This is a genomic window from Arminella tubonensis, assembly GCF_003240585.1.
Classification (GTDB): domain Bacteria; phylum Pseudomonadota; class Alphaproteobacteria; order Rhizobiales; family Rhizobiaceae; genus Rhizobium; species Rhizobium tubonense.
The window spans coordinates 284,437-399,779 of the sequence record NZ_PCDP01000059.1; the positions used below are offsets into that span (position 1 = coordinate 284,437).

Annotated in this window: 99 protein-coding genes and 1 tRNA gene (2 of these 100 only partly in view); 47 read left to right on the forward strand and 53 right to left on the reverse strand. The window is 58.8% G+C overall.

The window, feature by feature from the left end; all coding sequences use genetic code 11:
• A protein-coding gene (locus tag CPY51_RS25815; RefSeq protein ID WP_111163061.1) for a M48 family metalloprotease crosses the window boundary here: on the forward strand, positions 1 to 794 show its 3' portion. It extends 664 nt beyond the left edge of the window; only the last 794 of its 1,458 coding nucleotides appear in the window; its start codon lies beyond the left edge, outside the window; its stop codon occupies positions 792 to 794.
• Between the two features lie 70 nt (positions 795 to 864).
• On the opposite strand, the gene CPY51_RS25820 is transcribed toward CPY51_RS25815, so the two are convergent.
• The 5 genes from CPY51_RS25820 to CPY51_RS25840 form a co-directional block, all read right to left on the reverse strand.
• A complete protein-coding gene (locus CPY51_RS25820; protein WP_111163062.1) occupies positions 865 to 1,728 on the reverse strand; it encodes an RNA polymerase factor sigma-32 in 864 nt (287 codons plus the stop codon).
• Positions 1,729 to 2,109: 381 nt separating this feature from the next.
• On the reverse strand, positions 2,110 to 2,679 hold the full coding sequence (locus CPY51_RS25825; RefSeq protein ID WP_111163063.1) for a CarD family transcriptional regulator: 570 nt from the start codon (positions 2,677 to 2,679) through the stop codon (positions 2,110 to 2,112).
• A gap of 409 nt (positions 2,680 to 3,088) precedes the next feature.
• Entirely contained in the window at positions 3,089 to 3,427 is a 339-nt protein-coding gene (fdxA, locus tag CPY51_RS25830; RefSeq protein WP_111163064.1) for a ferredoxin FdxA, read from the reverse strand.
• A 207-nt stretch (positions 3,428 to 3,634) separates the two neighbouring features.
• Positions 3,635 to 4,039, reverse strand: coding sequence for an RNA-binding S4 domain-containing protein (locus CPY51_RS25835; RefSeq protein ID WP_111163065.1), 405 nt, complete (start codon positions 4,037 to 4,039; stop codon positions 3,635 to 3,637).
• Between the two features lie 3 nt (positions 4,040 to 4,042).
• The gene (locus CPY51_RS25840; protein ID WP_111163066.1) at positions 4,043 to 7,210 is read right to left on the reverse strand and encodes a helicase-related protein; all 3,168 of its coding nucleotides are present in this window, start codon (positions 7,208 to 7,210) and stop codon (positions 4,043 to 4,045) included.
• 986 nt (positions 7,211 to 8,196) lie between these two features.
• On the opposite strand from CPY51_RS25840, the gene CPY51_RS25845 reads away from it, so the two are divergent.
• Both CPY51_RS25845 and CPY51_RS25850 read left to right on the forward strand, forming a co-directional pair.
• Entirely contained in the window at positions 8,197 to 8,352 is a 156-nt protein-coding gene (locus tag CPY51_RS25845) for a DUF3309 family protein (RefSeq protein WP_111163067.1), read from the forward strand.
• A 53-nt stretch (positions 8,353 to 8,405) separates the two neighbouring features.
• Complete coding sequence (locus CPY51_RS25850; RefSeq protein WP_111163068.1) at positions 8,406 to 8,657, forward strand: YMGG-like glycine zipper-containing protein; 252 nt, start codon at positions 8,406 to 8,408, stop codon at positions 8,655 to 8,657.
• Between the two features lie 387 nt (positions 8,658 to 9,044).
• Here CPY51_RS25850 and phbB read toward each other — a convergent pair whose 3' ends face one another.
• Entirely contained in the window at positions 9,045 to 9,770 is a 726-nt protein-coding gene (phbB, locus tag CPY51_RS25855) for an acetoacetyl-CoA reductase (RefSeq protein ID WP_111163069.1), read from the reverse strand.
• 79 nt (positions 9,771 to 9,849) lie between these two features.
• A complete protein-coding gene (locus tag CPY51_RS25860; RefSeq protein ID WP_111163070.1) occupies positions 9,850 to 11,031 on the reverse strand; it encodes an acetyl-CoA C-acetyltransferase in 1,182 nt (393 codons plus the stop codon).
• Between the two features lie 236 nt (positions 11,032 to 11,267).
• Here CPY51_RS25860 and phaR point away from each other — a divergent pair, with 236 nt between their 5' ends.
• Positions 11,268 to 11,843, forward strand: a complete 576-nt coding sequence (gene phaR, locus CPY51_RS25865) for a polyhydroxyalkanoate synthesis repressor PhaR (protein WP_111163071.1) — start codon at positions 11,268 to 11,270, stop codon at positions 11,841 to 11,843.
• Between the two features lie 62 nt (positions 11,844 to 11,905).
• On the opposite strand, the gene CPY51_RS25870 is transcribed toward phaR, so the two are convergent.
• From CPY51_RS25870 to mtgA, 5 genes are all read right to left on the reverse strand, one after another.
• Positions 11,906 to 12,310 carry a hypothetical protein gene (locus CPY51_RS25870; protein ID WP_111163072.1) on the reverse strand — a complete coding sequence of 135 codons (405 nt, stop codon included), beginning with the start codon at positions 12,308 to 12,310 and terminating at the stop codon, positions 11,906 to 11,908.
• A 161-nt stretch (positions 12,311 to 12,471) separates the two neighbouring features.
• Positions 12,472 to 12,657 carry a 50S ribosomal protein L32 gene (gene rpmF / locus CPY51_RS25875; RefSeq protein ID WP_006724402.1) on the reverse strand — a complete coding sequence of 62 codons (186 nt, stop codon included), beginning with the start codon at positions 12,655 to 12,657 and terminating at the stop codon, positions 12,472 to 12,474.
• Positions 12,658 to 12,819: 162 nt separating this feature from the next.
• On the reverse strand, positions 12,820 to 13,467 hold the full coding sequence (locus CPY51_RS25880) for a glutathione S-transferase family protein (protein ID WP_111163073.1): 648 nt from the start codon (positions 13,465 to 13,467) through the stop codon (positions 12,820 to 12,822).
• A 12-nt stretch (positions 13,468 to 13,479) separates the two neighbouring features.
• The gene (locus tag CPY51_RS25885; protein WP_111163074.1) at positions 13,480 to 14,202 is read right to left on the reverse strand and encodes a DUF1868 domain-containing protein; all 723 of its coding nucleotides are present in this window, start codon (positions 14,200 to 14,202) and stop codon (positions 13,480 to 13,482) included.
• 98 nt (positions 14,203 to 14,300) lie between these two features.
• Positions 14,301 to 14,966, reverse strand: a complete 666-nt coding sequence (gene mtgA / locus CPY51_RS25890) for a monofunctional biosynthetic peptidoglycan transglycosylase (RefSeq protein WP_420820740.1) — start codon at positions 14,964 to 14,966, stop codon at positions 14,301 to 14,303.
• Positions 14,967 to 15,187: 221 nt separating this feature from the next.
• On the opposite strand from mtgA, the gene CPY51_RS25895 reads away from it, so the two are divergent.
• Positions 15,188 to 16,102: a polyprenyl synthetase family protein gene (locus tag CPY51_RS25895; RefSeq protein WP_111163075.1), complete on the forward strand. Its 915-nt coding sequence runs from the start codon at positions 15,188 to 15,190 to the stop codon at positions 16,100 to 16,102.
• Positions 16,103 to 16,167: 65 nt separating this feature from the next.
• Here CPY51_RS25895 and ispG read toward each other — a convergent pair whose 3' ends face one another.
• Together ispG and CPY51_RS25905 are read right to left on the reverse strand one after the other, a co-directional pair.
• Positions 16,168 to 17,421, reverse strand: a complete 1,254-nt coding sequence (gene ispG / locus CPY51_RS25900) for a flavodoxin-dependent (E)-4-hydroxy-3-methylbut-2-enyl-diphosphate synthase (RefSeq protein ID WP_111163076.1) — start codon at positions 17,419 to 17,421, stop codon at positions 16,168 to 16,170.
• Between the two features lie 104 nt (positions 17,422 to 17,525).
• Entirely contained in the window at positions 17,526 to 18,716 is a 1,191-nt protein-coding gene (locus tag CPY51_RS25905; RefSeq protein WP_420820741.1) for an MFS transporter, read from the reverse strand.
• A gap of 254 nt (positions 18,717 to 18,970) precedes the next feature.
• Between CPY51_RS25905 and CPY51_RS25910 the strand changes: the two genes are divergently transcribed.
• The 4 genes from CPY51_RS25910 to CPY51_RS25925 all read left to right on the forward strand — a co-directional run bounded on the left by CPY51_RS25910 (position 18,971) and on the right by CPY51_RS25925 (position 22,344).
• Positions 18,971 to 19,840 (forward strand): DMT family transporter, encoded by an 870-nt coding sequence (locus tag CPY51_RS25910; protein WP_111163078.1) that lies wholly within the window; start codon positions 18,971 to 18,973, stop codon positions 19,838 to 19,840.
• A 178-nt stretch (positions 19,841 to 20,018) separates the two neighbouring features.
• Positions 20,019 to 20,792, forward strand: a complete 774-nt coding sequence (locus CPY51_RS25915; protein ID WP_111163239.1) for an amino acid ABC transporter substrate-binding protein — start codon at positions 20,019 to 20,021, stop codon at positions 20,790 to 20,792.
• A gap of 113 nt (positions 20,793 to 20,905) precedes the next feature.
• Complete coding sequence (locus CPY51_RS25920) at positions 20,906 to 21,586, forward strand: amino acid ABC transporter permease (RefSeq protein ID WP_111163079.1); 681 nt, start codon at positions 20,906 to 20,908, stop codon at positions 21,584 to 21,586.
• The gene (locus CPY51_RS25925; protein WP_111163080.1) at positions 21,583 to 22,344 is read left to right on the forward strand and encodes an amino acid ABC transporter ATP-binding protein; all 762 of its coding nucleotides are present in this window, start codon (positions 21,583 to 21,585) and stop codon (positions 22,342 to 22,344) included. The genes CPY51_RS25920 and CPY51_RS25925 overlap by 4 nt, the downstream gene beginning before the upstream one ends.
• 53 nt (positions 22,345 to 22,397) lie before the next feature.
• On the opposite strand, the gene pyc is transcribed toward CPY51_RS25925, so the two are convergent.
• Together pyc and CPY51_RS25935 are read right to left on the reverse strand one after the other, a co-directional pair.
• Positions 22,398 to 25,859, reverse strand: a complete 3,462-nt coding sequence (gene pyc / locus CPY51_RS25930) for a pyruvate carboxylase (RefSeq protein WP_111163081.1) — start codon at positions 25,857 to 25,859, stop codon at positions 22,398 to 22,400.
• 115 nt (positions 25,860 to 25,974) lie between these two features.
• A complete protein-coding gene (locus tag CPY51_RS25935) occupies positions 25,975 to 26,715 on the reverse strand; it encodes a helix-turn-helix transcriptional regulator (RefSeq protein ID WP_111163082.1) in 741 nt (246 codons plus the stop codon).
• A 386-nt stretch (positions 26,716 to 27,101) separates the two neighbouring features.
• On the opposite strand from CPY51_RS25935, the gene CPY51_RS25945 reads away from it, so the two are divergent.
• Positions 27,102 to 28,868 (forward strand): glucan ABC transporter ATP-binding protein/ permease, encoded by a 1,767-nt coding sequence (locus CPY51_RS25945; protein WP_111163084.1) that lies wholly within the window; start codon positions 27,102 to 27,104, stop codon positions 28,866 to 28,868.
• 570 nt (positions 28,869 to 29,438) lie between these two features.
• Here CPY51_RS25945 and CPY51_RS25950 read toward each other — a convergent pair.
• From CPY51_RS25950 to CPY51_RS26020, 15 genes are all read right to left on the reverse strand, one after another.
• Positions 29,439 to 30,674 carry an OpgC family protein gene (locus CPY51_RS25950; protein WP_111163085.1) on the reverse strand — a complete coding sequence of 412 codons (1,236 nt, stop codon included), beginning with the start codon at positions 30,672 to 30,674 and terminating at the stop codon, positions 29,439 to 29,441.
• Positions 30,675 to 30,771: 97 nt separating this feature from the next.
• On the reverse strand, positions 30,772 to 39,276 hold the full coding sequence (locus CPY51_RS25955; protein WP_111163086.1) for a glycoside hydrolase family 94 protein: 8,505 nt from the start codon (positions 39,274 to 39,276) through the stop codon (positions 30,772 to 30,774).
• Between the two features lie 427 nt (positions 39,277 to 39,703).
• Positions 39,704 to 40,399 carry a helix-turn-helix domain-containing protein gene (locus CPY51_RS25960; protein ID WP_244598784.1) on the reverse strand — a complete coding sequence of 232 codons (696 nt, stop codon included), beginning with the start codon at positions 40,397 to 40,399 and terminating at the stop codon, positions 39,704 to 39,706.
• 165 nt (positions 40,400 to 40,564) lie between these two features.
• The gene (locus CPY51_RS25965) at positions 40,565 to 40,729 is read right to left on the reverse strand and encodes a DUF1328 domain-containing protein (RefSeq protein ID WP_111163087.1); all 165 of its coding nucleotides are present in this window, start codon (positions 40,727 to 40,729) and stop codon (positions 40,565 to 40,567) included.
• 184 nt (positions 40,730 to 40,913) lie between these two features.
• Entirely contained in the window at positions 40,914 to 41,096 is a 183-nt protein-coding gene (locus CPY51_RS25970) for a hypothetical protein (RefSeq protein ID WP_111163088.1), read from the reverse strand.
• Positions 41,097 to 41,248: 152 nt separating this feature from the next.
• Positions 41,249 to 41,437 carry a hypothetical protein gene (locus CPY51_RS25975; protein WP_111163089.1) on the reverse strand — a complete coding sequence of 63 codons (189 nt, stop codon included), beginning with the start codon at positions 41,435 to 41,437 and terminating at the stop codon, positions 41,249 to 41,251.
• 150 nt (positions 41,438 to 41,587) lie between these two features.
• Positions 41,588 to 42,337 (reverse strand): ABC transporter ATP-binding protein, encoded by a 750-nt coding sequence (locus tag CPY51_RS25980; protein ID WP_111163090.1) that lies wholly within the window; start codon positions 42,335 to 42,337, stop codon positions 41,588 to 41,590.
• Positions 42,334 to 43,167: an ABC transporter ATP-binding protein gene (locus CPY51_RS25985; protein WP_111163091.1), complete on the reverse strand. Its 834-nt coding sequence runs from the start codon at positions 43,165 to 43,167 to the stop codon at positions 42,334 to 42,336. The genes CPY51_RS25980 and CPY51_RS25985 overlap by 4 nt, the downstream gene beginning before the upstream one ends.
• Positions 43,164 to 44,099, reverse strand: a complete 936-nt coding sequence (locus tag CPY51_RS25990) for an ABC transporter permease (protein ID WP_111163092.1) — start codon at positions 44,097 to 44,099, stop codon at positions 43,164 to 43,166. Before CPY51_RS25990 ends, CPY51_RS25985 begins: the two co-directional genes overlap by 4 nt.
• Positions 44,096 to 45,163, reverse strand: coding sequence for an ABC transporter permease (locus tag CPY51_RS25995; RefSeq protein WP_195909624.1), 1,068 nt, complete (start codon positions 45,161 to 45,163; stop codon positions 44,096 to 44,098). The genes CPY51_RS25990 and CPY51_RS25995 overlap by 4 nt, the downstream gene beginning before the upstream one ends.
• A gap of 18 nt (positions 45,164 to 45,181) precedes the next feature.
• On the reverse strand, positions 45,182 to 46,828 hold the full coding sequence (locus CPY51_RS26000) for an ABC transporter substrate-binding protein (protein WP_111163093.1): 1,647 nt from the start codon (positions 46,826 to 46,828) through the stop codon (positions 45,182 to 45,184).
• 46 nt (positions 46,829 to 46,874) lie between these two features.
• Entirely contained in the window at positions 46,875 to 47,933 is a 1,059-nt protein-coding gene (locus tag CPY51_RS26005) for a dipeptidase (protein ID WP_111163094.1), read from the reverse strand.
• A gap of 173 nt (positions 47,934 to 48,106) precedes the next feature.
• Positions 48,107 to 49,132: an ABC transporter permease gene (locus tag CPY51_RS26010; RefSeq protein ID WP_111163095.1), complete on the reverse strand. Its 1,026-nt coding sequence runs from the start codon at positions 49,130 to 49,132 to the stop codon at positions 48,107 to 48,109.
• 38 nt (positions 49,133 to 49,170) lie between these two features.
• Positions 49,171 to 50,712, reverse strand: coding sequence for a sugar ABC transporter ATP-binding protein (locus tag CPY51_RS26015; RefSeq protein WP_111163096.1), 1,542 nt, complete (start codon positions 50,710 to 50,712; stop codon positions 49,171 to 49,173).
• Positions 50,713 to 50,787: 75 nt separating this feature from the next.
• Complete coding sequence (locus CPY51_RS26020; RefSeq protein ID WP_111163097.1) at positions 50,788 to 51,717, reverse strand: sugar ABC transporter substrate-binding protein; 930 nt, start codon at positions 51,715 to 51,717, stop codon at positions 50,788 to 50,790.
• A 343-nt stretch (positions 51,718 to 52,060) separates the two neighbouring features.
• Here CPY51_RS26020 and CPY51_RS26025 point away from each other — a divergent pair, with 343 nt between their 5' ends.
• Positions 52,061 to 52,570 carry a DUF1993 domain-containing protein gene (locus CPY51_RS26025; protein ID WP_111163098.1) on the forward strand — a complete coding sequence of 170 codons (510 nt, stop codon included), beginning with the start codon at positions 52,061 to 52,063 and terminating at the stop codon, positions 52,568 to 52,570.
• On the opposite strand, the gene CPY51_RS26030 is transcribed toward CPY51_RS26025, so the two are convergent.
• The 3 genes from CPY51_RS26030 to CPY51_RS26040 all read right to left on the reverse strand — a co-directional run bounded on the left by CPY51_RS26030 (position 52,549) and on the right by CPY51_RS26040 (position 55,478).
• The gene (locus tag CPY51_RS26030; protein ID WP_111163099.1) at positions 52,549 to 54,129 is read right to left on the reverse strand and encodes an alkaline phosphatase family protein; all 1,581 of its coding nucleotides are present in this window, start codon (positions 54,127 to 54,129) and stop codon (positions 52,549 to 52,551) included. The genes CPY51_RS26025 and CPY51_RS26030 overlap by 22 nt on opposite strands.
• A complete protein-coding gene (gene galE, locus CPY51_RS26035) occupies positions 54,107 to 55,090 on the reverse strand; it encodes a UDP-glucose 4-epimerase GalE (RefSeq protein ID WP_111163100.1) in 984 nt (327 codons plus the stop codon). The genes CPY51_RS26030 and galE overlap by 23 nt, the downstream gene beginning before the upstream one ends.
• A 199-nt stretch (positions 55,091 to 55,289) precedes the next feature.
• Positions 55,290 to 55,478, reverse strand: coding sequence for a hypothetical protein (locus CPY51_RS26040; RefSeq protein WP_111163101.1), 189 nt, complete (start codon positions 55,476 to 55,478; stop codon positions 55,290 to 55,292).
• 288 nt (positions 55,479 to 55,766) lie between these two features.
• On the opposite strand from CPY51_RS26040, the gene CPY51_RS26045 reads away from it, so the two are divergent.
• Complete coding sequence (locus CPY51_RS26045) at positions 55,767 to 56,546, forward strand: class I SAM-dependent methyltransferase (RefSeq protein ID WP_111163102.1); 780 nt, start codon at positions 55,767 to 55,769, stop codon at positions 56,544 to 56,546.
• A gap of 25 nt (positions 56,547 to 56,571) precedes the next feature.
• Here CPY51_RS26045 and CPY51_RS26050 read toward each other — a convergent pair.
• A tRNA-Ser gene (locus CPY51_RS26050) sits at positions 56,572 to 56,661 on the reverse strand.
• A gap of 301 nt (positions 56,662 to 56,962) precedes the next feature.
• On the opposite strand from CPY51_RS26050, the gene rplU reads away from it, so the two are divergent.
• The 4 genes from rplU (at position 56,963) to CPY51_RS26070 (ending at position 58,928) form a co-directional block, all read left to right on the forward strand.
• On the forward strand, positions 56,963 to 57,280 hold the full coding sequence (rplU, locus tag CPY51_RS26055) for a 50S ribosomal protein L21 (RefSeq protein WP_111163103.1): 318 nt from the start codon (positions 56,963 to 56,965) through the stop codon (positions 57,278 to 57,280).
• A gap of 32 nt (positions 57,281 to 57,312) precedes the next feature.
• The gene (gene rpmA, locus CPY51_RS26060) at positions 57,313 to 57,582 is read left to right on the forward strand and encodes a 50S ribosomal protein L27 (RefSeq protein WP_111163104.1); all 270 of its coding nucleotides are present in this window, start codon (positions 57,313 to 57,315) and stop codon (positions 57,580 to 57,582) included.
• A 126-nt stretch (positions 57,583 to 57,708) separates the two neighbouring features.
• Positions 57,709 to 58,344, forward strand: coding sequence for a GNAT family N-acetyltransferase (locus CPY51_RS26065; RefSeq protein ID WP_111163105.1), 636 nt, complete (start codon positions 57,709 to 57,711; stop codon positions 58,342 to 58,344).
• The gene (locus CPY51_RS26070) at positions 58,341 to 58,928 is read left to right on the forward strand and encodes a GNAT family N-acetyltransferase (RefSeq protein ID WP_111163106.1); all 588 of its coding nucleotides are present in this window, start codon (positions 58,341 to 58,343) and stop codon (positions 58,926 to 58,928) included. Before CPY51_RS26065 ends, CPY51_RS26070 begins: the two co-directional genes overlap by 4 nt.
• A 45-nt stretch (positions 58,929 to 58,973) precedes the next feature.
• Here the strand turns inward: CPY51_RS26070 and CPY51_RS26075 are convergent, their stop codons facing one another.
• A complete protein-coding gene (locus tag CPY51_RS26075; RefSeq protein WP_111163107.1) occupies positions 58,974 to 59,834 on the reverse strand; it encodes an endonuclease/exonuclease/phosphatase family protein in 861 nt (286 codons plus the stop codon).
• 82 nt (positions 59,835 to 59,916) lie between these two features.
• On the opposite strand from CPY51_RS26075, the gene obgE reads away from it, so the two are divergent.
• From obgE to modC, 7 genes are all read left to right on the forward strand, one after another.
• On the forward strand, positions 59,917 to 61,005 hold the full coding sequence (gene obgE, locus CPY51_RS26080; RefSeq protein ID WP_111163108.1) for a GTPase ObgE: 1,089 nt from the start codon (positions 59,917 to 59,919) through the stop codon (positions 61,003 to 61,005).
• Entirely contained in the window at positions 61,002 to 62,171 is a 1,170-nt protein-coding gene (gene proB / locus CPY51_RS26085) for a glutamate 5-kinase (RefSeq protein ID WP_111163109.1), read from the forward strand. Before obgE ends, proB begins: the two co-directional genes overlap by 4 nt.
• Complete coding sequence (locus tag CPY51_RS26090; protein ID WP_111163110.1) at positions 62,164 to 63,447, forward strand: glutamate-5-semialdehyde dehydrogenase; 1,284 nt, start codon at positions 62,164 to 62,166, stop codon at positions 63,445 to 63,447. The genes proB and CPY51_RS26090 overlap by 8 nt, the downstream gene beginning before the upstream one ends.
• Positions 63,422 to 64,066 (forward strand): nicotinate-nucleotide adenylyltransferase, encoded by a 645-nt coding sequence (locus CPY51_RS26095; RefSeq protein ID WP_420820738.1) that lies wholly within the window; start codon positions 63,422 to 63,424, stop codon positions 64,064 to 64,066. Before CPY51_RS26090 ends, CPY51_RS26095 begins: the two co-directional genes overlap by 26 nt.
• A 547-nt stretch (positions 64,067 to 64,613) precedes the next feature.
• Positions 64,614 to 65,408: a molybdate ABC transporter substrate-binding protein gene (modA, locus tag CPY51_RS26100; protein ID WP_111163111.1), complete on the forward strand. Its 795-nt coding sequence runs from the start codon at positions 64,614 to 64,616 to the stop codon at positions 65,406 to 65,408.
• 86 nt (positions 65,409 to 65,494) lie between these two features.
• Complete coding sequence (modB, locus tag CPY51_RS26105) at positions 65,495 to 66,196, forward strand: molybdate ABC transporter permease subunit (protein WP_111163112.1); 702 nt, start codon at positions 65,495 to 65,497, stop codon at positions 66,194 to 66,196.
• Entirely contained in the window at positions 66,193 to 67,266 is a 1,074-nt protein-coding gene (gene modC / locus CPY51_RS26110) for a molybdenum ABC transporter ATP-binding protein (RefSeq protein WP_111163113.1), read from the forward strand. Before modB ends, modC begins: the two co-directional genes overlap by 4 nt.
• Positions 67,267 to 67,277: 11 nt before the next feature.
• Here the strand turns inward: modC and CPY51_RS26115 are convergent, their stop codons facing one another.
• On the reverse strand, positions 67,278 to 67,658 hold the full coding sequence (locus CPY51_RS26115; protein ID WP_111163114.1) for a winged helix-turn-helix domain-containing protein: 381 nt from the start codon (positions 67,656 to 67,658) through the stop codon (positions 67,278 to 67,280).
• 261 nt (positions 67,659 to 67,919) lie between these two features.
• Here CPY51_RS26115 and rsfS point away from each other — a divergent pair, with 261 nt between their 5' ends.
• The 6 genes from rsfS to CPY51_RS26145 all read left to right on the forward strand — a co-directional run bounded on the left by rsfS (position 67,920) and on the right by CPY51_RS26145 (position 73,741).
• Positions 67,920 to 68,363 (forward strand): ribosome silencing factor, encoded by a 444-nt coding sequence (gene rsfS, locus CPY51_RS26120; protein WP_111163115.1) that lies wholly within the window; start codon positions 67,920 to 67,922, stop codon positions 68,361 to 68,363.
• Between the two features lie 120 nt (positions 68,364 to 68,483).
• A complete protein-coding gene (rlmH, locus tag CPY51_RS26125) occupies positions 68,484 to 68,966 on the forward strand; it encodes a 23S rRNA (pseudouridine(1915)-N(3))-methyltransferase RlmH (RefSeq protein WP_111163116.1) in 483 nt (160 codons plus the stop codon).
• A 147-nt stretch (positions 68,967 to 69,113) separates the two neighbouring features.
• The gene (locus tag CPY51_RS26130; protein ID WP_111163243.1) at positions 69,114 to 70,580 is read left to right on the forward strand and encodes a murein hydrolase activator EnvC family protein; all 1,467 of its coding nucleotides are present in this window, start codon (positions 69,114 to 69,116) and stop codon (positions 70,578 to 70,580) included.
• The gene (locus CPY51_RS26135) at positions 70,570 to 71,892 is read left to right on the forward strand and encodes a S41 family peptidase (protein WP_111163117.1); all 1,323 of its coding nucleotides are present in this window, start codon (positions 70,570 to 70,572) and stop codon (positions 71,890 to 71,892) included. The genes CPY51_RS26130 and CPY51_RS26135 overlap by 11 nt, the downstream gene beginning before the upstream one ends.
• An 81-nt stretch (positions 71,893 to 71,973) precedes the next feature.
• Positions 71,974 to 73,164, forward strand: a complete 1,191-nt coding sequence (locus CPY51_RS26140) for a divergent polysaccharide deacetylase family protein (protein ID WP_111163118.1) — start codon at positions 71,974 to 71,976, stop codon at positions 73,162 to 73,164.
• A 34-nt stretch (positions 73,165 to 73,198) separates the two neighbouring features.
• On the forward strand, positions 73,199 to 73,741 hold the full coding sequence (locus CPY51_RS26145; protein ID WP_111163119.1) for an RNA pyrophosphohydrolase: 543 nt from the start codon (positions 73,199 to 73,201) through the stop codon (positions 73,739 to 73,741).
• Between the two features lie 52 nt (positions 73,742 to 73,793).
• Here the strand turns inward: CPY51_RS26145 and bfr are convergent, their stop codons facing one another.
• From bfr to CPY51_RS33605, 5 genes are all read right to left on the reverse strand, one after another.
• Positions 73,794 to 74,279 carry a bacterioferritin gene (gene bfr / locus CPY51_RS26150; protein ID WP_146260175.1) on the reverse strand — a complete coding sequence of 162 codons (486 nt, stop codon included), beginning with the start codon at positions 74,277 to 74,279 and terminating at the stop codon, positions 73,794 to 73,796.
• Complete coding sequence (locus tag CPY51_RS26155) at positions 74,245 to 74,556, reverse strand: (2Fe-2S)-binding protein (RefSeq protein ID WP_111163121.1); 312 nt, start codon at positions 74,554 to 74,556, stop codon at positions 74,245 to 74,247. The genes bfr and CPY51_RS26155 overlap by 35 nt, the downstream gene beginning before the upstream one ends.
• Before the next feature lie 142 nt (positions 74,557 to 74,698).
• A complete protein-coding gene (locus CPY51_RS26160; protein WP_111163122.1) occupies positions 74,699 to 78,184 on the reverse strand; it encodes an error-prone DNA polymerase in 3,486 nt (1,161 codons plus the stop codon).
• Positions 78,181 to 79,707, reverse strand: coding sequence for a Y-family DNA polymerase (locus CPY51_RS26165; protein ID WP_275540502.1), 1,527 nt, complete (start codon positions 79,705 to 79,707; stop codon positions 78,181 to 78,183). The genes CPY51_RS26160 and CPY51_RS26165 overlap by 4 nt, the downstream gene beginning before the upstream one ends.
• Entirely contained in the window at positions 79,643 to 80,596 is a 954-nt protein-coding gene (locus CPY51_RS33605) for an ImuA family protein (RefSeq protein WP_244598786.1), read from the reverse strand. The genes CPY51_RS26165 and CPY51_RS33605 overlap by 65 nt, the downstream gene beginning before the upstream one ends.
• A 163-nt stretch (positions 80,597 to 80,759) precedes the next feature.
• Here CPY51_RS33605 and CPY51_RS26175 point away from each other — a divergent pair, with 163 nt between their 5' ends.
• Positions 80,760 to 81,197, forward strand: a complete 438-nt coding sequence (locus CPY51_RS26175) for a metallopeptidase family protein (RefSeq protein ID WP_111163125.1) — start codon at positions 80,760 to 80,762, stop codon at positions 81,195 to 81,197.
• Between the two features lie 11 nt (positions 81,198 to 81,208).
• On the opposite strand, the gene CPY51_RS26180 is transcribed toward CPY51_RS26175, so the two are convergent.
• Positions 81,209 to 81,415: a DUF1737 domain-containing protein gene (locus tag CPY51_RS26180; protein ID WP_111163126.1), complete on the reverse strand. Its 207-nt coding sequence runs from the start codon at positions 81,413 to 81,415 to the stop codon at positions 81,209 to 81,211.
• The gene (locus CPY51_RS26185) at positions 81,415 to 82,320 is read right to left on the reverse strand and encodes an HpcH/HpaI aldolase/citrate lyase family protein (protein ID WP_111163127.1); all 906 of its coding nucleotides are present in this window, start codon (positions 82,318 to 82,320) and stop codon (positions 81,415 to 81,417) included. The genes CPY51_RS26180 and CPY51_RS26185 overlap by 1 nt, the downstream gene beginning before the upstream one ends.
• 112 nt (positions 82,321 to 82,432) lie before the next feature.
• Between CPY51_RS26185 and CPY51_RS26190 the strand changes: the two genes are divergently transcribed.
• The 6 genes from CPY51_RS26190 to lpxE all read left to right on the forward strand — a co-directional run bounded on the left by CPY51_RS26190 (position 82,433) and on the right by lpxE (position 87,415).
• Positions 82,433 to 82,663 (forward strand): hypothetical protein, encoded by a 231-nt coding sequence (locus CPY51_RS26190; protein ID WP_111163128.1) that lies wholly within the window; start codon positions 82,433 to 82,435, stop codon positions 82,661 to 82,663.
• Between the two features lie 176 nt (positions 82,664 to 82,839).
• Positions 82,840 to 83,445 carry a 3-isopropylmalate dehydratase small subunit gene (leuD, locus tag CPY51_RS26195; protein WP_111163129.1) on the forward strand — a complete coding sequence of 202 codons (606 nt, stop codon included), beginning with the start codon at positions 82,840 to 82,842 and terminating at the stop codon, positions 83,443 to 83,445.
• A gap of 179 nt (positions 83,446 to 83,624) precedes the next feature.
• Positions 83,625 to 84,443, forward strand: coding sequence for a sugar phosphate isomerase/epimerase family protein (locus CPY51_RS26200; RefSeq protein ID WP_111163130.1), 819 nt, complete (start codon positions 83,625 to 83,627; stop codon positions 84,441 to 84,443).
• Positions 84,444 to 84,608: 165 nt separating this feature from the next.
• The gene (gene leuB / locus CPY51_RS26205; RefSeq protein WP_111163131.1) at positions 84,609 to 85,721 is read left to right on the forward strand and encodes a 3-isopropylmalate dehydrogenase; all 1,113 of its coding nucleotides are present in this window, start codon (positions 84,609 to 84,611) and stop codon (positions 85,719 to 85,721) included.
• A gap of 91 nt (positions 85,722 to 85,812) precedes the next feature.
• On the forward strand, positions 85,813 to 86,598 hold the full coding sequence (locus CPY51_RS26210; RefSeq protein ID WP_111163132.1) for a phosphatase PAP2 family protein: 786 nt from the start codon (positions 85,813 to 85,815) through the stop codon (positions 86,596 to 86,598).
• A gap of 76 nt (positions 86,599 to 86,674) precedes the next feature.
• A complete protein-coding gene (lpxE, locus tag CPY51_RS26215) occupies positions 86,675 to 87,415 on the forward strand; it encodes a lipid A 1-phosphatase LpxE (protein ID WP_111163133.1) in 741 nt (246 codons plus the stop codon).
• Positions 87,416 to 87,465: 50 nt separating this feature from the next.
• Here the strand turns inward: lpxE and CPY51_RS26220 are convergent, their stop codons facing one another.
• Positions 87,466 to 89,352, reverse strand: coding sequence for an MFS transporter (locus CPY51_RS26220; RefSeq protein ID WP_111163134.1), 1,887 nt, complete (start codon positions 89,350 to 89,352; stop codon positions 87,466 to 87,468).
• Positions 89,353 to 89,705: 353 nt separating this feature from the next.
• Between CPY51_RS26220 and CPY51_RS26225 the strand changes: the two genes are divergently transcribed.
• The 4 genes from CPY51_RS26225 to CPY51_RS26240 all read left to right on the forward strand — a co-directional run bounded on the left by CPY51_RS26225 (position 89,706) and on the right by CPY51_RS26240 (position 93,310).
• Entirely contained in the window at positions 89,706 to 89,999 is a 294-nt protein-coding gene (locus CPY51_RS26225) for an ArsR/SmtB family transcription factor (protein ID WP_195909626.1), read from the forward strand.
• 157 nt (positions 90,000 to 90,156) lie between these two features.
• On the forward strand, positions 90,157 to 90,906 hold the full coding sequence (locus CPY51_RS26230) for an SDR family NAD(P)-dependent oxidoreductase (RefSeq protein WP_111163136.1): 750 nt from the start codon (positions 90,157 to 90,159) through the stop codon (positions 90,904 to 90,906).
• 353 nt (positions 90,907 to 91,259) lie between these two features.
• The gene (locus tag CPY51_RS26235) at positions 91,260 to 92,294 is read left to right on the forward strand and encodes an aspartate-semialdehyde dehydrogenase (protein WP_111163137.1); all 1,035 of its coding nucleotides are present in this window, start codon (positions 91,260 to 91,262) and stop codon (positions 92,292 to 92,294) included.
• Between the two features lie 197 nt (positions 92,295 to 92,491).
• The gene (locus tag CPY51_RS26240; protein WP_111163138.1) at positions 92,492 to 93,310 is read left to right on the forward strand and encodes a lytic murein transglycosylase; all 819 of its coding nucleotides are present in this window, start codon (positions 92,492 to 92,494) and stop codon (positions 93,308 to 93,310) included.
• A 69-nt stretch (positions 93,311 to 93,379) separates the two neighbouring features.
• Here the strand turns inward: CPY51_RS26240 and CPY51_RS26245 are convergent, their stop codons facing one another.
• Positions 93,380 to 94,021, reverse strand: a complete 642-nt coding sequence (locus CPY51_RS26245; RefSeq protein ID WP_111163139.1) for a carbonic anhydrase — start codon at positions 94,019 to 94,021, stop codon at positions 93,380 to 93,382.
• A 71-nt stretch (positions 94,022 to 94,092) separates the two neighbouring features.
• Positions 94,093 to 94,968: a pyridoxal kinase PdxY gene (gene pdxY, locus CPY51_RS26250; protein WP_111163140.1), complete on the reverse strand. Its 876-nt coding sequence runs from the start codon at positions 94,966 to 94,968 to the stop codon at positions 94,093 to 94,095.
• A 275-nt stretch (positions 94,969 to 95,243) separates the two neighbouring features.
• On the opposite strand from pdxY, the gene CPY51_RS26260 reads away from it, so the two are divergent.
• Both CPY51_RS26260 and CPY51_RS26265 read left to right on the forward strand, forming a co-directional pair.
• On the forward strand, positions 95,244 to 100,031 hold the full coding sequence (locus tag CPY51_RS26260; RefSeq protein WP_111163142.1) for an NAD-glutamate dehydrogenase: 4,788 nt from the start codon (positions 95,244 to 95,246) through the stop codon (positions 100,029 to 100,031).
• 151 nt (positions 100,032 to 100,182) lie between these two features.
• Positions 100,183 to 101,577: an MFS transporter gene (locus CPY51_RS26265; RefSeq protein ID WP_338049446.1), complete on the forward strand. Its 1,395-nt coding sequence runs from the start codon at positions 100,183 to 100,185 to the stop codon at positions 101,575 to 101,577.
• Positions 101,578 to 101,633: 56 nt separating this feature from the next.
• On the opposite strand, the gene purH is transcribed toward CPY51_RS26265, so the two are convergent.
• The 4 genes from purH to htpX form a co-directional block, all read right to left on the reverse strand.
• Positions 101,634 to 103,250, reverse strand: coding sequence for a bifunctional phosphoribosylaminoimidazolecarboxamide formyltransferase/IMP cyclohydrolase (purH, locus tag CPY51_RS26270; protein ID WP_111163143.1), 1,617 nt, complete (start codon positions 103,248 to 103,250; stop codon positions 101,634 to 101,636).
• Positions 103,251 to 103,353: 103 nt separating this feature from the next.
• The gene (locus CPY51_RS26275) at positions 103,354 to 104,973 is read right to left on the reverse strand and encodes a heparinase II/III family protein (protein ID WP_111163144.1); all 1,620 of its coding nucleotides are present in this window, start codon (positions 104,971 to 104,973) and stop codon (positions 103,354 to 103,356) included.
• Positions 104,974 to 105,146: 173 nt separating this feature from the next.
• A complete protein-coding gene (locus tag CPY51_RS26280; protein WP_420820742.1) occupies positions 105,147 to 106,559 on the reverse strand; it encodes an RsmB/NOP family class I SAM-dependent RNA methyltransferase in 1,413 nt (470 codons plus the stop codon).
• Complete coding sequence (gene htpX / locus CPY51_RS26285) at positions 106,550 to 107,533, reverse strand: zinc metalloprotease HtpX (RefSeq protein WP_111163145.1); 984 nt, start codon at positions 107,531 to 107,533, stop codon at positions 106,550 to 106,552. Before htpX ends, CPY51_RS26280 begins: the two co-directional genes overlap by 10 nt.
• 105 nt (positions 107,534 to 107,638) lie before the next feature.
• On the opposite strand from htpX, the gene CPY51_RS26290 reads away from it, so the two are divergent.
• Positions 107,639 to 107,866 (forward strand): DUF1674 domain-containing protein, encoded by a 228-nt coding sequence (locus CPY51_RS26290; RefSeq protein WP_111163146.1) that lies wholly within the window; start codon positions 107,639 to 107,641, stop codon positions 107,864 to 107,866.
• A 112-nt stretch (positions 107,867 to 107,978) separates the two neighbouring features.
• Here CPY51_RS26290 and acs read toward each other — a convergent pair whose 3' ends face one another.
• The gene (gene acs / locus CPY51_RS26295; protein ID WP_111163147.1) at positions 107,979 to 109,937 is read right to left on the reverse strand and encodes an acetate--CoA ligase; all 1,959 of its coding nucleotides are present in this window, start codon (positions 109,935 to 109,937) and stop codon (positions 107,979 to 107,981) included.
• Positions 109,938 to 110,170: 233 nt separating this feature from the next.
• On the opposite strand from acs, the gene CPY51_RS26300 reads away from it, so the two are divergent.
• On the forward strand, positions 110,171 to 110,872 hold the full coding sequence (locus tag CPY51_RS26300) for a DUF1013 domain-containing protein (RefSeq protein WP_111163148.1): 702 nt from the start codon (positions 110,171 to 110,173) through the stop codon (positions 110,870 to 110,872).
• A gap of 91 nt (positions 110,873 to 110,963) precedes the next feature.
• On the opposite strand, the gene CPY51_RS26305 is transcribed toward CPY51_RS26300, so the two are convergent.
• Positions 110,964 to 111,623 carry a YggS family pyridoxal phosphate-dependent enzyme gene (locus tag CPY51_RS26305; RefSeq protein WP_111163149.1) on the reverse strand — a complete coding sequence of 220 codons (660 nt, stop codon included), beginning with the start codon at positions 111,621 to 111,623 and terminating at the stop codon, positions 110,964 to 110,966.
• Between the two features lie 199 nt (positions 111,624 to 111,822).
• Between CPY51_RS26305 and leuS the strand changes: the two genes are divergently transcribed.
• The 3 genes in view from leuS to holA are tightly spaced (at most 15 nt apart) and all read left to right on the forward strand, a layout consistent with a single transcriptional unit that may run on beyond the window.
• Positions 111,823 to 114,453 carry a leucine--tRNA ligase gene (gene leuS, locus CPY51_RS26310; protein WP_111163150.1) on the forward strand — a complete coding sequence of 877 codons (2,631 nt, stop codon included), beginning with the start codon at positions 111,823 to 111,825 and terminating at the stop codon, positions 114,451 to 114,453.
• A complete protein-coding gene (gene lptE / locus CPY51_RS26315) occupies positions 114,443 to 114,964 on the forward strand; it encodes an LPS assembly lipoprotein LptE (protein ID WP_111163151.1) in 522 nt (173 codons plus the stop codon). The genes leuS and lptE overlap by 11 nt, the downstream gene beginning before the upstream one ends.
• 15 nt (positions 114,965 to 114,979) lie before the next feature.
• Positions 114,980 to 115,343, forward strand: partial view of a DNA polymerase III subunit delta gene (gene holA, locus CPY51_RS26320; protein ID WP_111163152.1) — the start only. It continues 674 nt past the right edge of the window; the window shows 364 of its 1,038 coding nt (coding positions 1-364); its start codon is at positions 114,980 to 114,982; its stop codon lies beyond the right edge, outside the window.

Below are 115,343 nucleotides of genomic sequence, written 5' to 3' on the forward strand. Positions count from 1 at the left end.
ATAGCCGCTTCATGTCGGCAAACTCCGACGCAGACCAAAGCCTCGACTTCCTTTCGAGCCATCCGAGCACCCCGCAGCGCATTGACCTTGCGCGCGACCATGCCCGTGAATTCGGCGAAGACGGCAAGGTCGGGGACAAGGGCCGTGACTACTACCTCGACGGCATCGATGGCCTGCTATACGGCGACAGCCCCGAAGAGGGCTATGTTCGTGGCCAGACCTTCCTCCACGGCGGCCTCGGCATTCGCTTCGACGTCCCGCCGGATTTCCGTATCGACAACAAGGTCGAGGCGGTTCTTGCCACCGGTCCGGGCGACATCGCCATTCGCTTCGACGGAGTTGCCGACAGCCAGAACCAGACCCTGACAAACTATATTTCCAGTGGCTGGGTGACCGGCCTCGACACGTCGACCATCAAGCCGATGACCATCAACGGCATGGAAGCCGCAACCGCGCATGCCTCCGCCGATCGCTGGGACTTCGACGTGACCGTCATCCGCGACAAGTCGCAGATCTTCCGCTTCCTGACGGCAGTGCCAAAGGGAAGTGCTGCGCTGGAGCAGACCGCGGATATCCTGCGCGCTAGCTTCCGTCACATCACGCCCGCGGAAGCCGCCTCCTTGAAGCCTTTGCGTGTCCGTGTCTTGACGGTGAAGCCGGGCGATACGATCACGACGCTCGCCTCGCGCATGATGGGAACCGACCGAAAGCTTGACCTTTTCAAGCTGATCAACGCGCTTCAGACCGGCGCATCGATCGCCCCTGGCGACCGGGTAAAGATTATCGCCGAATAAAAAAAGGCCCAGCGAGGGCCGGGCCTGAAGTCATCGTGCTGATTTAGTAGAGACCTCGCCCTCTAGGGGGTTAGGCATATGTAGCCATTCGGGGATCGGCGCTGACCAGCGCGCTCCTGAGTTTTTCGATCGCGCGGCTTTCGATCTGGCGAACACGCTCCTTGGAAATACCGAGATGCGCACCGAGTTCCTCAAGCGTCGCGCCGTCTTCCGCCAGTCGGCGGGCGCTGATGATCTTCATCTCTCGCTCGTTGAGATGCGTCAAGGCGGAGGCGAGCCAGGTCCGGCGCCTTTCTCCATCAATCATGTTCGACACCTGCTCGTCTGGCAACGGCTCGTTGCTGACGAGGAAATCCATGCGTTCGGCGCTCTCCGAGTCACCGGAGATCGAGGGAGCCTGTAGCGACGCGTCATTGCCGGACAGGCGCGCATCCATCACCTGCACGTCGTTAAGGCTGACGCCAAGCGCCGCCGCGATTTCCTGGTGGATCGATTGCACGGTCAACTGTGTGTCGCCCTTGGCAAGCTTTGCCCGTAGCCGGCGAAGATTGAAAAAGAGCGCCTTCTGAGCTGAACTCGTACCGCCGCGCACGATCGACCAGTTGCGAAGAATGAAGTCCTGGATCGAAGCGCGAATCCACCAGCTGGCATAGGTGGAGAAACGCACTTCGCGCTCAGGCTCGAAGCGAGCCGCAGCTTCCAGAAGGCCAACATATCCCTCTTGCACCAGATCGCTCATCGGCAGTCCGAAATTGCGAAACTTGCCTGCCATGGAAATGACAAGACGCATATGCGCCGTCGCGATCTTGTTGCGAGCCCCGCGATCATCGTGATCCTTCCAGCGGATGGCAAGATCGTGCTCCTCAGCGCGCTCCAGGTAAGGGGCAGCCATTGCGATCTTGATCATGCGCCGATCTGCAGACATGCTTTTCATATCATTCTCCCTAACTCGGCTTCGCGCCGCAACTTAGAAAAAGGAAACTCGCTTCCGCGCAGCGATGCGCAGATCAAATGAACTTGGTTTCGATGCAGGGATCTTCAGCGAGGACCCCCGAAATCAATCAGAATTTCATTGGGGCCAGAATTTCATGGGGGGCTTGTCAGAACGATGCGGTGAACTACCTACCTTCGAAGAGATGCGAAGGCTCGATGAAAAGCGCATGATCCGGTCCTCTCGAATATTTCGGGACGCAACAGACATGCGAACGTACGCGGTCTGCCACAGATACATGCGCTAAACGCCACAAGGCGAAATAAGTTCCAAAGAAAAACCCGGCGCGAGCGCCGGGTTTTTGATCATGCCGAAACTGCTGCCTTAAGCGGCTTCGTCCTGTGAATCCTCTTCGTCGACAACCTTGCCACGCTTCGGACCCTTGTTCAGATTGGTTTCGACGACGCGGACCGCTTCCGTCTCCGACATTTTGTTGACGGCGGCAATCTCGCGGGCCATGCGATCGAGCGCAGCTTCATAGAGTTGACGCTCGGAATAGGACTGCTCCGGCTGGTTTTCTGCGCGATAGAGATCGCGAACCACCTCGGCAATGGAAATCAGATCGCCAGAATTGATCTTGGCATCATATTCCTGAGCGCGTCGCGACCACATGGTACGCTTGACACGAGCCTTGCCCTGGACGACCTTCAAGGCACGTTCCACGAAGTCCGTTTCGGAAAGTTTGCGCATGCCGATGCTCATAGCCTTGGCTACCGGCACCTTCAGACGCATCTTGTCCTTTTCGAAATCGATCACAAAAAGCTCAAGCTTCATGCCCGCGACTTCTTGCTCTTCGATCGCGGTAATCGTACCAACACCATGGGCCGGATACACGATCGATTCGCCTGTCTTGAAGCCATGGCGCACTGAAGGTTTCTTCTGCTGGGTCGTCATTCTTATCAAAAACTCCCTGTTACGCACCCGGCTAACGCCGAGGCCGGGTCAGTCAGGCCCGGATGAGACGATATGACCGTCGGGGTGACTTCATCCTGGTCCAGCCAGACGCACACAAAAAGAAATCCGATCATCGCGGTCCATGACCCGACAACTCAAAACATTGATATGTCGAGGAAACCGCTTGCGGATTGTCTGTTTGCTTTCGTGGTGGTTTGAGGCATGCGATATGCCACAATGGATCAGTATGAGGAAGCTATCACAAAAATCTGAGGAAATCAATAATTTGCTTCATCCGCTTCAACAGGCGTAACAGGGCCGCCTCAAGAAACGCTGACGATGATACGTTTAAGCTCTGGCTTCCAACACCGCGCGGGCGGGGCGAGCGCGAGGCTGACGCTTTCGAACGTCAGTCGCCGGCGCCAGGTTCAGCAGAAAAATACTTCTCGAACTTGCCTTCTTCGCCGTCGAGCGCCTTGGCATCAGGCAAGGGATCACGCTTCACGGTGATATTCGGCCAGATGGAGGCGTATTCGGCGTTGATCTTCAACCATTTGTCCAGACCCGGCTCGGTATCGGGCTTGATCGCCTCAGCAGGACATTCCGGCTCGCAGACCCCACAATCGATGCATTCGTCGGGATGGATGACGAGAAAATTTTCGCCTTCATAGAAGCAATCTACGGGGCAAACTTCTACGCAGTCGGTGTATTTGCAGCGCACGCAATTGTCAGTCACGACATAAGTCATGAAACACTCCAGGATTTTCGGTTCTCCGGGGCGGGCAACCTGGAACGTCGCGCCTTTCCCTCGGGAGCCGGCGCGGACATGAGAATGCGAGAAAATGCATACATGCCGACCGGCGGTTTGCCAGCAGGTTGAACGTCAGGTATCGGCTTTATCGCCGGATTTCAAGGATAAACCATCCGGAATTCCGCCGCGCGGCAACAGAGTTTTCTAATCGTCGTCCGACATCAACCGATCGATCGCCCGACGCTCCCGTTTGGTGGGACGTCCGGCACCAGGAGTACGTAGCGCCTGCTCCAGGGCGGTGAGACGTTTTGTCTCAGCTGCGGCAGGTGTCAGATCGTCATAGAGCAACCTTGCCTCTTCGAACGGACCGCGCCTGCTACCCGGTTGTTTCACGACGAGGACAATATCCCGTCGCTCCAGCTTCAGCTCTATCCGATCGCCAGGCTTGACGCCGTAGCTTGGCTGAACAACCCGCTCGCCGTTGATCCGCACATGTCCCTGCTGGACATGAACCTGTGCCAGGGAACGGGATTTTGCCATCCGGGCGAAAAACAACCATTTGTCGATGCGCTGACGCGGACCGGGGCATGGCTGTCTCTCTTCCGTCATGGCTTATTTCTTCATTTGCTCCTTGAGAGCAGCGAGTTTGGCGAAGGGCGAATCCGGATCGATCGGCTTTTCCTTGCGCGGCGGCTTGGCTTCGAAACGCAGCGGCTGCGATGCCCCGGGACCCCGGTTGTTGTTCCGATCGTTGCGATCCTTGCGATCGCCGCGATCCTGCCGGTCGTTGTTGCGATCGCCGCGGTTGCCCTGCTGTGGCGGACGGCCACCACCGCCCTCCTTGCCGCGCTTCCCGCGATTATCACGAGCCTCGCGGTTGCCCTCCGTAGCCGGAACAGCTGCCTGTTCGCCCTCGTTCCGACGGTTGTTGCCCTGCTGCTGACCCTGCGCCTGACCGGAGCCTTGATGACCACGACGATCACCATGGTTGCGGGGCTGGCGTTGATTGTCGTTGCGGCCGCCAAGGCGCCAAAGCAAGACCGGCTTTGGTTCAACTGGCTCAGACGCGACGACTTCTACGCCCGGCAATTCTGAAGCGCCTTCTATCGACGGCTCAGCGGCAACAGGGGCCTCCTCGGAAACGGCGGGAACATCGATGACGGCAGGAGCTGCGTCCGGCTTGGCGCTGGCCGTTTCCTGCGTCGGTTCTTCCACGGTATGGTCAGCATCGTCATGGTCTGTCTTTTCAGCAGCCTCATGCGCAGGTTCGGCAGAAGCGGCCGGCGCTGATGACACCTCGTGCGAAGCGAGATAGGCGGCGGCTTCCTCTGGCTTTACTGCATCGGCGCGATAGCCAAGACCCTTGAGGATCTCTTCCATATCATCCAGCGTTGCTCCGAGAATGGACAGCATCGCGGTCGTGGTCGTGAACCGGCGGCCGTCATAGGCTCCGTCGGGACGACCGGCCTGGCCCGGCTTCCATTGCAGCAGCGGACGGATGATATCCGCCAGGCGCTCGAGGATATCGATGCGCACTGCGCGCTTGCCGAGGAAACGGAAGCCGGCAAGCTTGTAGAACATGCGTTCATAGGTCGGGTCGGTGACAACCGAAGTGCGGCCGGCGGCAAGAACCGGGATGAGGTCGCCATAGCCCGGCTTGTCGAGGCCGTCATTCCGCAACGCCCAGAGCAAGGTGATCAGTTCCGCTGGCGCCGGTTTCAGGAGTGCCGGCACAAAGATATGATAGGCGCCGAAACGGATGCCGTAGCGGCGCATCGATGCGCGCGCATCCTGATCCAGCGACTTTACTTCTTCCGTCACATCGCGGCGGAACAGAACGCCCAGGCCTTCAACCAGCTGGAACGCAAGCCCCTTGGCAAGGCCCTGCAGATCTTCGGCGCGCGACAGGTCGTCGAGCGGCTTCAGCACCGTGCTGATGTGATGGTTGACGAAGCGCTCGATGCGCGCGGCAACATGATCGCGCGCATTGCTCGTCAACTGCTCGTCGGCAAGCAGGATGACCCTCGGGCGCATGACGTGATCGCTGCCGACGAGCCGCGCTACGGGATCACCGAGCCAGCGCACCATGCCATCGGCACTGACGGCCAGATCGCTATTGCCGGCCGCGTGCATGCGTGCAGCCCGCGCCTCGAACTCGAGCGCGAGCGCCTTCAGCGAAGCTGTATGGACAGCCTTTGCATCAGGTCCCTCGGTCCCCCCAATGGGCGTGAACCGGAAACCGGTCAACTGTCCCACATGATGTCCTTCGACGAAGACATCCCCATTCACACTGATTTCAGCTTCCAGCATTGCATTCTCTCTCAGGCGCTTCATGAGCACAGATGTCCTGCGATCAACAAAGCGGTTCGTCAACCGTTCATGTAACGCATCGGACAATCGATCTTCGATTTCCCGCGTCTTTTCTTGCCAGTGTGTCGGATCGGCAAGCCAACCGGGCCGGTTCGACACATAGGTCCATGTCCTTATCTGCGCGATTCGTGCCGAAAGCGTGTCGATCTCGCCATCCGTTCGGTCGGCACGATGCACCTGCTCGGCAAGAAAGTCTTCTTTGACAGTGCCATAGCGAACCAGATCGGAAAAGAGGGTCGCGATAAGATCGGCGTGCTGCGCCGGCGTGATGCGCCGATAGTCGGGCAGCGCGCAGGCTTCCCACAATTTCTCGACACGCTCGGACCCGATCGCAAGATCGATGATCTCGGGATAGCGCGACAGCTGCTCCAGCGCTTGCTGATCGACGGCCGGCAACGCCCTCGTCAACCCGGACACCTTGGGCGCAGCGTCCATGCTCGACCGCAAAGCGGCGATCGAGGAAAAATCGATCTGTTTCGTCCGCCACTGGAGGACTTTGACATTGTCGAATTCGTGGCCCTCGATCCGGCGCACCAGATCGGCGTCGAACGGGTCGACCTGGCCGGTCACGCCGAACGTGCCGTCCCGCAAATGGCGGCCGGCGCGGCCAGCGATCTGGCCGAGTTCGCCGGGATTGAGATTGCGGAACTGGTAGCCGTCGAACTTGCGATCCTGGGCGAAAGCAACATGATCGACGTCGAGGTTCAAACCCATGCCGATTGCGTCGGTGGCCACCAGATATTCGACATCGCCGGCCTGATAGAGCGCCACCTGCGCGTTGCGTGTCCGAGGGCTGAGCGCCCCGAGCACGACCGCGGCGCCTCCACGCTGCCGGCGGATAAGCTCGGCAATCGCATAGACCTCGTCTGCCGAGAAGGCGACGACGACGGAACGCTGCGGCAACCGGGTGATCTTCTTTTGACCGGCATAAGCCAGATGAGAAAGCCGCGGCCGCTCGACAACGGTTATTCCGGGTAGCAGGTGCTCCAGGATAGGCCTCATTGTGCCCGCACCAAGCAACAGCGTTTCGTCCCTGCCACGCAGATGCAGAATGCGGTCGGTGAAGATGTGGCCCCGCTCAAGATCGCCGGCCAGCTGCACCTCGTCGATCGCAACGAACGATGCCCGCGTCTCGCGCGGCATCGCTTCGACGGTGCAGACGGAATAGCGGGCGTTCGGCGGTGAGATCTTCTCCTCGCCAGTTACCAGCGCCACGTTCTGCACTCCGACCTTCTCGACGACGCGGGTATAGACTTCGCGCGCCAAAAGGCGCAGCGGCAATCCGATTACGCCGTTGCCATGCGCCACCATGCGCTCGATGGCATAATGCGTCTTGCCGGTATTGGTCGGTCCAAGCACTGCGGTCACGCCGCGTCCGCTGAGGATCATAGGCTGCGAAGTCAGGGTCATATATCCATGTAAGGACGAGGTGCGGTCGCGTTCCCGTCAACGCGCTCCTCTGTGAAGTGAGGAACAGATGACGATCATATGCGACAAAGGCAAGGCCCGAACCAAAAAAGGACGGTTAAAAACACTGCAATTGGGCCGAAATCACAACCCATGGGATACACTCGACCTACAGCCGGTGCGAGTCCTGACCATCGGAGAACACGTTGGGAACGAATCAGCGACGAATCGCTGACTCCGGTGAATTCTTGTTTTGTTCACCGCTATATGTAGATTTAGAATCAAATGATTATACCAGATACTGAATCCAGCAAATGCGCCACGAAATGCCGGAGGCGAATCGAGAAAATTGCCCAGAATGCCCAGATGTTGATCGTTGGCAGACATTAACTATTTGTAAAAGCATCTAAATTTGGAGCGATGCCGCCATGGCCGTCTCTCACGCGATAGTGGGCGAGGATTCCGTTAGAATCGCGATGGTTTCGCCCGAATATCTGCTTCGACCTACCGGAAACACCATATATAGTGAGATTCGCGCGCCAACATACAGGACTCTGAATGGTTGCACGACAGAATCGCATTGAATCGTGGATTGCTAGCCGAGCCCAAAAAGCGGTCCAGGCACGATCGGGCAGCATTCCTCCTCAAGTTGCATTTGCGATTTTCCCGGTTCCCCTCATTCTCTGACTGCCGCGAAGTCGATGCGCAAACGCAGGCGTCGCTGGAAAACGCCCGCTTGATCCCCGGTAAACCGCGGATAGGTTGCAGACCACCCGCAGCTATTGTGGCTCTAGCGTTTTTTAACCTTAAGTACATTTTGCAACGGGACAGCCCCTCCGCTCAATGCAGGCCATGGGTGTAAAAAAAGCGATTCGGTTCGATGACACGCAGGAAGCAAAGCCGCCTTTGAAAGCCATGGAACAAATTCGCGTGAAAGAAGTTTCTAATGTCAGCGAATATCGCTGGTGGGAAGCTGGAGGAAATGGACGATGCTTGGCACAATATTGCTTGTCATTCTTATTTTACTGCTGATTGGCGCGCTGCCGAATTGGGGATATAGCAGTGGTTGGGGCTACGGCCCGTCGGGAGGCCTGGGACTTGTTGTCGTAATTATCCTCGTCCTGGTGTTATTAGGGCGGATTTGACACGCAATAAATACTAGATCAGTTATGTAATCCAAGATCCACGGAGCAGTGACATGAAGAAACTTGTAATCGCAATCGCTCTTATCGGCACACTCGCATCCTGCACGCCTGAAGAGCAGGGAACGGCTATTGGCGCAGGTAGCGGCGCGATCATCGGTGGCGCAGTAACTCACAGCTGGGGCGGAGCAGCAGTCGGCGCCGTAGCCGGCGGTCTTGTCGGCAATCTTATCGGCCGCTCGCAGCGTCAAGGCTACTGCGTATATCGCGATCGCTACGGCCGCCGCTATGAGGCTCGTTGCAACTAAATAGCTGCAGACGCTTGAAACGGACGCTTCGGCGTCCGTTTTGACATCTGCGACTTTGCATTGCCGTTGGCTAGAGCCGATCGTCAACGCACCGTTGACGATCGGTCATCAAAGACGAACCTTCTGCTTGCCACCATGGAGACCGATATGTCTCCTACACGAGCAATCACGCCCGCGCCGGTTCGATAGAATCGGAATAAGTTTTGTCGAAAGGACCGGCATATGGCCGAGACAGTCACAAATATCGCAGCGGTCGCTCTCCTCGCCGCGGCGCTCATATCAGCAGCCCTGGCAACCATCGCTGAAAAACAGCGCAGCATGGCTCTTCGCCCAGTTCCGGTAAAAGTGCGCACTGGACGACCCAACCGAGACTGACCGATCGGTCGGCTAGACGACGAATTGACCGCCGTTGGCGGTGATAGTCGACCCCGTAATGAACCCGGCATCGTCTGCCGCGAGGAACACCACGCAACGCGCGATCTCTTCAGGATCTCCAATCCGGCCGATTGGAATCTGCGGGAGAACGCGTTCCTTCATCACCTTCTCAGGCACGGCCAGCACCATTTCCGTTGCAATATAGCCCGGGCATATTGCGTTGACGGTGATGTTTTTCGAAGCTCCTTCCTGCGCAAGCGCCTTGGTGAAGCCGAGATCGCCGGCCTTGGCGGCCGAGTAATTCACCTGCCCCATCTGGCCCTTCTGTCCATTGATCGAGGAGATGTTGATGACGCGGCCGAAGCTGCGGTCACGCATCCCCGACCACACGTGATGGGTCATGTTGAAGAGCCCGCTGAGGTTGGTGTTGACCACCTCATGCCATTGCTGCGGCGTCATCTTGTGGAACATTGCATCCCGCGTGATACCGGCATTGTTGACAAGGATTTCCACCGGCCCAAGCTCGGCTTCGACCTTGGCAATGCCCGCTCCGCAGGCATCGTAGTCGGTGACGTCCCAGCGATAGACCGCAATTCCGGTCACGCCGTGAAAGGCTTGAGCCTTCTCGTCATTTCCGGCATAGGTCGCCGCGACCTTGTACCCGGCATTTCTGAGTGCCATCGCGATCGCCGCGCCGATACCACGGGTGCCACCGGTGACGAGGGCTACTCTGCTCATGTTCCGCTCCCCTTATTTTTTGGCCCCGCTACGAACTCGGCGCAGCGCGCACTGTATTGAAACATGGATTGCACGCTATTCAAAGCGCCTCGAAACACATGGCAACCCCCATGCCGCCGCCGATGCACAGCGTGGCAAGCCCTTTCTTTGCGCCACGGCGCTTCATTTCGAACAGCAGCGTATTGAGCACTCGGGCGCCGGACGCGCCGATCGGATGACCGATCGCGATGGCGCCGCCGTTGACGTTGACGATCGAAGGATCCAACCCCAATTCCCTGGTGACGGCACAAGACTGAGCCGCGAACGCTTCGTTTGCCTCGACGAGATCGAGATCGCTAACCGACCAGCCAGCTTTTTCAAGCGCCTTCCGGGATGCCGGGATTGGCCCGGTTCCCATGATTTGCGGATCGACGCCGGCTGTTGCCCAGGAAACGATCCGAGCAAGCGGCTGGATGCCGCGACGAGAGGCCTCTGCCTCGGTCATCAGGACCGTTGCCGCAGCACCGTCATTGAGACCGGAAGCATTACCTGCGGTGACCGTGCCGTCCTTGTCGAACGCTGGACGAAGTTTCGCCATTCCCTCAAGCGTCGCGCCGTGACGGATATATTCATCCGTGTCGACGGTGATATCTCCCTTGCGGCCCTTGACGAGGAACGGGACGATCTCGTCCTTGAAGCGTCCGGCTGTCTGTGCAGCTTCCGCCTTGTTCTGCGAACTGACGGCAAACTGATCCTGATCCTCGCGCGAAAGCTGCCACTGACGCGCAATATTCTCCGCCGTAATGCCCATGTGATAGCCATAGAAGGCGTCCGTCAGCCCGTCCTTGATCATGGTGTCGACCATCTTCATGTCGCCCATCTTGGTGCCGGAACGCAGATTGGCCGCATGCGGCGCCATCGACATCGATTCCTGCCCGCCGGCAACGATGATCCTGGCGTCTCCCATGGCGATCTGCTGCATGCCGAGCGCAACGGCACGAAGCCCCGAACCGCAAAGCTGGTTGACGCTCCAGCCTGTCGCTTCCTTCGGCACACCCGCCTTCATCGCAGCCTGCCGTGCAGGGTTTTGTCCTTCGGCAGCCTGAAGCACCTGTCCAAGGATCACTTCGTCGACCTCGTTTGGATCGACGCCGGCGCGCTCCAGCGCACCCTTGATCGCCGCGGCGCCGAGTTCATGTGCCGGAATCGACCCGAAGGCCCCGTTGAAAGAGCCGACAGCGGTGCGGGCTGCACTTGCGACGACGATGGATGGATTGCTCATGGAAGCCTCCTCGATTGCTGACCATTGGCGCCGAAACTGACAAAGCTTGAAGCTCAAGTCAAACGACAAGAATTTCAACTGCAAGGATTTCATTCCGCTGCACTAACAAACGAAAAACGCAATCCTTAGAAAGGGCTTGCCGCATTGCACAAAGCGATTGTCACCGGCCTTCCTTTGCGTCTACACTTGTCAATGGAGGAGTATCCATACAATCAGACGGGGTTAGGAGACTGATAATGGCAAAAAACGAGGGCCAGATCGTAATAAAGAAATATGCCAACCGCCGGCTCTACAATACGGGCACCAGCACATACGTCACGCTGGACGACCTGGCGGAAATGGTGAAGAAGGGGGAGGAGTTCAATGTTCAGGATGCCAAAAGCGGCGACGACATAACGCATTCTGTTTTAACGCAAATCATATTCGAACAGGAATCGAAGACCGGCAATACGCTGCTGCCGATTTCATTCCTGCGGCAGCTGATCGGATATTACGGCGACCAGATGCAGATGGTGGTGCCGAGCTTTCTCGAACATTCGATGAAAGCTTTTACCGAGCAGCAGGTCCAGATGCGCGAACAGATCAATCGCGCCTTCGGTGAGACGCCGCTTACCAAGAACCTGGCACTGCCGATCCAGATGGTGGAGGAGCAGGTGCGCCGCAACACCGACATGTTTCAGCAGGCGATGCAGATGTTTTCGCCATTCATGAAACCGCCGGTGGTGAAGGAGAGCCGAAAGGCCGAAGCCAAGGATATCGATGAACTGAAAGAGCAATTGCGCGCATTGCAGAGCAAGCTCGACAGCCTCTGATCGGGCCGATTTTGGCAGCAAGTTGTATTTTGACCGCGGCGCGAGCTGCGGTCATTTCTCTTTTATAGACCGATCGAGACATCCCGCCCGGCAGTGCGGATCGAAACGGCGAACCCACCGATGACGTCGATAAAGGCGGTGGTCATCAGGATGAAGAAAATCTGCGTCGCCGCATCCCGCACAAGCAGGAATTCCACCAGAAAAGCGATGAAGACCAACATCGACAGCATGTGATTGCCAAGCGAGCCGACATTGCGCGTCGCCTTCAAAATCTCGAAGAACAGCAGCACGAGGGCGATGACGATGAAAAGGTCGCCGAGCGCCATGCTCCACATCGCGCCTGATAGCATGGACAAAACAATGACGTCATTGTTGAGCGCCACGATCCCACCGCTGCCCATCAATCCCAGCATAGCGAGGTTATAGAGCACGAACGGGATGATCATTAACGGAAAGGCGGCAATCATGGTCGGCAGGACTCCCTTCAGGGATCGAGACATTAGCCGCAAGTCATAGACCAAGTTATCGCAAGTTGGAATGCATGCGATCTAGTGCCAACAATCTGGAAAAACAAAAAGGCCGGCGCGAAGCCAGCCTCAATGCTTAATTCTCGACAGGCGCTAAAGAATTACGCGCTTTCCTTCGGCGTCAGAACCTGGCGGCCGCGATACATACCGGTCTTCAGATCGATATGGTGCGGACGGCGCAGTTCGCCGGAGTTCTTGTCTTCGACGTAGGTCGATGCCTTCAGAGCGTCAGCCGAGCGGCGCATGCCACGCTTGGAGGGGCTCGTTTTTCTTTTAGGTACAGCCATTCTCGTTACTCCACTTGACGCAAGAAGCATGATGTCGGACGGCTAGGCGACCGAAACCGGACATGCATCCACGCATTGATTTCGCAAATTTTGCGCTGCTATACATGGCTCTTCGCAGTTTGACCAGTCCCTCGGCACATTTTTTGCCGAGCGATTGCACCCCTAGGCTTCGTCCTCGGGAACGACCCAGCTTTCTTCGAGGGCGGCCGTCTGCCATTTCCTCCACGCGGGGTGCGCCTTCATTGCAGCCATATAGCTCAGCGTATCGGCAGCCGTCACCAGCTCATATGTCTCGAGACGATTGACGACCGGGGCAAACATTGCGTCGGCCGCCGAGAACGCGCCGAAGAGGAAAGGACCGCCGGAATGCTCGCGCATGTCGCGCCAGATCGTTTCGGTGCGCACCACATCGGCCATGACGCCATCCGGTAGCGCGATCCGCCTCTTCGGCCGGCGAAGGTTCATCGGGCATGCATTGCGCAGTGCCCGGAAGCCCGACAGCATCTCCATTGAGATTGAACGTGCCTGCGCCCGTTGAGCCCGATCGCGCGGCCAGAGGCCCGCCTCCGGAAACAACTCGGCGACATATTCGATGATGGCAAGCGATTCCCAGACCCTGATATTGCCATGGTGCAAGACCGGCACCCGCCCTGTCGGCGATATTGACTGGAAGCGCGGATTGCCCGACGGAAAGTCAAACGGAATGAGCACTTCCTCGAAATCTATCCCGCAACCCTCCATCGCCAACCATGGCCGGAACGACCACGAGGAATAGTTCTTGTTACCGATATAGAGGGTTAGTTTGTCCATCGTCCTATCCTGTCAGGGCTTGAAATCGAATACCAGCAGCTCTTCGAAATGGTTCATGTCGTCGAACGAGCAGAACGCCGGCGGTTGAAGCTCGAGGATTGGGCTGCGCTCCCGAATATCGGCTGCAACCTCGTCCAGCATCTGTTGCCAGCGCGGCAGCGCTTCATCTTCCAGCCGTTCGATCACATAGTCAAAGGTGATGTGAAAAGCATATTCATCGTGGTCGGGGTGGCGGTAGCCGAGAAGGTCAGCAAAAGCGTCGCGCCACGAGCGCATTATGCGCCGGTCCGCTCCCGTGGCACCCTCCACCATCAGCCCCGTTGGCCTTGCATGCGTCACGGCAACCTTGAACGGGTCCTGCGATGGAAACGCACTTAGACGCTCCAGCATGACGTCGGTCATCTCGTCGATCGAGGTGTCGTATGGAAGACCAGCGGGCCAGAAGAGCGGTTTGCGCCGATATTCGATGATGCCCTGGAACAGCGTCATATGCAGGCTGGAAATCGGTGTGAATGTAAGTCTCGCGGCTTCCGGCATTGCCAGAAACCTCGCTCGCGCGTCGATCAGGACTTCCTGTGTCCGCGAACCCTCGACCACGTGGCAGATGATCGTATTGCCCGGCTCGTATTGAAATTCACCCGACACGTCGTAACGCGTGCCGAGATGCGGCGGCGGTTCCGGGTGGCGGCTTTTGGAATATTTCAGCAGATCGGGCGAGAGGGAGGCGACGCTCATAGGGCATATCCGGTCGTTGATTGGAAGGAGATCTGCCAATTACGTCATCCGCAAGAATGCCAGATGACAGCCCGACGATCGAACGACAAGTTATGATGTCAGTCATAAAGACATTTGATGTACTCGCCGGAACCCTGTGCCCGCCTCTGGATCAGCGAGGCAAGCTGCCGCAGCCCGCGACCCGGCTTGCTGGCGACCCGATCGATCGGATTGGGAAGCGACACGGCGAGAAGGGCCGCCTGCCGCGCCGAGAGCTTCGATGCCGGAATTTTGAAATGATAGCGGGAGGCGGCCTCGATCCCATAAATTCCAGGGCCCCATTCGGCAATGTTGAGATAGTTTTCCATCATTCGCCGCTTGGACCATGCGAAGGAGGCGGTGACAGCAAGCGGCAGCTCAAGCGCCTTGCGAACAAAGGAACGGCCGTTCCAGAGGAACAGGTTCTTTGCCGTCTGCATCGGGATGGTGCTCCCGCCCCGCGTCGACTGGCCGCGCAGGGCATCGGTGGCCAGCATCCTCATCTCGCCCCAGTCGACGCCGCCGTGGAAGCAGAATTGGCCATCTTCCGACGTCATGACCGATTGCACTAGAACCGGCGCGATGTCATCCAGCGACACCCAGCGGCGGTCGTAGCCCCGCAGCATAACGACGTCACGCATCATCAACGTCGAAACGGGATGGACGAAGGGAAGCACGTAGAGGACGATAAGGAGATAGGGCAGAAGAAGAAATGCTATGAGGACGATCAATACCCGCTGCCACATCGGACGGCCGTTCAGCAACGCCAATCGACTGCGTCGCCGTGGCATTTCGGCCTCCTCCGCCTCGCTGTCGGTCGATATGTCCAATTCCCGCAAGCCTGTCGCTGTCCCACGCTCGTTGTCATACTGCGTGTATTAGCCAATGACCAGAGCAGCGGCGGAATCTGGCTCGCCCCTGTTGACAATCCCGTTGCCAGCGGCAAGCGCTCGTGCGAAACAGCGGCATGGATAGCCGAACCGCTCAATTCGAACATCGTCTTAGGGATAATGCCATAAAGGTCGAGGCCATGCTCGCCCTGCTGCTGGCCGACACCTGCCTTGGTGGTGAACGGGCGCGCCCTGCGTCGCTTCTGGCAGCGATGCGCCACGGCGTCCTCAACGGCGGCAAGCGGCTGCGGCCATTTCTGGTCATCGAAAGTGCTGCACTCCTCGGCGGTGACGCAGACGCAGCGTTGCGGATAGGAGCCGCACTCGAATGCGTCCATTGCTACTCGCTCGTCCACGACGACCTGCCTGCCATGGATGACGATGACCTGCGCCGCGGCAAGCCGACCGTTCATATCGCATACGATGAAGCCACCGCCATCCTGGCCGGCGATAGCCTCCTCACCTATGCCTTCGATATCATAGCAGCGCCGGAAACAGCGCTACCTCCCGCGCAAAAGATAGAACTCGTGCTGGCGCTCGCGCGCGCCTCCGGCATCGGTGGAATGGCCGGCGGCCAGGCGCTCGATCTTGCCGCCGAGAAAGACACCCCGGACGAACAGGGCATCATGACCCTGCAAGCGATGAAAACCGGCGCATTGATCCGATTTGGCTGCGAGGCCGGCGCCATTATAGCCGGGGCGGACAATGAGATCCGCGCACGCCTGTCCGCATTCGGCGAAAAGATAGGTCTCGCATTCCAGCTGGCCGACGACCTCCTAGACCTGACCGCTGACGCTGCCACGATGGGCAAGGCCACCGGTAAGGACGCTGCCCGCGGCAAGGGCACGCTTGTCTCGCTCCACGGCCAGAAATGGGTCGAAGCCGCCCTGGCCCGGCAGGTGCAGGAAGCAACCGAGCTTCTCGCGCCATTTGGCGAGAAAGCCTCCGCGCTGATTGCAGCAGCCCGCTTCGTCGCCAGCCGCAAAAACTGATCGACGCCCGATCGGCCGGTCAGGCTGTGGCGGAGGATATATCTTTCAGAGCGACTATTAGCGGCTCATTCAGCCGCGACGCTCTTCTGGCCGAAGCGTTTTTCGATATAGTCGGCAACGAGGGCTTCGAAATCGGACGCAATGTTCGGACCGCGAAGCGTCATCGCCTTCTGGCCATCGATGAAAACCGGCGCGGCCGGGCTTTCTCCGGTGCCGGGAAGCGAGATGCCGATGTCGGCGTGCTTGCTTTCGCCGGGGCCGTTGACGATGCAGCCCATGACGGCGACGTTCAGTGCCTCGACGCCGGGATACTTCTCACGCCATACCGGCATGTTCTTGCGAAGATCGTTCTGGATGTTCTGCGCCAGTTCCTGGAAGACGGTGGACGTGGTCCGCCCGCAGCCGGGACAGGCGGCAACGACCGGCACGAATTGTCGAAAGCCCATGACCTGCAGGATTTCCTGCGCCACCTGCACTTCACGGGTCCTGTCGCCGTTCGGCTCCGGTGTAAGCGAGACGCGGATGGTGTCGCCGATACCGTGTTGCAGCACATAGCCCATCGCTGCCGAAGAGGCGACGATACCCTTGGTGCCCATGCCGGCTTCGGTGAGCCCGAGGTGCAGCGCATGGTCGGAGCGGTCTGCGATCATCGAATAGACGGCAATGAGGTCCTGCACCTGGCTGACCTTGGCCGAGAGGATGATGCGGTTGCGCGCCAGGCCGATCTCCTCCGCAAGATTTGCGGAAATTAACGCCGACTGCACGATCGCCTCGCGGGTGACCTGGCGGGCCGAAAGCGGAAAACCTTCCGCCTGGTTCTTGTCCATCAAGGCGGTCAAGAGATCCTGGTCGAGCGAGCCCCAGTTGACGCCGATGCGCACCGGCTTGTCATAGCGGATCGCCATCTCGACGATCTCGGCAAACTGCTTGTCCTTCTTGTCCTTGAAACCGACGTTGCCCGGATTGATCCGGTATTTTGCCAGCGCTTCGGCGCAGGCCGGATGATCGGCCAGCAGCTTATGGCCGATGTAGTGAAAGTCGCCAACAAGCGGCACATCCAGGCCGAGCCGCAACAGGCGCTCGCGGATTTTCGGCACTGCAGCCGCGCTCTCGTCGCGGTCGACGGTGATCCGCACCAATTCGGACCCGGCCTTGAACAACGCGGCCACCTGGGCCACCGTCGCGTCGATATCGGCGGTGTCGGTATTGGTCATGGATTGCACGACCACGGGCGCGCCACCGCCGACGATCACGCCGCCGACATCGACGGCGACGGAGGAACGGCGCGGCTTCGGATCAAAATCACTGGCTGACAACATGAAAAGCTCTTCGCTAGCCTCGGAAATGGATGCCCTTCAGGTGGATCACGACGCTTGTCTTGTCAACCGTTCCGGGCATCACTTTTGCTTGGCGATGAACAGTCTCAATGCGCGATCCCGCCAAAGCCGTCGGCAAAGCGCGCGAGGCTCGATAGAGCGAGGACAATCAAAAGAAGGACCGGAAGCATCATGAAGACGGCCGCAAACCCGATATGCTCGGCCGCGAAACCGATGGCAGACGGCGCGACCAACATGCCGGAATAGCCCATGGTCGTCACAACAGAGATGCCGATGCCCGGCTGCAGGCCCGGGATATTGCCAGCTGCGGAAAAAGCGATCGGCACCATATTGGAAATGCCGATACCACAAAGCGCGAAGCCGAGAATGGCGATCGCGGCGTCCGACGACAAGCTTGCCATGAGCATACCGGCGATGGCGAAAATCGTGGATACCCGGAGCGTCTTCACCGCACCCAGCCGATCGCGGATCAGATCCCCGCCGAAACGCATGACCGCCATGGTGAGCGAGAATGCCGCAAAGCCGAAGCCCGACAGGGTGACGCTGGCACCGAGTTCCTGACGAAGATAAAGAGCGCCCCAGTCGAGTACCGCTCCCTCCGGCACCATGCAGAACAGCGCCATTATGCCAAGCAACCACGGCAGCGGAATGAGCGGCAGACGCGCCTTCGGCTTTTTTTCGTCCGGATGCGGCTGATCGCTGAATATCATCGGCCACGCAACCGCAAGGAAGACGACGGATAGAACGGTCGCCACCTCCGCATGCCCAAGCACGCCCATGTGCGAGATCAGGAAGCCGCCGAGTGCGGAGCCAATGAGCCCGCCGAGGCTCCAGAAAGCATGACACGAGGACATGATCGCGCGGCGCATGGATTTCTCCACCGCAACCGCATTGGCGTTCATCGCCACATCCATGGCGCCGACGAAACCGCCGAACAGAAACAGGGCGACGGCGCCGGTCAAGACATCGGGCGCGACCGTCAGGGCAATCAGGATGGGCAAGAGCAGGACGCCCGTCACCTTGACGACGATCTTCGAGCCGCGCCCCGCGATCTGCGCGCCAGCGAGCGGCATCATGACCAGCGAGCCGATACCAAAGCAGAGGATCATCAACCCAAGCTCGAACTTGCTTAGCTGAAGACGCTCGGCAAACTCCGGAATTTTCGGCGCCCAGCAACCGACCGTGAACCCGTTCATCAAAAAGAGCAGCGAAACGGCCGCGCGCGACTTCGTGAAAAATCCACTCTTTTCAGACTGAACAATGCGGGCTGGCTTCATTTCGTCCATAAATCTGTCCTCTCAAGGCCGCCGCACCATATTTAAATCGATTGAATTTGCAAGAAGGTCCAATGCCGCGCTCGGTCACGTTTCGTCTCGGGGTGTTAAAAATAAGGCGCCGCGCAACAGCAATGCACTGAATTCCGAATTTAGGGACCAACCGTCAACCGCAGCTATTGACGAAGAAAACATCGGCTCTTATCGCTTGAACCTTCAATGAATCGGCGCGACCTGCGTCTCCGTGGTGCTCCCCCGTGAAAAACCAAGTCGGCTACGGCATTCTGCTCACCAGTTTCGCCTATATGCTTTTCACCGTCCATGACGCAACGATCAAGTTGCTCGTGGTGACAATTCCCGTATGGCAGATCCTGTTCTTCCGCAGCGTGACCATTCTCGCCGGCTGCTTCCTGTTCGAAGGGCCGTCGCTCGCAAGAAAGGTCGCTCGCTCGCCGATCATAAAGCCGATGATCGTGCGGAGCATCCTGCTGCTTGTCGCCTGGATCTCCTATTATTCTGCAGCCAGATACCTCCAGCTTGCCGAAGTAACGACCCTCTACTACGCCGCGCCGATCGTCGGTACGATACTCGCGACCATCGTCCTGAAGGAAAAGGTCACGTTCGCCCGCTGGATGGCTGTAGGTGTCGGTTTCTGCGGAGTCATTATTGCCTCCAATCCAATCGGCCTGACGATCTCGTGGCCGGTTTACCTCGCATTGCAGGCGGCGGTGCTCTGGGCAACCGGCATGGTACTCTTGCGCAAGACCGCGCTGCACGAAAAGAGCCTGATCCAGATGGCGGTTTCGAACGTGATGTTCGTCCTGATGACTGGGACAATGACGTTTCTTCATTGGAAGACGCCTGGTGTTCACGAGCTGATCCTGCTTTGCGCCACCGGCATCATCGCCGGTATTGCGCAATTTACCCTGTTTGAAGGCATGCGACAGGCACCGGTTTCAGTGCTGGCGCCATTCGAATACACCTCGCTGGTCTGGGCGTTTGTCCTCGGCTACCTCGTCTGGGGCGACATCCCCAGGCAAAATGTTTTCCTTGGCGCCATTCTCATTCTCAGTGCCGGCGCCATCATCATCGTCAGCGAGCGCATCCGGCGCCGCGTACCAGTTTAAGCGAGTCTGCGACCGTCCCAAACATTCAGTTACCGAAAAAACATGCTCGCACTGCAGCTTTGAGAATAATATTCGCATTTGCCCATTTGTTTTGCAGTTTTCGACGCTTCGCGGCATCCGTTTTTCTGCGATGTATTTGCCATCGATCCATCGACCTCTGAAGAAACGGAACATGACAATGAATTGGTTGAAGACCTTCGCCGCCGTAGCACTCGTTCAGGCCGCTATTTCCCTGCCCGCCCATGCCGGCGAAAACCTGCAGGCCGTCAAGTCCGCCGGCGTCCTGAAGATCGGCACGGAAGGTACCTACGCACCATTCACGTTCCATGACGACAGCGGCAAGCTCGTCGGCTTCGACGTCGAGATCGCCGAAGCGATCGCCCAGAGGCTCGGCGTCAAGCCGCAGTTCCTCGAAGGCAAGTGGGACGGCCTGATCGCCGGTCTCGACAGCAAGCGCTACGACACCGTCATCAACGAGGTCGGCATCACCGACGCACGCAAGCAGAAGTATGATTTCTCCGAGCCCTATATCGCCTCCAAGGCCGTTCTCATCGTTCGTGATGACGACGCTAGCATCAAGGATTTCGCTGATCTGAAGGGCAAGAAGTCGGCACAGTCGCTGACCAGCAATTTTGGCAAGCTCGCTGAAAAATCCGGCGCCGAGCTGGTCGGTACCGACGGCTTCGACCAATCGATCCAGCTCGTGCTGACAAAGCGCGCAGACGCAACGATCAACGACAGCCTCTCCTTCCTCGACTTCAAGAAGCACAAGCCGGACGCGCCTGTGAAGATTGTCGCGCAGCAGTCGAATGCCGATTATTCGGCAGCCATCATCCGCAAGGACGAGCCGGAATTGCTCGCGGCTCTCAACAAGGCTCTCGCCGAAATCAAGAAGGACGGCACCTACGAGAAGATTTCGCAGAAGTACTTTGGCCAGGACGTCTCGAAGTAATCGCCACCAATAAGCGATTTTGCCTTGCTTCTCTCTAGCGTGTAATGACCAATGACTTGTGTTGAATGCGTCCGGGTTGCCCTGGGCGCATTCTCTTATCGAAAGGGACCTCCGTGCCGCATTGGCTCACTCTGATGGCGGATTCGTTCTGGCCCCTTGTCTGGGCGGGCTTGATCTTCACGATCCCGCTGACCCTTTTGTCCTTCGTCCTCGGCCTGACGCTGGGATTGATTACGGCCATTGCACGCCTCTTCGGTCCGGAGCCGGTCTCGGCCATTGCCCGCTTCTACGTCTGGGTCATCCGAGGGACGCCGCTGCTGGTGCAGCTCTTCGTTATCTTCTACGGCCTGCCCAGCATCGGGATCCTGCTAGATGCCTTTCCAGCAGCCCTGATCGGCTTCACGCTGAATATCGGCGCCTACACCTCGGAGATCATACGTGCCGTCATCTCCTCCGTGCCGAAGGGTCAGTGGGAAGCGGCCTATTCGATCGGTATGAGCTGGCGCCAGGCGATGCAGCGGACCATCCTTCCGCAGGCCGCCCGCGTCGCCGTGCCTCCGCTGTCGAACACCTTCATTTCGTTGGTTAAGGACACGTCGCTGGCAGCCGCGATCACCGTGCCGGAGCTTTTCCAGGCGGCGCAGCGCATCGTCGCTACGACCTATGAACCGCTGATCCTCTATATCGAGGCGGCCTTGCTCTATCTGGCCCTGAGTTCGGTGCTCTCTACATTGCAGGTGCGCCTTGAACGTCGCTTTGCCCGCTATGGCGGCATGCTGGAGACGCGCGCATGATCGAACTGTCGAACATCGAGAAGCGCTTCGGCGACGCGGTTATCCTGAAGGACATCACTCTCCGGATTCCAGAGGGCAATGTCACAGCTCTCGTCGGCCCTTCCGGCGGCGGCAAGAGCACGTTACTGCGCTGTATCAACCTGCTAGAAATCCCGACATCGGGGACGATACGTATCGGCGAGGCCGAACAGAGCTTCAAACCCGGCCAGAAGACCGGGTGGCAGGCGATCCAGAAGATACGCCGCCAGACCGGCATGGTTTTTCAGAATTTCCAGCTCTTCCCGCACCAGACAGCCATCGAGAACGTCATGGAGGGCCTGGTGACGGTCCTTCGGTGGCCGACAGACAGGGCGCGACAGCATGCAATGGAACTGCTGACCAAGGTCGGCATGGCGCACAAGGCGGATGCCTGGCCATCGACATTGTCAGGCGGCCAGCAACAGCGTGTCGCCATCGCCCGGGCGTTGGCCCCCTCCCCGCGCGTGCTGCTTTGCGACGAGCCGACTTCGGCGCTTGATCCGGAGCTCGCAGCTGAAGTCGTCGACGTGCTCGCCCGGCTTGCCAACGAAGGTACGACCATGGTCATGGCGACGCATGACTTGAGGCTCGCCTCAAAGATAGCCAACGATGTTGTGTTTCTCGAAGCAGGCAGCGTCGTCGAGACAGGGTCCGCGCGCAGCATCTTCGGAGCGCCGACACAGGAGCGCACCAAACGCTTCATCTCGACACTCAACGCCGGCCACAGCTACGACATATGAAAAAGGCGGCCAATCCGGCCGCCCTTTCAATCATTGCAGTAAATATTTCCCGATTAGGCGCTATAGACGACCAGCAGGTCCTTCGCGTCGATCTGGTCACCGGCAAGCACCAGCACTTCGGAGATCGTGCCATCCTTCTCCGCGTGCAGCGCCGTCTCCATCTTCATCGCCTCGATCGACACCAGCACATCGCCAGCTTTGATGACCTGTCCCGCCGAGACGAACACGCGCGAAATCACGCCCGGCATCGGCGCCCCGACCTGGGCAGCGTTGCCGGTCTCAGCCTTGCGGCGAACAGCACCGCCCGCGGCGCCATGGGCACGATCCGGCACCTTGATGCGCCGCGGCTGGCCGTTGAGCTCGAAGAACACGGTGACCATGCCCTTGTCGTCCGTTGCGGTCATTGCCTGGTTGACGACGACAAGCGTCTTGCCCTTCTCGATTTCGGCGAAAAGTTCGCCGCCTTCGGGCAGTCCATAGAAATAAGCCAGCGTCGGCAGTGCCGAAACCGGACCGTAGGTATCGGCCGCAAAGGCGAAGTCGGTAAAGACCTTCGGATACATCAGGTATGAGGCGAACTCGAAATCGTCGACCTTGCGCTCGAGCTTCGTTTCTATCTCAAGGCGCTCGGCATCGAGGTCGGCCTCGGCCAGCAGCGAGCCCGGACGCACGGTATAGGGCTTTTCGCCTTTCAGAGCCTTCTTCTGCAGCGCTTTCGGCCATCCGCTTGGCGGTTGCCCCAAATCGCCCTTGAGCATCGAGACGACCGATTCCGGAAAGGAGACTTCCCTTTCCGGGCTGACGACATCGGCGACGGTCAGGTCCTGGCTTACCATCATCAGCGCCATGTCGCCGACCACCTTGGAGGACGGTGTCACCTTGACGATATCGCCGAACATCTGGTTGGCGTCGGCGTAGGCCTGCGCCACTTCATGCCAGCGGCTTTCGAGCCCTAGCGAGCGAGCCTGTTCCTTGAGGTTGGTAAACTGGCCGCCCGGCATTTCGTGCAGGTAGACCTCCGAAGCCGGCCCCTTGAGGTCGCTCTCGAAGGCCGTGTACTGGTGACGAACCGCCTCCCAATAGAAGGAGATGCGGCGGATCCATTCCGGGTCGAGACCCGGATCGCGCTCGGTGCGGCTCAGCGCTTCGACGATCGAACCGAGGCAGGGCTGCGAGGTGTTGCCCGACAGCGCATCCATCGCCGCATCGACGGCATCGACACCGGCATCGACCGCAGCCAGCACCGTGGCTGCCGCAATGCCTGAGGTGTCATGCGTATGGAAATGGATCGGCAGGCTCGTCGCCTCGCGCAGGGCCTTGAACAGGATCTTCGCCGCGGCAGGCTTAAGCAGCCCCGCCATATCCTTCAGCGCGATGATGTGCGCTCCGGCTTTTTCCAATTCGACGGCAAGATCCGTGTAGTATTTGAGATCGTATTTGGGCCGAGCAGAATTGAGGATGTCGCCGGTGTAGCAGATCGCTGCCTCGCAGAGCTTGTTCTCCTCGATCACCGCATCCATCGACACCCGCATGTTCTCGACCCAGTTCAGGCAGTCGAAGACGCGGAAAAGATCGATGCCGCCCTTTGCCGCCTGGCGAACGAAATACTTGACGACATTATCAGGGTAATTGGTGTAGCCGACGCCGTTGGCACCGCGCAGCAACATCTGCAACAGCAGGTTCGGCGCACCTTCGCGGATCTGAGACAGGCGCTCCCAGGGGTCTTCGGTGAGGAAACGCATGGAGACGTCGAACGTCGCGCCACCCCAGCATTCGAGCGAAAGCAGCTGCGGTAGCGCCCGGGCATAGGTGCCGGCAACCTGCGCGATGTCATATGTCCGCATGCGGGTGGCAAGCAGCGACTGATGGCCGTCGCGCATTGTCGTGTCCGTGACCAGCACGCGTTTCTCGTTGCGCATCCATTCGCCGAATTTCTTCGGCCCGAGCTTGTCCAGGCGCTGCTTGGTACCGTCGGGGATCTTGCTGTCTATGTAGGGCAGGACAGGCTCGGCGATTTTCGACGACGGCGCCGGTCGCCCGCGCGCCTCGGGATGGCCGTTGACGGTCACGTCGGCAAGATAGGTCAGGAGCTTGGTGGCACGATCCTGTCGCTTCACCTGCTGGAAGAGCTCCGGCGTCGTGTCGATGAAGCGCGTCGTATAGGTGTTGTCGAGGAATTTCGGATGCGTGATGATTGCTTCGAGGAATGTAAGGTTGGTCGCGACGCCACGAATGCGGAATTCGCGCAGCGCGCGGTCCATTCGGCTGATTACTTCTTCCGGCGTCGGCGCCCAGGCGGTGACCTTGACCAGCAGCGGATCGTAGAAGCGCGTGATGATCGCGCCGGAATAGGCTGTCCCGCCATCGAGCCGAATACCGAAACCGGCAGCTGAGCGATAAGCGGTGATGCGGCCGTAGTCCGGAATGAAATTATGCTCCGGATCTTCCGTGGTGATACGGCACTGCAGGGCATGACCGTTGAGGCGGATATCCTTTTGCTCTGGAACACCTGAGCCGGGCGTGCCGATCGCATGGCCGTCAAGGATATGGATCTGCGCCTTGACGATGTCGATGCCGGTCACGACTTCCGTCACCGTGTGCTCGACCTGGATGCGCGGATTGACTTCGATGAAGTAGAATTTGCCGGTGTCGGCATCCATCAGATATTCGACCGTGCCGGCGCCGATGTAGTCGGTGGCGCCGGCGATCTTCAGCGAATAGGCAGCAAGCTCCTGTCGCTGGGCGTCGCTGAGATAGGGCGCCGGCGCGCGTTCTACGACCTTCTGGTTGCGCCGCTGGATCGAGCAATCGCGCTCGAACAAATGAACGACGTTGCCATGCGTATCGCCGAGAATCTGGCTTTCGACATGGCGGGCCCGCTCGACAAGCTTTTCGAGGTAGACCTCATCCTTACCGAAGGCTGCCATCGCCTCTCGCTTGGCTTCCGTGACTTCCTTGGCCAGATCCTTGGGATCGCGGATGGCACGCATGCCGCGACCGCCGCCGCCCCAGGAAGCCTTGAGCATGACCGGATAGCCGATCTCTTCGGCCATCTTGGCAACGACTGCCATATCGTCAGGAAGGGGATCTGTTGCCGGAACGACCGGAACGCCGACCGAGATCGCCAGGTTGCGGGCGGCCACCTTGTTGCCGAGCTGGCGCATCGTATCGCCCTTCGGGCCGATGAAGATGATGCCGGCCTCCTTGCAGGCATCGACGAATTCGGGGCTCTCAGAGAGCAATCCGTATCCCGGATGGATGGCATCAGCGCCGGAGAGCTTGGCGACGCGAATGACTTCATCGATCGATAGATAGCTTTCGATCGGCCCGAGATCACGGGCGAGATGCGGCCCGCGTCCGACCTGGTAGCTTTCGTCGGCTTTGAAGCGATGCAGCGCGAGTTTGTCTTCCTCAGCCCAGATGGCAACCGTTTTTATTCCGAGCTCATTGGCCGCGCGGAAGACGCGAATGGCAATTTCAGAACGGTTGGCTACCAGAATTTTGGAAATGGGCAAGGCGATCTCCTCAGCACGCGGAATGCGGGCATGCTGCACCCGCGAAGAAAATTCTTAACGTCTTGTCACAAGAAGTTCAATTTCCTCGGGCGTCTCCCGCGGAAAAATGTTGCACTCAGGAAATAAGGCCATATCGAAAGGCAAGTGCCACGATATGCTGTCTGTTCTTGGCCCTCAGCTTGTCCTGGATGCCGTTCATGTACCAATCCACGGTATGGTTCGAGATCGAAAGCAATTTGCTGATTTCCATCGAGGTCAGGCCATCCGCGAGATAATTCAATATCTCCATCTCGCGTCTCGTCATCCGTGTATCGGCGGCGGCCCCTTGCTCAAGAGCGTCGGCATCGCCTTTGAGCTCGAGAATTCGCCAGAAGGTTTTCTTCGCGATGGCCTCGAAAAGCGACATCTCCGACGGTGACAGATCGACCACGTCTCCACCAAGCGTCATATTGCCGAGCAATCCGTTCCGACCGTGGATCGGAAAGATATAGCCATCCAGCAGGCCGTGATTGCGGCCGTCCACCATCATCTGTTCCATGCGCCTGCGATGGGGATCCGCCCGGAAGGCTGTTACGGTATCCCGCCAGCGAAACGGCCGTTGCGCTCGGGAAAGATAGCGGATGGTGGGGTCGATGAGCACATATTTCTTGGCGATATAGACATGTGGCCATTTTTCAGGCCAACGCCCGGCAAGCACCAGGCTCATCGGATCGGAGTTCGGCTTCGGCTGCTTCAGAAGGCCGTAGAAGTCGAATTTATAAGAACGAAGCACACGCTCCAACTCGGCAACGACGTTCTCGCTTGTCCTGCACTCCTCGATGACGACAAGCAATTGTATTAACGAATGAATATTCACATATACCCCCTGGCAATCAATAATCTAGAAACAGTGCCGCAATATACCGTCCGTAACCATCGTCCGTTCCTCCTGATACGCAACGAAAAATCCACAACTGCCATGCCGCAAGCATGACGATTGCGACGAAAGCGAACAACCAGTTTCTGCGAAATTTCGCAGTCGACTTCAAACTATATTTCGGTCGAAATCGCTGCATTAGAACGGGCCGCACCATCGACAATCTGATTGTAGGCGCAGAGCTCGCGACTCCCAACCCTCTTGAGGGATGTTTCCGGATAATTCTGCAGGAAAAACAGCGTACAGATTCCGTTAATCGCCGGTTCAGGTAGCGAATTGTAGCATCGCAACATTCCGTATTTTGCAGATGCACATGAGGTATCGACGTGTCGCTATTCAAAGTTTACGCAAGAGCCTTGCAGTATCTCGCCGCATATAAGCTCCGCGTGTCTCTGGTCGTCTTCGCTAACGTCGTCCTGGCGGTGATAACGATTGCCGAACCCATTCTGTTCGGCCGCATCATAGACGCGATTTCGTCGAAAGAAACCGTTCGCCCCATCCTGATCATGTGGGCAGCCTTTGCCGTCTTCAACACCATCGCTTTTGTGGTCGTGGCTCGTGAAGCGGACCGGTTGGCACACGGCCGCCGGGCAACGCTTCTGACGGAGGCTTTCGGTCGCATCATTTCCATGCCGCTGTCCTGGCATAGCCAGCGCGGCACCTCCAATGCGCTTCACACCCTGCTGCGCGCTTGCGAAACCCTTTTCGGCCTTTGGCTCGAATGCATGCGCAACCATCTGTCGACCGTCGTCGCTCTTGCCCTTTTGATCCCGACCGCGATGTCGATGGATATGCGGCTGTCCGGCGTCCTCGTCGTGCTCGGCATTCTCTATTGGCTGATTGGCCGTGTCGTCATGAGCCGCACCAAGGACGGCCAGGCTTCGGTTGAAGACCACTATCACAACGTATTCTCGCATGTCAGCGATTCCATCAGCAACGTCTCGGTCCTGCATAGCTACAACCGGATCGAGGCGGAGACACGCGCGCTGAAGTCGTTTGCAGACCGCCTGCTCGCTGCACAGTATCCTGTGCTCGACTGGTGGGCCCTTGCCAGCGCCCTGAACCGCATGGCGTCGACTATCGCAATGATGATCATCCTGATCATCGGCACCATGCTTGTCCAAGACGGCAGCCTGCGCGTCGGCGATGTCATTGCCTTCATCGGCTTTGCCAACCTTCTGATTGGCCGCCTGGACCAGATGCGAAATTTCGCAACCCAGATTTTCGAAGCCCGCGCCAAGCTGGTTGAGTTCTACGCGCTTGAAGACTCGGTCCGCGACCGTGAAGAGCCTGCTGGTCTCGCCGAGATCAAGGACGTCAAGGGTGAGATCGAGTTCCGCAACGTCTCCTTCGGCTTTGGCGAAACGTCGCAGGGCCTCCATGACGTCAACTTTTCGGTCAAGGCCGGCCAGACGGTTGCGATCGTCGGCCCGACCGGTGCCGGTAAGACCACGATGGTGAACCTGCTGCAGCGCGTCTTCGATCCTCTGCAGGGCCAGATCCTTGTGGACGGAACCGACATCACCAAGGTGACCCGCAAGTCGCTGCGTCGCAACATCGCGACCGTCTTCCAGGATGCCGGCCTGCTGAACCGCTCGATCAGCGAAAACATCCGTCTCGGCCGCGAAGGCGCCACGGAAGAGGAAGTGATGGAGGCAGCAACGGCGGCTGCAGCTGCTGACTTTATCGAGACGCGCGACGAGGGCTATGACACCCGCGTCGGCGAGCGTGGCAACAAGCTCTCCGGTGGTGAGCGCCAGCGCATCGCGATCGCGCGCGCCATCTTGAAGGACGCACCGATCCTGGTGCTTGACGAGGCGACGAGTGCTCTCGACGTTGAAACCGAAAACCGCGTCAAGGCGGCGATCGACAACTTGCGCCAGAACCGCACGACCTTCATCATCGCCCATCGCCTGTCGACGGTCCGCGAAGCCGATGTCGTACTGTTTCTCGAGGACGGTCGCGTGATCGAGAACGGCGGCTTCAACGAGCTTAGCCAGAGCAACGGCCGCTTCGCTGCCCTGTTGCGCGCCAGCGGCATCCTGACGGACGAAGAAGTCCGCAAGGCACATGCCACGTCCGAAGCGGCCTGATCGCCGGACTTTCACCACCGACCCAACGCAAAAAGCCGGAAGAGCATCGCTCTCCCGGCTTTTGTCGTCTTTATGGACTTCGAGCTGAACGTCCTAGGCAAGATATCGCTAGTTTACGGATGCCAGTGTACTGTCAGTCGCCGAGTTCGGGGGCTCCCGCCACACCGGCAGCCAACCAACGGGCGACGTCACCTTTGCCGAGCCCGCCATGGCGGCGCCAGAAGAGTGGACGCCGCCCTTCCCTAAGGGGACGGCTCCCCCAGCATCCGCGGGGTGACCCGCTTGAGCAACGGCGAGATTGAAAGCTTTAGAGAAAGCCGCCTCAAAAGTGATGCGGCTTTTTCGGGAGGTTCTTGAACCTATCAGGATCAGGCGTCGCTGCCGTCGGTCGGATTGAGGGTAATGTCGCTGGCGACGCGGCAGTCTGGGTTCCCCTGCGTCTTGTCGACGGACCACTCGGGGGTCCATGGTCTATGTCCGCCTTGCGATAGCGATGTAGGACTTCAGTTTTGAGGTGGCAACGTCTCGGGCACCAATCCAAAGCAGTTGCTTGACGGCGTGGCCGGCAAGCTATCCACGCTCCCTGTTGAAGCTCCGGACATCCCTTATCGCGACCGGCACTGCCAGTGGCTTTGCCTGGCCGACGGCCTTGACGCCGTCGCGGACAAGCAGACGTTTGCGTTCCAGATGTGATGCGTAGGCAAGCTGAATGAGAATGCCGAGGACGACATAAAGTGGGCCGACAACATGGTCGTTGTTGGTGATATAGAGGATCACCTGCCCGACCATCGCCAGGATGGTGCCTGCGGCAAAAACATTCAGCGAATGCCGCCCGAGGATCGTCAATGGATGGTCGGACGACCTCCGCAGCCAGTGGGATATTGCCGGGATGTTGACGACGAGATAGGCGAGCGCCAGAACGTGCAACAGACGCGGCAGCGATAGGAAGGTCTTGTCGAAGCCAACGAGCACCAACGGAAGCCCCGAGGCGGCGAGCATATTTCCGATAGTCCAGAGTTTGAACACGACCCAGACGAACGACAGGAGGATATAGGCCACCGACAGCGCGAGAAGAGCCGGATGGCGGGGCAGCGAGCCGCCGCGCCGCACATGCATCATGCAGACGATGCCGATGACGAAGAGAAACTGCCAAGACAGAGGATTGAGGAACCAATATCCGTCGAGCAGCATGTTGTGTGGAGCAATCTGGTAGGCGCCGGCTAGAAACCAGATGCTGCCAGATACCAATAGCAGCAACAGCGGGCTATAGGCTTCGAGCAGGAGGATGAACGGGACGAGCAGCAGGAGTGCGCCGTACATTGGCAGGATGTTATTGTAGCCGATCTGATGGCCGAGAAGCAGCAGGGCAGGAATGCCTTCCTTGAGGTTCGTCAGCACCGGCAGGATGTTGATCTCGCAGAGCAGCCCCGGTCTGGCGAACAGCCATGCGCCGCAAATGAACAGCGCCAGCGTCATGAACGTCGTGATCATATGGGCCATGTAGAGAGTGAAGGCCCGCCTTGCCGCCTTGAGTGATGACGCCAGGCGATTTCCGGGGGTAAAGCGGCCGCCATAGGCAAGACCGATCGAAACGCCCGAAATCAGCACGAAGGCCTCGGCGGAATCAGAGAAGCCGAAATTCTTGGTGGTCAGGTTTTCGAAGATCTGGCCGGGAACATGATTGATGAAAATCGCCAGCAGCGCCAGCGCCCGTAGCACATCCAGCCGCGTGTCGCGCCATTCGGCTGTTCGGGAGAAACCATTCTGGCCGGTTGATATCGTACTGGTCTTCGGATTGGGGGCCATCGATCCTCTCCTGTTCCGGCTGTCAAACGCGACTGTGGCCAAAGGGTTCCCCCTCTGGCCACAGCGATCGAAGCGAATACAGTGCAAAGGAAAGTTGCTACTGTCCGATCGGATACCCTTCTTCTGGATGGGCGACCGCCTTGCCGTTGATCGTGACAGCGTAACCCACGGCATCGGACGGTTTTGAGACCGAAATGCGGTATTTTCCGCTCGGGAGATCAAGATCTGCCGCAAAGCCGTCCCACTTCGAAGGGAGCGCCGGCTTCACGTAAAGGTGACCATCCTTGACGCGGATTCCGAGGATACCTTCGATAGCGACGCGGTAAAGCCAGCCCGCCGAACCGGTATACCAGGTCCACCCTCCCCGGCCGGCCAGTTGACCCTCGCCGTAGATGTCGGCGGCGATCACATATGGCTCAACCCGGTAGACATCGCTCGACGCGCGATCGAGCGCGTGGTTGATGGGATTGAGCAAATCGAAGCAGCGCCATGCATCGTCGCCTCGTCCCATTTCGGCAAGCGCCAGGACGACCCAGGTGGCCGCATGAGTATACTGACCACCATTTTCCCGCACGCCGGGAGGATAGGCCTTGATGTAGCCAGGGTCCTTGGCCGACTTGGCAAAGGGCGGCGTGAACAGGCGGATAATGCCGGCATCGTCGTCGACCAGCCGTTCGAGAACCGCATTCATCGCCTTCTCGGAATGAGCCGCGTCGCCCTCGCCCGAGATGACACTCCAGGACTGCGCGATGGAATCGATCTGGCATTCGAAGTTCTCATTCGAGCCCAGCGGGCTGCCGTCGTCGAAATACCCTCGACGGTAATAGCCGCCGTCCCAGCCGGCCGTTTCCAGGGCCTTCTTGAGCTTCGGAATATGCTTTGTCCACCGATCGACGCGGTCCTGATCGCCCCGCGCCTGGGCATAGGGAATGAAGGCTGTCAGCGTGCTGACCAGGAACCAGCCGAGCCATGTGCTCTCGCCACGCCCCTGAATGCCCACGCGGTTCATGCCGTCATTCCAGTCACCGCCGAGGATCAGCGGCAGGCCGTTGCCTCCCTCGCGCTTGATCGCAAGATCGAGAGCCAAGGCAGCATGCTCATAGAGCGTCACCTTGTCCGCAGAGACCGTGGGCTGATAGAAGGCGTCGTGCTGACCAGGCATCAGCGCCACGCCCTCGACGAAGGCGAGCTGCTCGTCGAGCAGTGCCTTGTCGCCCGTTACGCTGCAATATTGATCGATGGCATAGGCAAGCCAGACCACATCGTCGGAGATGTGCGTACGAACGCCGGCGCCATTGCCCGGCAGCCACCAATGCTGCACATCGCCCTCGTGGAACTGACGGGATGCCGCATTGAGTATCTGCTTTCGCGCAAGCTCGGGCGCATGCATCAGGAAGGCCAAGGTGTCCTGCAACTGATCGCGGAAACCAAACGCACCGCTTGCCTGATAGAAGGCGGTACGTGCCATGATACGGCATCCGAGGCTCTGATAGGGAAGCCAGGCGTTGATCATGTTGTTCATCGCCTTGTCAGGCGTCGATATCTGCAGCCGGCCCGTAAACCCCTCCCAGAAGGAGCGGTTGGCTCCGAGCAGATCATCGAAACCGGACTTGCGGACGTCTGAGACCAGCGCGCTCGCTTCCTCAGTCGTATCCGTATCGCCCATGTAGAAGCAGATATCCCGCTCAGCACCTGCCTCGATCGTCAGATCGAAGGCGAGTGCCGCGCAGGGGTCGCCAACCAAATCGAGCGAGCCGGAAAGCGCCGACCCCGAAACCACGGCCTGCGGCGCCTGGATCGTGCCGAAACGACCGATGAATTCACGGCGGTTTGCCGAGAAGCTCGTCGGCGTCTCGCTTGCGCCCATGAAGGCGATCCTACCCGAATAGTCGATGCTGTACGGATTGGTGGCAAACAGCGATCCAGTTGCCTCATCGTGCGATGAGAGGATGAAGGGCACCGTCTTCTGCGGATTGCCGCCAAGCAGCCATTCGGCATAATTGTAGAGCCTCAGGCGGCGCTTTCCGGTTCCATTGTTACGGATGCGCACGCGCGTCATCTTGACCGGACGCTCGCGATCCACAGTCTGCGTGACTTCGAGCGAAATATCGTCCTGCACGCTCGAAAATACCGAATAGCCGAGGCCGTGGCGGGCCTCGAACCGAACTGCCGAACGCCGCGAAAGCGCTGCATAGGGTGTCATCACGGCGCCGCTGTCGAGATCAGCGACATAGATCGCTTCGCCCGGCCGGTTGATGACCATGTCATTGGACCACGATGTCAACTGGTAGTCGCGCGAGTTGCGGCTCCAGGTGAAGGCGGCGCCTTCAGCGGAAACGTGGAACCCGAAGCGTTCATTGGAAATGACGTTGATCCACGGGTGCGGCGTCGACTGCCCACCCGACAGGCGCACGACATATTCGCGGCCATCGGAAGCAAAGCCGCCGTAGCCGTTCCAGAAGTCGAGATCGCCGGCGTCTTCGACGACAGCGGCCGAGAATGCAGGCTCCAATGGCTGCAGCGGAACGACGCGACGGGTCGCCTCCACCTGCTCGCCACTATGCGCCGATGCGAAAAGTGCCGGCGCACGGGTGATCTGGTCTACGATCTTGCCGTTGCGGGCATGGAAGACGACGCGCGATGCGGCAAGCAGCGCCTGGTACGTCGAGGGCTCCATAAGATCCTTGCGCACGGCAAAGATATGCTGGCGAAGCCCGTCGGACTGGCCGAGACGCCGCATGTTCTCGCACATCGCTTCGAGCGAATGCTGCATGTCCTGCGCATAGGACGCGGCGCGCTCGTTGAGGATCACCAGATCGGCCGTGATACCGCGCGAGCGAAGATATTCCTGTGCGCTCAGCGCTTCCTTGGCGATCTCGAGATCGATATCGTCGTTGATGCGCAGCGTCAGGATCGGGAAATCGCCCGAGATCGCCAACGGCCAGAGCGCCGATTGCGACTGCGAACCCGATATGACGGTGGCCGAGTCTGCCCGCATGTGCATATCGGGATAAACCAGATAACGGGCCATTTGCTGGAAGACGGCTGCCTGCTGCGAGGTCACGCCGACATGGCGCATCTGCACCTGTGTGCGCGTCCAGGCGTGCACCAGTTCATGGGCAAAAGCGTCCGGATGCCGGTAGCGATCGACAGCCTTGTCGACTTCGTCACGGCTCGGCGCTGCGATCGTCCAGAAGATGACACTGACCTTCTTGCCGGCCGGGACGCGCACGACGCGCCGCAGCGACAGGCAGGCATCGAGCGTAAAGCCGTCGGTGCCGGAAAGCGTCGCACCCGGATCGAAGGCGGCCGCTTCCGCAAGACTGCGACCGCGACCGATGAACTTACGGCGGTCGGTCTCGAATTCGGTCGGACGCTCGGTACCGGCGTTGTCGACGATCAGATGGGCGATCGCCATATCAGGCTCGTTGGGATCGCGCTTGTTGCGCGCCACGCGGATGACGTCGCCGCGACGGCCGATTTCCGTATGCACGAACATGCGGGCGAAAACCGGATGGGCGGCATCGACGTCGTCGCTGGCAATCACCGGCTCCAGATAGGAGGTCACCTCGATGTAGCGGTCCTCGGTACCCATGTTAAGGAGCGTCACGCGTCGACCTTCGGCGTCGTTCTCGGTGGCGACGATGCATTCCACTTCGCTTGTGAGAGCGCCGACGGTCTTGACGTATTCCGCCTTCTCGTCACTGAAGGTGACCTTGGTCTTTTCGCCTTCGATGCTGCGAGGTTCGGCAGTCGCCGACCACCACTGGCCGGATGCGGTATCGCGCAGGAAGATGAAGGTACCCCAGCGATCTTCGGTCGGATCGGCTTTCCAGCGTGAGACGGACAGCCCGTTCCAGCGCGAATAGCCAGCGCCGGTTGCCGTTAGCATCACCGAATAATGGCCGTTCGACAGGAACACCAACTCGCGATCCTGGATCGCCGGATCGGCAATCTTGCGCACTTCCGCACGCAGCAAGTCTTCCTGGATGTTGGCGGGCGCGTCCGTTTCGTGCTTTGCCGCCATGACGGGGATGTCGCGCGGTGCCTTTTCCTGCAGCAGCAACTCGGCCGCTTCGATCACCGGATCGGAGTGGAACAGCTCGCGCAGGCGGCCATTGAAAGCCACGTTGGCGACGGCCGCGATCGACATGCCGTGATGGTGGGCATAGTAATTGTAGACGACGGCGTATTTCTTGCCCTCAGGCACGCGGGTAGGCGTGAAGTCGACGGCATCATGGAAACCATAAATGCCGAGAGCACCGACCTTGCGCAAGCGATTGAGGTTTTCGAGCGCAGCTTCAGGGTCGTACATGCTGGCAAGCAGCGAAGCGTAGGGCGCGATGACGGCGTTCTGGCCGAGGCCACGCTTCAACCCCAATGAAGGCACGCCGAAGTTGGTGTACTGGTAGTTCATCTGATGGTCGCGGGCGTTGAACGCGGCTTCCGAGATGCCCCACGGAACACCCAGACGGCGGGCGTAGTTCATCTGCTCGATGACGATCAGATTGTTGGTCTGGTTGAGAATACCACCCTGGCGCTCCTGCATGACGAGCGGCGGCATCAGATATTCGAACATGGAGCCGGACCAGGAAACCAGCGCGCCGCGCGAACCGACCGGCACGACCTGGCGGCCGAGGCGATACCAGTGTTCAGTCGGCAGGTCGCCCTTGGCGATGGCAAACAGACTGGTGAGGCGCGCTTCCGATGCGAGAAGATCGTAGCAGGCCGCATCGAGCTCGCCGCTTTCGACGCGATAGCCGATCGACAGCAGACGCCGCTCGGGACGGAACAGGAAGGCGAAATCCATCGAGAATGCGATATCGCGCGACCGGTCGCGCAGGACGGTCAATCGCTGACGCAACGCATCGACATTGGAAAGGTCGAAGACGCTATCGGCGATATGGCCTTCGCAGACCTTGACCAGCGACTCTGCCCAGCGCGTGACTTCGCCGCTCTGCGGAGACTTGACCTCATGATCGAGGTTGGCAGCCAGCTTCTGGATGTCACGAGCGAGGACCGAGAGGTTGATGACGCGGATCGAGGCGAACTCATGCTCACGCTTGACTGAGGCAAGAGCATTCTGAAAACCGACGATGCGCTCCTCAAGACGCCGGCGCAGCGGCCGCACGGTCTTGCGATCGTCGGGAAGGTCGGCGAGGATTTCCTCGAGAACACCCGACACGTCGCCGACACCATCGAGATTGCCCTGCATGTGCGCGGATGGAGCTTCAGCCCAGATGCGGCAGGCGGAAGACACGGCGATCAGATGGCCCGCGAGATTGCCGCTATCGACCGCGGAAACGTAGCGCGGCCCAAGCGTCTTCAGCGTATCAGTATGATACCAGTTCAACAGGTGGCCGCGGAACTTCTCCATCTTGTCGACGGTCGCGATCGTCTGCTCAAGCCGCTCGATCGTCTCCTCGAAAGAAAGCCAACCGAAATGGCGGGCGGAGACGACGGACAGAAGGTAAACACCGATATTCGTCGGCGAGGTGCGCGGTGCGACGACCGGGTGCGGCGTCTGCTGCACATTGTCAGGCGGCAGGTAGTTCTGCTGTTCGACGACGAACGCTTCGAAATAGCGCCATGTCCGCCGCGCGATTTTCCGAAGCTCGGCTGAGACATGTTCGGGGACATCGAGCCGGTCTTCAGTTTCGGCCGACTGGCTGACGTACCAGGCGACGGCCGGCGACAACACCCAGAGGATGGCGAAGGGAATGCCGACCAGGAACGCGCTGTTGCCGGAAAGTGCGGCCAGGCCCAGCGAGAGAAGAGCCAGCACCGGCGCGTGCCACATGACGCGATAATGCCCGAGGATCGTGGTCTGCGCGACAGCCTGAGCACTGGCCGCGGTCCGCCACTGCAGCATCAGCTTGCGGCTGACAAGCGTGCGATAGAGCGAGCGACCGATGGCATCCGCCATCATGCAGGCGGTATCTGCGATAAAGACGATACGAAGTGCGACCTGCGCGTTCGCCTCGCGGATATCGGTCCATACCGTATACAGGTGAGCGCGGGCGACGATGTCGCTGGTGCGCGGCACGAGGCCATTGATCAGGCCGAGCGTCGGGGCGACGAACAGGCAGAAGATCAATACGATCTGCCAGATGAGCGCAGCAAACGGGCTCATGAAATACCAGCCCAGAACCGACGCGAAGAACCACGCGATCGGCGTCAGCGAGCGTCGCAGGTTGTCGAACATCTTCCAGCGGCCAAGGCCTGTAACCCCGCGCGAGGGATTGAAGATATAAGGCAACAGCTGCCAGTCGCCACGCGCCCAGCGATGCTGGCGCGATACTTCGACCTCGTAGCGGATCGGGAAATCCTCGACCAATTCAAGATCGGTGACGAGCGCGCAGCGGGCCATCGATCCTTCGAGAAGGTCGTGGCTTAGAACGGAGTTCTCCTCGATCCTGCCCTTGAGCGCATTCTCGAATGCGTCGATATGATAGAGCCCCTTGCCCGTAAACGTGCCTTCGCCGGCAAGATCCTGGTAAACATCGGAGACCGTAAACACGTAAGGGTCGAGGCCGCGGTTGATCGAGAACACGCGCTGGAAGACCGAGGCATCCTTGCCCGTGGTCAGCGACGGCGTGACACGCGGCTGCAGCACGCCATAGCCGCTGACGACACGCTTTGTCTGCGGATCGACCACCGGCCTGTTGATCGGGTGATAGAGCTTGCCGACCAGCTTCGTGACGGTATCGCGCATCAGGCGCGTGTCGCTGTCGAGCGTCATGACATATTGCACGTCCTTCGGCACCACGTTGGCGCCTGCAATGAACGTGGTATCGCGGTCGCCGCGCAAAAGCATGTTCAGCTCATGCAGCTTGCCACGCTTGCGCTCCCAACCCATCCACACATCTTCCGATGGATTGTAGAGCCGGCGGCGATGAAGCAGGTAAAACCGCGTCTTGCCGTCATAGGCATAGCGCGTCGAAAGATTGGCGATCTCACGGCGTGCATAGTCGAGCACCTCGAGATCGGCTTCGGTTTCCTCGACCTTGTTATCGGGCCAATCGCTCAGCAGAGCAAAATAGATTTCGCCGCGCGGATTGGCGAGGTAGTGGACCTCCAGATTGCGCACTAGCTCATCGACGCTGTCGCGATTGGAGATTAGGCATGGGACGACGAGCAGCGTTCGTGCATCCTCGGGGATGCCTTCCTTGAACTCGTAGCCGACAAGCCGCGCCGGCGTCACGAAGAAGGTGATAAGCGTATTGAACAGACCTGTGGCACCCTCCGACGCCGGCAAGGAGAACATCAGCAGAAGCACGATCGTCTCGAGCGCACCCATGCCGGCATCGACCATAAAACTGCCAACGACCGCCATGGCGATGACGGTGAGCAGGATGACCGGCGCGGCAATGGCAAACCAGTTGAGCTTGCGAATTTCGCGCACAACCTGCAAAACCAGCGAGGGGCGATAATTAATCGCCTTTTCCAGTCTCGGCCGCAGCGGGCCGACGAGATAGCTGCCGACATTCGGCTCATGGGGCTGCGGTTCGCCCGATGCCTTGGCCGCCTCCGTCATGTCGATCGCGGCCTGCGCGATCTCCATTTCGGTCCTGTCTGAGCGGCGGGCAAGCTTTTCGATCTGCTTGCGATAGCTGTTGCGCGAACCCGGATCGAGTTCGACGTAGTCCGTCTTCTCGCCGAGAAGCTTGTCGACCTTGCTGACCTCTTCGACCCAGACCGACCATTCGGTGTCATCGATCTCCCGAAGGCTGCGGATGATGTTGCCCATCGTCACGTTGCCGGACGAAAGACGGCTGTGTTCGGCCATCATCGCGCTCTCGGCGTCCATGCCCGCCTGTTCGAGCGATTGCTCCATCCATGTGATGGCAACGCTCGATGTCTGGGATCCGTCACGCAGGCGGTAGAGGAACTGCGTCGCGAACGTGTTGTCCGCGGCCAGCAACTCCAGCGTCTTCAGATATTCGGCGCATTTGTCCGGATCGTTCAGGCGGATCAGCTCGTCGGCGGCCGCATTCGCCTTGCGACGCATCTGGCGGCTACGCTCGACGCGGCTGGATATCCGGCGAAGATTATCGACAAGGACGTATCGCACGAGCGAGGGCAATGCCCATAGCTCGCCGATCTTCAGCGTTTCCTTTTCCTGGAAACCCGCAACCAGCGCCATCAGGCCCTTGTAGGATACGGTGCTGTGCGTATGGGCGACATAAAGCCAGGCCAGCGCCAGAGTGCGCGGCATGACCATGCCCTCCATGTGCATGGTCGGTAGCTGGCGATAGAAGCGCTTGGGGAAATCGCGCCGAACCTCCTGAATTGCTTCCTCGACAATGTAGTGGTTGTCGAGAAGCCATTCGGCAGCGGGCGTGATGGACTCGCCGGCTTCGACGTCGGCGGCGGCCGAGCGATAGACGCGCAGAATTTCCTTCTCGTTGTCGCGATGACGTCCGAAAAATTCAAACGGCGAGAACGCAGTCAGCTTCTGGCTGCCATCCCGAGCAAAGGCTTCGCCACATTCGCGCAATTGGTCGTTGGTAAAATATGTAGCGCGGATCGAATCGTTATGATCGATCTGCTTGGTTTCAGAATCGCGGGGCGGGACAGTGGAGTGATTATGAGGCGTCATGGGTGCGGGTTCTGGATCCAAACAGAGTTACGGACATTTTCGCCTTAACCTGTTTGCGCAGCAGAACACAACCGTTCACATGACTTGCAACTTGTCTGCTCTGAGGCAGGCAGGAAGCTGGTGAATTGGAGGCGCCGATCGCAACACAAACCGCTTCAGGCTGAGATTTTCGAGGTGGCTTCGTCGACATAGTGGTGTTGAAACCAGTATCGGCTCGGCTACCGCGAAACTTGGACGCGCTCGATAGAACTGACGTGAGCGCGCCGACGGTAAATCAAAGTCGTTCGATCAAATTCATGATGCATTCTCCATTGTGCTGCTCGGTTGAAGAAAGCAGCGAAAGGCGGCACGTCGACCTGATATCCGCACGAACATGAACTTAAACTGAATTGTTTCGCCTAAAGATATAGCAAAAGGCGATCCAGTCTCAAACGCCGGTTCTGTCCGGATAGGAAATAATCGAGAGGAAGCGGATAGGCAGGTTCACCAGCACTTCCGGCCCATGCGGCGCGTCGGCGTCGAAAAACAAGCTGTCCCCCGGCAACATCGTGTAGAGCTTGTCGGCATGCCGATATTTCACTTCGCCTTCAAGCATATAGATGAGTTCGAGGCCGTCGTGCTGAAAAGTTGGAAACACGTCGGAATCGGCCGTCAGGGTGATTAGATAGGGTTCGACCTGCAGGCCGCTCGAACTGTTTCCGATATGGCCCAGGAGATTGTACTGATGGCCGGCGCGAGTGCCGCGCCGTTCGATCTCCAATCCCTCACCGGCCTTGACGAAAACGGCGTTCCGGACTTCCTCGAACCGCCGGAAAAAGGCTGTCACCGGAACCCCCAGCGCCCGCGCCAACGACTGGAGTGTCGTCAACGACGGCGAAGTGTTGCCATTCTCTATCTTGGAAAGCATGCCAAGCGAAATGCCTGTCGCAGATGCAAGATCGGCGCCGGTGATGCCGAGTTTCTTGCGGAAAGCACGCACCTCGTGACCGATCGCGATCTCGAGATTGTTCTCTTTGGGATCGCGCAAGGCATGTGGATCCTGATTGAGGATAGCCTTTGCTGCGCTGCTGATCGATGCCGCCGTCTGTCCGTCACTGGTCCGCGCGGCCGCCGTCTTGGTCATTCATTTGGTCCCATGCATTTTTCCAACGTCACAGCTTACTTTGTTCATCACGGGCATTCTATCGGGCGATCAAAATTTTTCTCGACAGGAAAGATTTTCGTCGATGGGCAAAAAGAAAGTCCGCCGGCTCCGTGCCGGCGGACTTCTCCAACGATCGGTATCTCATCAAACACGTCGCATGACGCGCATGAGCAGCGAAACCACGAACAGCACTAGGAACACGAAGAAAAGAACCTGAGCGATCGAGGCAGAAGCGCCTGCAATGCCGCCAAAGCCGAGTACGCCGGCAATGATAGCGACAACCAGGAAGACGAGTGCATAGTAAAGCATTGCGATCTCCTTGTTTCATTTCTAACAAGGAAACGAAAATACTGCCTTATTGTTCCGATTGTTAAAAAAGATTGGCGATTTCAATGGCAAAGAGTTTGCAAAATCGCACGCCACCAGGGCGCAGAAAGACCAAATTGTAGATTTACCCGCAGTCAGCGCTGCTGGCCTCACCGATCAAGATGACTCAGCCAGGAAGGCCACAGACAAGAGCGACCACAAACAGAAATGCGGCGGCGATAAGAGCGACGTTCAGGCCCGTCTGGAGCTTGCGGCGTCTGGAAGCGCTCTGTGCGGCGAGAAGCCGCTTGCTGTTCACGGAACCGTCGAAATGGTTCACGTGAGTATTGGATATACCCAAATTTGCCATGTGCTGCCTCCGATTGACTTGTTATTGTTGATACGCACGGGGACTAGCCCAGCGCGACTTTCATACATTCTCTATCAAGTAGGTAGACATAAAATTTCGTCCAGAGGCGCTGTCGAGAAAAATTAACCTCTGGGAATTGTCTGCAGAGAAAATCAGCAGAGAATGCGACGCGCCCAAATCAAAGTGCGCTCTACGGCGCCTTCGCGCTGATCTACAGCCTCGATGAGGCCAATTTGGCGCCGGCTCTTTTCTTCGGGCAAAGTCGCTCCCAACGTGTCTTCTTCCTTCGCCTGCTTCGGCGGATGAAGATATCCCATGGTCATGCCACCCATGAAAAACATGCTTTGCCTCCGGCTGGGCGATCACGAAAGCTAACCGCCGTTAACAAGATCATGACAGAAATGCGGCGGCTGTCAATAATCTAGTTGATTGGTCGTCTTTAAACGATTTCTTAACTATTGGGCGAGGCATACCCTTAAGAAAACAACGGCTTACGCGCGAACAAAGCCCTTGCTGGCGATCATCAGGTTGCGCGTGTACTCTTCCGTGACATTTCCGGCGGCAAGATTCTTCGAGGTCAGCCGCTCGACGACCGCCCCGTTTTGCATGACGGCAAGCCGCTCGCACATGTGGGTGACCACGCCGAGATCGTGACTGACCATGACGAAAGTCAAATTGCGATCGCGTCGCACCTGCTCGAGCAGATTGAGGACTTCTGCCTGTACCGAAGCGTCTAGCGCAGATGTCGGCTCGTCGAGAAGCAGGACGGAAGGTTCCACGATCAATGCACGCGCGATTGCCACGCGCTGGCGCTGCCCACCGGAAAGCTGGTGCGGGTAACGAAAGCGGAATCCGGACCCAAGCCCGACCTCGTCGAGTGCGCGGCTGATACGCTTTTCGCCGTCTGCGATGCCGTGGATTGACAGCGGTTCCAGCAGCAGCCGATCGATAGTCTGGCGCGGATGCAGGGAGCCATAGGGATCCTGGAATACCATCTGGACTTCACGATAGAAGGCCTTGCTACGCTTCGAGCCCTCGAGCACCTTTCCTTCGACACGGATGCTGCCGCCGCTGATCGGTGCCAATCCGGCAACCGCGCGCAACAACGTCGACTTTCCAGATCCAGACTCGCCGACAAGCCCGAAGGACTCTCCCTTGTCGACATCGATGCTCACCGCGTCCAGTGCGTAATATCTATCGTAGATGACGCTGAGATCGTCGATATTGAGTGCTGCGTTCATAAGGCCCACTCCGGCTTGCGGTCGAGCACCGGCAATGGATGACGATCCTCGCCGATCGACGGCATGCAATTGAGCAGGCCACGGGTATAGGGATGCTGCGCGTTTCGAAGTTCCGATGCCGGCAGCTCCTCGACGACCTTGCCGGCATACATGACGATCACCCGGTCGCAGAAGGACGACACGAGCCGCAGGTCGTGCGAGACGAAGATCAGCCCCATGCCGCGTTCCGAGACCAGCTTGTCCATGATCCTGAGGACATCAAGCTGGACCGTGACGTCGAGTGCAGATGTCGGCTCGTCGGCAATCAGCAGCTCAGGTCCGGCGATCAGCATCATCGCGATCATCACGCGCTGCCCCATGCCACCGGAGACCTCGTGCGGATGCAGGTCGAACACCCGTTTCGGGTCGCGGATCTGCACTGCCTCGAGCATGGCGAGCACGCGTTCCCGTGTCTCCGCCTTGCCGACCCTCTCATGTGTCCGCAGGGTTTCAGCCACCTGTCGGCCAATGGTCATGACCGGATCAAGCGAATATTTCGGGTCCTGCAGCACCATGGCGATGCGCTTGCCGCGCAACGAGCGCCGCTGTTTGGGCGAAATGGCGAGCAGGTCCAGCCCGTTGAAGTTCAGCGTGTCGGCGGTGACGACGCCATGCGATTGGGTCAGGCCCATGATTGCCCGGCCGGTCTGCGATTTGCCGGATCCACTTTCGCCGACAATGCCGAGACGTTCGCGGCCGAGGGTGAAAGACACCCCACGAACGGCCTCGATGACACCGGTGCGCGTCGGATAACTGACCCTGAGGTTGTCGACGGTCAGCATCGTTGTCATTGACCGCTCTCCTGTGGATCGAGCGCATCGCGCAATCCGTCGCCGAGCAGGTTGAAACCGAGGCTGACGACCAGGATGGCGATGCCGGGCATGGCGGCAACCCACCATTGGTCGAGGATGAAACGGCGGCCGGAGGCAATCATCGCTCCCCATTCCGGTAGGGGCGGTTGAGCGCCAAGACCAAGGAAGCCCAGACCGGCAGCAGTTAGTATGATGCCGGCCATGTCGAGCGTCACGCGAACGATCAGCGAGGAGATGCAGAGCGGCATGACATGCCGAAAGATGATGCGGATCGGCGAAGCACCCATCAACCGAACCGCCGAAATATAATCCGAGCGACGCACCGTCATCGTTTCAGCCCGGGCAATACGGGCATATGGCGGCCAGGAGGTGATGGCAATCGCGATAATGGCGTTCTGGATCCCCGGGCCTAGCGCCGCGACGAAGGCGAGCGCCAGCACGAGCTTCGGAAAAGCGAGGAAGATATCGGTGATGCGCATCAAAATGGCATCGAGCCAGCCGCCGACATAGCCCGAGACCGTGCCGACGATAAGCCCGATGGGCGCCGAGATGATCGCCACCAGCACAACGACGAGCAGCGTCAGGCGGGAGCCGTGGATGACGCGCGAAAAGATATCCCGGCCCTGGTCGTCGCTGCCAAGCAGGAAGCCCTGGGTGCCCGGAGGCAACAGTCGCGCATTGCCAAGATCGCCTATTGTCGGCGACTTTGTCGCAATCACGTCGGCGAAGGCCGCGATGAAAAGCAAGGCGAGAATGATGAACAACCCGACAAGCGCCAGCCGGTTTGCCGAAAACTGCCGCCATGTCACGTAGGCGCGGCCGAGACGAGCCTGCGTCCTCGATTCCGGGCGGTCGGAGAGCAGCCATGCACGCCGGCTGAAGGGCGGCGCCGATGTCGTTTGACCCGTCATTTGCGTCGCGTCCTTGGGTCGAGTGTCCGGTAAAGCAGGTCTGACAGAAGATTGATGGCGATAAAGACCGTCCCGATGACGATCGTGCCGCCGAGCACAGCGTTCATATCGGCATTCTGTAGCGAGTTGGTGATGTAGAACCCGATGCCGGGCCAGGAGAAGACCGTCTCCGTCAGCACCGACCCCTCGAGCAGGCCGGCATAGGACAGCGCGATCACCGTGACCAAAGGCACCGCGGCGTTGCGCAGCGCGTGTCCCCAGATCACCCGCGTTTCCGAAAGCCCCTTGGCGCGCGCGGCGACGACATATTCCTGGCCGAGCTCGTTCAGCATGAAGCTGCGCGTCATCCGGCTGATATAGGCAAGCGAGAAATAACCGAGCAGGCAGGCGGGCAGGATGATGTGCCGGAAGGCGTCGTAGAACACGTCCCACTGACCCTGCCATGCGCTGTCGAGCAGATAGAACCCGGTAATTGGCTCGAAGGTGTATTCAAAGGCAATGTCGAGGCGACCGGGGAAAGCAACCCACTTCAGGCGAGCATAGAAGATGACCAGCGAAATAAGCGCCAGCCAGAAGATCGGCACGGAATAGCCGATGAGGCCCACCACCCGGACGACTTGGTCGATTATGCTTCCGCGCTTGACTGCAGCCAGCACGCCAAGCGGAACGCCGATGACGGAACCGATGACGGTGCCGAATGTCGCGAGTTCCATCGTCGCCGGAAAGGCGCGGCGAATATCGGTCATGACAGGGTTGGTGGTCAGTACCGACGTGCCGAAATCACCCGAGAGGGCACTTCTCAAATAGATATAGAATTGCTGGTAGAGCGGCAGGTCGAGGCCAAGCTCGCGCCGCACCCGCTCGACCACGTGCGCCGGCGCCCGGTCGCCGAGAATGGCCAGCACCGGATCGATCGGCACAACGCGGCCGATGAAGAAGGTAACGGCAAGAAGCCCCAGATAGGTCGTGACAGCCACGACCAGAAATCGCAGGATTGCGGTCGCAATGGGGAGTGCGCGGCCCTTGGCGGGCCGCATCTCCATTTTTCGTTCGACGGTGCTCAAGGAACCGATCCGTCCCAATTATTCTTTCGAAATCGGCGAGACGAAGTTGGTGTCGAAGCTCGGTCCGAGTTTGAAATCCTTGAGATCCTTGCGATAACCGGCCACTTCGATCTGCTGGAAGATCAGCACGAATGGGCTGTTATGCAGGAATTTCTTCTGGACGTCCTGATACATGGCAGCGCGCTTGTCCGCATCCGCCTCGAAGAGAGCCGCACGCGTCTCCTTGTCCAGATCAGGTGTCAGGAACGTGTTGCGCCAGGCAAGCGTCTTGGTCTTGCCCTCGTCGGAATTGTCGGGGTTGGTGGTGAAGGTTTCCGCGTTGGAGTTCGGATCCCAATAATCCATGCCCCAGTTGCCGATATAGATATCGTGATTGCGGGCGCGATACTTGGTCAGCGTCTGCTTGCCGTCTCCCGGAATGATCTCAAGCTTGATCCCCGCCTGGCCGAGTGTCTGCTGGATCGACTGCGCGATGCCGGTCACGGGCTCGATGTTGCGCGTGTCCATGGTGACCGAGAAGCCATCCTTGAGGCCGGCCTTGGCCAGCAGTTCCTTGGCCTTGGCGACGTCGAGCGTGAATGGATTTTCTTCAAGCGCGCCGAGCACGCCCTTCGGCTCGAAGGTCTGGCGGATTTCGCCGATGCCCTTGATCAGCGTCTTGCCGATGGCGTCGTAGTCGACCAGGTATTTGAAGGCTTCCTGAACTTCAGGCTTGGCCAGATTGGCGTTCTTCGTATTCAAGCTGATGTAATAGACCGTTCCCTTCGGCGCGCTGGTCGACGCGAGCTCCGGGTTCTTGAGGACCGCGTCCAGGTCGCCGGGCTCGAGGTTGCGGGCGATGTCGATATCACCGTTCTCGAGCGCCAGGCGCTGGGCAGAGCTTTCCTTCATGTAGCGATAGATGATGCGCGCGAGCTTCGGCTTTTCGCCGTAGTAGTTGTCGTTGCGCTCCAGCACGACGGCTTCGTTGGCACGCCATTCGCGCAGCTTGTAGGCGCCGGAGCCAGCATAGCCGGTCTTCAGCCACTCATTGCCGAAATCATTGTCGTATTTGTAGTCAGCCGATGGCGTCACCGCCTTGACGTGATCCAGCACCAGCTTCTTGTCGACGACATTGGCAACTGTCGACGTCAGGCAGTTCAGCACGAATGACGGCGCATAGGGCTTGTCGACAGTGAAGGTGAACGTGCTCGGATCGGTCGCCTTGGCTTTTTCAGTGACGTTGTCGCCCGTGAGGCCAAACTGCGTAAGGATAAAAGCCGGACTCTTGTCGAGCTTGACGGCGCGCTCGAACGACCACGCAACATCCTCTGCCGTGATCGGGTTGCCCGACGCAAACTTGAGGCCGGATTTAAGCTTGAAGGTGTAGGTCAGGTGATCGTCGGATACCGTCCAGCTCTCAGCCAGATCACCTTTGACCTTTGTGGTGTCGGCAACATCGAGGCGGATCAGCAGGCTGTAGGTATTGCCGGTGATCTCGGCTGTCGAAAGCTCGTAGGCTTCGCCGGGATCCATCGTGATGATGTCGTCGATCGCAAAGCCTTCAACCAACGTATCCTTCGGCGTCGCGGCAAAAGATGCGCTAGGCGCTGAGGCCATCAGAAGCGTGAGAGCGGCGCCGGCTGCGAGAAGGCGGACATTGCGGTTGATTTTACTCATCATCATGATTTCATTCCCCTGTTTTTTGAATTTTTTACTTCGAAAGCCGGATTTAAGCGCCTATCTCCCCCCAGGCGGATGCGAGAACTCGAAGCCAATTTTCGCGGCAAAATTTTGCCAATTCGGCCTCACCATAGCCAACGTTCCGCAGGGCAGCAATCAGCCTCTGGTTGCCCGCAGCATCGCCGATTTCTTCCGGAATGGTTGCCCCGTCGAAGTCGGATCCCAGCGCCACGCAATCGATCCCTATCCGCTTCACGAGATAGTCGATGTGGCGCAGCATGTCGGAGATCGGCGTATCTGCATCGGAACGTCCGTCGTCGCGCAACATGGCCGTAGCATAGTTCAGCCCGACGAGACCGCGGCTTTCGCGGATCGCATCGAGTTGCTTGTCCGTCAGGTTGCGGGCGACGGGTGTCAGCGCATGGGCGTTGGAATGACTGGCGACCAAAGGCTGGTTCGTGATCCTGGCCACGTCCCAGAACCCCTTTTCAGTAATATGCGCTAGGTCGACCAGGATGCCGAGCTCATTACAGCGCTTGATCAGCGCGAAGCCCGCGTCGGTCAAGCCAGGGCCGGTGTCCGGCGACATCGGGTAGGCGAAGGGAACGCCATGGCCGAAGATGTTGTTGCGGCTCCAGACGGGGCCGAGCGAGCGAAGACCTACTGCATGAAAAGTTTCAAGCGCCGCGAGGTCGGCATCGAGCGCTTCGCAGCCCTCCATGTGCATGACCGCGGCGAAGACGCCCTTCTCCATGCAGTCGCGAATATCGGCGGTCGTTCGGCAAAGCTTCCATACGCCGGCGCGGTCGAGGCGCAGCGCGATGGCTGCCATTTCATTGGCAACGTCAAGCGATGGCGCGCGCTCGAGCGGCGCGGCAAGTGGCGTCACATAGTGGCCGGTGCGATCCGGCTCGGCGAATACGAGATCGCCCGAGGGAATGTAGATGGCGCAAAGCCCACCGGCGAGCCCGCCCGCCTTGGCGCGTGGCGCATCGATATGGCCGGTGGATATGCCGTCCCGAAATTCGGCTACTGGATCAATGCCATCTCGCGCATGGCTCCAAAGACGGAGGAGAACATCGTTATGACCATCGAAAACGAATTGCATTTTTCATCCTGGGCAGGCTCGACCGAGCAAATCGGAAGCCACAGCATAAAAAGGCTGCGCGGATTCGCCATCCCTAAAATAAAAAAATTTGCATACGAATGAAATTGCTTGGGGCAGACGAAAAAAGCGGGGCAAGCCCCGCTTCAGATGACTGGATCATACGCTGGCTCGGATCAGTGCTTGGCACGTTTCTTCTGCCGATAGACGTCGATCACGACCGCCGCGACGATGATCACACCCTTGACGATCTCCTGGTAGTAGGCGTCGACGCGCAAGAAGGTGAAGCCCGAGGTCATCACGCCGAGAATGATCGTCCCGATGACGGTTCCGGTAATGCGTCCGACGCCGCCTGTCAGAGACGTGCCGCCGATCACGGTCGCAGCGATCGCGTCCAGCTCGTACATCACGCCCATGCCGGCCTGTGCCGTTTGAGCACGGGCGGCGGTGACCACCCCCGCGAGGCCGGCAAGCAACCCGGCGATCGCGTAGACCTTGATCAGGTGTGACTCCACATTGATGCCGGACACGCGCGCCGCCTGGACGTTCGCTCCGATGGCATAGGTGAACTTGCCATAGCGGGTGTAGCGCAGCGCAACGTGAAAAATGAAGGCGACAACCAGGAAGACGACGACCGGCCAGATCCCCATGCCGATAAAGGTGAACTGGTCAGTCAGGCCGGAAACGGGCTGGCCTTTTGTATACCACTTGGCGACGCCGCGGGCCGACACCATCATGCCGAGCGTTGCAATGAAGGGCGGTATCTTGGTGCGCGCGATAAGCTCGCCGTTGATGAACCCGGCCGCAAGCCCGATCAGGAGCCCGACGCCGATCGGAATGACGAAAGGCAGATCCGTCAGCGCCGGATAGAGCGATCGCGGCCAGGTCGATGACTGGGCGAAGCTTGCCGCAATCATTGCCGTCATGCCGACCACGGAACCGGACGACAGATCGATACCACCAGTGATGATCACCTGCGTCACACCGACGGCGATGATGCCGATGACGGACACCTGCAGGATCATGATCGTCAAGCGTTGCGTGTTCATCAGGAAGCTCTGCCCGATGAATATCCAGCCGAGCGCTTCGTAGACCAGCGCGATGCCGATCAGGACCAGGAAAATACTGAGTTCCGGTGGAATACGGCGACGCTTTGTCCGGATCGCCATCGGCGCGGTCACTTCCACGGCTTTCGTTGCCATCTCTCAATCCTCCCTTTCGTGACTGCCGGCGCGGATCATCACTGCGCTGCCAGTTCCATCACTTTGATCTGCGTTGCCTCGGCGCGGTCGAGGAAGCCTGTGACCCGCCCCTCGTGCATCACCATGATACGATCGCTCATCCCAAGCACCTCAGGCATTTCTGACGAGATCATGATCACGGCGACACCGGTGCGCGCCATCTCCACCACCAGGCGATGGATTTCCGCCTTGGCCCCGACGTCGATGCCGCGGGTTGGCTCGTCGAGGATCAATATCCTCGGGTGGGTCAACATCCAGCGCCCGATCAGTACCTTCTGCTGGTTGCCACCCGACAGGTTCTCGACCCGCTCGTCGAGGTTAGGCGTCTTGACGCGCAATCTGTGCGCCATGTCCTCGCACACGGCTTCAATCGCCTTCTCCTGCACGAAGCCGGCCTTGACAAACTTGTCCTGCAGCACGGCGACCTGCATGTTTTCAAACACGTTCAGGATCAACAGGCACCCGGTTTCCTTGCGGTCTTCGGTCAGGAAGGCCATATGGTTTTGAATGGCCACGGTCGGTGAGTTGACATCGACTTTCTTGCCATAGAGTTCAACCGAGCCGGAGCTTGCAGGCGTAACCCCGAAAAGCGCCTCGGCGACATTGGAGCGGCCCGAGCCGACGAGGCCGGCAACGCCGAGAATTTCGCCAGCCCTGACGTCGAACGAGACGTCCGAGAACACGCCCTTCAGACAGAGGTCCTTGACCGACAGGATGACGTCGCCGATCGGCACCTCCTCCTTCGGAAACATCTGGGTGATTTCGCGGCCGACCATCATGCGGATGATGTCATCGCGGGTAACATCCGTGGACGCGTGGGTTCCGATATACTTGCCATCGCGGAACACCGAAAACTCGTCGGCGATCTCGAAGAGCTCGTTCATCTTGTGGGTGATGTAGACGATGCCGATGCCCTCGGAGCGCAGCGCGCGAATAATCTCGAACAGATGCGCGACTTCGCGTTCCGTCAGCGCCGAGGTCGGCTCATCCATGATCAGGACGTCGGAATCATAGGAAACCGCCTTGGCAATCTCCACCATCTGCCGATTGGCGACGGAGAGATGCCGAACCTCGATCTCCGGATCGATCGATATATTGAGCCGGCGAAACAGCTCTTCCGTCTTGTCGCGCATCACCCGATGATCGACGAACCCGAAGCGGGTAAGCGGCTCCCGACGAATCCAGATATTCTCGGCGACGGTCATGAACGGCATCAGGTTAAGTTCCTGATGGATCATCGCGATGCCGTTTTCGAGAGCATCGAGCGGCGATTTCAAGCGGATTTCAACGCCCTTCAGGCGGATGTCCCCCTGATCAGGGAAATAGATGCCCGCGAGAATCTTCATCAGCGTCGATTTACCTGCGCCATTCTCCCCCATCAGCGCATGCACGGTCCCGCGCTTCAGCCTGAAGGATACGTCGTCGAGCGCGACCACCCCTGGAAATTCCTTGCGGATGCCCTCGACACTGAGAAGATATTTGGCGTTAGGAATTGCGCCGCTGGCGCGCACGGCGGCCATTGTAGACGGGCTGACAGCCATCTCGTTCCCTCCCGGGACGTCATCGAAAGGTATGGGATGCGGGCTCTGACGCCCGCATCCTCGACTTCGAAATCGTCAGTTCTTCTTAACGAAATCCTTGACGTTCGCAGGCGTCACGAGCTGGAAGGGGATATAGACCTTCTTGTCGAGTTTTTCGCCCTTGGCAAGCTTGAGTGCTGCATCCACGGCACCCTTGCCTTGGCCTGCCGCATCCTGGAACACGGTGACCTTGAGGTCGCCGGCCTGCATCGAGGCAAGAGCATCCTGGGTGGCATCGACGCCGCCGACGACGATCTTGCTCAGGTCCTTGCCGGCTGCCTTCAATGCCTGAATTGCGCCGATGGCCATTTCGTCATTGTTGGAAATAACCGCGTCGAACTCGATACCGGCCGAAAGCCAGTTGGCCATCAGGTCCGACCCTTTCGTACGGTCCCAGTTTGCGGTCTGTTCCTGGACGATCTCGATGCCCTTGCAGGCGTCGGTGGCGATGACGTCATGGACGTCCTTGGTGCGCTGGCGAGCGGCCTGGTTCGACAGTTCGCCCATCATGACGACAGCCTTGCCCTTGCCGTTCAGCAGTTTGCAGATTGCCTGGGTTTCCAGCGTGCCGGATTCCTGCTCGTTGGACGCGACAAACGCCTGGTTTGCCGGAAGTGTGTCGACGTTCACGGGTTCGCGGTTGACGTAGACCAGCGGAATCTTCGCGTCGGCGGCAAGTTTCGACATCGCTGCGGTCGCGTCAGTATCGACCGGGTTGACGATGATTGCGGTAACACCAGATGCGATGAAGTTCTGGATCTGGCTCTGCTGTTTGGCAACGTCGTCCTGGGCATCCTCGACCTGGAGCGAAACGCCGTTGAGCGTCTTCGAATAGTCGATCATGCCGTTGCGCAGAACGGTCAGGAAGTTGTCGTCGAACTTCGCCATCGATACGCCGATGGTCTCGGCGTGCGCCGCGGTCGAAAGCAAGAGCGCCATTGCTGCGCCCAGGATAAGCTTCTTCATGTTTCTCTCCTCCACAAACGGTGTCCGGCTACACCCTCCTCACGCCGGGGCCCTCGGCCTAGACCGCAGGGTCGTCATCCTGAGGTGCCGTCACTCCCAATGACGGAACCCAAAACGGAACAAACAAACCGTATAATTTGCCTTACGGAATATTCATTCCATTTTATATTAGCAACGTCAACCCCGTTTTGCGGTCAAGGCGCCTCTACAGCGACCAGCTTGACCATCAAAGATCGGGTTTTTTCAGTCAACCGGTGCAAAACGGTCGGCGCGCTCCTACATCTGCGACGCCCTCGTACCCGCATTGGTCGGGACGATGCCAATTTAAAATGGAGCTAGTCAAATGTCGCTTTCGATGTACCGCTTAACTGTCCCGGTGTTCCAGCGCGGCCTCGGCACTATGAAGACTTACCTCGACAAGGCAGAGGCCTTCGCAAATGAAAAACGCGTCGATGCCACTACGTTGGTAAGTGCTCGCCTTGCTCCTGACATGGCGCCTCTTTCCGGCCAGTATCAGCGCGTCACCGATACCGCAAAGCTCGCCGTTGCGCGTCTGACCGGGATCGATGCGCCGCGGTTCGAGGATAATGAAACGACCATCGCCCAGTTGCGCGAGCGGCTTGCCAAAACGGAAGCCTATCTCGCGACCATTACTCCGGAAGCCATGGACGGGAGCGGTAGTCGTGAAGTGACCATCTCTCCCGGCGGCAACAAGATAGTTATGCGCGGGGACGAATATGTCGCCACCTTTGCGCTACCAAATTTCTACTTCCATATCGCAACGGCGCACGCGATCCTGCGCAACCAGGGCCTGCCGGTCGGCAAGATGGACTATCTAGGCTCTTTTAGCTGATATTCACTCGCGGGTCGGAGTGTCACCGGCCCGCGTTCCGTCAGCTCTGTATAGGCAAGCGTCTGGTCGAGATGCCGGGCCCGCAACGATAGCAGCCTCTCCGCATAGGCAAGCCGAATGGACGTATAGCGCGGCTCGTCTGCGAGGTTGATCAGCTCTGCAGGGTCGCTCTTGATATCGAAGAGCAGCGGTGGCAGTCCGGTGAAATGCACATATTTGAAGTGCTGGTCCCTGATCACAGCCAGATTGCATTCATTCGACCCAAGACCGAAATACCGCTCAGCCTGTCGTTCCCCGATATCCCGAAAATCGAACTCCCAGAACACCGCCTCGCGCCAGCGCCTTGGCTTGCGGCCCTGAAGAAACGGCGAAAGGGGCTCACCGTCGAGATGATTGCCGGGTTGAATGCCGAGCCGATCGCATAGTGTCGGAAAGATATCGGCGGCGCTGGTGAAGTGGTCGACCGTCGCTCCGCGGGAAGCACCAGCTTTGGGATCGCGGATGACCAGTGGGATGTGATAGCTGCCGTCGAAGAAGCCGCCCTTGCCGAGCGTCCAGTGATCACCTGCCATCTCTGCATGATCCGAGGTGAAAACGATCAGCGTATTCTCCCAGGCACCACTGTCCTTGATTGCCTGCCAGATACGCCCAAGCTGCGCATCCACCTCGGCGATCATGCCGTAATAGATGGCGCGGATTGCTGCCAGATCGTTGGCGGACCAGTCGGCAAGCGGCCCGGTGGCACCATAGATGAAGCCGCCCTTGCCCGTTCGAGGCATCGCATATTCGAGATACGGATGCGCCGCCTGTTCCCTTTCGCTCGTCTCTGCACGAGCGAAGGCAGGACCGTTATCGGCCGCAAACATCGTATTGTAAGGCGCAGGCACCGAAAAAGGTGGGTGCGGCCGCAGAAATGAAACATGCGCGAACCACGGCGCATCTTGCTCGCCGAGCCAGCGGATGAACTCACCCGCCATAAATGCCGTCTGCGTCTCGTCCTTGGAATAGGATGGTGAAGCGTTGGAAATCTGGCCGGGCTTTGCGCCGACAGGAATATGGATACTCCGACTGGTCGCTTCGACATGGCCACGCGACCGTAGCCAGGACAGCCATTGCTTTTCATGTTCTGGCAGTGCCTGGCGGGCGCTGAAACCCGGAAGCAGCCCCTCATAGGTCGTCAGGTGCGGATCGCCCGCATCCATTGTACGCGGATCCGGCGACGTATCGGTATATCCGAACAGTGTCGGGTCGTAGCCCGCGCGCCGAGCGGCAAGCGCCAGATTGTCGAAGCGTGCGTCCAGCGGCGACCCGTTGCGACAAACGCGATGGTTCATCTGATAGAGCCCGGTGTAGAGCGTCGCCCGCGCCGGTGAGCAAGGCGCCGCACCCGCATAATGCCGCCGGAATAGCACGCCCTCGCGAGCCAGCGCGTCGACATTCGGCGTCCTGAGGCAGGGATGGCCGACTGCAGACAGGCAGTCGCCCCGCCATTGGTCGGCGGTGATCAGCAGGACATTGGGTCGGTCAGCGGCACCGTTAGTGATTGTTGGATTTCGCATGCCATTTCCACGCGGATTCGATAATGCGCGACAGGTCGTATTGCGGCACCCAGCCAAGCACTGCCTTGGCCTTGTCATTGTTGGCAACCAGTGTGGTGGAATCGCCCTCTCGTCGTCCGGCATATTCCACCGGGAACGGCCGCTCGGTGACATCTTCGATCGCCGAAAGCAGTTCCTTGACAGTCGTGCCGGTACCGGTGCCGAGATTGAGTGCGACCGACGTGCCGCCGTTGAGCAGGTACTCTACCGCCCGCACATGCGCATCGGCAAGGTCAAGCACATGAATATAGTCGCGCACGCAGGTGCCGTCGCGCGTGTCGTAGTCGGTTCCGAAAACCTTGAACCCCTGCCTTCGACCGAGCACCGCCTCGATCGCAAGCGGGATCGCATGCGTTTCCGGAGTGTGCCATTCGCCAATCCGGCCGTCGAAATCGGCGCCGGCCGCATTGAAATAGCGCAGGATCACCGACCGGAAGTCCTTGTACTGGTCATAGTCGCCAAGCGCCTGTTCGACGATATATTTCGTGCGCCCGTATGGATTGATCGGCACCTGGCGATGGGTCTCGTCCAGCGGCAGCGTTTGCGGCAACCCGTAGGTTGCGCAGGTCGAGGAAAAGACAAAGGCGTTGATCCCGGCTGCCTGTGCCGCAGACAGCAGCGTCAGCGTGCCAATCACATTATTGTCGTAGAACGCTACCGGATCCTTGACCGATTCTCCAACTTCTATCAGCGCCGCGAAATGAAGGATCGCCGCCGGCTTGTACTTGGCCAGCACCTCGTCGAGACGGGCGCGGTCACGGATGTCACCTTCCTCGGCCGGACCCCATTTGACGAATTCACGGTGGCCATTGGAGAAGTTGTCAAAGACAACCGGCTTGAAGCCCTTGTTGGCGAGATCGAGACACGTGTGTGAACCGATATAACCAGCGCCGCCTACCACAAGAACCGTTTCGCCTGCCATAGATCATTCCTTCTCGATCAACCGTCATGTTTTTCGGTTCCAGACTTAGACGAGTTGTGAGCCGAGAAAAAGGTGAAACACTCGCAAAATAGGATGATCGCCCGAATGGGCGAAGCCTGTCGACCAGCCAATGATGCGTAGCGACAAGGGTCTAGGCGAAAGCGAGCGCCGTTGCGGCGCCTCAATTTTCCACAGGATCCTAGACGTTTAGCACACGTTCGAGATCGGCAATTTCCTCAGAGATTTCGCCGATCCGCTGCCTCAGATCCGCATCCGTGCCGTCGTCGACTTCCTCGTCACCAAAGCAATAACGTGCATCGTGGAGCTCGAGTTTGGCCTCCAGCTCGGCACGTTTGGCATAGAGGCGATCAAGATATCTGTTGCGCATCGGCTGCTCTCGACATGAACTGCTGCACATATAGATGGTGCTGCTGCCCTGGAAATTCGATAGGCGCCCGTACAAAGGCCAATTCCATAGCTAAATGCATCCGGCCTGCATGAAGTTCCGCACTTTGATTTCCGCAAGCAAATTCCATGTTAAATGAGTAACATTCTGCGAAGATCGCGACTATTCCACTGAAATCCTTTTCAGGAACTTCACAAAATTGTCTCAAAGCAAATTATAAGCTATGAGATGGGCGGATCTATTCACAAAAAGAGATTGATAACTTCCAATATGGCAAGCATTCGCAAATTTATCTTTCATGATCTTCGCACTATTGATGGCTATATCGACCCTCCCGACGCACTTGTTTTCCTTTCGATTTTGGAAAGTCAGCGGCAGCGCGATCTCAAAGGAGGCATTGCTGAAATCGGCGTGTTCTTCGGGCGGTCATATTTTCTGATAAAAAAGATCGCGGCGCCCGAGGAAAAGGTGCTGGCGATCGATCTCTTCGATCTTGGCAACCAGTCGGACGGAGTTCCCACGCAATATCAGCAATTTATCGACAACGGCACGCGGCTGGGGCTGACGGTGGACGAGGACCTCGTCATCGTCGGTGATAGCACCAAGCTGGCTGCCAACGATATCGTCGACAAGGTGGGCGAACTCAGGTTTTTCAGCATCGATGGCGGTCACATGCTCTCGCATGTAACGGCGGACAGTCATTTGGCGGAAGGTTCCCTGGCGAAGCACGGCGTCATCGCCTTCGACGACACGTTCAATCCGGCTTGGCCTGAAGTCACAGTAGGCGTCGCCGACTTCCTGCGCGAAAGCCAGCAATACTCCGCATTCTGCATGACCAAGTATAAGACCTATGTCTGCCGGAACGAATTTCATGCCGACTACTTGGCCGCAATCGCCGACGCACCTCATCTTCAGGCATTCGACCACGTGGAGACCGAGTTTCTCGGCGCAAAAGTCGTCCGCCTGCACGATCCACTCCCCCGCCGCATCCTGCACGAGATCGTCAATCGCTTGGGCCTCAGCGCATTTTCCGAGCGCGTCTATCGCTAACGGCCGATTGAAATGAGGGATTAAATGGCGGAGAGGGTGGGATTTGAACCCACGGTGCCCTTCCAGGCACGCCGCATTTCGAGTGCGGTACATTCAACCACTCTGCCACCTCTCCGCGGAACCGGTTGACGCCGTAAGGGCGCGGCCGTTCTCTTAGCGATAGAAAGCTGGGCTGGCAAGGGCGAATATTCAAGCTTTTCATCCTTTTGTCTTGACAGATTTTGGGCGCTCTTGTATCCCGCCTTCGCAATAGGCGTGGAGAATCTTCGCGTCTGGCAGCTGAGCGCTTGCGCTAAGCTTCACCGGTGGTCAGACTTCTAGGCGTTAAGCCATTGAAATCCCCGCTAAACTTCGACTGATAAAAAGACGGCCGCCTGCGTTGCGGGAGAGCCGGAACGAACATGAAAGGATAAAAAATGTTCGCAGTCATCAAGACCGGCGGTAAGCAGTACCGTGTGGCAGCAAACGACGTGCTGACCATCGAGAAGCTGGAAGCCATTGCCGGCGACACTGTTGAATTCACTGAAGTTCTCGTTATCGGCGAAGGCGCCGATGCAGCGATCGGAGCTCCCTTCGTCACGGGTGCTTCCGTCAAGGCCGAAGTGGTCGAGCACAACCGCGCTCGGAAGGTTATCGCCTTCAAGAAGCGCCGTCGTCAGAACTCGAAGCGTTCGCGCGGTCATCGCCAGCATCACACGGTTGTCCGCATCACGGACATCGTGGCTGCAAAGTAAGTAACGGGATCAAGGGTTAAAGGAGAACTCCAATGGCACACAAAAAAGCTGGCGGTTCGTCGCGTAACGGTCGCGATTCAGAATCCAAGCGCCTTGGCGTGAAGAAGTTCGGCGGCGAAGCCGTCATTTCTGGCAACATCATCGTGCGTCAGCGCGGTACGCAGTGGCATCCGGGTTCCAACGTTGGCCTCGGCAAGGACCACACCATTTTTGCGCTTACCGCGGGCAATGTGAACTACCGTACGAAGGCAAACGGCCGAGTATACGTGTCCGTAATGCCGAAAGCGGAAGCAGCGGAATAAGCCGGTAGCGCTCAAAAACAGCCGGCGTCTCATCGACCCGGCTGATCGTATCAGGTTCAGTCTAGAAAACAGGGGAGATGGGGCACCATCTCCCCTTTTTCTTTATTCTCAACGGAGGACTGAACCATGCAAGGCGAATTATTAAGGGAAGACCAATCGAGGTCTCCCGAAGAGCGGCTGAGGCCGGACAGGTTGAGGACCGATTGCCCCGTCTTATTATCGGAAAGGCTCGTTTTGCGCGCGCCTCACGAAGAAGACATAGACGCCCTTGCCCATCTCGCCAACAACGCCAACGTCGCCACAATGGTATCGCGGATGCCGCACCCGTACACGGCCAAGGACGCCGCCGACTTCGTGCGCCGCACGAACATCGGCGAGATTGGCAAGTGCGTCTATGCGATCACCAAATCGGAAAACGGCGCCTTCATCGGTTGCTGCGGCGTAGAGCCGGGACATGATCCTGCAACGGTCGAGATTGGCTATTGGCTGGGCGAACCCTATTGGAACCAGGGTTATATGACCGAAGCCACCCATGCCCTGATCGACATGGTGTTCCGGACTCGCGAATGCGTCGAGCAGATCGACGCCCGTTGCCGGGTGACGAATGTCGGCTCCCGGCGGGTGATCCATAAGTGCGGCTTTCAGTTCCAGGGATCCGGCCTTGCCGCATCGCTGGCGCTTGGCGGTACCGTGCCGGTCGAATGGTTCCGGCTGGACCGCAAGACCTGGATGTCGCTGCGAAGCTGGGGGGCACTGAGATGAACGCCGCTCTTCTGCACCGCCGCCAGGACCCAAGGCCGGCGCCGGGCCCAACCCCGGTCATTCAGACCGATCGCCTGACGTTGCGGTCACACCGGCTGGGCGATGCCGATGCGATCGTGGAATCCCTGTCGGATTTCGCGGTTACCCGGATGATGGCCCGCGTGCCGGCACCCTACGACCGGCAGGACGCGCTCGACTGGCTCGTCCCGCGCGCGTCGGGCATCGACCGAAACTGGACGCTGGCGATCACCGAAAAGGACGACGTCCACATAGGTGTCGTCGCGATCGAGCTTCGGCATGGCCGCTGGAACCTCTCCTACTGGCTGAACCGCTACTACTGGCGGCGCGGCTTCATGGGCGAGGCAGTGTCGGCAACTCTCGAGCGCTTCGGTAGGCGCATGCCGGAAACCTCGGTGCACTCCGGCGTCTTCGTCGACAATCCGGCGTCGTTGAAGCTGCAGGAAAGGCTCGGCTTCCGCATCACGGGTTGCACGGAGGTCTACAGCTTCGCCAGGAACACCATGGTCCCGCATGTCGAGACCGTCCTGTCGCCGGGCGAGCGACCTGCTTCGAAGGTCGCCTGAACAACAAGCAGCCATCGCCGCCGCAAGCGGCGATGGCTCGACCTGCTAGCCCAGCTCCATCCAGACCGGAAAATGGTCAGACCCTTCTGCGTCGATATCGACGCGCGCAGACTTTAGCCGGCTTTGGAGGCCGCAACTGATGAGGCAGTAATCAAGATGCATGCGCCGGTTATGATCGCCGGGGTTCATCCAGCTGTAGCAGCCAGGCTTGTACCAGCCGGCAAGATCGAGCGCGTCTGCGGGCAGGTCGAAGCGCGGAACCCGACCGTAGAAACGGTCCTTTATGCCGACGCAAGCGCTGTATTCCGGCGACTCCGGTACCATGTTGAAGTCACCCATCACGACGTAGTCTTCCGGCAAGGGCGGATCCGTCAATCCGACCTCGGCCCCGCCGGTCAGCGATCCGCCTTCGCGCACGAAGCCGTTGAGAGATGCCTTCAGATAGTTGATCTGGGAGATGCGCTCGTCCGGCGACACATGATCGAGATGCAGGGAATATATCCTGAAGGCACCTCTTGGCGTGTCGATCACCGCCTCGGTGGCTCCGCGCTGCATATTGAGCTTGGACAGTGTACGGCTGCGCGGCAGAAGCAGCATACGCGTCGAAAGGATTGGCCAGCGCGAGAGCACCATATTACCGAACTGGAAGCGTCGGCTGACCTGCCGGCCATCCCGGACGATGATGTCACCGTGAATATCGCAGGCAGGCCCGTAGACGCCAAAATGGTCCGGAAGCAGCGCCTCGATCGCGGCGACCATATCGACATGGCCGTTGCGGGGCGATCCACGGGTCACCTCCTGCAGCGCGATGATATCGGCGCCGGCGATGCTCGCGACGATACGCTCGAGATCATATCTACCGTCGAGACCGAACCCGTACTGTATGTTATAGCTCACGAACTTCACGATAATCTTTGACCTCCGGCTGAACCGCCTATATCGAAGGCAGCATGACGGGTTCAATCAGATACCGAATAGCGGACATAAAATGAAATTTCTAGATGAAGCGAAGGTCTATATCCGATCGGGTGATGGCGGCGGCGGCAGTGTTTCGTTTCGCCGTGAGAAGTTCATCGAGTTCGGCGGCCCTGACGGTGGTGACGGCGGACGCGGCGGCGATGTCTGGGCCGAAGCGGTTAACGGACTGAACACGCTCATCGATTTTCGTTTCCAGCAGCATTTCAAGGCCCAGATCGGCACGCATGGCATGGGGCGCAACCGCACTGGCGCCAATGGCAGCGACGTGACATTGAAGGTTCCGGTCGGCACGCAGATCTTCGAGGAAGACAGCGAGACGATGATCTGCGACCTGACGCAGGAAGGCCAACGCTTTCGTCTCGCCGCCGGCGGCAATGGTGGCTTCGGCAACGCCCACTTCAAATCCGCGACCAATCAGGCCCCCGATTGGGCAAATCCTGGCCTTGATGGTGAGGAGAAGACGATCTGGCTGCGCCTGAAGCTAATCGCGGATGCCGGCCTCGTCGGCCTTCCCAACGCCGGAAAGTCGACATTCCTCGCAGCCGTGACCCGGGCTCGCCCGAAGATTGCCAACTATCCTTTTACGACCCTCCATCCCAACCTCGGCGTCGCTACCGTCGATGGCCGCGAATTCGTTTTGGCCGACATTCCAGGTCTGATCGAGGGCGCGCATGAAGGTGTCGGCATCGGCGATCGTTTCCTTGGGCACGTCGAGCGCACGCGCGTGTTGTTGCACTTGGTCTCCGCGCAGGAGGAAAAGGTCGGGAAAGCATACAAGACGGTCAAACACGAGCTCGAAGCCTATGGCAACGATCTGACCGACAAGCCGGAAATCGTTGCGCTGTCACAGGTCGACGTTCTCGATGACGCGGAACTGAAAAAGAAGACCAAGGAACTTGCTCGCGCATGCGGCAAGACCCCGTTCCAGATTTCTGCCGTCACTGGCAAGGGCATGACCGACCTGCTGCGCGCGCTGCGCGACATCATAGTTGTTGGCCAACCCGAGGAGAGCCCGCTCAAGGCGCTGAAAATCCGCCACCGCGATATTGCGGGGTTGGACGAAGACGGCGAAGCTGGAGACGAGGAGCTTGAGGGATGACAGCGCGCAAGCCGCTCGACCGCTATCGCCGCATCGTCATCAAGATCGGCTCGGCGCTTCTGGTCGATCGCAAGGCCGGCCTCAAGAAGAGCTGGCTTGACGGCATGTGCGCGGATATCGCCGCTTTGAAGGCGAAGGGTGTCGACATCCTCGTGGTGTCCTCGGGTGCGATCGCGCTTGGCCGCTCGGTGCTGGATCTGCCTGCCGGTGGGCTGAAGCTCGAGGAAAGTCAGGCGGCGGCGGCAGTCGGCCAGATCTCGCTGGCTCGCGCCTGGTCGGAGAGCCTGTCTCATGACGCTATTGTCGCCGGCCAGATCCTGCTGACGCTGGGCGACACCGAAGAGCGACGCCGCTATCTGAATGCCCGCGCCACCATAAGCCAGCTTTTGAAGATCGGTGCCGTACCGATCATCAATGAGAATGATACGGTCGCGACCAGCGAAATCCGCTACGGCGACAACGACCGTCTTGCAGCCCGCGTGGCGACCATGACGGGGGCCGATCTTCTGATCCTGCTTTCCGATATCGACGGTCTCTACACCGCACCACCGCATCTCGATCCCGACGCCCGGTTCCTGGAGACGATCGCCGAGATCACACCCGAAATCGAAGCCATGGCAGGCGGTGCCGCGTCCGAGCTGTCGCGCGGCGGCATGCGCACCAAGATCGACGCCGGCAAGATTGCCACCGGCGCCGGCTGCGCCATGATCATTGCCTCCGGTAAGACCGATCGGCCACTGAACGCCATCGAAAGCGGCGCACGCTCGTCCTGGTTCGCGCCATCCGGCACACCGGTAACGGCACGAAAAACCTGGATCGCAGGACAATTGCAGCCGGCCGGCGAACTTCACGTTGACGACGGTGCTGTCACGGCGCTCGGTGCCGGCAAAAGTCTCTTGCCGGCGGGCGTGCGTTCGGTCACCGGCAATTTCGGCCGGGGCGACACCGTTGCCGTCATAGGTCCGCTCGGTCGCGAGATCGCCCGTGGACTTGCCGGCTACGATGCCGACGAGGCGCGGCAAATCACCGGTCGCAAATCGGCGGAGATCGAGGCCATTCTCGGCTACGCCGGTCGCGCCGCCATGGTCCACCGCGACGACCTGGTGATGACTGCAAATACAAAGACACGGATTGAGAAGCAGAGGAAGGATGAAGCCCATGCTTGACGCTGTCGCCAGAAGCCCCGACATCGATGCGCTGATGAATGACATCGGCCGCAAAGCCCGGGCTGCCTCGCGACCGTTGTCCTTCGCGTCCACTGAACAGAAGAACCAAGCGCTTGAGGCCATGGCCGACGCCATCATCGCCAATATGAAGGTCATCCTGGCGGAGAACGTCAAGGACCTGAAGGCGGTCGAAGGCACCGATATGCTTCTCTCCTCGATCGATCGGCTGACGCTGAACGAGAAGCGCGTCACTGAAATGGCTGAGGGCATCCGCACTATTGCTGCGCTGAAGGACCCGGTCGGCGAAGTCATTGCGGCGTGGGATCGTCCGAACGGGCTGAAGATCGAGCGCGTCCGCACGCCGCTCGGCGTCATCGGCGTCATATTCGAAAGCAGGCCAAACGTGACGGCAGATGCCGGCGCCCTTTGCCTGAAGGCTGGAAACGCGGTCATCCTTCGCTGCGGTGCCGATTCCAGACGGTCGTCGCAGGCAATCCACGCATGTCTCGTCGAGGGATTGAAAGCTGCCGGCCTTCCTGAATACGCGATCCAACTCGTGCCAGTGAGCGACCGAGCTGCCGTTGGCGCAATGTTGCGCGGATTGGACGGAGCGATCGACGTCATCGTGCCGCGTGGCGGAAAGAGCCTCGTCGCTCGCGTCCAGGACGAAGCGCGTGTACCGGTTTTTGCCCATCTCGAAGGCCTGTGCCATGTCTACGTCGACGCATCTGCCGACCTCGAGATGTCAAAGCGGATCATCGTCAACGCCAAAATGCGCCGCACTGGCGTCTGCGGCGCGGCTGAGACGCTTCTTGTCGACAGAGCGGCCGTGCCGACGCACTTGAAGCCGCTTCTCGCAGCACTTTCCGAGGCTGGATGCGAAATCCGTGCGTCGTCCGACGTCCTAGCCCTTGAGCCGACACTCAACGCAGCGACCGAAGAAGACTGGACGACGGAATATCTCGACGCGATCATTTCCGTCGCGATCGTCGACGATATTTCCGGTGCCATCGGTCATATCGGCAGATATTCGTCCAACCATACCGAGGCAGTCATTGCCGAAAATCCCGATGTCGTCGAGCGCTTCTTTAACGAGATCGACTCGGCGATCCTGCTGCACAACGCCTCTACGCAGTTTGCTGACGGAGGCGAGTTCGGCATGGGAGCGGAGATCGGCATCGCGACCGGCAAGATGCACGCACGCGGACCGGTCGGCGTCGAACAATTGACCTCCTTCAAATACCGCGTGCGTGGCAATGGACAGATACGGCCCTGATGTGACGGCGGAAAAGATCCACCCTCGCTACCTTCGCATGCCGCATGCCGAGCGCGGCATGGTCGTGGGTCTATTTGGCGGCTCCTTCAACCCGCCGCACCAAGGCCATGCTCTCGTCGCCGAAATTGCCATTCGTCGCCTCGGGCTGGACCAGCTCTGGTGGATGGTGACACCTGGCAATCCGTTGAAAAGTCGCAATCATCTGGCGCCGCTCGCCGAGCGCATTGCGCTTAGCGAAGCGATTGCACCCGACCCACGCATTAAAGTGACTGCGTTCGAGCAAGCACTCGGCATGAACTATACGGCCGATACGCTCGCGCGCATCAAGGCCGTCAATCGACAGGTACATTTCATCTGGATCATGGGTGCCGACAGCCTGAACACGTTTCACAAATGGCAGAAATGGCAGACGATCGCCCACACTTTTCCGATTGCCGTCATCGACCGGCCCGGTTCGACGCTATCCTATCTCTCGGCGAAAATGGCAAAGAGCTTCCACTATGCTCGCGTCGACGAGGACGACGCCCGCGTGCTTTGGAAGAAGCGGGCACCTGCCTGGACCTTCATTCACGGGCCACGTTCTGCGCTGAGCTCTACACAGCTCCGCGCGGGGCAATAGCATCGATCCGCGACGACAGAATTTTCTGGAAAAGTGCCCAAATGAAAAACCCGACGGGGGAGGATCCGTCGGGTCTTCAAACCTGATCGACAACTGGGAGGAGGAGTGTTGTCAATCCAAACCGAAAGGCGTTGGGAGGAGGAGGACGCCATTTCGATAATTATGTTTTACCAGAGTTCGCCGACAAATACATTGCTGTTATCGCAACGCAGCTATGCATTTCTATCATAGCATGGGTGAGTTTGTGCCCAAAAAATACCCTTTATGGATTACGAAATAGCGACGGCTGTCGTTCAGCTAGCTCTCCACTAATCGTCCGGCGCCGAAGGTCGCTACTTGCAGCCTTTTACTGAAATCTAACCAACTCAGCGGCGCTGTCCCGCCTAGAGCCATGCACTAGCCGAATGCAAACTCTGAGAGATTCGATCTCTTTTGCGAGATCTCACGAAATCCGACTTGAGCGATATATTTTCTGAAATACAACGTAGCCAAAGGCGCCGGCTCGCGATACTTCTTTCAACAGCTCAAGATTCCTTTGGAGAGATACATGGCCATCCGCCGCCGCCCGTTTATCAAGCTGACCGTCGCCGCTTTTTCTGCCGCATGGATCGGTATCCTTGCTAATCCAGTACCGGCTGATGCCGCCGACAAGGTGACAGTCTTCGCAGCCGCCAGCATGAAAAACGCGCTCGACAATGTTGACGCCGCCTGGACGAAGCAGACCGGCAAGGAAGTGACAGTTTCCTATGCGGCAAGCTCAGCACTCGCCAAGCAGCTCGAAAGCGGCGCGCCGGCTGATGTCTTCATTTCCGCCGACACCGACTGGATGGACTACGTTGCCAAAAAGAGCCTGATCAAAACTGACACACGCGTCAATCTTCTCGGCAACCAGATCGTCCTCGTCGCTGCCAAAGACAAGGCGAAGCCTGTCGATATCAAGGAAGGCCTGGATCTGGCGAGCTTGCTCGGCGATGGCCGCCTCGCCATGGGCCAGGTCGATTCCGTGCCCGCCGGCAAATACGGCAAGGCAGCACTTCAGAAGCTCGGAATCTGGTCCGCGGTGGAAGGCAAAGTCGCCGGCGCTGAAAGCGTTCGCGCGGCGTTGGCTCTGGTGTCGCGCGGCGAGGCGCCCTATGGCATCGTCTATCAGACGGACGCAGCCTCCGACCCAGGCGTTGCAATAGTCGGCACCTTCCCTGCAAACAGCCACCCGCCGATCATCTACCCGGTCGCAATCACGGCCGATAGCAAGAATCCGGATACGGCCGCCTATTTCGACTTCCTGAAATCCGCTAAGGCTGTTCCATTCTTCGAGCATGAAGGTTTCACCACCATCAAGTGAGCGGCAGCAACAAAACCCTGCTTCGGGAATACTCCGGGCTCGCCCGACGGATAGGCGAGCCTTTGATGTCTTGATGAGGCTGCATTTTGGACGCATTGGGCTTGAGCAATGACGAATGGACGGCAATCCTTCTAAGCCTGCGCGTCTCGACGGTCGCTACTTTGGTCAGCCTTCCCTTCGGTGTTGCCGCGGCGCTGTTGCTTGCTCGTGGCAGGTTCTGGGGGAAGTCGCTGCTCAACGGCGTCATTCATATGCCGCTGATCCTGCCACCTGTTGTCACCGGGTTTATTCTCCTGATCCTTTTTGGTCGGAAAGGCCCGATCGGCGCTTTTCTCGATGCGCATTTCGGTATTGTCTTCTCCTTCCGCTGGACCGGAGCGGCCCTCGCATGCGGCATCATGGGCTTCCCTCTGATGGTCCGTAGCATCCGGCTTTCAATCGAGGCTGTCGACCGCAAGCTGGAAGAGGCGGCCGGAACCCTCGGCGCCGGCCCGGGCTGGATTTTCCTGACGGTGACCTTGCCTCTGATACTGCCGGGCGTGATCGCCGGCATGATCCTCTCTTTTGCCAAGGCGATGGGTGAGTTCGGCGCGACAATCACCTTCGTTTCCAACATTCCAGGCGAGACGCAGACCCTGTCGTCGGCGATCTACACCTTCACCCAGGTGCCCGGCGGCGATGCGGGCGCTTTGCGGCTGACCGTCGTTGCGATCGCCATCTCGATGGCGGCGCTGCTCGCTTCCGAATTCCTTGCCCACTTTGTCGGACGAAAGCTGGAGTTCGAATGACGCTTTCCGTCGACATCCACCACAAGCTCGGCATGTTTTCGCTTGACGCAGCCTTTACTGCGGATGGCGGTGTCACAGCTCTCTTCGGTCGCTCCGGTTCTGGAAAAACGTCGATTATTCGCATCATCGCCGGGCTGACACGCCCCGATCGAGGCCGCGTCGTCTTCGACGGTACAGTCCTTGCCGATATCGCGAAAGGCATCTTGGTCCCCGGACATCGCCGGCGCTTCGGTTATGTGTTTCAGGACGCAAGGCTGTTCCCACACATGACCGTGAGTCAGAACCTCGACTACGGCCACTGGTTCGCGCCCAAGCCGGAGCGCAGCAAGAATCGGGACCCTATCGTCGAGATGCTCGACATCGGCAATCTGTTGCATCGTAGGCCGGGCGCACTCTCCGGCGGCGAGAAACAGCGCGTCGCTATCGGCCGCGCGCTGCTGTCGGCGCCGCGGATGCTGCTGATGGACGAGCCGCTGGCATCGCTGGACGAGGCCCGGAAGGCGGAAATTCTGCCCTATCTCGAGCGGCTGCGCGACGAAACCAAAATTCCCATAATCTATGTCAGCCATTCCATTGCCGAAGTGGCCCGGCTTGCAAGCCGGGTCGTCGTGATGCGCGATGGCAAGATTGAAGCGACCGGGCTTGCGATTGAAGTGCTAAGCCAGCCATCTGGTACGCAAACCTTCGACCGACGCGAAGCCGGCGTGCTGCTCGAAGGCAAGGTGGAGAGCGCCTCCGAACTCCATCGACTATCGGTCGTGGCTCTGAAAGCCGCAAGGATGAGCGTTCCCGGGATAACGCATGCGATCGGCAAGAAGGTGCGCGTCCATATTCCCGCACGCGACGTGATGTTGGCGACGATCGAGCCCGCGGGGCTGAGCGCGCTCAACATCCTTCAAGGCCACATCAGCTGGATCGGAGATGCGACCGACGGCATGATGGAGGTGCAGATCGACTGCGGCGGCGACGCGATCCTGTCCCGCATCACCCAGCTCTCCTGCGAAAGGCTGGCACTCGAGGTCGGAAAGTCTGTTTATGCAATCATCAAGACCGTGGCTTTGGAGCCTTGATAGCGGCAAGATCAAGGATCGTTCGGCTTGTCGATGGGGCGACGGTTAGCATCGAGCCATTCAAGATCGGCGGCAAGCGCCTGATGCATTGATTTTTCCATGGCCCGGAAACGCGCAAGCAGCTGCTCCCCAAATTCCGTCAGAGCCGCACCGCCGCCCTTCTGGCCGCCGCGCTGGGATTCGACCGACGGCAGCAGAAACATGCGGTTCAGATCTGCAACAAGCAGCCACGCGCGGCGATAGGACATGTCCATCGCGCGGCCGGCTGCGGAAATCGATCCTGTCTCTCTGATGTGCTCAAGAAGCTCAATCTTGCCATGCCCAAGCCTATCCTGATCAGGGAAGCTTATTCGGAGAACGAGTTTGAGGTGATCTCTCGGCATTTTGCTCATGACGAACGCATTTTGACACAGCCTGTCTATACGCGCCCTTCCGCTGGCTGTATACGGCGTGCTCACTGCCCCGAAGGCGTTACGAAGCAAGCCTTTTGCAACGAGATTGAGCAATTGCTCATATACTTTTGGCAAGAGCCACGAAATCGAAAATAAACACACCTCCATAAGATAATATGACCATGCGCGCGTCTTGAAACCTTTATGGTTTGATGACTATCTTTACTGTGTGATTTGGACGTCGTCCGGATCATTACGTGCATGTTCTGTTATTCCAGGAAAGGGAAAGCACTGACAACAGTACACGCCAAGGGAAGAGCGCATGTCGTTATCCCGAAGAGCCCGGAACGTGGCGCCGATGCCGCCGCCCGAGCCCTGCAAGCCGTCCTCGCGAGCCTCGAGGACTCCAAAGCTGAGAATATCGTCACCATCGACATTGCTGGAAAGTCTGCGCTGGGGGACCACATGGTCGTTGTCTCCGGGCGGTCGAACCGGCACGTCCTGGCGATCGCTGATCACCTGACGTCCGATATCAAGGGCGAAGGGCTAGGCAACCCACGCGTCGAAGGTCTCGAAGGCGGTGATTGGGTTCTGATCGACACCGGTGACATAATCGTACACGTGTTCCGTCCCGAAATCCGCGAGTTCTACAACATCGAAAAGATGTGGGCCGCGCCGGATCTCGAAGAGGGCACGCTGCACTGACACCTGGGAGCAATCCCGGCTGGCACGCGGCGCAAGTGAGCAGATTTGAATGGCCGGAGGGCAACTTCCCGGCAGTTGATAAATTTGCGTCGCCTTGGGGCGCTACGCTCGGGGGCGGAAATGCGGATTGGCATCTTTGCGGTGGGACGGTTGAAAACCGGCCCTGAGAAAGAGCTTGCGGCTCGCTATCTCGACAGGTTCGCCAAAGCCGGCCCAGCGATCGGCATGGAACTCGCGCGCGTCAACGAGGTCGCGGAAAGCCGCGCCTCAAATGGCGAGACACGCAAGCGCGAAGAAGCGGCCTTGCTGTTGAAGACAATTGCAGAAGGCAGCGTCCTCCTTCTTCTCGACGAGCGAGGCAAAGCGATGGACAGCGAAGCCTTCGCCACCGTCCTCGGCAATTTCCGTGATCAGGGAAAGCGTGATCTGACCATCGCCATCGGGGGCGCCGATGGACTCGACCCGTCTCTTTATGACAAGGCAGATGCCACGATCTGCCTTGGCAAGATGACCTGGCCGCATCAGCTTGTCCGCATCCTCATTGCAGAGCAACTCTATCGCGCCGTCACCATCCTATCCGGCCATCCCTACCATCGCGTATGATCTTAACCAATCACTCACATACGAGTGTTTTGATTCCTCCGGTGATTGGCGTCATGCTCTTGGCCAATCTCCGCAAATCAGCTTATGGGTTTGGACGAGATATCCATCCTCGAACCCGCGCGATCAAACGGACTTATCCGAACCGGAATGACACAAACCACGATCACGCTTTCACGTCTTCTGCTGCCGTCCTTGGGAGTATGCGTTGGCGCGGGCTTGTTCATGGTCGCGTTGGCCGATCTGAAAAATACCGAGGCGCAAGCCCAAGATAGCAGTAGCGACCCCATCCTTGCAGAGCCGGCATCGCCAACACAATCGCCCGTCACAGGCCCAAGTGCCACCCAACCTGCCCCCGACCCGGCTGCAGACCTGACACAGAAACGTGACCAGACCCGTGCGGAGCTCGATGCGCTGTCGAAGACGATTAGTCTCTCTTCGGATAAGATCAAGCAGCTCCAGGACAGCGTTGCGGCGCTCGACAAAGGCAATGCCAGCCTGCGTCAGGCGCTGATCGACTCGGCTACCCGACGCAAGGCGATGGACCGACGGATTGAAGCTAGCGAAAGGACCCTGACGGACCTCAGAATCAAGGAGGACGGCATCCGCAGGTCGCTACATGAACGCCGAGGACTATTTGCCGAGGTACTTGCCGCCCTGGAGCGGATAGGCCGCAATCCACCGCCGGCGTTGCTGGTCACTCCCGACGATGCGCTTGCCTCCGTGCGCAGCGCCATCCTTCTCGGTGCCGTCGTTCCGGGAATGCGCAAGGCGACGGACAAGCTTGTTGCCGACCTCACCGATCTTTCCAAGCTGGAGGCATCAGCGGCAGCCGAGAAGGCCGATCTGACAGCCACCATGACCAGCAGTCTGGAGGAGGAGCGCCGCATGGACCTGCTGATTGTCGAGAACGACAAAAATAGCAGGCAGAGCATCGCGCAGGTACAGGCCGAACGCAAACGCTCCGAGGAACTGGCTGGTCAAGCCACCAGCCTGGAGGGCTTGGTCGCTTCTCTCGAGGGTCAGATCGGCTCGGTGCGCGACGCAGCGACGGCAGCTCGCGAAGACCAGGAACGTCGCCAACTGATGACCGACGAGCAGCGCGCTCAAGCGAAGGCCCTGGCTGACAGCGGGGTGCCCGATAAAAACCGCATTGCCCCCGCATATCCGTTTTCGGACTTGAAACAGAAGCTCGAGCTGCCCGTGGCGGGTGATATCCTCCGTCAGTTCGGTGACGACGATGGTACCGGACACACCGCGTCGGGTCTGACGATTGCCACTGGTCCCGATGCGCTCGTGACCGCCCCGGCCGACGGATTGGTCGTTTTTGCCGGTGCCTTCCGCAGCTACGGCCGAATGATCATCCTCGACACAGGCGACGGTTACCATATGGTTCTCGCCGGAATGGACGCAATCAAGACGCGCCAGGGCAAATTTATCTTTGCCGGCGAGCCTTTGGCGGCGATGGGTGAAAAAAGAGTGGCAAGTGCAACTGCATTGGCGCTGGAAACGAACCGGCCAACGCTTTACATTGAATTTCGAAAAGATGGAAAGCCGGTCGATTCCCGACCCTGGTGGACCCTGAAGGATACTGGAAAGGCACGCAATGATTCGTAGGGCTTCTCTTGTTCTCGTTGGCGCATTAATGGGTGCGACTGCGATGAGCGTCATCTACTCGGCAGGGGCACCGGCGGAAGCAGCCAACGGTTCCACCTACAAGGAATTGTCGATCTTCGGCGATGTCTTCGAACGTGTGCGCGCCCAGTACGTGACTCCGCCCCAGGAAGACAAGCTTGTCGAGGCTGCCATCAACGGCATGCTTGCTTCGCTCGATCCACATTCGAGCTACATGAACGCGAAAGACGCCGAAGACATGCGCACCCAGACCAAGGGTGAATTCGGTGGTCTCGGCATCGAAGTGACGATGGACAACGACCTCGTAAAGGTCGGCTCGACCATCGAAAATACACCTGCCGCTAAGGCCGGCGTCCAGGCTGGCGACTATATCACCGCCATAGACGGCGTATCCGTAAAGGGTCTCAAGCTCGAGGATGCTGTCGAGAAGATGCGTGGCGCGATCAAGACGCCGATCAAGCTGACATTGACCCGCAAGGGTGTCGACAAGCCAATCGATCTGACGATCATCCGCGATGTCATCCCCGTCGCCGCTGTCAAGTCCCGCATCGAGAACGATGTCGGCTACATCCGCATCCTGCAATTCACCGAAAAGACCACGCCGGATCTCGAAGCTGCGATCCAGAAGATCAAGCAGCAGGTTCCGGCCGACAAGCTCAAGGGCTATGTCATCGACCTGCGCCTGAACCCCGGCGGTCTGCTCGATCAGGCAATCAACGTTGCCGACGACTTCCTGGAACGTGGCGAGGTCGTTTCGACCCGCGGCCGCAATCCGGATGAAACACGTCGCTACAATGCCGGCCCGGGCGACCTGACCGACGGAAAGCCGATGATCGTTCTCATCAACGGCGGTTCGGCTTCGGCGTCTGAAATCGTCGCCGGCGCCCTGCAGGATCTGCGACGCGCCACCATTGTCGGCACCCGTTCGTTCGGCAAGGGTTCCGTTCAGACGATCATTCCGCTCGGCGAAAACGGAGCTCTCCGCCTGACGACAGCGCTCTATTACACGCCATCGGGCCGCTCGATTCAGGGCACGGGTATCGCTCCTGACATCAAGGTCGACGAACCGCTGCCGGATGACCTCAAGGGCAAGCTCGTGACAGAAGGCGAATCCACCCTTCGTGGCCACATCAAGGGCCAGAACGAGACGGACGACGGATCCGGATCCGAAGCCTACGTCCCACCGGAAGCCAAGGACGACGTCCAGCTCAACTATGCGCTCGATCTGCTGCGCGGCGTCAAGACCGACCCTTCTTTCCCGCCAAACCCTGAAAAGGCGGTCGTCGCCAAGTAACAACCACGGCGCCGGGCTGGAGACAGACCCGGCGCTTCTCTGTTCGGATGAACGGTTTCCGGTTTGGGGCGGACGAGGAAATTGGGAACGGATTTGCATGCACCGCTGGGGCGGGATCGCCCTAATGGCCCAAAGCGGGGGCCTTTGCCTTTGGGCCGCATTGTCGCGGGCCTTTGCCTGATCGGCATCGCAGGGTTTTCGCTTTTTTCGGCGCTGATCAAGGATAATCTGCAGAAGACCGCACCAATCGAAATCACCAAAAATGCGCCACAACCGCAGCCTTCCGTCGACAAGCCTGTAGAAAGCGATGCAGACAAGTCGGGAATGCCGCAGGCCGATCCACAATCCGGCGCCAATGTCCAGCGGACCGTCACAGGCGATGGCTCAGTGGTTACCACCTTCAGCCCGCGCCCACGCGACGGCAATGGCCCAGTGCTGATCGGCGCGAGCCAGGTCGGACAGGACCCGCGCATGGCGGCCACGCCGAACGACAGCCTGCTGGAGGATTCGCCCTACGGTCGCCTGCCGATCACCGGGCCGGGCGGACTGCGGCCGATGGATCAATATGCGCGGCCATGGTCGGGTGCACATGGCACCCGCATCGCGATCGTCGTCAGTGGCCTTGGCCTCAGCCAGACCGGGACCCAGCGCGCCATCGAAAAACTGCCTGAAGAAGTGACGCTGGCCTTTGCCGCCAGCGGCAACAGCCTGCAGCGCTGGATGCAGGAAGCCCGCCGCGGCGGCCACGAGATTCTGATACAGGTACCCTTCGAGCCCTTCGACTATCCCGGCAACAACCCCGGGCCGGATACGCTTTTGACCTCGCAATCTGCCGCGAAGAACGTCGAGGACTTGCATAAGGCCATGGGCGAAATCACCAACTACACCGGGGTTATGAACTACCTCGGTGGTCGTTTCCTATCGAATCCGACAGCGCTTGAACCGGTCCTACGGGATGTGGGTAAGCGTGGACTTCTGTTCCTCGATGATGGATCTTCGGCGCAATCGAAGTCCGGCACGATCGCCAAGGCGCTCGCCGTGCCGCATGCCTTTGCCGACTTGCAGCTCGACGGCGAACTGCAGACCGACGCCATCATCAAGAAGCTCGATGAGCTCGAACGGGTCGCCCGCCGTAACGGCTCGGCGATCGGCATCGCCTCCGCCTTCGATGAAAGCGTGGACGCCATCAGCAAGTGGAGCGAAGACGCTGCAATGCGCGGCATCGAAATTGTCGCCGTCTCGGCTTTGGCCGACGACCCCAAGCATCCCTGATGCACCGGCAGTACCCCGACACAAGAGGAAGATGATGAGCAAGAGTCAATCACCCGTGAAAGCCGAGGACCTGCCTTACCGTCCTTGCGTCGGCGTCATGATCCTCAATCGCGAAGGTCTGGTCTGGGCCGGCCGCCGTATTCCGGACGGCAATTCCGAATATGACGGTTCGTCGCAGCTCTGGCAGATGCCGCAAGGCGGCATCGACAAAGGCGAGGATCCCCTTGATGCTGCCTATCGTGAACTTTACGAGGAGACTGGGATGAAAACCGTTTCCTTGCTTGCCGAGGCTAAGGAATGGATCAATTACGATCTGCCACCACAGCTGATCGGCATCGGTCTCAAAGGCAAGTTTCGCGGCCAGACGCAGCGCTGGTTTGCCTTCCGCTTTGAAGGCGACGAGAGCGAGATTGCCATCAACCCGCCTCCGGGAGGTCACCTTGCGGAATTCGACGCTTGGGAATGGAAACCGATGGCTGAATTGCCGGGCCTGATCGTTCCGTTCAAACGTGCCGTCTACGCGCAGGTCATCGCTGAATTCCAGCACTTGGCCGAGCTTCGCGCGATGGACGATTGATCAGAGGGTGGGGAAGGGCACGCCACCGTTTTCGGCCGCGTGCCCGATTTTATTATTCTGCAGAGTCGGCTGAGTCGGCGTTTAGCTGGCCGTACTTCGTCTCGCCGATCTTCCCAAGGAGATCGAGCTGGGTTTCAAGGAAGTCGATATGGCCTTCCTCGTCGGCCAGCAATTCCTCGAACAGCTTCATGGAGACATAGTCGCCTTCGTCATGACAGATTTCACGTGATTTCTTGTAGGCGCTCCGCGCATCATATTCACCGGCAAGGTCGGCTTCTAGAACTTCCTTGACGTTCTGACCGATGCGAAGCGGCGCGAGTGTCTGCAGGTTGGGATGGCCTTCGAGGAAGATAATGCGCGCGACCAGTCGATCGGCATGGTGCATTTCCTCTATCGATTCGGCCCGTTCCTTCTTCGCGAGCTTGGTGTATCCCCAATCTTCAAGAAGGCGATAATGGACCCAGTACTGGTTGACCGCGCCGAGTTCGAGGAACAATGCCTCGTTAAGCCGCTCTATTACTTTTTTGTCGCCTTTCAATGTCCGCTCTCCTGTTTTCTTCATGAAATTCTTTGAGACGGGACATGAAATCAAATATTTCGGCTTCCGTCGAGTGGCGACGGGCGTGATAATCCTCGGTTGTTTGTATTATCAGGTCTACAACGCTGGGAAAGCAGCCGCAGCAGCGGCCGCGTTTGGACATGGCGTGATAGACTTTGGAGGGCACGATGAGCTGCCAACAGTCTTCATCGAGGAGCTCGGTAATGACCTCCCGGATTTCCATATCGGTGATGTAGTTACAACTGCAGACCAGCATGTCTCATTCAGTCCATCAAACATGACATTTGCTATCCTCTTTATCTGATAAAGAAGATGTTCCTTGTCAAGAAAGATTCTCGATCCTCGCCATTGATTTGGCCCGGACAGCGTCAAATCGACGTGAGACAAGTGTCTATCGCTCAATGGAAATTCCGCCCCCTCGGCATAACGCTGGCGGTTTCTGCTACTTCGCTGCGGCCATCGGTCGCTGCCGCCTTGATAATCGCCCTTTCTCGGACCTGCCGCTCGATCTGCAGGACGAGTTTCTTCTCTCGGTGATCCGCAGTTGGGTGCATCGCCTCATCCGCCCGCTGGTTGCCGGCGAAGCGCCGCGCCTCGCGCTGGAGTATGCCAAGGGCTGATGTCAGGTCCTCGATATGGTCGGCGACGACGTGGATGACGCCACTCTGGCTTTGCAGACGACCCCTGACCTTGACCAGCCGCGCACCCATGACCACGGAACGGTATTTATCGAAAACCTTCTCCCAGACGATCGCATTCGCCACACCCGTTTCATCTTCCAACGTCATGAAGATCACCCCTTTTGCCGAGCCAGGGCGCTGACGCACCAGGACGAGGCCCGCAACGGTGACCATCCGACCGTTCGGCACTGTCAGCAGATCGACGTTCCGCACGATGTCCATCTGAGAGAATTCAGTCCGCAGGAACGAAACCGGATGAGCTTTCAGGGATAACGACAGGTAACGGTAGTCCTCGACTACCTGCTCGCCCGGCAGCATGGTCGGCAGAACAACCTCGGGCTCAACCTGGAGATCCGCGCGGTCGGCCAGATCGAACAGAGGCAGCTTTTCCGCGGCACTTTTCGCATCGAGCGCCCGCACAGCCCATAGTGCCTCGCGCCGCCCCAAGCCGATCGTACAAAACGCATCGGCATCAGCCAGACGTTCGATGTCGCTTTTCGCAAGACCCGATCGCAGCCAGAGATCGCGGACGGAGACATAGCGATCACCGCGATTAGCGATCAGTCTGTCCTTTATGTCGTTCTCCGACAATCCCTTGACCTGCCGGAAACCAAGACGCACCGCTCTCTTCGTCTTGATCACATCTCTCATCGAGATATGACGCCGGTCGATCGCCCCCCTGTCGAACTCGACTTCTTCGAGGGTCGAATCCCATTCCGACAAATTGATATCCACCGGCCGTACTTCGACACCATGCTCGCGCGCATCACGAACAAGCTGCGCCGGCGCATAGAAGCCCATCGGCTGCGAATTCAGCATCGCCGCACAGAAGACATCGGGATAATAGGCCTTCATCCAGGAGGAGGCATAGACCAGCAACGCAAATGAAGCGGCATGGCTTTCCGGAAAACCATATTCCCCGAACCCTTCGATCTGACTGAAACAGCGTTCGGCGAATTCGCGCGTATATTTGTTCCCTATCATCCCGTTGATCATGTCATCTCTAAATTCATTCACTTTTCCCGATCGCTTGAATGTCGCCATGGATCGGCGCAATCTGTCCGCCTTTGCCGGAGGAAAGCCTGCCGCAGTGATGGCGATCTGCATCGCCTGCTCCTGAAACAGGGGAACGCCTAGGGTCCGTTTCAGGACTTTTTCGAGAGTTGGGCTAGGATAATCGACCTTCCTGCGGGCTTGAACATCTTCCCGGCGCTTGAGATAGGGGTGCACCATTTTGCCCTGGATCGGGCCCGGCCGAACAATCGCCACTTCGATGACCAGATCATAGAATTCGCGCGGCCGGAGGCGCGGCAGCATACTCATCTGCGCCCTGCTCTCTATTTGGAACACGCCGATCGTATCGGCCCGGCAGATCATGTCGTAGACCCGATCTCCTTCGGCGCCGACTATATTGCCCAAGTCGGCAAGGGTGACCTTCTTCTCATAATGCAGCGCGAGAAGGCTGAAGGCCTTGGCAAGACAGGTGAGCATTCCGAGCGCAAGGATATCGATCTTCAGAATGCCGACCGTGTCGAGATCGTCCTTGTCCCATTCGACCATATAGCGATCCTTCATTGCCGTATTCATGATCGGCATCACCTCATCCAGCCGGTCTCTGGTGATGACGAAACCGCCGACATGCTGGGTCAAATGCCGGGGGAAACCCATCAGTTCAGATGCATAGGAAAGTACCCGCTGGGTGGTCCGATCGGAAAGATCGAGCCCCGCAGCTTTCGCTTCCCGCTCCGAAAGATCATCCGCCGACCAGCCCCAAATCGTGCTGGCAAGTGCCGACTGAACGTCCTCCGACATGCCGAAGGCCTTGGCTACCTCTCGGCCGGCGGAGCGCGCACGGTAACTGGTAACCGCTGCCGTCAGTCCGGCATGCTCCTTTCCGTATTTGCTGTGGATGAACTGAATGACTTCTTCCCGTCGGGAGTGCTCGAAATCGACGTCGATGTCAGGTGGCTCATTGCGTTCTGTTGAGATAAACCGCTCGAAAAGGAGAGTCGTTATCATAGGGTCGACTTCGGTGATCCCGAGGCAATAGCAGACCGTCGAATTTGCGGCCGATCCCCGACCCTGGCAAAGGATTTTAAGCTCGTGACGGGCATGCCAGACGATGTTGCGAACAGTCAGAAAGTAATGCTCGTATTCCATCTTTCTGATTAGATCGAGTTCATAATCAATCTGCTCGGCGACCTTGGGTGGAATACCGCGGGGATAACGACCGGCCGCTCCTTCCCGAACCAAGCGCTCCAACGTTTCCGCAGGCGCTTCGCCTGGTACGCTTTCGTCAGGATAATTATGGCTCAACTCCTTCACGGAAAACGACAGCTGTCCGAAAAACTCCACCGTATTGGCAATGGCCTGAGGATAAGCACCAAACAACCTTGCCATTTCCCGCCCACTCTTAAGATAACGCTCGGAGTTGGGCGCAAGACGGAAACCAGCCTCCGCTACGGTCGTATGCTCGCGAATAGTGGCGACGACATCGGATAGCGGCCGTCGTGCCGGCGTGTGATAGAGCGGCTGATTGGTGGCTATCAATGACACGCCGCTGCGTGCGGCGATCATGGATAGCGTTGCGAAGACGAAGGTCTCGCGGCCGTCATAGGATGGCGACAGTGCCATATGGAATTTTCGCCGGAAACGTCTCCGAAGACGACCGAGGCACGCTTCCAGCTTCTGCCGATACTCGGCATCATCGATCAGCGACGGGGCCGGAACGAGGGCGAGCATCATCTCGTCTCCCCATTTCGCGAGATCCTCTTCATTGAGGATGCAGGAACCTTTCCTTGCACGCAGATTTCCAGCGCTCAGCAAGCGGCAAAGATGCGCCCAGCCCGTCCGGTTCTGCGGAAAAGCCAGAATATCGGGCGTGCCGTCTGAAAAGACAAGGCGAGCACCGGGCCGAACCGGCACGGGCTTCAGAAGCTTTTCTTCCTTCTCGCCCCTTTCCCTTCGTTCCAGATTTTCTTGGCTTTTCTTTTCATAGTCCTCAAGGATCGCCTGTTCCTGGGAATAAGCCCTGACAACCCCCGCAACCGAATTGCGGTCGGCAATCCCGAGACCTGAAAGCCCGAGCCGCGTTGCCTGCATCACCATCTCCTCGGGGCTGGATGCCCCCTCAAGAAAGGAGAAGTTCGTCCTGGCTCCAATCTCAAAAAAGACGGGCTCGAAAAAGACGGGTGCGGTACTCATGCGAAGACCCCGTGCATCAGCCAGCGCGGAGCGGCACCCTGGCCGTAGAGACCTTCACGAAACATCCAGAAGCGATGGCCGGTTTGAACTTCGAGGCGGAAGTAATCGCGCGGAGGGGCTGCCTCGCCGTCGATCCACCATTCTGCCGCCAGCCTTTCCGGTCCTTCGGCCCGCAGGACTTCATGCATCATGCGGCGCCAGCGGAACCGCAAGGGCGGTCCATCCGGCACTTCGGCGGCGAAGGTTTCGACAAATTCGGGCATGCGGAAAAGCCGCAGGGGTCGCTCAACCCTGGCAAAGCCTGCATGTGGCGTCCCAGGGAACCGGTACTGACCGGGGAGGGCATTCGCCGCAGGGATGAAGATGGAAGCACGCTCCGGCACATGGCTCTCATGCAACTCGAACGCCTGCAGACATTCCCGGCCAAGCCTGGCGGCAACCTGGTCGACAAAGGTAGCAAGCGATTGGTCGGATTGGTTAGTTCCGGCAAAATCGCCCTGTGCCGCATCGAAGTTCTCATACCGCAGCACATTCAGCCGAACGATTTCATACCCGAAGCCGGCATCGAGATCGTCATGAACTGCCTTGATGCGCTCGGAAAACAACGCAGCAATCCGCTTAGGCTCGCGAAGCGGTTTGGAAGCACCGGCAGCGATGCGAAATACCCGACCATCGACCCGGAAAAGCAACAATTCGAAAACTCGACCGCCGACACCTCGTGCTTCCAGTCCCGGTTTCAGCGCCTCGCCAAGCTGACCTGCCAACAGCATGATATCCTCCTCGGCCTGCGCCGGTTCGGAAAGAACCCGTTCAGCTGACAGGCTAGCAACCGGTCGGCGCGGCGAAATCGGCTCTTCATCAAGCCCCAGCGCCTGATCGAGACGCAGGAGAAGCTGCGGTCCGAACCGCCTTGCAAGCGGCGCGCGGGCAGCCGAAAGGATATCCCCGACCTGCTTCAGACCGAGCTTTTGCAGCCCAGCGACAGTTTCTTCGCCAAGCCGTAGCGAAGCGACCGGTAGCGGCGCGAGTATCTCTTCCATTTCATCCGGTTCGATGACCCCGCTGCTGCCGAACCGGGCGACCGCCCAGGATAGGCCAGGCGAAGAGGAGATGGCGCCGCGAACCTCGAGACCGAGGTGAAACAGCCGGAATAGAATATCCTTGAGGAGCGCCCGCTCGCCGCCGAAGAGATGGGCACAGCCTGTGATGTCGAGAAAAATTCCATTCTTTCCATCGAGCGCCACAAGCGGGGTGTACCGATCGCACCAGTCCGCCATCGCTTCCAGCAGCCTGCGATCAGCCGCAGGATCCTCCTCGACAACATCGAGAGCGGGGCATATGGCACGCGCTTCGGCGACCCCCTGATCAAGCTTCAGCCCGATCTCTTCTGCAATTTCTTCAAGGGCCGTCAGCCGCATGGCATTTTTCAGCCGGCCGGCACAGACAAGTGGCGCCGCCTCAGGACGCCCGGTCGAGCGCCACGACAGACCCCATCGCTTGCGGGCGATCCGATCGGTTGGCAACCGGGGGAAGGTGAGGGCGAGGATTCGCTGATTTCCGTTCGATAAGGGCAGGGCGCTGTTGGTCGAGGATAGATGAAAACCGGCGGTCATGAGGATTCCACTCCAGAACAAGGGAAAGAGGAGCCGGGTTGCGGCTCTTTTCCAGGGTGAGGCGAAAGGACGGGTTGCCGATGCTGCCGCCAAGCATCGATCCATCCGGCAGAAACCGCGCTGCAGCCGGCGCGGGTTCGACAGACAGGCGAAAGAGCGCGCTGCTCGCCTCCTCCTCTCCTCCATGTCGCAACAGAAACAGCGGCCGCCCCGCCGCCTTGGCCCTCAAGCTGAGCCGCCGACTTTCCGTCAGCCCGAAACGTGCCGGATTGCCGCGCACCTCCAGAATGACGACCGCAAAGACCCCACTTGCCAATGCCGCCTCAGCCAGCCACAACGCCTCCTCAAGTTTTCGGGGGGCTGCATGCAGGAAACCCTGCGGCTCCAGACCGAAATCCCTGAGGCCGATCGCATAGGGCAGACCCGCTTCCATCGTCGCCACCGTATCGCCGATCCAAAGCACTATGGTGCGACCAGCCGGTACATTCTTATCCCCCTCTCGGAGCCGCGAGGCGAGAGCAAGAGCAAACCCCGTAGCGGCACCAGCATCGCGAAGCGACAGCGAACGGATCTCAGTCAGCGCATCTCGCGGAACACCGCCTTCGAGCGCCTCATCAAGTGTCGCAATGCCGGTCTCGAAAGGCCGTCCCTGCTTCGGGCCGGCCTTCGACCTCCCTCCATCAGCCGCCATCGCCTCATGCGCCGCCGCAGCCAGAGCTGGCACCGGCTTACCTTCCAGTCTGGCAATAGTTTCACGCAGGGCAAAAAGCGTCTCCCGCGCCACGGCTGTTTCGGCCACGACGTTAACTCCTGATAGAGTATGTTCCTGTTATGTTCTTATAGATTCCAGAGCCCTAATGAAGAGTCAACAGTCAATATCTGTGAATTTATTCCTCTCCTTGATTCCGCTCTCGAAAACTTGCCCCAAAGGCTCTATATGGGCGGAAAGGAAGGGGAGTATAATGGCCCGCATTGACCAGAGCGAGGATTGGCGGGACCGCCATGCGCCGACGATCAGTTCATTCGAATCCCTGGCAACGGAGGCCTACGGCCACCTGCCGGAGGAATTTCGCGCGCTGACCGGCAATCTGATCATCGAGATCGAAGATTTTCCGGATGACGAGGTTTTCGAGGACATGGCCCTTGAGACCCCCTTCGACCTGCTCGGTCTATTCGAGGGTCGCGGCATTTCCGAGCGATTCACCGTCGAAACCGGCGAAATGCCGAACCGAATCCGTCTCTATCGCCGGCCGATCATCGACTACTGGGCGGAAAACGAGGAAACGCTCGGCGATATCATCACCCATGTCCTCATCCATGAGATCGGCCACCATTTTGGTCTCAGCGACGACGACATGGAGCGCATCGAGGAAAGCGCTGAAGAAGCAACGGCCCGGTAGGAAAAACCGTTCTACTGCTCCGATAGCTTCATGTCAGGATCGTAATCCTTGCCTTCGACATCCTTGACCACCGCCTGGCCGCATTGCATTTCGCCGGTTGCTGCATTGAAGGCATAGGTTGGCGACCCATAGAGCGACCAGCCCTTGTTGAGATTGGCGGAAATCTTGTGACAGAAGGAGGCGTCGTCCGGGCCGGACAGGAAGCGGTAGAGTTTCATCAGGTCGTCTTTCGTTCTGCGATCAGGCGGGCTTTATGAACCAGTCCCTGTGCCTGGACAAGATGCAGCCTCTCGACCATCCGCCCGTTGAGGTCGACAACGTTGAGCCCGGCTGCCGCAGGATCGGCAAAGGCAGCGATGATCGCCTCCGCCTCGGCGACATCGATGTCGTTTAACCCGAAACAGCGATTGGCGACCTCGATCTGGTCAGGATGGATCAACATCTTGCCATCGAAACCCATGGCATGTCCGTCGAGGCACTCATTCTCAAGACCGTTCATATCCTTGAAATCGTTGAAGACGCTATCGATCGCGTCCAGTCCGTAGGCGCGCACCGCCAGCACCACCTGCATCAGCCACGGAACGAGATAGGTTCGTCCCGGTTGCGGCAGCACACCCGTTTCCTTGCGAAGGTCGTTGAGCCCGACGACGAAACAATCAAGCCTGGAGCCCGCCGTGCGACCAGCCTCCGCAATCGCCGCAGCGTTGAGGATGCCGCGCGGCGTTTCTATCATCGCCCAGATGCGCAAGGCTTCCGGCGCGTCGGCATCTGCCAGCCTGTCGCTGATGGCCATGATGTCCTGCGGCTCGTTGACCTTGGGCAACAGAACCGCTTCCGGTTCGAGCGCCAGGACAAGATCCAGGTCGGCATTGCCGAAGCTCGAGGACAAGGCATTGATCCGGATGATCCGTTCCTTGGACACAAGCGAAGGCCCGGAAAAGAACTCTTTCAGATTATCCCGCGCTTCCGCTTTCCTCTCGACCGCGACGGAATCTTCCAGATCGAAGATCACGGCATCGCAATCGAGTTCGTGGGTTTTTTGCAATGCGCGGCGATTGACGGCGGGCACGCTGAGCACCGAGCGGCGAAGGCGCATGGAACGGGTTGGGGCGGATCTGCTCATCGGAACAGTTCTGCCAATCTTTCGGACATCGGGCAAGACAACAAAAAGCCATGCTCCTCTTGCAGATGGAAAGATCTAGGACCACATTGGCCTGCAGAGAAAGGTCTCGATCATGCAGAACGTACGTTCCTTGTTTCTCGCCCTTACCGGCATCACCATCTTTGCTGCGCTAGCGCTGCTTACTGTTTCGTTGACGCTTGCTATCGGCGGCATTCTGACCGTTTGCCTCGTCGGCCGCGCTTTGTCGATGCGCCTGAAGCCGGCTCCGATACGCGCAAAGGCAAATCGCCAGCGCGAGATGCACATCTGGAACGACGGCCGCGGCACCATCATCGACCTCTAATGTCTTGATCAGGCGGCATTCTTGCTGCCTTTTCAAGCCCATATTTTGCGCGATCGCCAGAACGACGCGCTGATGTCCTACTACCGTGCAATCCAAGATTCTCCTTCATTTTTGGCCGGATTTGCTCTATTGGCAGGACAATTCGTTTGATTGAGCGAAATCGAAGGCAGGATTCCATGGATAAGTTCGTGAAGTTAACCGGCGTTGCAGCGCCTCTTCCGGTCGTCAATGTCGACACAGACATGATCATCCCGAAGGATTATCTGAAAACCATCAAGCGCACCGGCCTCGGAACCGGCTTGTTCGCTGAGGCCCGCTATAACGAAGACGGCACGCCGAACCAGGATTTCATCCTGAACAAGCCTGCATATCAGCACGCCAAGATCCTTGTCGCAGGCGATAATTTCGGCTGTGGCTCGTCGCGAGAACATGCCCCTTGGGCGCTGCTCGATTTCGGCATCCGCTGCGTCATCTCCACCAGCTTTGCAGACATTTTCTACAATAACTGCTTCAAGAACGGCATCCTGCCGATCAAGGTTTCTCCCGAAGACCTCGACAAGCTGATGGACGATGCCTCGCGCGGCTCCAACGCAATTCTGACCATCGATCTCGAGAACATGGAGATTACTGGCCCCGATGGCGGCTCGATCACCTTCGATCTCGACGCCTTCAAGCGGCATTGCCTGCTGAACGGCCTCGATGATATCGGCCTGACGCTGGAAAAGGCGGCCGCGATCGATAGTTTCGAGAAATCAAACGCGGTATCACATCCCTGGGCCTGATAAGGCTCACGATCTTTAAAGTTTCGAGCCGGGCCAATGAGCCCGGCTTTTCTTTTGCCCCAATTTCAAGTCCGCTCTGAAGCTGAGCTCACTGTAATATGCCCGACAAGAATGGGGATCATACAGCGCCGACGGATAATTCCCCTCCGTAGCGCACAATTCCCAACCGGAGCATTTTCATGACCTCCCTCCCGATTCTCGGCGCCGCCATGACGCTCGACGACCTCGAAATCCATCGCACCTGGCTGTTCGACAAACAGCGGGACCTGGAACTGCAGAGCTTCGTCGATGCAGAAGTTCTGAACGGCGATTGGAAACCGCTTGCCGAGCGCACGCGGAGACTTCTCGATGGCCACCGTGGACGCGTCGGCATTCACGGCCCGTTCTGGGGTTTCGTCATCGCCTCGCAGGACCCGGACGTTCGCGACGTCGTCAAGAAGCGGCTTTCCCAGGCCCTCGACGTCTGCACCGAGATTGGGGCGACGCAGATGGTGATCCACAGCCCCTACACGACCTGGTCCTATAACAACCTCGACAACAACAAAGGTGAGCGCGAAAAGATCGTCGACTACACGCACCGGACACTCGGAGACGCCGTAAAACGCGCCGAAGATATCGGCCTGACCATGGTTATTGAAAACATTGAGGACATCGACCCACACATTCGCGTCGCGCTGGCCGACAGCTTCAATTCCCCTGCAGTTGCCGTTTCGATCGATACCGGCCATGCCCATTATGCCCACGGATCGACGGGTGCTCCACCGGTCGATTATTATGTCCACGCCGCAGGCAACCGCCTCCAGCATGTTCACCTCCAGGATGCCGACGGCTATGCCGACAGGCATTGGAGCCTCGGTGAAGGCACGATCCGCTGGCATTCGGTTTTCTCGGCCCTTTCCAAGCTTGACAGCAAGCCGCGGCTGATCATCGAGATCAAGGACAAATCGAAAATCCCGGCATCTGCCGCTTTCATCGCCTCGCTTGGCATTGCCGAGTAATTTTAGCTTTAGAAAGCCAGACCGGCGGCCATGTAGATCGCCGGTCGGAGAGAAATTGAGCCAGCGGTAACCTCCAGCCGTACCGTTTTGGCCGGAACCTCGCTTGAAATGACCGCCGGGCGGGTCTAAGAACCCGCAGCTTGTTTCTATTGCAGAGGCTTTTCCATGACAGTGCGCAATCTCTTCCTCCTGCCAGGCGATGGTATCGGCCCCGAAGCCATGGGCGAAGTCCGCAAGATCATCGCCTATATGAACACGGCGAAGAATGCCGGCTTCGTCACGGATGAAGGTCTCGTCGGCGGCTCTGCCTACGATGCGCACGGCGCTTCGATTTCCGAGGCGGATATGGCAAAGGCAATGGCAGCGGACGCCGTCCTCTTCGGCGCTGTCGGCGGCCCCAAATGGGATGCAGTTCCCTATGATGTCCGTCCGGAAGCAGGCCTTCTGCGCCTGCGCAAGGACATGCAGCTTTTCGCCAATCTTCGTCCGGCCATCTGCTACCCCGCGCTTTCCGCAGCCTCCTCGCTGAAGCCGGAGTTGGTCGAGGGTCTTGACATCCTCATCGTCCGCGAACTGACCGGCGGCGTCTATTTCGGCGAACCGAAGGAGATCATCGATCTCGGTAACGGCCAGAAGCGTGGCATCGATACGCAGGTCTACGATACCTATGAGATCGAACGCATCGCTGGTGTTGCCTTCGAACTGGCCCGCACCCGTGGCAATCGCGTCTGCTCCATGGAGAAGCGCAATGTCATGAAGTCGGGCGTGCTCTGGAACCAGGTGGTCACCGAGACGCACAAGGCGAAATATTCCGACGTGCAGCTCGAGCATATGCTGGCCGATGCCGGCGGCATGCAGCTGGTTCGACAGCCGAAGCAGTTCGACGTCATCGTTACGGACAATCTCTTCGGCGATATGCTCTCCGATGTCGCTGCCATGCTGACGGGTTCGCTCGGCATGCTGCCATCGGCTTCGCTCGGCGCTCCCGATGCCAAGACCGGCAAGCGCAAGGCACTCTATGAGCCGGTTCATGGCTCGGCTCCCGACATTGCCGGCAGGGGCATTGCCAATCCGATCGCCATGATCGCCTCCTTTGCCATGTGTATGCGCTACTCCTTCAACATGGTTGAGGAAGCCGACGCGCTGGAAAAGGCGATCGCAAACGTTCTCGACAGCGGTATCCGCACCTCCGATATCATGTCGGAAGGCAGCAGGGCCGTCGGTACTAGCGAAATGGGCGATGCGATCCTTGCGGCGTTCAAGACGCTTTCTGCCTGATATTTCACGTGAAACACGCGCCGTCGTTCTTTCAAAGGAAGGAGCGGCGGCTTTTTGTTGAACTCGGCACCCAGATGCCTATCTCCTGCTGATGAACGACGATAGCATCAGGCCGGCAGCGCCACCCATTGTTGGACGTCAAAGCCTCTGGGGCCGCCTGTCGCGCCGTTATGCCGCCCGGCGAAGCCTCCACGTTCGGATACCCTGGGTCGGCTACGCGTTTACCTCGATCAACATCGTCGCTATCGCCTTTTTTGTGTTCGATGCACCTTTGGGAGCGGCGGCGAAGGGCCTGCCCGCGCGGCTGGTCCGGTTTGCCGGTGAGGTCACCGACGTCGGTAGGCTTGTCTCAATCCTAGTTGCGGTCTGCGCAGTCCTGATCGTCGGTCTACTGCTCACCCGACGGCTCTCCAAACTCCAACGTCGATTTCGCGTCGCTTATTTTATACGCGCGACTGTCTACGTTGCCATTTCGGTGATTTCGGCCAGCATTGCCGTCCACATCCTGAAATATGCGATCGGCCGAGCTAGGCCGCCACTCTTTGATGCGGTTGGAATCTTCCACTTGGAACCCTTCAACGGAGACTTCCTGTATCAGAGCTTCCCGTCGGCGCATGCCACCCATATTGGCGCGTTTTTTGCCGCACTTGCCCTGCTATTTCCTCGCTTCCGGCTCGTCTTCGCAGGCCTCGGCCTTTGGCTCGGTGTCACGCGCATTATCGTCGGCGTCCATTATCCGAGCGACGTCGCAGCCGGGTTGGCGCTTGGCGTATGGTTCGCCTTTGCCACCGCCTTCATTTTTTCGCGTTTCGGCCTGCTGTTTTCCTTGGCGCACAACGGCACACCGACGCCCCGGAGGACTCTCGCAAATTCGTAACAAAATTGTAGCAGGAGGCTGGTAACGCTAACTAGCCGGCATAGTCGATAAGCCGGCTTCTTGGGGCGGGATCATCATGCGGGCAATTCTCACGTCTCTCGACAAGCGCTGGCGACGGAGCGAAACCGGGTTTGCGCCGCTACGCTGGCAGACATGCCTGTTCATCACCGCCAACATCGTGCTCCTATCGGCCCTGCTATTGGATTCACCGGTCGGGGCAGGCATGAGGCATATCTCCCCACCCGTCCATTTTTTCGGCAGAATGCTGACCGATTTCGGCGACTCCGGCTGGATCATCGTCGTCAGCGCGTTCCTGTTCATCGAGGGGTGGGCCGGAAGCCGATTGTTGAAATCCGCCCGTTGCCGCTGCCAGGCGGTGATAGTCAGCCGGATCGGCGGCTATTTCCTCGTCTCGATAGCGCTATCCGGCCTGATCGCCAATCTCCTGAAACGCATCATCGGCCGTGCGAGGCCCGTTCATTTCGACGACTGGGGTATCCTTGGCTTTTCGCCTTTTTCCAGCCATGCCGCCTTTCAGAGCTTTCCTTCCGGGCACGCAACAACCATCGGCGCCTTCTTCGCAGCACTCATGTTCCTCTTCCCGCGCTATCGCATCATCTTTGCGGTCTGCGCTATCTGGCTTGCGGCGACCCGCGTGATGATCGGGGCACATTATCCGAGCGACGTAGTCGCCGGCCTTGCCCTCGGCGCCTGGTTTTCCTTCATGATTGCCATCGTCTATTCACGTTACGGACTGCTTTTCAGGACAGATGAGAGCGGCTGGCCCGCACCGCGACTACCGATCCTGCGCAAATGAAAACCGGCGCCACTGGGCGCCGGCTCTTCTTGTCGGAGTATCAAAGCTTCTCAGCTCATCGTATTTATATCGCGATCCTTGGTCTCCGGCAGGAAGATCAGACCGATTACCAGCGTGATGCCGGCAAAGATGATCGGATACCAGAGGCCGTAGTAGATATCTCCCTTTGCAGCACTTAATGCGAAGGCCATGGCCGGGAGCAGGCCGCCGAACCAACCGTTGCCGATATGATAGGGAAGCGACATGCCACTGTAGCGGATGCGGGTCGGGAACAGTTCGACCAGCAGTGCGGCAATCGGCCCATATACCATCGTCACGTAGAGAACGAGGATCGTCAGGATGGCGATTGTTCCAATCCAATTCACAGCAGCCGGGTCGGCGACCATCGCAAAGGCTCCGCCCTTGGCAATCGAATAGACCGGCATTTCAGTCAACCCATTCGTCTCGTCCTTGGTGATCAGTTTGTCGGCGACGAGCTTGTCGACCGGGACCGTTGCCTTCTCCCCCGCCCGCACTGCCTCGGCGTTGAGGCTAAGCTCCGGATTGGCGGCGATGAACGCATCCAGTTTGGCGTCCAGCACTTTGGCGACGCCGCGCACCAGCGGATATCCGCCATCATGCAGGGCGACGTTGATGCCCTTTTCGAAGGCGCTGTTCAGTGATTTCGCCTTGTCGCCGGCGGCAACCACGTCGTAGCTCGGCACTGTCTCATTGCCGATCTTGACCGTTGCCGGCGTGCCGGCCGCAGCTGGCACAATGTCATAGGGCACCGAATTCTTGGTCAGGAACGCGGTGGCTACGTCGCAAGAGCTGGTAAATTTGGACGTTCCAGTCGGGTTGAACTGGAACCTGCAGTCGGCCGGATCGGCGGTGACCGTAGCGCGAACCGTCGCCTGTGCCTGTGCAAGCGCCGGATTGGCGGTCCAGGTCATTGCCTTGAACAGCGGGAAGTAGGTGACCATGGCCAATAATAGACCGGCCATGATGATCGGCTTGCGGCCGATCTTGTCCGATAGCCACCCGAAGACGACGAAGAAGCCGGTCCCGATGAGAAGCGCGACCGCGACCATGATATTCGCCGCTTGGAACTCGACCTTGAGCACGTTCTGCAGGAAGAACAGCGAATAGAACTGGCCGCAATACCAGACGACGGCCTGGCCCATGGTGGCACCGAAAAGCGCGATCAGTGCAATCTTGGCATTCTTCCACTGGCCGAAGGCCTCGGTAAGCGGTGCTTTCGACCCCTTGCCCTCGGCCTTCATCCGCTGGAAAGCCGGCGACTCGTTCATTCGCAGACGAATCCAGACGGACACGCCAAGCAGCACAAACGAAACAAGGAACGGTACACGCCAGCCCCAGACGGAAAATGCGTCCTTCCCAAGCATGGCCTGAACGATGAGGATCACCACCAATGACAGAAACAGGCCAAGGGTAGCAGTGGTCTGTATCCACGACGTGAAATAGCCGCGGCGGCCCTGAGGCGCATGCTCCGCCACGTAGGTCGCGGCACCACCGTATTCGCCGCCGAGCGCCAGGCCTTGAAGCAGACGCAGTGTGATCAGGATGATCGGTGCCATGATGCCGATAGTTGCTGCACCCGGTAGCAGGCCCACCAGGAAGGTCGACAGACCCATGATCGTGATGGTGATCAGGAAAGTGTATTTTCGTCCGACGAGATCGCCGAGCCGACCAAACACCAATGCGCCGAACGGCCGGACGAGAAAGCCTGCAGCAAAGGCAAGTAGTGCGAAGATATTACGGGTGGTCTCAGGATATTGGGTAAAGAATGTCGCTCCGATATATGTCACGAGCGAGCCGTAGAGATAGAAATCGTACCATTCAAAAACGGTACCCAGCGAGGAGGCGAAGATGACCTTCTTCTCCTCAGAAGTCATGGGGCTTGCCTTCGGCCCACCGACGGTTGCGACATTTGCCATTTGATCTGTCCTCCAACAGAATTGAACAAGCGCACCAGACCCAACTCTCCTCCGGTCCGACGCACCTGATACGAGTGTGACAGAAATGCACAGCCCGACGAGGTATGCTTTGGGATTATGACTTTAGTCTAACGAGCTTTTCGAGCTTTGGCTCTCGAGCACGCCCATTTCGATACGCGCCTTGCACGAGAAAAGGATTGTCAAAGCAGCGGACGGTTGCCAATCAACCCGCACCTTCATATATCTCGGGAAGCGGCTCCCGCGGCCCATTGCCGGCAAAAGATCGTTCAAAATGCAAGCTCCCGAACCGGGAACTACCCAAATTCGACCCTGTTTCAAACGTGACGCAAAATATGGCGACTACCGAACAATTGAAATTGAGTGAACGGCAGATGGGCTTGATCGCCCGTGCTCTCGCCGAACCGCGCCGTTTGCAAATGCTGAAGGAAATCGGCGCTTTCACGTCTCCAATGCCATGCGGCATGCTCTCACAGTCTCATCCCGTAAGTGCTGCGACAATCTCCCATCATATGAAGGAACTGGAGAACGCCGGCCTCGTGGAAATCGTGCGCGAAGGCAAGTTTGCCAACCTCATCCTCAAACGCGATGTTCTCTGCGCCTACATGAGCGAACTCTCCAAGATCTGACATTTATCCCGGCTCCATGGTCGCACCTCTTGTGTCAATTAGATGATTACCTAAATATCGAAGTGATGATCCACTGCGGAAACATGTTTCGGGTGGAGCAGAAGCAATATTTCGATATTTGACTAACTGTCTAACCATCATCCGATAGGGGATAAACATGAGCAAGCTTTCAGGAAAAGTCGCCATCGTGACCGGCGCATCGAAGGGCATTGGAGCCGGTATCGCAAAGGCGTTCGCCGAGGAAGGCGCCTCGGTCGTCGTCAATTATGCTTCCAGCCGCGAAGGCGCCGACAACGTTGTTTGCAAGATCGTTGCCGAGGGTGGCAAGGCCATCGCCGTACAAGGTGACGTTTCTAAATCCGAAGACGTGAAGCGGTTGTTTGCCGAAGCGAAATCCGCCTACGGGCAGGTCGATGTCCTCGTCAACAATGCGGGCGTCTACCAGTTTGCGACGATCGAAGAATTCAGCGAGGCGGAATTCCATCGTGAATTCAATACCAACGTCCTAGGCGTATTCTTGGCTACCCAGGAAGCTGTAAAGCAGTTCGGCTCCGAGGGCGGCAGCATCATCAACATTTCGTCGACAGCGACCACGCTCGATCTGCCGACGGCATCGCTCTACACGTCCACCAAAGCGGCCGTTGAAGCGATCAGCCGTACATTGGCCAAGGAGTTAGGCCCCCGAAATATCCGCGTCAACACGATCTCGCCTGGTGGCGTCGAAACGGAGGGCGTGCATGCCGCCGGCATAATCGGCACCGATTTCGAAAAGCAGATGGTCGCACAAACCCCGCTAGGCCGACTTGGCCAGCCCGGCGATATCGCGCCGGTCGCCGTGTTTCTTGCCTCCTCGGATTCCGCCTGGGTAACGGGCGAAACGCTCGGCGTCTCCGGCGGCATGCGATAATATCCTGGAAGACCAAGAAGGCTGCTTCCCTCATTTTACAGAGGGGAGCGGCAGCTTACGTCGAGCACAAAGCCTTGACTCTTTCCCAAAACATTTTAATAGCTGCCACCGAAAAGGAAGACGTCGAATGGTTCGTTTCGAACGAATTGCTCTGTGCGACTACCTGGCATCAATTGCCGGGCCGCATTCCCGTTTTCCGGTTTCTTCCAAAACCAAGGCCAAAACGACGACGAAAACCGTCTGACGTCTCTGGCCTGCCGCTCTCTCCCCGGCCCGGCTGGGGACAGGAACCCGCCATTGGCGCGGTTCCCCCTCACCGGACAAGAGGAGAGATGAGAAAGAGAGCTTGAGAAATGGGTTTCAAAGTAGCAGTTGCGGGAGCCACCGGTAATGTCGGCCGGGAAATGCTCAACATCCTGTCCGAACGCGGATTTCCCGCTGACGAGGTCGTGGCGCTTGCCTCCGCCCGTTCGCAGGGAACCGAGGTGTCGTTTGGCGATCGGACGCTGAAGGTTTCAAATCTGGAGAATTACAATTTCTCCGATACCGACATCTGCCTGATGTCGGCTGGCGGCGAGATTTCCAAGAAATGGTCGCCGAAGATCGGCCAGCAGGGCTGCGTGGTCATCGATAATTCATCGGCCTGGCGCTACGACCAGGATGTGCCGTTGATCGTCCCCGAGGTAAATCCGGATGCGATTACGCAATTTACCCGCCGCAATATCATTGCCAACCCGAATTGCTCGACCGCCCAGTTGGTCGTCGCGCTGAAGCCGCTGCATGATTTCGCCAAGATCAAGCGCGTTGTCGTTTCCACCTACCAGTCGGTTTCCGGCGCCGGCAAGGACGGCATGGACGAGTTGTTCAACCAGACCCGCGCCGTCTTCGTTGCCGACCCGCTTGAGAACAAGAAGTTTCCGAAGCGCATCGCCTTCAACGTTATTCCGCACATCGACGTCTTCATGGAAGACGGCTACACCAAGGAAGAATGGAAGGTTCTGGCCGAGACGAAGAAGATTCTCGACCCGAAGATCAAGGTGACCTGCACGGCTGTCCGCGTACCTGTTTTCATCGGCCATTCGGAATCGGTCAACATCGAGTTCGAAAATGAGATTAGCGCCGATCAGGCCCGCGACATCCTGCGCGAGGCGCCGGGCTGCATCGTCATCGACAAGCACGAGAACGGCGGCTACATGACGCCATATGAATCGGCCGGCGAAGACGCGACGTTCATCTCTCGCATCCGCGAAGATGCCACCGTCGAAAACGGCCTCAACATCTGGGTCGTCTCGGATAATCTCCGCAAGGGTGCCGCTCTCAACGCAATCCAGATTGCTGAACTGCTGATCAACCGCGGACTGATCAAGCCACGCAAGCAGGCCGCATGACCATCTGGAAATACGGTTTATAAACTATTACCCGCTAGAAGCCCCGCTGTTCGATCTCGAATGGCGGGGTTCTTACGACCGCTGTTGCCTACACGTTTCACCTGAAGCGTTTAATGCATGATCGTAGCAACCTGATGATGACAGAATCGTCCCGTGCTGGCATGGTCCGCTCGGATGACGTAAACTTGGGGATATAAATGCGCATGACAAAGTCTGGATGGGCGGCTCTCGCGGGTGCGCTACTGATGACGATGCCGGTTGCGGCAAACGCTGCCCAGTGCGGCAACGGTCCAGCCGGCTTCCCGGCCTGGGTGGAGCAATTCAAACAGGAAGCCGAGGGCCGCGGCGTCAGCCGCGCAGTTCTCGACCGGGCTTTCGCCGATGTGCATTACAATCAGCCAACCATTCGCGCCGACCGCGGCCAGAAGAGTTTCAAGCTCTCCTTCGATGAATTCATGCGCAAGCGCGGCGGCCAGACAGTCATTTCCCGCGGCAAGGGAATGAAACAGGCAAATGCTGCGCTCTTCGCCAACATTGAGCGCAAATATGGCGTTCCCGCCGGCCCGCTCATCGCGATCTGGGGCATGGAAACCGGCTTCGGCAGCTATATGGGCCAGGAGCACACTCTGTCGGCGGTCTCAACGCTCGCCTACGACTGCCGCCGCACCGAATATTTCACCGATCAGCTCTACGCAGCGCTCCAGCTTGTCGGCGAAGGCTATCTCAGCACTTCGGCACATGGCGCCGCCCATGGCGAAATCGGCCAGACGCAGTTCCTGCCGCGCAACGTCGTAAACTTCGGCGCCGATGGCGATGGCAACGGTCGCATCGACCTCGTCGGCTCCCGCGCGGACGCATTGGCCTCTACGGCAAACTTCCTTCGCGGCCATGGATGGAGACCGGGCGAGGGCTATCAGCCCGGACAGCCGAACTTTGCAGCTATCGCCGGATGGAACGCAGCGGTCGTTTATCAGCAAGCGATCGCCTACATCGGCCAGCAGATCGACGGCAAGTAAGCCGCATATTGCCTTGCGAAAGGGCTCCGTGCGATGCGCGGAGCCAAAGCCGCACGCTCGACCGAAAGTTCAGACTTCCGGTCGCGTGAAATCGCCGGTTTTTGCGTCCATGACCCACAATTCGCCGGTCGAGATATCGAACCAGGCGCCGTGCAGCGCCAGATTCCCACTTTCCTCCAGCATCTGAATATCAGGAAAGCTGCGCAGGTTGTTCAACGAATTGCGGATCGATATGCGCTCGAGCGCGGTCTGGCGCTCAGCCGGCGTCATAACGTCGTTGTTCTGGATCTGCTCGGTAGCCGGCTTCAGCAGACCCATCCACTTGCCAATGAAATCACCGTCGGAGAGCGGCGCGGAAGTCGTGTCGAGGGCGGCGCGTATGCCCCCGCAGCGCCCGTGACCCATTACAACGATATCGCGAACCTTGAGCACCTTTACGCCGAATTCCAGGGCGGCGGACGTCGCATGAAACTGCCCGTCCGGCTCATGCGGTGGAACCATGTTGGCCACATTGCGGATAACGAAAAGTTCGCCCGGGCCGGCGTCAAAGATCGTCTCAGGTGCGGAGCGTGAGTCCGAACAGGCGATCACCAGCGTCGTCGGGCTCTGGCCTTCCTCCGCCAGGCTGCGATAGCGCTCGCGCTCGTCGACGTAGCGCCCGCTCATGAAGTTGCGATAGCCGTTCAGAAGGGATGATGGAAAACTTTGCATTCTTTTGAATTACAACGCGTGTGAGCCAAGATCAACTGCTGCACTGCGAAATGGAGGTGGAACCGCGAACGCTATTTCTGTCGGCGTTGAGACGGGTGCATGAGGCGGCGCATCTGCACCATCGCCATGGGAGTCGAGAGGCTCGACGCGTCGGCTGCAAGTGTCAGTTCGTCACTGCCGCGTTTAACCGCCCGCGCTAGCACCTCATAGACACTTGCGGTCGCTAGTTGCAACGCACGCTCTTCGTCGAGGCCGGAAAGCAGCCGTGACAAGAACAGTGCCGACAGCAGATCACCAAGGCCGTTTGGCGCATTGTCGATCGATCGATGTTCCGCCAGCAACGCATTGCGGCCGCTGAGGTAAAGATTGCCCGTGCCGCCCGTCATCATCGGCACGGCTGACGTGACCAGCATACGCGAAGGCCCCAATGCAAGTGCTGCCTCCATGACAGCATTGTTGTCATCAAGCGGTGCCCCGGAAAGCCATGCAAGCTCGTACCGGTTGGGCGTCGCGAGCGAAGCCAGCGGAATGAGATTGTCGCGGATGGCCTCCGCGGTCGGCTCGGGCACGTAGAGCCCGCCCAGATCGCCGATAACGGGATCGCAGGCATAGAAGAGATCCGGATTCTTTTCGCGAAGCGCGGCAACCAGCCGGGCGACGGAGCGCACCTGCGCGGCGTTGCCGAAATAACCTGACAGCACCGCCTTCACTTCGGGAAGCCAGGGAGCGGCAATGAGATCGTCGATCGCGTGATCAAAATCGGCCTCGTCGAAGGTCAGCCGCGTCGATTTTCCATGGCCAGGGTGCCAGGGCAGGACCACCGTCGGCAATGCCCAGACCGGATGGCCTAGCGTCTCCAGCGCAAAGACGGCGGCACGATTGCCGACCGATCCCCTGACGACATGACTGGAGATGACGATCACGGCGCCCGCTGCATTTTCCGACATGATGCTTGCCTTCACGATTTCGATTGCGCTGTTGATGATATTTTTGCAGGCCCACTGTCAACCGTCCTTCACACAGCCATGAAAACGTACGCGATGCGACAGCTTGTCGCCGATTATACCAAATTTGCGCGTGATCGAAGAAAACAGGACGTCTGCGAGCTCGATTTCGCAAAAAGTGACGCTCCGACGACCGAAAACCGCAAGGCCGACGTCGTTTTTGCAGATGTTTTCAATCGGCATTCTGATAGTTTGGGCCAAATCAGGGGGAGATTTCGATGGCAACCAAAACGTATCCGAAGCGGGAAAAACAGATCGACGCGGCACGCAAGATCGCGACGGCAACCGGCGATGCTTATCTCGATCCGGAAATCCTGTTTGGCCGCGCCAGTAATGATGACATGGATCGCTACACGCCGGAAATGCTGGCGCTTACAGCCGTCCATACGGCGAAGGAATTGGCAGGCTGGACCGGCAATGCGCCTCGGATCAGCATCGAGCAAATCGACGACGTGGAGCCCGCCGGCGTCGCCGTCTCGGTGTTGTCGATCACCGATCGCAACATGCCCTTCCTCTACGAATCCGTCATGGGCGAAGTGACGAGCACCTATCGCGACGTCTATATGGCGGTCCATCCGATCTTGATTATCGAAGAGGGAAAGACGCCCCAGCTTTATTCGTCGGATACACCGAGTGATGCTGCACACCGGATCAGCCACATCCAGCTCCATCTGGCGACGCTAACCCCGGCTCAGGCCAGCGACCTCGTGAAGCGCGTCGCCACCGTACTCGAGCAGACCCATCTGACTATTTCCGATTGGAAACCGATGCTCGGCAGGCTCGACACAGTGATCGAGGAGCTGTCTACCTATGACGCCGGCCGCCGCAAATCTGACCGCGACGAGGCGCTCGCTTTCCTTTCCTGGCTGCGCGACGGCAACTTCACCTTCCTCGGCATGCGTGACTACGTCTATTCTGGCCGAGGCGCAGAGGCCAAGGTCGAGCGCGACCGCGGCACTGGGCTCGGCATCCTCTCAAATCCCGACGTGCGCGTTCTGCGCCAGGGCAAGGATGCGGTTACCACCACTCCCGAAATTCTCGCTTTCCTGGAAGGCCCCGATTTCCTGATCGTTACCAAAGCCAATGTGAAGTCGATCGTCCACCGCCGTGCCTATATGGACTATGTCGGCGTCAAGCGTTTTGACGCTCAAGGCAATGTCACCGGCGAGTTGCGCATCGTCGGCCTATTTACCTCTACTGCCTATACGGCCGCCGCCGCGGAAATACCGCTGCTGCGCTCGAAGCTGCAGAAGGTCACCGACCATTTTGGCTTCGACCCGACCAGCCACTCAGGGCGGATGCTGCAGAACACGCTGGAATCCTATCCTCGCGATGATCTGTTCCAGATCGACACCACACTTCTGGCGAGCTTCTGCGAACAGATCAACGACCTAGCCGACCGGCCTCGCGTGCGCGTGTTGCCGCGAATCGACCATTTCGACCGCTTCGTCTCGGTCATCGTCTATGTACCGCGGGAGGAATATGATTCCATCGTGCGCGAGAAAATCGGGACCTATCTGAAGACCGTCTACGACGGCCGGGTCTCGGCCTATTATCCGGCTTTCCCCGAAGGCGGCGTCGCCCGCGTCCATTTCATTATCGGCCGATCAAGCGGCAAGACACCAAGAATCCCGCAAGGCAAGCTTGAAGACGCGATCCGCACCATCACTGCGCGCTGGTACGACCGATTCCAGATGCTCGCAGGCCCGAAGGCGCCGCAGATCGCTGTGAGCTACGCCTTCCAGGAGGCCTTCACATCGGACGAGGCGGTCGCCGACCTGCCAGCGATGATCGCTTGCGCCGGCAGCGAGTTGATCCGCATCGCATTCTACGTCAGGAAGACGGAGGAGGGCGATATTCTTTCGCTGAAGATATTCCACCGTGAGGGCAACCTTGCGCTTTCACGCCGCGTGCCGTTGCTTGAAAACCTCGGCTTCAACGTCCTCAGCGAGCGCACCTTCGACATCAGCGTCACGTCCAAGGACGGCAAGACCGGCCTCGTCGTTCTCCACGACATGGAATTGGAAGCAAGAAGCGGCGTGACACTCGATCTTCGTCGTCACGGAGCAGCGCTCGAGGAAGCGTTTCTGGCGGCGTTTGGCGGCACCATCGACAATGACAGCTTCAACCGGCTGATAATCTCCGCCGACCTTTCCGGTCGCGAGGCCAACGTGCTTCGCGCCTATGCCCGCTATCTCAGGCAGGCCGGCATCGCATATTCGCAGGACTATATCGCAGCGACGCTCGATAAATATCCCACCATCTCCACCGCGATCGTGCGCATGTTCCAGGCCTCCATGGATCCCAGACTTGCCGAAAAACTGCGGTTGAAAAAACTGGCCGATCTTCATCAAACGATTGAGACCGAACTTGCAAGCGTCCCGAGCCTCGATGACGACCGCATTTTGCGTCGCTACGTCAATGCCATCGACGCGACCTTGCGCAGCAACTATTTCCAGAAGAATCCCGATGGCTCGCCCAAGGCCATGCTTGCCATAAAGCTTGACCCAAAACTTCTGAACGGTCTCCCGGAGCCACGACCTTTCCGCGAAATCTTCGTTTACGGCGTCGAAGTCGAGGGCGTACACCTGCGCTTCGGCAAGGTGGCGCGCGGCGGGCTGCGCTGGTCGGATCGAGCCGAAGACTACCGCACTGAAGTTCTGGGCCTGGTGAAGGCTCAGCAGGTCAAGAATGCTGTCATTGTCCCGGTCGGCGCCAAGGGCGGCTTCTATCCGAAGAAGCTTCCGCTTAATGGCAGCCGCGACGAGATATTCAACGCCGGCCGCGAAGCGTACAAGACCTACATCCGCACATTGCTGTCGATCACCGACAACATTTCCGGAGCTGAAATCATCCCGCCGCCGGACACGGTCCGTCTCGATGGCGACGATCCTTACTTCGTCGTAGCCGCAGACAAGGGCACCGCGACCTTCTCCGACACCGCCAACGACCTCGCGCAGGAAGCAGGTTTTTGGCTTGACGACGCTTTCGCCTCGGGCGGCTCGGCCGGCTACGACCACAAGAAAATGGGCATCACGGCCCGCGGCGCCTGGGAAACGGTGAAGCGCCATTTCCGTGAGTTTGATATAGACATCCAGACGACGCCTTTCTCGGTCGTTGGCGTCGGAGACATGTCAGGCGACGTCTTCGGCAACGGGATGCTGCTGTCGCCGAAGATCCGGCTGCTCGCTGCCTTCGACCACCGCGACATCTTCATCGATCCCGATCCGGACATGAAAAAGACGCTTGCCGAGCGAAAGCGCCTGTTCGATCTTCCGCGCTCGAGCTGGCAGGATTTCGACAAGAACGTCCTGTCCAAGGGCGCGATGATCATATCGCGCGCAGCAAAATCCGTAACGCTGACCCCGGAAGCGGCGGCGGCGATCGGCATGGACAAATCGGTCGCGACACCCTTCGAGATCATGACCGCGATCCTGAAAAGTCCGGTCGACTTGCTCTGGTTCGGCGGCATCGGCACCTATGTCAAGGCGGCCGCGGAAACCGACGCCGACGTCGGCGACCGAGCCAACGATCCGATCCGTATCGGCGCAGACGAGGTTCGCGCCAGGGTGATCGGTGAAGGAGCCAATCTCGGCGTCACCCAAAAAGGTCGCATCGCTTATGGCCTCAAGGGTGGCCGCTGCAACTCCGACGCCATCGACAATTCCGCCGGCGTCAATACGTCGGACGTCGAGGTCAACATCAAGATCGCGTTGGCGGCAGCCATGCACGACGGGCGCCTTACGCGTGCCAAGCGCAATCAGCTCCTGTCTTCGATGACCGATGAGGTGGCCAGCCTCGTTCTGCGCAATAATTACCTTCAATCGTTGGCAATCTCGCTGACGGAACGCAGGGGAACTGCCAATGGGCTGGAATTAAGCCGGTTCATGAGCGTCCTCGAGGCTGCTAGGCAACTCAGCCGCAAGGTCGAAACATTGCCGGACGACCAGACCTTTGCCGAGCGGTATGCCAACGGCCGGCCGCTAACGCGCGCCGAGATCGGCGTGCTGCTCTCCTATGCCAAGATCGTCCTGTTCGACGCCATCATTTCGAGCGACCTGCCGGATGATGCCTATTTCGCAAAGACCCTCACAGACTATTTTCCCGTCAAGATGCAGCGCTCTCACGCCGTCGATATCAGCGGTCATCGGTTGCGCCGCGAGATCATTGCGACGGCCCTCGCCAATGAAGCGATCAACCGTGGCGGGCCAGGTTTTGTGGTCAGCATGATCGACGCAACCGCAGCCTCTGCGGCGGAGGTGGTCAAAGCAGCGGTTCTCGCCCGCGATGGCTTTGATCTCGACCGGCTTTGGGCAGAAACCGACGCCCTCGACGGCCGGATCGGCGGACAGATGCAGAACCGCGTCTATGCGGAGATCGGACATATCTACACGGTGCTCACGCGACTATTGCTCAAGACTGCAATGGCGAAGGGCGGTATCGAAGAAACAATTAGCCGACTTCAAGTTGCTTTGAAGAAGCTTCGACCGGTATTCACGGCGCACATCCCCCCGGAATTTTCGGCCGACATAGCCGCACGGCAGGCCGATTACCAGGCAGCCGGCCTTCCCGAAAATCTTAGTGCGGAGATCGCATCCCTATCGACGCTGGTACTGGTGCCTGAGATTATGCAGATCGCCGAACGGACCGGTGATACACTCACCCGCGCCGCCGAGAGCTATTTCGCGGTGTCGCATACTTTCCGCGTCGGCCGACTGCTCGCTTCGGGCAGCCGCATCGTCACGGGTGATCACTACGAAAGCTTGGCGCTGGCACGTAGTCTCGACCAGATTGCCGGTGCACGGCGCGACATCGTTATCGCCGCGCTAAGCGATCATCCCAAGGACAAGCAACCGATACTCGCCTGGCACGCGGAGGACCGAATCCGCATCAACCGAATCGCTGAAGAATTGTCAGGCCTCAGTGAAGGCGGCGACCCGAACCTTGCCCGCATCACCGTCGCGGCCGGCCTGCTGACTGACCTTGCGCATGACCGGGCGAGGTGAGTGGGTTCGAATAATTTCGCCAAAAGATGATCCCGAAAAGTGCGAAGCGGTTTTCGGACAGGATCATGCCAAATCAAATAGATAGAACGCGGCGGCGACTCGAGAATGTGTCGCCCTGCTTCGGCGAGTGTCGACATTAGGAGTATAGGGCTTGGAGATTGTGCGTATCGGCGGCGGCCCTCCGGCAAAGGTGCCGGCGCGTGGCATCTGGGGATGGATGCTGTTCGACTGGGCGGCTCAGCCGTTTTTCACTGTCGTCACAACCTTCATTTTCGGGCCCTATTTTGTCTCCCGGCTAACCAGCGATCCGGTCGGCGCGCAGGCCATGTGGAGTAATATGGCGACGATCTCCTCGATCATTATCGCCGTCCTTTCGCCCGTCCTCGGCTCCATCGCTGACCAGTCCGGTGCCCGCAAGCCGTGGATCGGCTTCTTTGCGGTGATCAAGATCGCCAGCCTGTTCTGCCTGTGGATGGCTGCTCCCGGTTCACCGGTGATTTATCCTGTCATCTTCATGATCCTCGCATCGATCTCCGCCGAATTCTCCATCGTCTTCAATGATTCGATGATGCCGCGACTGGTCAGCAAGGACGATGTCGGACGCCTGTCCAACACCGCCTGGGGTCTCGGATATCTCGGCGGCATGGTCGTTCTCATCACCGTCGTCGTATTGCTGGCGGGAAGCCCCGAGACCGGCAAGACGATCCTCGGACTGACGCCACTCTTCGGCCTCGACGCGACCTTGGGTCAAGATGCCCGGATCACAGGACCTATATCGGCGGTCTGGTACGCCATCTTCATCCTGCCGATGTTCTTCTTCACGCCGGACGCCAAGCGAGGACTACCGTTAGGGCCGGCGGTGCGCTCGGGCCTCAGGGAGCTGAAAACGACGCTTTCCGACCTCAAGCATCGCCGTGGCATTGCCCTCTTCCTGATAGCCCGGATGATCTACCAGGACGGCGTCAACGGGGTCCTGATCCTCGGCGGCACATTCGCAGCCGGTATGTTCGGCTGGGCGACCATCGAGATCGGCATCTATGGGATTATTCTCAACGTCGTCGCCATCTTCGGCTGCCTGATCGCCGGACTTCTCGACAAGCGGCTGGGCTCCAAGGTCACCGTTCTCATCAGCCTGACGATGCTGCTCGTGGCCACCATCGGCATCGTCTCCACCGGACCCGGCTTTACCCTTTTCGGCCTCATAAATCTATCGACGGAAAGCTCGGGCGGTCTCTTCGGCACAGCGGCGGAGAAGGCCTACATTCTCTACGGACTGCTGATCGGCCTCGCGTTCGGACCGGTACAGGCGTCTTCCCGTTCTTATCTCGCTCGCAGCGTTAGCCTGGCCGAGGCGGGACGATATTTTGGCATCTATGCACTCTCTGGCCGCGCCACAAGTTTCCTGGCGACCCTGTTTTTTTCGATCGTGACCTATTGGAGCGGATCGGCACGCTACGGCATGGCGACGCTGGTCATCTTCCTCGCCGGCGGGCTACTGATCCTTCTGCGGACACCCTATCCCGCGGACGACCCCAGAACGCGATAGAATATCCCGGTCAAACTCACGCCTTACCGGGATATCCAAAAACAAAACTGGCATATTCAGTGACGGAAATGGCGGACGCCCGTGAAGACCATGGCGACATCGTGCTCGTTGGCAGCGGCGATCACTTCCTCGTCGCGCATCGACCCGCCTGGTTGGATAACCGCGGTGGCGCCGGCGGCGATCGCTGACAACAAACCATCCGCAAACGGCAGGAACGCTTCCGAGGCAACCGCAGAACCCCGGGTCAAAGGCTCGGCGAGCCCCATTGCCTTGGCCGCATCTTCTGCCTTGATCGCTGCAATACGTGCCGAATCGACGCGACTCATCTGGCCGGCACCAATGCCCACCGTCTGGCCGTTCTTGGCGTAAACAACTGCATTCGACTTCACGTGCTTGGCGACGCGGAAGGCGAACTTCATGTCGATCAACTCCTGCGCCGTCGGAGCGCGCTTCGTCACCACCTTCAGCTCGAGATCGTCAACCATCGCATTGTCACGGCTCTGGACAAGCAAGCCGCCGGACACCGTCTTCGCCGTCAGGCCGGGCGTACGCGGATCGGGCAGGGCACCAACGGACAACAGGCGCAAATTCGGCTTGCGGGCAATGATCGCCCTCGCCTCGTCGCTGACCGCGGGCGCAATGATGACCTCGGTGAAGAGCTTGACGATCTCTTCGGCCGTTTCCGCATCAAGCAGGCTATTGAGTGCAATGATGCCGCCGAACGCGGACACGCTGTCGCAGGCGAGCGCCCGCTTGTAAGCCTCGACAAGGCTTGACCCGGTGGCAACGCCGCAGGGATTGGCATGCTTGATGATCGCACAGGCCGGACCGTTTGCCGGCGAGAATTCTGCCACCAGCTCGTAAGCGGCGTCCGTGTCGTTGATGTTATTGTAGGAGAGCTGCTTGCCCTGGAGAAGCGTTGCAGTCGACACGCCGGGACGGTTGTCCCCGGTCACGTAGAACGCTGCAGTCTGATGTGGGTTCTCGCCATAGCGCATCTCTTCGCGAAGAACGCCGCCGATTACCCGATGACGTGGCGTAACAATCTCGAGTGCTTCGGCAAACCAGTTGGAGATCATTGCATCATAGGCGGCGGTGCGGGCAAAGGCCTTTGCCGCCATCAGCTGGCGAAATGCGTAGGCGGTCTGACCTTCATCGGCTGAAAGCTGGTCGAGCAGGGCGGGATAGTCGGCGGGATCGGTAAGGATCGTGACATAAGCATGGTTCTTGGCCGATGCACGGATCATAGCCGGACCACCGATGTCTATGTTCTCGACCGTCGTCGGGTAGTCGCCGCCGGCGGCGCGGACATCTTCGAAGGGATAGAGATTGACAACCACGAGATCGATTCCCTCGATGCCGTGCTCTTTCATTGCCGCCTGGTGCTCGGTGTCGTCGCGGATGGCAAGCAAGCCACCATGGACCCGTGGATGGAGCGTCTTCACGCGTCCGTCCATGATCTCGGGGAACCCGGTGATGTCGGAGACGTCAGTGACGGCGATACCGGCAGCTGCGATCGACTTGTGGGTGCCGCCGGTTGAGAGCAGCCGCACACCTTCTTTGCTCAGTGCCTTCGCGAGCTCGACAATGCCCGACTTGTCGGAGACAGACAGCAGCGCAGTCCGGATTTTCACCTTATCGGGGGCTGGGATCTTCTTGGAAACGACGGCCATGAACTTTCTCCGATTTAGGGCGCGGGAGACATCCGGCGAGGGACGCCATAAGGCTATGGCGCCGCGTTAGCACAGCTTTACCGGAGAGAAAACACTTGGCCACTCAACGGCGGGATAAAAACCACCGGATCTCCGGCTTTTCCGAAAGCGAGAACACCACTTCGATCTGCTCGGAAGACCGGACCCCGGACGCATCCGCGAAAAAGACATCCTCGGCCAACAGAACTTCGTTGCCCGGAGACGAGAACACCCAGGTTTCCCCATCAGGCGCCTTCAGGGTGACTGAGTCTGCATCGGACTGCTTCATCGAAATCGAGGGGTGAATGTGGAAACGTGCCGAAGCGCGATTGTCTCCCGCCTGCATGTTTTTACCCTCCGGCGGATGAAGCCGGTCGCGGCCGGTCAGGATCGTACCGGCCGCATTCAGCGTCAACTCCCGCTCATGATGGACACCAAACGCCTGGAGGTAGCCGTCATGCGATGCCTTGACGCAGTCCCGCCCGTCGTCGGTCTCCATCCGCTGGACATCGACGTTGCGTATCCCGCTGACCACCACCGGACCAAGCAGGTCGGAGCGCGAGAAGGACATCGACGAGGTATCATTGAGCGTCACCGTAGAATGTGCGGCCGTGGCGCGCGCCATCTGGACATAACGGTTGCCCGCAAATTTCGGTGACCCGGCATTGATGACGATGCGGTGCTTTCCAGACGACATCTCGAAAGAGAGGCAGCCGGCATGCGCCGTGCGCGAGAGGTCGTTCGAGACGGGAAGGCCGGTATCGACGATTATCAGCGTCTGCGCGGCCGACAGCCGCTGATAGCGCCCCTGCGGCAGTGCCTTGAAGGGCTGCCCGGCCGTTTCGTCGTAGCGCAGGACGGACATGAGCTCATTGGCAAGGGTTGAGGTCGCGCCATTGAAGAGTGCCAGATCGCCGTCCTGATGACGAAAGAAACGTAAAGCCGGATACATCCGGTCAATGCCGGCAATCAGCCGTTTCGGTACGTCGTGGCCGAGATTGACGTAGGTCTGTCGAAGCGGCAGCAGATCGAGAAGCAGTTCCAGTGCGGCGCGCGGGTTGCGGGAAATATGCGACCCATCCGGCTGAATCTGCCGGTCGATCTCTTTGTCGAGCGCATGGCCCGCACGCCTTATGGTCGATGCTCGCGCCGGCATCGCCACGGACGCCATGGCAAGTGCGATGCGGACGCGAAACCGGACCTCCCCGTCGGGCGCCGTCGCAGCTACATGCCTGAGATAGCGCACCTGGTGGGTGAGGGATCTCATGAAGCGGCGGTAGAAACCGCTATCTGTCCCCTGTAATACAACAGGAGAATGCGACAGCCAGGCGATGATCCTCTGGGCAACAATGTCAGCCTCCCAGGCAATCCCTGAAGTGCGGCGGCCGTGAACGCCGATCCACTCGTTGACGATGGCACGCGCCTGGCCGCAGGCCTGATCTGTCTTGTCGGCGCGCATATGCCGTAGCCAGCCGAAACTATGCAGTCGCGTCGCAAACATCTGCGACGGCAATTCGAGGGAAAACGGCGATCCGCCGTTGGTCTCGAGCACGCGTCCGGCAAGCGGAATGCGGCCGTTGATGATTTCCGCGGCAACAAAGGGATCGATGCTGCGCAAATCCGTCGGCGCCACGATCAATCGTTCCGGCACCCGCGCGGTGTGGCGGGTCAGACGCAAGCGCGCCAACGCTGTGCGGCGTAACATCCGCCGCCATGCTTCCCGCACGTATAAACTCACAAAGCGCCTGCCAATTCTGCGTATTTGATCATGCTTATTGTCTGCCCCCATCGTTAAGGGGACGTTAGCAAATGGTCAATTCGACCCAGGATGATCCATTTTGATCAGGTCTAGGAGTATTGTGTAACTAACTATAGCGATCATATTCGGCGGAGCACGACCGCAAAAAACCCGTCGAGGCCGGAGGCAAAGCCTTGCGAGAGCGGCAGCATGGACGGCGTCGTCCTGAATTCGCCAAGCGGTGAAATAGCAGTCTCAAGTCCCGGCCAGTCCTCTGCGCTGATTGGCACGCGCTCAACCGCCGCATTATTTGCCAGCACACGCGCGACAAGCAGCTCGCCCTCCGAGGGATCGAGCGAGCAATTGGAAAACACGACAATGCCGCCGGGCTTGACCAGCGTCAGCGCATGGGCAAGCAGCCGTTCTTGAAGAGCCGCGAGCTTGGCAATATCCTCCGGCCCCTTGGTCCACAGCACATCAGGATGGCGCCGGGTCGTGCCCGTCGAGGAGCAAGGGGCGTCGAGCAATGCCGCGTCGAAAAGTTCGGCCGGTTCGAATTTAGCCATATCCGCGACAACGGTTTCCGCCTCGATCCCAAGACGCGCCAGATTAGACGACAACCGTTTCAAACGGCTGGCGGATTGATCCAGTGCTGTGACCGCACCGCCAGCAAGAATAAGCTGCGCGGTCTTGCCGCCGGGTGCAGCGCAAAGATCGACGACCCGCTTGCCGGTAAGTGAGCCGAATAGTTTGGCGGGAATACTGGCAGCTGCGTCCTGCACCCACCATTGGCCTTCCGAGAAACCGGGAAGCGAAGGTATCGAACCGTCGAAGGCGGCGAGCCGGACACTCCCGGTCGGCAGGACCACACCATTCAAGCGCTTTGCCCAGCCTGCAGGGTCGGATTTGACAGTGACATCGATCGCGGCCGGTTCAAGCTGCGTTTCCGAGATAGCCAGTGCCGCCTCTCGTCCGTACGCTGCCTCCAACCGTTTTAGAAACCAGAGCGGCATGGCGGGCACGCTGGAGGTACTATCAAGGATCGCCTGCTTCTCCCGCCCGATGCGGCGAAGCACAGCATTGACCAGCTTGGCAAAGCGGCGATTGCGCGGATCCTGATTGGCCTGCTCAACTGCAAGATCGACCGCGGAGTGATCGGGCACATCGAGGTAAAGCATCTGAGCCGCCGCAACGACCAACACGTGATACAACGCCCGCGCACCTTCGGGCAGCGGCGAATCAAGCATGGATGCAATCGCCGCATCAATACGCGGCAAATGACGAAGCGCCGAATTCAGGATCGCGCGCACCAGCGCCCGGTCATTGTCTTCGAGAACTCGGTAGGCCGGATTGCCGTTTTCCGCATCCAGCATACCGTCAAGCGGGGTCTTGCGATCGACAACGGCTGCCAGAATTTTTGATGCTGCCGCGCGTGCGCCCAAGCCTGGCTTTGCCGGAGCCGAAAGGGTCGGCCGACCTTGCTTTGGCCTGCCACTTGTGTGATTGCCGCCTCTGGCGGAAGGTTTGCTTGTATCGTCTGAATTCAAGACCAGGGTCCTTTGGGCGGCTGTGAACCACCGCGGCCCCACCCCGTATTGGGAACGGATCGCGATTTCCGCACCGGATTAGCAGCCCGGGCCGGTTCCGTCGAGCCGAGGCCCGAAATTGATCCGTTGTCGTTGCCGCCGCGCCTCGCCATTTCGTGTAGCGCGGCGATGCGATTGTCCGTGTCCGGATGAGTGGAAAAGAGATTATCCATTCGTTCGCCCGACAAGGGATTGATGATGAACATATGCGCGGTCGCTGGATTGCGCTCAGCCTCATAATTTGGCACCTCGGCCGCGCTGCGAGCAATCTTGCTAAGCGCCGAGGCGAGCCAAAGCGGATTACCTGAGATTTCGGCGCCACGCCGGTCGGCCGAATACTCCCGCGTCCGACTGATCGCCATCTGTACCAGCATCGCCGCCAGCGGTGCCACGATCATGGCGGCGAGAACACCTAAGAAGCCCAATGGATTGTTGCTGTCCCGCCGCCCGCCGAAGAAGAAGGCAAAGTTGCCGAGCATCGAGATCGCTCCAGCAAGGGTCGCAGTGATCGTCATCGTCAGGGTATCGCGGTTCTGCACATGTGCCAGCTCATGCGCCATGACGCCTGCGACCTCTTCCGGCGTCAGGGCATTAAGCAATCCTGTCGAAGCGGCAACGGCGGCATTGGCAGGATTGCGACCTGTGGCAAAGGCATTCGGCTGCGAGCTCTCGTAGAGATAGACACGCGGCATCGGCAGCCCGGCATTGGCGGCGAGATTACGGATGATGCCATAGAATTCCGGTGCACTGCGCTCATCCACCTCTTGCGCATTGTAAGTGGACAGTACCATCCGGTCGGAATTCCAATAGGAATAGAAATTCATCACGAGCGCCGCAACGAACGCGATTGTCATCCCGGACCGGCCGCCGATGAGATAGCCGACCCCCATGAAGAGTGCCGTCATGAAGGCGAGCAACATGGCAGTGCGTACAAGGTTCATAGGTGTCTCCCGGCAAATCATCTGTCCGATCTTTTATTCGCCCTCGGACGCACTATAATCTGGCTATTCGCCCGCCTATTTCAAGTTTTGGGGCCGGAGTGCGCTATGCAGACAGCTGACAATGACAATCTCGGGATACTCGAAGCCCAAGCCGAAGCGGAAGCCCCGCGCAAACCGCTCTCATCCGCCGCCAAACGCGCTCTGGCGGAAGCCGAAGAGCGACGCCGGGCACGGGCCCAATCCGAATTGCCGCCTGAAATCGGTGGCCGCGGCGGCGCCGAACCCTCCCGCTTCGGCGACTGGGAAATCAACGGTCGGGCAATCGACTTCTGAAGTAATATCCACCGTCCAGGCCGCTGCCATTTCACGGCATTGTTCGTTGGAATAAAAACGCCGTCTCAACGATCGAGACGGCGGAATTTGGTTTGCTCGTTAGCAACTACGATCAGATCGACTCTGCCTTGTTCTGGCGGTTGGCAATCAGATCTTCGACCACGCCAGGATCGGCCAGCGTCGAGGTGTCGCCGAGCGAGCCGTAGTCATCCTCAGCGATTTTGCGCAGGATGCGACGCATGATCTTGCCCGACCGGGTCTTTGGCAGCCCCGGTGAAAACTGGATCTTGTCCGGAGACGCGATTGGGCCGATTTCGGTTCGCACGTGCTTTATCAAATCCTGACGCAGCGCATCGTTGCCTTCATGGCCCGACATCAGCGTGACGTAGCAGTAGATGCCTTGGCCCTTGATTCCGTGGGGATAACCGACCACGGCTGCTTCCGAAACGAGATGGTGCGAAACGAGCGCCGACTCGACTTCCGCCGTCCCAAGCCGATGGCCGGAGACGTTGAGCACGTCGTCGACGCGACCTGTAATCCAGTAATAGCCGTCCGCATCGCGTCTGCAGCCGTCACCGGTAAAATATTTCCCCTTGTAGGTCGAAAAATAGGTCTGGATGAAGCGCTCATGATCGCCGTAGACCGTGCGCATCTGCCCCGGCCAGCTATCGGCGATGCAGAGATTGCCATCGGCAGCGCCTTCCAGCACCTTGCCGTCGCCGTCGACCAGTTCCGGCTTGACGCCAAAGAAGGGTTTCGTGGCCGAACCCGGTTTCAGATCGGTAGCCCCCGGCAAGGGCGTGATCATGTGGCCTCCGGTTTCCGTTTGCCACCAGGTATCGACGACCGGGCAGCGGCCGTCGCCGACAACGTTATAGTACCATTCCCAGGCTTCCGGATTGATCGGCTCGCCGACGGTACCCAACAACCTGAGGCTCGAGCGCGATGAGCGCTTCACGAACTCGTCCCCGGCCCCCATCAGCGAGCGGATCGCCGTCGGAGCCGTGTAGAAGATATTGACCTTGTGCTTGTCTATCACCTCCCAGAAACGGCCCTGGTCGGGAAAGCTCGGCACGCCTTCGAACATCAGCGACGTCGCACCGTTGGCGAGTGGCCCGTAGACGATGTAGGAATGGCCTGTCACCCAGCCGACGTCGGCGGTGCACCAGTAGATATCGCCATCATGGTAGTCAAAGGTGTATTCGTGCGTCATGGCGGCGTAGACGAGATAACCCCCGGTCGTGTGCAGAACGCCCTTGGGCTTGCCGGTCGAACCTGAGGTATAGAGGATGAAAAGCGGGTCTTCCGCCTTCATCTTCACGGGCGGGCAGTCCGCCTTTACCGTGGCAATTTCCTGGTGATGCCAGAGGTCGCGGCCTGGTGCCCAGCCGGTCTTTCCTCCGGTGCGGCGAACGACCAGAACCTTCTGAACGATGACAAGCTGTTTGGCAGCAATGTGGATCGCGGTATCGGTATTGTCCTTCAGCGGCACCGGCTTGCCGCCACGCAGACCCTCGTCGCAGGTGATGACGAACGTCGACTGGCAGTCGACGATGCGTCCCGCCAGCGCATCAGGCGAGAAGCCGCCGAAGACGACCGAATGAACCGCGCCGATCCTCGCGCAGGCGAGCATGGCATAGGCTGCCTCGGGTATCATCGGCATGTAGATGGTGACCCGATCACCCTTTTTAACGCCGTGCTTCTTCAGCACGTTCGCCATGCGGCAGACATGCTCGTAGAGCTCGTTATAGGTGATCTTCTTGTCGATATAGGGATTGTCGCCTTCCCAAATGAAAGCGACCTGATCGCCCCGCGTCTTCAGGTGCCGGTCAATGCAATTGTAAGCGACGTTTGTCAGCCCGTCTTCGAACCACTTGATCGAAACTCTGCCCTTAAAGGACGTATTCTTGACCTTGGTATAGGGCTTGAACCAGTCGATGCGCTTGCCCTGCTTGCCCCAGAACTTATCGGGATCGTCGATGCTTTGCTTGTACCACTTCTCATATTTCTCTTTGTCGATCAGCGCGCGGGCCTTCGTCGACTTCTGAACCGGATAAATTTTTTCCGACATGAAATTTCCTCCTCAAAATGTCCGCCGCGTCATCGTCTTTCCCAGGAAAGATGAGCGGTCTTTCGGCAATCAATAGCAGCTTAAGTTACGGCGGCAATTAGACAAAGGTCATTTGATCGGCAAAGAATTGCAATTCTGCAGCACTGAGGTTATATAGGGCGCAAATTCCCGGAAATTGGTGGTGTTACCCACGGACCGCGACCCCGGCGCGGACGGACAGAAGGACTATATCCATGGCTCAACAACTGCTTATGCCGAAGGCTACGGCCATCTGGCTTGTCGACAATACCGCATTGTCGTTCGAACAGATCGCGCAGTTTTGCAAGCTGCACCCGCTTGAGGTCAAGGCGATTGCCGATGGCGAAGCCGCTCAGGGTATCAAAGGTCTCGACCCAATCTCTACCGGTCAGCTTTCCCGCGACGAAATCGCCCGCGCTGAAGCAAACCCAAACCACAAACTGAAGATCTCCGAGCCGAAAGTACGGGTTCCCGAATCAAAGCGTCGCGGACCGAGATATACGCCGGTATCGAAGCGCCAGGATCGCCCGAACGCTATTCTATGGCTGGTTCGCAACCATCCGGAGCTGAAGGATGCGCAGATTTCCCGCCTGGTCGGCACGACTAAGTCGACCATCGAGCAGATCCGCGACCGCACCCATTGGAACTCGACAAACCTGGCCCCCATGGATCCGGTGACGCTCGGTCTCTGCAGCCAGATCGATCTCGACATGGAAGTCGAGAAGGCAGCAAAGGGCCGGCCACTGCCGACGGTTGCCGAACTCGGCGCAACGTTGCAGCCGGCGCAGGAGACCGAAAAGCTCGGCTTCACCTACCAGCGCGAAGAAAAGGAAAAGGAAATCGACGCCGATGCAGTCTTTGCAAAGCTCAAGTCGCTGAAGTCCACCACCAAAGACGAAGACGACGACCAATATTGAGCCGAAGCCGATCGCCTGATTTTCAAACCCCGGTTCTTCCGGGGTTTTTTATTGCGTGTGTCGAGGGGAGGGCCAATTCTCCGGAAGAGGATTAGCGAGCACCGAAAATCGCCGAACCGACGCGAACGCTGGTGGCGCCAAACGCAACAGCGATCTCATAGTCGCTCGACATGCCCATCGACAGCTTCTCGACATCGCATTCGGTCGCAAGCTTGGCAAGAAGGGCAAAATGCGGCCCCGGATTTTCTTCAGCGGGGGGAATGCACATCAGCCCCTCGATCGCGAGCCCCAGTTCGTTGCGGCATAGCGCCACGAAACGGATGGTATCATCTGGCGCGATACCCGCCTTCTGTGGCTCCAGCCCGGTATTTACCTGGATGTAAAGCCGCAACGTTTTGCCCTGTCGCTTCATTTCCTCGGCCAGCGCTCGCGCAATCTTTTCTCGGTCGACGGTTTCGATGACGTCGAAGAGAGCGACTGCCTCGGCCGCCTTGTTCGATTGCAAGGGTCCAATCAAATGCAACTCGATATCAGGTGTCTCAGCCTGCAGCTCCGGCCATTTTCCCTGACTTTCCTGAACACGGTTTTCGCCAAAGATGCGTTGCCCGGCGGCGATCGCGGGACGAATGGCCTGGGCATCGAAGGTCTTTGAAACAGCCACGAGCTCGACCGATCCGGCCGGTCGGCCTGCCTGACGTTCCGCTTTCGCGATGTGCTGACGCACTTCATCTAGCCGCTCTTGAAGTTCCATGTCCGCACCTCGACATATCTGCCAGAATTTCCTCCAATCGCAGTAGCCAGCCGCAAGGCGATTGCCAAGAGCCGGTAGCACGAATTCCCTCGCCCGAGGCCCGAGATAACGCGATTGCGGCCCCGCTAAACTTGACGCTTGGTTGGTTTCATGATGAAGGTCACGGCCAACTCCCCATGATCCCCGGAATACAGGTCAAATGGCTATCGAACGTTATAACCCACGCGATGCCGAGCCTCGCTGGCAACAGAAATGGAATGACGAAAAGGTTTTCGTCACTGACAATGACGACCCGCGCGAGAAATATTACGTCCTAGAAATGTTTCCTTATCCGTCGGGCCGGATTCATATGGGCCATGTTCGCAACTATGCGATGGGCGACGTCGTTGCCCGCTACAAGCGCGCACGGGGCTACAACGTTCTCCATCCGATGGGCTGGGACGCCTTTGGCATGCCCGCGGAAAATGCCGCGCGTGACAACAAGGTGCATCCCAAAGAGTGGACCTATCAAAACATCGCGTCGATGAAAGCCCAGTTGAAGGCGATGGGATTGTCGCTGGACTGGAGCCGCGAATTCGCGACCTGCGACGTCGAATATTATCACCGGCAGCAAATGCTTTTCATCGACATGATGGAAAAGGAGCTGGTTTACCGCAAAAAATCAAAGGTCAATTGGGACCCTGTCGACAATACTGTTCTGGCCAACGAACAGGTGATCGACGGGCGCGGCTGGCGCTCCGGCGCGCTGGTCGAGCAGCGCGAACTGACGCAATGGTTCTTCAAGATCACCGACTTCAGTCAGGATTTGCTCGACGCGCTCGACACGCTTGACCACTGGCCGGAAAAAGTACGGCTGATGCAAAAGAACTGGATAGGCCGTTCTGAAGGCCTTTCGATCCGCTGGGAAATCATGCCGGGCACGGCTCAGAGTGATGAGAGAGAAGTCGCGGTCTATACGACGCGCCCGGACACCCTGTTCGGAGCGTCTTTTCTCGCGATTGCGGCCGACCACCCGCTGGCGAAGGAAGCCGCTGCAAGGGATCCGGCGGTCGAGGCATTTTGTGAAGAATGCCGCCGCGCCGGTACATCGGTAGCCGCGCTGGAAACGGCGGAAAAGAAAGGCATGGATACGGGCATCCGGGTCAGGCATCCGCTCGACGCCTCCTGGGAGCTGCCTGTCTACATCGCCAACTTCGTGCTGATGGAATATGGCACCGGAGCCATCTTCGGCTGCCCGTCCGGCGATCAGCGCGACCTTGATTTCGCTCGCAAATACGATCTGCCGGTCGTCCCGGTTGTCATGCCCAAGGATGGCGACGCAGCAAGTTTCGTGATCGGTGACATCGCCTATGACGGTGACGGCGTGATGATCAACTCGCAGTTCCTTGATGGCATGACGCCCGCTGAGGCTTTCGACGCCGTTGCGGCAAGACTCGCTGCGATGACGTTGGGCAATGCGCCACAAGGCGAACGGAAAGTAAATTTCCGCCTGCGCGACTGGGGCATTTCACGCCAGCGCTATTGGGGTTGCCCCATCCCGGTCATTCATTGCGATGACTGCGGCGTTCTGCCTGTGCCGAAGAAGGACCTGCCGGTAAAACTGCCGGACGATGTCACCTTCGATCAGCCCGGCAATCCGCTCGACCGACATCCGACCTGGCGATATGTGGCCTGTCCGCATTGTGGCAAGGACGCACGGCGCGAGACCGACACAATGGATACCTTCGTTGATTCGAGCTGGTACTTCACCCGCTTTACCGCGCCTTGGGAGAATGAGCCGACCAACAAAGCTGCCGCAAACCACTGGCTTCCTGTCGATCAATATATTGGTGGCATCGAGCACGCCATTTTGCACCTGCTCTATTCCCGCTTCTTCACCCGCGCCATGCAGGAAACCGGCCACGTCGATGTGAAGGAGCCGTTCAAGGGCCTGTTTACTCAGGGCATGGTCGTGCATGAGACATACAGCCGCGGCAAGGGTGCAGCCCGCGAATGGATTCCCCCTGTCGATATCCGGATAGAAGAAGCAGAGGGTCGGCGGCGTGCCATATTGCTGTCTACCGGGGAAGAGATCTCCATCGGCTCGATTGAAAAGATGTCGAAGTCGAAGAAGAACGTGGTGGATCCCGATGATATCATTGCCTCCTATGGGGCGGACACAGCCCGCTTTTTTGTACTGTCCGATTCTCCGCCGGATCGCGACGTTATCTGGTCGGAAGCAGGCGTCGAAGGTGCCCATCGTTTCACACAGCGCGTATGGCGCTTGGTCTCCGAAGCATGCGATGTCCTTAAATCAGCCAAAGGGACTCCGGCTAAGGAAGGTGAGGCGCTTGCTATCTCACAGATTGCCCATCGAACGTTGAAGGCGGTCCAGGCTGACTACGACAAGCTTGCCTTCAACAAGGCTGTGGCACGCATTTATGAGTTCGTGAATGCGCTTGCAGTTCCTCTGGCGAAGGTTGCTGGCGGTGGCGCCGATGTGGCCTATCGCGAGGCAGTTCGCGATGCGGTGGAGATCCTGATTGCGATCGTTGCACCGATCACGCCGCATCTAGCTGAAGAATGCTCGGCCACTCTTGGCAATGCCCATCTGATCGCCATGTCGGCATGGCCGGTCGCTGATGACGAATTGGTGGTGGAAAATGACATCTTGCTTCCGATACAGATCAACGGCAAGAAGCGCGCCGAATTGACAATCTCACGCGATGCGGATCAAAGTGCCGTCAAGGAAGCCGTGCTCGCCCTGGATGCTGTCAGAAGCGCGTTGAATGGTCAGGCGCCGAAGAAGATCATTGTCGTTCCACAGAGGATCGTAAACATTGTCGTCTGATTTCATTTCAAACCTCGCTCGCACCGCGGGCGTCGTAGCCCTCGTTGCCGTCCCGTTAGCGTTGTCGTCATGTCAGGTTCGCCCGCTTTACGCAGAAAGCACCGGCGTGACAGCGAAGCTATCATCCGTCTCCTTTTCGCCGGCATCTACACGTGTCGGCCAGGAAGTTCGAAATCAGCTCATTTTCGTCGCGGGACGCGGTGCTGGTGAGCCGGCCAAACCGGAATATAACGTGACGCTGACGGCCACCGCCAGTACTGCTGGCGTTCTGTATCTCGCCTCTTCCGATACTTCGCAGGCCGGTCGTACGGTTGTGACTGCGTCGTTCGTCCTCAAGAACGCCAGCGATGGCAAGGTCCTGAAAGCGGGCAGTCGATCAGCTGTTGCTCTTGTAGACTTTCCGACACAGGAATTCGCCAAGCAGCGCGCTATCCGCGACTCTGAGGATCGTGCAGCGCGTGAAGTGGCACAGCTTGTGGGCGCCGATATCTCCGCTGCCCTTAGCCGCTAAGGGCGGGGACGAGGCATGACGGAAATCAAATCTCACGAATTCGAGGGATTTCTGTCGAACGCTGCGAAGCGGTATAGGATCTTCATCATCTACGGTCCAGATCGCGGCCTCGTGTCGGAGCGGGCGACACTCATTGCTGCCGAGACGACGGTGTCATTGGATGACCCATTTGCCTTGATCAAACTCGATATCGGAGACCTCCATAACGACGCCGGACGCTTGATCGATGAAACAAATGCGATGGGTTTATTCGGGGGGCAGCGCCTCGTCTGGATCCGTGGCGCCGCAAACGAGAAAGCGCTTATCGACTCGTTGCAGGTGATTGCCGGAAACCCGCCGGACAGTGCATTTCTCATCGTCGAGGCGGGCGACCTCAAGA

What these genes read in the sequence shown, in the direction of transcription:
- CPY51_RS26025 (WP_111163098.1), top strand. Translation starts at nt 52,061, where the DNA reads ATGTCGCTTTCGATGTACCGCTTAACTGTCCCGGTGTTCCAGCGCGGC.
- rpmF (WP_006724402.1), bottom strand. Translation starts at nt 12,657, where the DNA reads ATGGCTGTACCTAAAAGAAAAACGAGCCCCTCCAAGCGTGGCATGCGC.
- CPY51_RS25985 (WP_111163091.1), bottom strand. Translation starts at nt 43,167, where the DNA reads ATGACAACGATGCTGACCGTCGACAACCTCAGGGTCAGTTATCCGACG.
- CPY51_RS26145 (WP_111163119.1), top strand. Translation starts at nt 73,199, where the DNA reads ATGAGCAAGAGTCAATCACCCGTGAAAGCCGAGGACCTGCCTTACCGT.
- proB (WP_111163109.1), top strand. Translation starts at nt 61,002, where the DNA reads ATGACAGCGCGCAAGCCGCTCGACCGCTATCGCCGCATCGTCATCAAG.
- CPY51_RS26000 (WP_111163093.1), bottom strand. Translation starts at nt 46,828, where the DNA reads ATGATGATGAGTAAAATCAACCGCAATGTCCGCCTTCTCGCAGCCGGC.
- CPY51_RS25845 (WP_111163067.1), top strand. Translation starts at nt 8,197, where the DNA reads ATGCTTGGCACAATATTGCTTGTCATTCTTATTTTACTGCTGATTGGC.
- htpX (WP_111163145.1), bottom strand. Translation starts at nt 107,533, where the DNA reads ATGAACCTTGTACGCACTGCCATGTTGCTCGCCTTCATGACGGCACTC.
- CPY51_RS25950 (WP_111163085.1), bottom strand. Translation starts at nt 30,674, where the DNA reads ATGGCCCCCAATCCGAAGACCAGTACGATATCAACCGGCCAGAATGGT.
- lpxE (WP_111163133.1), top strand. Translation starts at nt 86,675, where the DNA reads ATGCGGGCAATTCTCACGTCTCTCGACAAGCGCTGGCGACGGAGCGAA.
- CPY51_RS25880 (WP_111163073.1), bottom strand. Translation starts at nt 13,467, where the DNA reads ATGGACAAACTAACCCTCTATATCGGTAACAAGAACTATTCCTCGTGG.
- CPY51_RS25965 (WP_111163087.1), bottom strand. Translation starts at nt 40,729, where the DNA reads ATGCTTTACTATGCACTCGTCTTCCTGGTTGTCGCTATCATTGCCGGC.
- galE (WP_111163100.1), bottom strand. Translation starts at nt 55,090, where the DNA reads ATGGCAGGCGAAACGGTTCTTGTGGTAGGCGGCGCTGGTTATATCGGT.
- CPY51_RS26235 (WP_111163137.1), top strand. Translation starts at nt 91,260, where the DNA reads ATGGGTTTCAAAGTAGCAGTTGCGGGAGCCACCGGTAATGTCGGCCGG.
- CPY51_RS26305 (WP_111163149.1), bottom strand. Translation starts at nt 111,623, where the DNA reads ATGGAACTTCAAGAGCGGCTAGATGAAGTGCGTCAGCACATCGCGAAA.
- pdxY (WP_111163140.1), bottom strand. Translation starts at nt 94,968, where the DNA reads ATGTCGGAAAATGCAGCGGGCGCCGTGATCGTCATCTCCAGTCATGTC.
- CPY51_RS26190 (WP_111163128.1), top strand. Translation starts at nt 82,433, where the DNA reads ATGCAGAACGTACGTTCCTTGTTTCTCGCCCTTACCGGCATCACCATC.
- CPY51_RS25955 (WP_111163086.1), bottom strand. Translation starts at nt 39,276, where the DNA reads ATGACGCCTCATAATCACTCCACTGTCCCGCCCCGCGATTCTGAAACC.
- CPY51_RS26070 (WP_111163106.1), top strand. Translation starts at nt 58,341, where the DNA reads ATGAACGCCGCTCTTCTGCACCGCCGCCAGGACCCAAGGCCGGCGCCG.
- leuB (WP_111163131.1), top strand. Translation starts at nt 84,609, where the DNA reads ATGACAGTGCGCAATCTCTTCCTCCTGCCAGGCGATGGTATCGGCCCC.
- CPY51_RS25960 (WP_244598784.1), bottom strand. Translation starts at nt 40,399, where the DNA reads ATGACCAAGACGGCGGCCGCGCGGACCAGTGACGGACAGACGGCGGCA.
- rlmH (WP_111163116.1), top strand. Translation starts at nt 68,484, where the DNA reads ATGCGGATTGGCATCTTTGCGGTGGGACGGTTGAAAACCGGCCCTGAG.
- CPY51_RS25860 (WP_111163070.1), bottom strand. Translation starts at nt 11,031, where the DNA reads ATGAGCAATCCATCCATCGTCGTCGCAAGTGCAGCCCGCACCGCTGTC.
- rpmA (WP_111163104.1), top strand. Translation starts at nt 57,313, where the DNA reads ATGGCACACAAAAAAGCTGGCGGTTCGTCGCGTAACGGTCGCGATTCA.
- purH (WP_111163143.1), bottom strand. Translation starts at nt 103,250, where the DNA reads ATGGCCGTCGTTTCCAAGAAGATCCCAGCCCCCGATAAGGTGAAAATC.
- CPY51_RS26030 (WP_111163099.1), bottom strand. Translation starts at nt 54,129, where the DNA reads ATGCGAAATCCAACAATCACTAACGGTGCCGCTGACCGACCCAATGTC.
- CPY51_RS26020 (WP_111163097.1), bottom strand. Translation starts at nt 51,717, where the DNA reads ATGAAGAAGCTTATCCTGGGCGCAGCAATGGCGCTCTTGCTTTCGACC.
- CPY51_RS25835 (WP_111163065.1), bottom strand. Translation starts at nt 4,039, where the DNA reads ATGACGGAAGAGAGACAGCCATGCCCCGGTCCGCGTCAGCGCATCGAC.
- CPY51_RS25905 (WP_420820741.1), bottom strand. Translation starts at nt 18,716, where the DNA reads ATGAAGCCAGCCCGCATTGTTCAGTCTGAAAAGAGTGGATTTTTCACG.
- rsfS (WP_111163115.1), top strand. Translation starts at nt 67,920, where the DNA reads ATGTTCTGTTATTCCAGGAAAGGGAAAGCACTGACAACAGTACACGCC.
- CPY51_RS26240 (WP_111163138.1), top strand. Translation starts at nt 92,492, where the DNA reads ATGCGCATGACAAAGTCTGGATGGGCGGCTCTCGCGGGTGCGCTACTG.
- CPY51_RS25925 (WP_111163080.1), top strand. Translation starts at nt 21,583, where the DNA reads ATGATCGAACTGTCGAACATCGAGAAGCGCTTCGGCGACGCGGTTATC.
- CPY51_RS26200 (WP_111163130.1), top strand. Translation starts at nt 83,625, where the DNA reads ATGACCTCCCTCCCGATTCTCGGCGCCGCCATGACGCTCGACGACCTC.
- CPY51_RS26185 (WP_111163127.1), bottom strand. Translation starts at nt 82,320, where the DNA reads ATGAGCAGATCCGCCCCAACCCGTTCCATGCGCCTTCGCCGCTCGGTG.
- CPY51_RS25850 (WP_111163068.1), top strand. Translation starts at nt 8,406, where the DNA reads ATGAAGAAACTTGTAATCGCAATCGCTCTTATCGGCACACTCGCATCC.
- CPY51_RS26275 (WP_111163144.1), bottom strand. Translation starts at nt 104,973, where the DNA reads ATGTTACGCCGCACAGCGTTGGCGCGCTTGCGTCTGACCCGCCACACC.
- CPY51_RS26045 (WP_111163102.1), top strand. Translation starts at nt 55,767, where the DNA reads ATGGCAAGCATTCGCAAATTTATCTTTCATGATCTTCGCACTATTGAT.
- CPY51_RS25980 (WP_111163090.1), bottom strand. Translation starts at nt 42,337, where the DNA reads ATGAACGCAGCACTCAATATCGACGATCTCAGCGTCATCTACGATAGA.
- ispG (WP_111163076.1), bottom strand. Translation starts at nt 17,421, where the DNA reads ATGTTGTCAGCCAGTGATTTTGATCCGAAGCCGCGCCGTTCCTCCGTC.
- acs (WP_111163147.1), bottom strand. Translation starts at nt 109,937, where the DNA reads ATGTCGGAAAAAATTTATCCGGTTCAGAAGTCGACGAAGGCCCGCGCG.
- CPY51_RS26300 (WP_111163148.1), top strand. Translation starts at nt 110,171, where the DNA reads ATGGCTCAACAACTGCTTATGCCGAAGGCTACGGCCATCTGGCTTGTC.
- CPY51_RS25915 (WP_111163239.1), top strand. Translation starts at nt 20,019, where the DNA reads ATGAATTGGTTGAAGACCTTCGCCGCCGTAGCACTCGTTCAGGCCGCT.
- phbB (WP_111163069.1), bottom strand. Translation starts at nt 9,770, where the DNA reads ATGAGCAGAGTAGCCCTCGTCACCGGTGGCACCCGTGGTATCGGCGCG.
- mtgA (WP_420820740.1), bottom strand. Translation starts at nt 14,966, where the DNA reads ATGTGGCAGCGGGTATTGATCGTCCTCATAGCATTTCTTCTTCTGCCC.
- CPY51_RS25885 (WP_111163074.1), bottom strand. Translation starts at nt 14,202, where the DNA reads ATGAGCGTCGCCTCCCTCTCGCCCGATCTGCTGAAATATTCCAAAAGC.
- CPY51_RS26180 (WP_111163126.1), bottom strand. Translation starts at nt 81,415, where the DNA reads ATGAAACTCTACCGCTTCCTGTCCGGCCCGGACGACGCCTCCTTCTGT.
- CPY51_RS26010 (WP_111163095.1), bottom strand. Translation starts at nt 49,132, where the DNA reads ATGGCAACGAAAGCCGTGGAAGTGACCGCGCCGATGGCGATCCGGACA.
- CPY51_RS26160 (WP_111163122.1), bottom strand. Translation starts at nt 78,184, where the DNA reads ATGAGTACCGCACCCGTCTTTTTCGAGCCCGTCTTTTTTGAGATTGGA.
- CPY51_RS26130 (WP_111163243.1), top strand. Translation starts at nt 69,114, where the DNA reads ATGACACAAACCACGATCACGCTTTCACGTCTTCTGCTGCCGTCCTTG.
- modA (WP_111163111.1), top strand. Translation starts at nt 64,614, where the DNA reads ATGGCCATCCGCCGCCGCCCGTTTATCAAGCTGACCGTCGCCGCTTTT.
- CPY51_RS25990 (WP_111163092.1), bottom strand. Translation starts at nt 44,099, where the DNA reads ATGACGGGTCAAACGACATCGGCGCCGCCCTTCAGCCGGCGTGCATGG.
- CPY51_RS26155 (WP_111163121.1), bottom strand. Translation starts at nt 74,556, where the DNA reads ATGCTGGTCTGCAGTTGTAACTACATCACCGATATGGAAATCCGGGAG.
- CPY51_RS26135 (WP_111163117.1), top strand. Translation starts at nt 70,570, where the DNA reads ATGATTCGTAGGGCTTCTCTTGTTCTCGTTGGCGCATTAATGGGTGCG.
- CPY51_RS25895 (WP_111163075.1), top strand. Translation starts at nt 15,188, where the DNA reads ATGGATAGCCGAACCGCTCAATTCGAACATCGTCTTAGGGATAATGCC.
- leuS (WP_111163150.1), top strand. Translation starts at nt 111,823, where the DNA reads ATGGCTATCGAACGTTATAACCCACGCGATGCCGAGCCTCGCTGGCAA.
- CPY51_RS26225 (WP_195909626.1), top strand. Translation starts at nt 89,706, where the DNA reads ATGGCGACTACCGAACAATTGAAATTGAGTGAACGGCAGATGGGCTTG.
- CPY51_RS26230 (WP_111163136.1), top strand. Translation starts at nt 90,157, where the DNA reads ATGAGCAAGCTTTCAGGAAAAGTCGCCATCGTGACCGGCGCATCGAAG.
- obgE (WP_111163108.1), top strand. Translation starts at nt 59,917, where the DNA reads ATGAAATTTCTAGATGAAGCGAAGGTCTATATCCGATCGGGTGATGGC.
- CPY51_RS25820 (WP_111163062.1), bottom strand. Translation starts at nt 1,728, where the DNA reads ATGAAAAGCATGTCTGCAGATCGGCGCATGATCAAGATCGCAATGGCT.
- CPY51_RS25970 (WP_111163088.1), bottom strand. Translation starts at nt 41,096, where the DNA reads ATGGCAAATTTGGGTATATCCAATACTCACGTGAACCATTTCGACGGT.
- leuD (WP_111163129.1), top strand. Translation starts at nt 82,840, where the DNA reads ATGGATAAGTTCGTGAAGTTAACCGGCGTTGCAGCGCCTCTTCCGGTC.
- CPY51_RS25840 (WP_111163066.1), bottom strand. Translation starts at nt 7,210, where the DNA reads ATGACCCTGACTTCGCAGCCTATGATCCTCAGCGGACGCGGCGTGACC.
- CPY51_RS26175 (WP_111163125.1), top strand. Translation starts at nt 80,760, where the DNA reads ATGGCCCGCATTGACCAGAGCGAGGATTGGCGGGACCGCCATGCGCCG.
- CPY51_RS26015 (WP_111163096.1), bottom strand. Translation starts at nt 50,712, where the DNA reads ATGGCTGTCAGCCCGTCTACAATGGCCGCCGTGCGCGCCAGCGGCGCA.
- CPY51_RS26290 (WP_111163146.1), top strand. Translation starts at nt 107,639, where the DNA reads ATGCAGACAGCTGACAATGACAATCTCGGGATACTCGAAGCCCAAGCC.
- CPY51_RS26065 (WP_111163105.1), top strand. Translation starts at nt 57,709, where the DNA reads ATGCAAGGCGAATTATTAAGGGAAGACCAATCGAGGTCTCCCGAAGAG.
- CPY51_RS26115 (WP_111163114.1), bottom strand. Translation starts at nt 67,658, where the DNA reads ATGAGCAAAATGCCGAGAGATCACCTCAAACTCGTTCTCCGAATAAGC.
- CPY51_RS26090 (WP_111163110.1), top strand. Translation starts at nt 62,164, where the DNA reads ATGCTTGACGCTGTCGCCAGAAGCCCCGACATCGATGCGCTGATGAAT.
- phaR (WP_111163071.1), top strand. Translation starts at nt 11,268, where the DNA reads ATGGCAAAAAACGAGGGCCAGATCGTAATAAAGAAATATGCCAACCGC.
- CPY51_RS26040 (WP_111163101.1), bottom strand. Translation starts at nt 55,478, where the DNA reads ATGCGCAACAGATATCTTGATCGCCTCTATGCCAAACGTGCCGAGCTG.
- rplU (WP_111163103.1), top strand. Translation starts at nt 56,963, where the DNA reads ATGTTCGCAGTCATCAAGACCGGCGGTAAGCAGTACCGTGTGGCAGCA.
- modC (WP_111163113.1), top strand. Translation starts at nt 66,193, where the DNA reads ATGACGCTTTCCGTCGACATCCACCACAAGCTCGGCATGTTTTCGCTT.
- CPY51_RS25825 (WP_111163063.1), bottom strand. Translation starts at nt 2,679, where the DNA reads ATGACGACCCAGCAGAAGAAACCTTCAGTGCGCCATGGCTTCAAGACA.
- CPY51_RS25975 (WP_111163089.1), bottom strand. Translation starts at nt 41,437, where the DNA reads ATGTTTTTCATGGGTGGCATGACCATGGGATATCTTCATCCGCCGAAG.
- CPY51_RS26210 (WP_111163132.1), top strand. Translation starts at nt 85,813, where the DNA reads ATGAACGACGATAGCATCAGGCCGGCAGCGCCACCCATTGTTGGACGT.
- CPY51_RS26220 (WP_111163134.1), bottom strand. Translation starts at nt 89,352, where the DNA reads ATGGCAAATGTCGCAACCGTCGGTGGGCCGAAGGCAAGCCCCATGACT.
- CPY51_RS26260 (WP_111163142.1), top strand. Translation starts at nt 95,244, where the DNA reads ATGGCAACCAAAACGTATCCGAAGCGGGAAAAACAGATCGACGCGGCA.
- CPY51_RS26005 (WP_111163094.1), bottom strand. Translation starts at nt 47,933, where the DNA reads ATGCAATTCGTTTTCGATGGTCATAACGATGTTCTCCTCCGTCTTTGG.
- CPY51_RS26245 (WP_111163139.1), bottom strand. Translation starts at nt 94,021, where the DNA reads ATGCAAAGTTTTCCATCATCCCTTCTGAACGGCTATCGCAACTTCATG.
- CPY51_RS25870 (WP_111163072.1), bottom strand. Translation starts at nt 12,310, where the DNA reads ATGATTGCCGCCTTTCCGTTAATGATCATCCCGTTCGTGCTCTATAAC.
- fdxA (WP_111163064.1), bottom strand. Translation starts at nt 3,427, where the DNA reads ATGACTTATGTCGTGACTGACAATTGCGTGCGCTGCAAATACACCGAC.